Annotated in this window: 109 protein-coding genes, 2 riboswitches and 1 other annotated feature (2 of these 112 cut by a window edge); of the genes, 78 read left to right on the top strand and 31 right to left on the bottom strand. The window is 45.6% G+C overall.

Going from position 1 to position 115,343, the window contains the following annotated elements; all coding sequences use genetic code 11:
• The 17 genes from BM358_RS18370 to yunB form a co-directional block, all read left to right on the top strand.
• Positions 1-665 carry the 3' portion of a TrmH family RNA methyltransferase gene (locus BM358_RS18370; protein ID WP_028541401.1) on the top strand. Its footprint begins 124 nt before the window's first position, so 665 of the gene's 789 nt are visible here — the last part of the coding sequence; its start codon lies off the left edge, out of view; its stop codon occupies positions 663-665.
• Positions 666-1,710: 1,045 nt separating this feature from the next.
• On the top strand, positions 1,711-3,150 hold the full coding sequence (locus BM358_RS18360; protein ID WP_028541403.1) for a 6-phospho-beta-glucosidase: 1,440 nt from the start codon (positions 1,711-1,713) through the stop codon (positions 3,148-3,150).
• A 277-nt stretch (positions 3,151-3,427) separates the two neighbouring features.
• Complete coding sequence (licT, locus tag BM358_RS18355) at positions 3,428-4,258, top strand: BglG family transcription antiterminator LicT (protein WP_023990227.1); 831 nt, start codon at positions 3,428-3,430, stop codon at positions 4,256-4,258.
• 250 nt (positions 4,259-4,508) lie between these two features.
• Complete coding sequence (locus BM358_RS18350) at positions 4,509-6,398, top strand: beta-glucoside-specific PTS transporter subunit IIABC (RefSeq protein WP_028541404.1); 1,890 nt, start codon at positions 4,509-4,511, stop codon at positions 6,396-6,398.
• Positions 6,399-6,617: 219 nt separating this feature from the next.
• Positions 6,618-8,108, top strand: a complete 1,491-nt coding sequence (locus BM358_RS18345; RefSeq protein ID WP_028541405.1) for an alanine/glycine:cation symporter family protein — start codon at positions 6,618-6,620, stop codon at positions 8,106-8,108.
• A 185-nt stretch (positions 8,109-8,293) separates the two neighbouring features.
• Complete coding sequence (locus BM358_RS18340; RefSeq protein ID WP_028541406.1) at positions 8,294-8,899, top strand: bifunctional transcriptional activator/DNA repair enzyme AdaA; 606 nt, start codon at positions 8,294-8,296, stop codon at positions 8,897-8,899.
• On the top strand, positions 8,880-9,422 hold the full coding sequence (locus tag BM358_RS18335; RefSeq protein ID WP_028541407.1) for a methylated-DNA--[protein]-cysteine S-methyltransferase: 543 nt from the start codon (positions 8,880-8,882) through the stop codon (positions 9,420-9,422). Before BM358_RS18340 ends, BM358_RS18335 begins: the two co-directional genes overlap by 20 nt.
• Positions 9,412-10,227 (top strand): SPL family radical SAM protein, encoded by an 816-nt coding sequence (locus tag BM358_RS18330; protein WP_028541408.1) that lies wholly within the window; start codon positions 9,412-9,414, stop codon positions 10,225-10,227. Before BM358_RS18335 ends, BM358_RS18330 begins: the two co-directional genes overlap by 11 nt.
• A gap of 62 nt (positions 10,228-10,289) precedes the next feature.
• Positions 10,290-10,907, top strand: a complete 618-nt coding sequence (locus BM358_RS18325; RefSeq protein WP_028541409.1) for a DNA-3-methyladenine glycosylase family protein — start codon at positions 10,290-10,292, stop codon at positions 10,905-10,907.
• 19 nt (positions 10,908-10,926) lie between these two features.
• On the top strand, positions 10,927-11,616 hold the full coding sequence (locus BM358_RS18320) for a DNA alkylation repair protein (RefSeq protein ID WP_023990220.1): 690 nt from the start codon (positions 10,927-10,929) through the stop codon (positions 11,614-11,616).
• A gap of 70 nt (positions 11,617-11,686) precedes the next feature.
• Positions 11,687-13,282 carry a response regulator transcription factor gene (locus tag BM358_RS18315; protein WP_028541410.1) on the top strand — a complete coding sequence of 532 codons (1,596 nt, stop codon included), beginning with the start codon at positions 11,687-11,689 and terminating at the stop codon, positions 13,280-13,282.
• A gap of 23 nt (positions 13,283-13,305) precedes the next feature.
• Positions 13,306-15,162, top strand: a complete 1,857-nt coding sequence (locus BM358_RS18310) for a histidine kinase (protein ID WP_028541411.1) — start codon at positions 13,306-13,308, stop codon at positions 15,160-15,162.
• Positions 15,163-15,261: 99 nt separating this feature from the next.
• Positions 15,262-16,626: an ABC transporter substrate-binding protein gene (locus BM358_RS18305; RefSeq protein ID WP_028541412.1), complete on the top strand. Its 1,365-nt coding sequence runs from the start codon at positions 15,262-15,264 to the stop codon at positions 16,624-16,626.
• A 32-nt stretch (positions 16,627-16,658) separates the two neighbouring features.
• Positions 16,659-17,561, top strand: coding sequence for a carbohydrate ABC transporter permease (locus tag BM358_RS18300; protein WP_028541413.1), 903 nt, complete (start codon positions 16,659-16,661; stop codon positions 17,559-17,561).
• 2 nt (positions 17,562-17,563) lie between these two features.
• Positions 17,564-18,400 carry a carbohydrate ABC transporter permease gene (locus BM358_RS18295; protein WP_028541414.1) on the top strand — a complete coding sequence of 279 codons (837 nt, stop codon included), beginning with the start codon at positions 17,564-17,566 and terminating at the stop codon, positions 18,398-18,400.
• 83 nt (positions 18,401-18,483) lie between these two features.
• Complete coding sequence (locus BM358_RS18290) at positions 18,484-19,416, top strand: aldo/keto reductase (protein WP_028541415.1); 933 nt, start codon at positions 18,484-18,486, stop codon at positions 19,414-19,416.
• Between the two features lie 126 nt (positions 19,417-19,542).
• Positions 19,543-20,352 (top strand): sporulation protein YunB, encoded by an 810-nt coding sequence (yunB, locus tag BM358_RS18285; RefSeq protein ID WP_023990213.1) that lies wholly within the window; start codon positions 19,543-19,545, stop codon positions 20,350-20,352.
• Positions 20,353-20,398: 46 nt separating this feature from the next.
• Here yunB and BM358_RS18280 read toward each other — a convergent pair whose 3' ends face one another.
• Complete coding sequence (locus BM358_RS18280) at positions 20,399-21,505, bottom strand: M23 family metallopeptidase (RefSeq protein ID WP_023990212.1); 1,107 nt, start codon at positions 21,503-21,505, stop codon at positions 20,399-20,401.
• 248 nt (positions 21,506-21,753) lie between these two features.
• Here BM358_RS18280 and lipA point away from each other — a divergent pair, with 248 nt between their 5' ends.
• Positions 21,754-22,656 (top strand): lipoyl synthase, encoded by a 903-nt coding sequence (gene lipA, locus BM358_RS18275; RefSeq protein WP_028541417.1) that lies wholly within the window; start codon positions 21,754-21,756, stop codon positions 22,654-22,656.
• 24 nt (positions 22,657-22,680) lie between these two features.
• Complete coding sequence (locus BM358_RS18270) at positions 22,681-23,595, top strand: YutD family protein (protein WP_028541418.1); 915 nt, start codon at positions 22,681-22,683, stop codon at positions 23,593-23,595.
• 58 nt (positions 23,596-23,653) lie between these two features.
• On the opposite strand, the gene BM358_RS18265 is transcribed toward BM358_RS18270, so the two are convergent.
• Both BM358_RS18265 and ylbJ read right to left on the bottom strand, forming a co-directional pair.
• On the bottom strand, positions 23,654-24,457 hold the full coding sequence (locus BM358_RS18265) for an NAD kinase (protein ID WP_013372943.1): 804 nt from the start codon (positions 24,455-24,457) through the stop codon (positions 23,654-23,656).
• A 66-nt stretch (positions 24,458-24,523) separates the two neighbouring features.
• Positions 24,524-25,819 (bottom strand): sporulation integral membrane protein YlbJ, encoded by a 1,296-nt coding sequence (gene ylbJ, locus BM358_RS18260; RefSeq protein ID WP_023990209.1) that lies wholly within the window; start codon positions 25,817-25,819, stop codon positions 24,524-24,526.
• A 412-nt stretch (positions 25,820-26,231) separates the two neighbouring features.
• Here ylbJ and BM358_RS18255 point away from each other — a divergent pair, with 412 nt between their 5' ends.
• Both BM358_RS18255 and BM358_RS18250 read left to right on the top strand, forming a co-directional pair.
• Entirely contained in the window at positions 26,232-26,609 is a 378-nt protein-coding gene (locus BM358_RS18255; RefSeq protein ID WP_023990208.1) for a globin domain-containing protein, read from the top strand.
• A gap of 42 nt (positions 26,610-26,651) precedes the next feature.
• Positions 26,652-27,362: a DUF2225 domain-containing protein gene (locus BM358_RS18250; RefSeq protein WP_023990207.1), complete on the top strand. Its 711-nt coding sequence runs from the start codon at positions 26,652-26,654 to the stop codon at positions 27,360-27,362.
• 92 nt (positions 27,363-27,454) lie between these two features.
• On the opposite strand, the gene BM358_RS26940 is transcribed toward BM358_RS18250, so the two are convergent.
• Positions 27,455-27,691 (bottom strand): hypothetical protein, encoded by a 237-nt coding sequence (locus BM358_RS26940; protein ID WP_023990206.1) that lies wholly within the window; start codon positions 27,689-27,691, stop codon positions 27,455-27,457.
• Positions 27,688-27,858: a YycC family protein gene (locus BM358_RS18240; protein ID WP_014277894.1), complete on the bottom strand. Its 171-nt coding sequence runs from the start codon at positions 27,856-27,858 to the stop codon at positions 27,688-27,690. Before BM358_RS18240 ends, BM358_RS26940 begins: the two co-directional genes overlap by 4 nt.
• A gap of 97 nt (positions 27,859-27,955) precedes the next feature.
• Here BM358_RS18240 and BM358_RS18235 point away from each other — a divergent pair, with 97 nt between their 5' ends.
• Entirely contained in the window at positions 27,956-29,743 is a 1,788-nt protein-coding gene (locus BM358_RS18235) for a M3 family oligoendopeptidase (RefSeq protein WP_028541419.1), read from the top strand.
• A gap of 259 nt (positions 29,744-30,002) precedes the next feature.
• The gene (locus BM358_RS18230) at positions 30,003-30,404 is read left to right on the top strand and encodes a hypothetical protein (protein ID WP_023990204.1); all 402 of its coding nucleotides are present in this window, start codon (positions 30,003-30,005) and stop codon (positions 30,402-30,404) included.
• Between the two features lie 244 nt (positions 30,405-30,648).
• On the opposite strand, the gene BM358_RS18225 is transcribed toward BM358_RS18230, so the two are convergent.
• Complete coding sequence (locus tag BM358_RS18225; RefSeq protein ID WP_013311861.1) at positions 30,649-30,885, bottom strand: alpha/beta-type small acid-soluble spore protein; 237 nt, start codon at positions 30,883-30,885, stop codon at positions 30,649-30,651.
• A 90-nt stretch (positions 30,886-30,975) separates the two neighbouring features.
• Positions 30,976-31,941: an aldose 1-epimerase gene (locus tag BM358_RS18220; protein WP_028541420.1), complete on the bottom strand. Its 966-nt coding sequence runs from the start codon at positions 31,939-31,941 to the stop codon at positions 30,976-30,978.
• Between the two features lie 141 nt (positions 31,942-32,082).
• Positions 32,083-32,341, top strand: a binding site (T-box leader).
• A 53-nt stretch (positions 32,342-32,394) separates the two neighbouring features.
• Here BM358_RS18220 and trpS point away from each other — a divergent pair.
• Complete coding sequence (gene trpS / locus BM358_RS18215) at positions 32,395-33,384, top strand: tryptophan--tRNA ligase (RefSeq protein WP_023990202.1); 990 nt, start codon at positions 32,395-32,397, stop codon at positions 33,382-33,384.
• Positions 33,385-33,426: 42 nt separating this feature from the next.
• Here trpS and BM358_RS26570 read toward each other — a convergent pair whose 3' ends face one another.
• Entirely contained in the window at positions 33,427-33,594 is a 168-nt protein-coding gene (locus BM358_RS26570) for a hypothetical protein (protein WP_007431986.1), read from the bottom strand.
• 121 nt (positions 33,595-33,715) lie between these two features.
• Between BM358_RS26570 and BM358_RS18210 the strand changes: the two genes are divergently transcribed.
• Positions 33,716-33,937 (top strand): alpha/beta-type small acid-soluble spore protein, encoded by a 222-nt coding sequence (locus BM358_RS18210; protein ID WP_013311857.1) that lies wholly within the window; start codon positions 33,716-33,718, stop codon positions 33,935-33,937.
• Between the two features lie 251 nt (positions 33,938-34,188).
• On the opposite strand, the gene BM358_RS18205 is transcribed toward BM358_RS18210, so the two are convergent.
• Positions 34,189-35,172, bottom strand: coding sequence for a metal-dependent hydrolase (locus BM358_RS18205; RefSeq protein ID WP_023990200.1), 984 nt, complete (start codon positions 35,170-35,172; stop codon positions 34,189-34,191).
• Positions 35,173-35,375: 203 nt separating this feature from the next.
• On the opposite strand from BM358_RS18205, the gene cyoE reads away from it, so the two are divergent.
• Complete coding sequence (cyoE, locus tag BM358_RS18200) at positions 35,376-36,320, top strand: heme o synthase (RefSeq protein WP_023990199.1); 945 nt, start codon at positions 35,376-35,378, stop codon at positions 36,318-36,320.
• A gap of 90 nt (positions 36,321-36,410) precedes the next feature.
• On the opposite strand, the gene BM358_RS18195 is transcribed toward cyoE, so the two are convergent.
• Both BM358_RS18195 and BM358_RS18190 read right to left on the bottom strand, forming a co-directional pair.
• Positions 36,411-36,755, bottom strand: coding sequence for a toprim domain-containing protein (locus BM358_RS18195; protein ID WP_023990198.1), 345 nt, complete (start codon positions 36,753-36,755; stop codon positions 36,411-36,413).
• A 406-nt stretch (positions 36,756-37,161) separates the two neighbouring features.
• Positions 37,162-38,334 (bottom strand): MFS transporter, encoded by a 1,173-nt coding sequence (locus BM358_RS18190; RefSeq protein ID WP_028541421.1) that lies wholly within the window; start codon positions 38,332-38,334, stop codon positions 37,162-37,164.
• A 223-nt stretch (positions 38,335-38,557) separates the two neighbouring features.
• Here BM358_RS18190 and BM358_RS18185 point away from each other — a divergent pair, with 223 nt between their 5' ends.
• The 7 genes from BM358_RS18185 to BM358_RS18155 all read left to right on the top strand — a co-directional run bounded on the left by BM358_RS18185 (position 38,558) and on the right by BM358_RS18155 (position 47,719).
• The gene (locus BM358_RS18185; RefSeq protein WP_023990195.1) at positions 38,558-39,040 is read left to right on the top strand and encodes a hypothetical protein; all 483 of its coding nucleotides are present in this window, start codon (positions 38,558-38,560) and stop codon (positions 39,038-39,040) included.
• Positions 39,041-39,056: 16 nt separating this feature from the next.
• Positions 39,057-40,208, top strand: a complete 1,152-nt coding sequence (locus BM358_RS18180; RefSeq protein WP_028541422.1) for a transglutaminase domain-containing protein — start codon at positions 39,057-39,059, stop codon at positions 40,206-40,208.
• A gap of 20 nt (positions 40,209-40,228) precedes the next feature.
• On the top strand, positions 40,229-42,313 hold the full coding sequence (locus BM358_RS18175; protein ID WP_028541423.1) for a peptidoglycan D,D-transpeptidase FtsI family protein: 2,085 nt from the start codon (positions 40,229-40,231) through the stop codon (positions 42,311-42,313).
• Positions 42,314-42,504: 191 nt separating this feature from the next.
• Positions 42,505-44,583: a peptidoglycan D,D-transpeptidase FtsI family protein gene (locus BM358_RS18170; RefSeq protein WP_028541424.1), complete on the top strand. Its 2,079-nt coding sequence runs from the start codon at positions 42,505-42,507 to the stop codon at positions 44,581-44,583.
• 82 nt (positions 44,584-44,665) lie between these two features.
• A complete protein-coding gene (locus tag BM358_RS18165) occupies positions 44,666-45,415 on the top strand; it encodes a Cof-type HAD-IIB family hydrolase (protein WP_023990191.1) in 750 nt (249 codons plus the stop codon).
• Positions 45,416-45,466: 51 nt separating this feature from the next.
• Positions 45,467-45,946, top strand: coding sequence for a DUF456 domain-containing protein (locus BM358_RS18160; protein WP_028541425.1), 480 nt, complete (start codon positions 45,467-45,469; stop codon positions 45,944-45,946).
• A gap of 138 nt (positions 45,947-46,084) precedes the next feature.
• Positions 46,085-47,719 (top strand): putative polysaccharide biosynthesis protein, encoded by a 1,635-nt coding sequence (locus tag BM358_RS18155; RefSeq protein ID WP_023990189.1) that lies wholly within the window; start codon positions 46,085-46,087, stop codon positions 47,717-47,719.
• Positions 47,720-47,736: 17 nt separating this feature from the next.
• On the opposite strand, the gene BM358_RS18150 is transcribed toward BM358_RS18155, so the two are convergent.
• Positions 47,737-49,026 carry a DUF2515 family protein gene (locus tag BM358_RS18150; RefSeq protein WP_028541426.1) on the bottom strand — a complete coding sequence of 430 codons (1,290 nt, stop codon included), beginning with the start codon at positions 49,024-49,026 and terminating at the stop codon, positions 47,737-47,739.
• Between the two features lie 237 nt (positions 49,027-49,263).
• Here BM358_RS18150 and BM358_RS18145 point away from each other — a divergent pair, with 237 nt between their 5' ends.
• The 8 genes from BM358_RS18145 (at position 49,264) to BM358_RS18110 (ending at position 57,302) form a co-directional block, all read left to right on the top strand.
• Entirely contained in the window at positions 49,264-49,608 is a 345-nt protein-coding gene (locus BM358_RS18145) for a thioredoxin family protein (protein WP_028541427.1), read from the top strand.
• A gap of 173 nt (positions 49,609-49,781) precedes the next feature.
• Positions 49,782-50,714, top strand: a complete 933-nt coding sequence (locus BM358_RS18140) for a COX15/CtaA family protein (RefSeq protein ID WP_028541428.1) — start codon at positions 49,782-49,784, stop codon at positions 50,712-50,714.
• A gap of 129 nt (positions 50,715-50,843) precedes the next feature.
• Positions 50,844-52,610 carry a UbiD family decarboxylase gene (locus tag BM358_RS18135; RefSeq protein WP_025723591.1) on the top strand — a complete coding sequence of 589 codons (1,767 nt, stop codon included), beginning with the start codon at positions 50,844-50,846 and terminating at the stop codon, positions 52,608-52,610.
• Positions 52,611-52,661: 51 nt separating this feature from the next.
• Positions 52,662-53,387: a Cthe_2314 family HEPN domain-containing protein gene (locus BM358_RS18130; RefSeq protein WP_028541429.1), complete on the top strand. Its 726-nt coding sequence runs from the start codon at positions 52,662-52,664 to the stop codon at positions 53,385-53,387.
• 126 nt (positions 53,388-53,513) lie between these two features.
• Positions 53,514-53,653: riboswitch (SAM riboswitch) on the top strand.
• Between the two features lie 136 nt (positions 53,654-53,789).
• Positions 53,790-54,812 carry a methionine ABC transporter ATP-binding protein gene (locus BM358_RS18125; RefSeq protein WP_028541430.1) on the top strand — a complete coding sequence of 341 codons (1,023 nt, stop codon included), beginning with the start codon at positions 53,790-53,792 and terminating at the stop codon, positions 54,810-54,812.
• Positions 54,809-55,477 carry a methionine ABC transporter permease gene (locus BM358_RS18120; RefSeq protein WP_025723588.1) on the top strand — a complete coding sequence of 223 codons (669 nt, stop codon included), beginning with the start codon at positions 54,809-54,811 and terminating at the stop codon, positions 55,475-55,477. Before BM358_RS18125 ends, BM358_RS18120 begins: the two co-directional genes overlap by 4 nt.
• A 74-nt stretch (positions 55,478-55,551) precedes the next feature.
• Positions 55,552-56,394 (top strand): MetQ/NlpA family ABC transporter substrate-binding protein, encoded by an 843-nt coding sequence (locus BM358_RS18115; protein WP_028541431.1) that lies wholly within the window; start codon positions 55,552-55,554, stop codon positions 56,392-56,394.
• A gap of 143 nt (positions 56,395-56,537) precedes the next feature.
• Complete coding sequence (locus BM358_RS18110) at positions 56,538-57,302, top strand: SDR family oxidoreductase (protein WP_023990180.1); 765 nt, start codon at positions 56,538-56,540, stop codon at positions 57,300-57,302.
• 92 nt (positions 57,303-57,394) lie between these two features.
• Here the strand turns inward: BM358_RS18110 and BM358_RS18105 are convergent, their stop codons facing one another.
• Positions 57,395-57,640 (bottom strand): NifU family protein, encoded by a 246-nt coding sequence (locus BM358_RS18105; RefSeq protein ID WP_013311836.1) that lies wholly within the window; start codon positions 57,638-57,640, stop codon positions 57,395-57,397.
• A gap of 87 nt (positions 57,641-57,727) precedes the next feature.
• Between BM358_RS18105 and BM358_RS18100 the strand changes: the two genes are divergently transcribed.
• Positions 57,728-57,985: a YuzB family protein gene (locus tag BM358_RS18100; RefSeq protein WP_023990179.1), complete on the top strand. Its 258-nt coding sequence runs from the start codon at positions 57,728-57,730 to the stop codon at positions 57,983-57,985.
• A gap of 118 nt (positions 57,986-58,103) precedes the next feature.
• Here the strand turns inward: BM358_RS18100 and BM358_RS18095 are convergent, their stop codons facing one another.
• Positions 58,104-59,171: an NAD(P)/FAD-dependent oxidoreductase gene (locus BM358_RS18095; RefSeq protein WP_023990178.1), complete on the bottom strand. Its 1,068-nt coding sequence runs from the start codon at positions 59,169-59,171 to the stop codon at positions 58,104-58,106.
• Between the two features lie 203 nt (positions 59,172-59,374).
• A complete protein-coding gene (gene mqnE, locus BM358_RS18090) occupies positions 59,375-60,481 on the bottom strand; it encodes an aminofutalosine synthase MqnE (protein ID WP_023990177.1) in 1,107 nt (368 codons plus the stop codon).
• 372 nt (positions 60,482-60,853) lie between these two features.
• Between mqnE and BM358_RS18080 the strand changes: the two genes are divergently transcribed.
• Positions 60,854-61,213 carry a HesB/IscA family protein gene (locus tag BM358_RS18080; protein ID WP_013311832.1) on the top strand — a complete coding sequence of 120 codons (360 nt, stop codon included), beginning with the start codon at positions 60,854-60,856 and terminating at the stop codon, positions 61,211-61,213.
• Between the two features lie 551 nt (positions 61,214-61,764).
• Here BM358_RS18080 and BM358_RS18075 read toward each other — a convergent pair.
• Entirely contained in the window at positions 61,765-62,496 is a 732-nt protein-coding gene (locus BM358_RS18075; RefSeq protein ID WP_028541433.1) for an HNH endonuclease, read from the bottom strand.
• A 502-nt stretch (positions 62,497-62,998) separates the two neighbouring features.
• Positions 62,999-63,235, bottom strand: a complete 237-nt coding sequence (locus tag BM358_RS18070) for a helix-turn-helix domain-containing protein (protein WP_028541434.1) — start codon at positions 63,233-63,235, stop codon at positions 62,999-63,001.
• Between the two features lie 212 nt (positions 63,236-63,447).
• On the opposite strand from BM358_RS18070, the gene BM358_RS18065 reads away from it, so the two are divergent.
• From BM358_RS18065 to BM358_RS18055, 3 genes are all read left to right on the top strand, one after another.
• Positions 63,448-63,813 carry a hypothetical protein gene (locus tag BM358_RS18065; protein ID WP_028541435.1) on the top strand — a complete coding sequence of 122 codons (366 nt, stop codon included), beginning with the start codon at positions 63,448-63,450 and terminating at the stop codon, positions 63,811-63,813.
• A gap of 202 nt (positions 63,814-64,015) precedes the next feature.
• Positions 64,016-65,590 carry a sigma-70 family RNA polymerase sigma factor gene (locus BM358_RS18060; RefSeq protein ID WP_028541436.1) on the top strand — a complete coding sequence of 525 codons (1,575 nt, stop codon included), beginning with the start codon at positions 64,016-64,018 and terminating at the stop codon, positions 65,588-65,590.
• Positions 65,591-66,023: 433 nt separating this feature from the next.
• Positions 66,024-66,467, top strand: coding sequence for a ferritin-like domain-containing protein (locus BM358_RS18055; protein ID WP_049828413.1), 444 nt, complete (start codon positions 66,024-66,026; stop codon positions 66,465-66,467).
• 20 nt (positions 66,468-66,487) lie between these two features.
• Here BM358_RS18055 and BM358_RS18050 read toward each other — a convergent pair whose 3' ends face one another.
• Together BM358_RS18050 and BM358_RS18045 are read right to left on the bottom strand one after the other, a co-directional pair.
• Entirely contained in the window at positions 66,488-67,198 is a 711-nt protein-coding gene (locus tag BM358_RS18050) for a DUF421 domain-containing protein (protein ID WP_028541438.1), read from the bottom strand.
• A 356-nt stretch (positions 67,199-67,554) separates the two neighbouring features.
• A complete protein-coding gene (locus tag BM358_RS18045) occupies positions 67,555-68,433 on the bottom strand; it encodes a LysR family transcriptional regulator (RefSeq protein ID WP_028541439.1) in 879 nt (292 codons plus the stop codon).
• Between the two features lie 148 nt (positions 68,434-68,581).
• Here BM358_RS18045 and BM358_RS18040 point away from each other — a divergent pair, with 148 nt between their 5' ends.
• The 6 genes from BM358_RS18040 to BM358_RS18015 all read left to right on the top strand — a co-directional run bounded on the left by BM358_RS18040 (position 68,582) and on the right by BM358_RS18015 (position 73,815).
• Entirely contained in the window at positions 68,582-69,499 is a 918-nt protein-coding gene (locus BM358_RS18040) for a DMT family transporter (protein WP_028541440.1), read from the top strand.
• Positions 69,500-70,144: 645 nt separating this feature from the next.
• On the top strand, positions 70,145-71,911 hold the full coding sequence (locus BM358_RS18035; protein ID WP_081819213.1) for a cellulase family glycosylhydrolase: 1,767 nt from the start codon (positions 70,145-70,147) through the stop codon (positions 71,909-71,911).
• A gap of 261 nt (positions 71,912-72,172) precedes the next feature.
• Positions 72,173-72,517, top strand: coding sequence for a YkvA family protein (locus tag BM358_RS18030; protein ID WP_049828405.1), 345 nt, complete (start codon positions 72,173-72,175; stop codon positions 72,515-72,517).
• A gap of 28 nt (positions 72,518-72,545) precedes the next feature.
• Positions 72,546-72,872, top strand: coding sequence for a hypothetical protein (locus tag BM358_RS18025; protein WP_023990166.1), 327 nt, complete (start codon positions 72,546-72,548; stop codon positions 72,870-72,872).
• A gap of 18 nt (positions 72,873-72,890) precedes the next feature.
• Entirely contained in the window at positions 72,891-73,181 is a 291-nt protein-coding gene (locus BM358_RS18020; protein ID WP_013311821.1) for a hypothetical protein, read from the top strand.
• A 313-nt stretch (positions 73,182-73,494) separates the two neighbouring features.
• Complete coding sequence (locus tag BM358_RS18015) at positions 73,495-73,815, top strand: hypothetical protein (RefSeq protein ID WP_023990165.1); 321 nt, start codon at positions 73,495-73,497, stop codon at positions 73,813-73,815.
• Between the two features lie 157 nt (positions 73,816-73,972).
• On the opposite strand, the gene BM358_RS18010 is transcribed toward BM358_RS18015, so the two are convergent.
• From BM358_RS18010 to BM358_RS18000, 3 genes are all read right to left on the bottom strand, one after another.
• Positions 73,973-74,830, bottom strand: a complete 858-nt coding sequence (locus tag BM358_RS18010; RefSeq protein WP_028541442.1) for a 1,4-dihydroxy-6-naphtoate synthase — start codon at positions 74,828-74,830, stop codon at positions 73,973-73,975.
• Positions 74,831-75,493 (bottom strand): futalosine hydrolase, encoded by a 663-nt coding sequence (locus tag BM358_RS18005; protein ID WP_028541443.1) that lies wholly within the window; start codon positions 75,491-75,493, stop codon positions 74,831-74,833.
• Between the two features lie 200 nt (positions 75,494-75,693).
• Positions 75,694-75,939 carry a hypothetical protein gene (locus BM358_RS18000; protein ID WP_007431922.1) on the bottom strand — a complete coding sequence of 82 codons (246 nt, stop codon included), beginning with the start codon at positions 75,937-75,939 and terminating at the stop codon, positions 75,694-75,696.
• 307 nt (positions 75,940-76,246) lie between these two features.
• Between BM358_RS18000 and ppk1 the strand changes: the two genes are divergently transcribed.
• On the top strand, positions 76,247-78,355 hold the full coding sequence (ppk1, locus tag BM358_RS17995; protein ID WP_028541444.1) for a polyphosphate kinase 1: 2,109 nt from the start codon (positions 76,247-76,249) through the stop codon (positions 78,353-78,355).
• Here the strand turns inward: ppk1 and BM358_RS17990 are convergent.
• Entirely contained in the window at positions 78,315-79,850 is a 1,536-nt protein-coding gene (locus tag BM358_RS17990; RefSeq protein ID WP_028541445.1) for a Ppx/GppA phosphatase family protein, read from the bottom strand. The two genes, ppk1 and BM358_RS17990, sit on opposite strands and share 41 nt — an antisense overlap.
• A 217-nt stretch (positions 79,851-80,067) precedes the next feature.
• On the opposite strand from BM358_RS17990, the gene BM358_RS17985 reads away from it, so the two are divergent.
• Complete coding sequence (locus BM358_RS17985; protein WP_028541446.1) at positions 80,068-80,724, top strand: YheC/YheD family protein; 657 nt, start codon at positions 80,068-80,070, stop codon at positions 80,722-80,724.
• 282 nt (positions 80,725-81,006) lie between these two features.
• Entirely contained in the window at positions 81,007-81,150 is a 144-nt protein-coding gene (locus tag BM358_RS17980; protein ID WP_023990158.1) for a sporulation histidine kinase inhibitor Sda, read from the top strand.
• Positions 81,151-81,310: 160 nt separating this feature from the next.
• Here BM358_RS17980 and BM358_RS17975 read toward each other — a convergent pair whose 3' ends face one another.
• Positions 81,311-82,315 (bottom strand): NAD(P)/FAD-dependent oxidoreductase, encoded by a 1,005-nt coding sequence (locus tag BM358_RS17975; RefSeq protein WP_023990157.1) that lies wholly within the window; start codon positions 82,313-82,315, stop codon positions 81,311-81,313.
• A gap of 237 nt (positions 82,316-82,552) precedes the next feature.
• On the opposite strand from BM358_RS17975, the gene BM358_RS17970 reads away from it, so the two are divergent.
• From BM358_RS17970 to BM358_RS17955, 4 genes are all read left to right on the top strand, one after another.
• Positions 82,553-83,743, top strand: a complete 1,191-nt coding sequence (locus BM358_RS17970) for an NAD(P)/FAD-dependent oxidoreductase (RefSeq protein ID WP_028541447.1) — start codon at positions 82,553-82,555, stop codon at positions 83,741-83,743.
• 133 nt (positions 83,744-83,876) lie between these two features.
• Positions 83,877-84,383, top strand: coding sequence for a MarR family winged helix-turn-helix transcriptional regulator (locus BM358_RS17965; RefSeq protein ID WP_028541448.1), 507 nt, complete (start codon positions 83,877-83,879; stop codon positions 84,381-84,383).
• Positions 84,384-84,496: 113 nt separating this feature from the next.
• On the top strand, positions 84,497-85,834 hold the full coding sequence (locus BM358_RS17960) for an HlyD family secretion protein (protein ID WP_028541449.1): 1,338 nt from the start codon (positions 84,497-84,499) through the stop codon (positions 85,832-85,834).
• Entirely contained in the window at positions 85,831-86,967 is a 1,137-nt protein-coding gene (locus BM358_RS17955; RefSeq protein ID WP_028541450.1) for an ABC transporter permease, read from the top strand. The genes BM358_RS17960 and BM358_RS17955 overlap by 4 nt, the downstream gene beginning before the upstream one ends.
• A gap of 80 nt (positions 86,968-87,047) precedes the next feature.
• On the opposite strand, the gene hemQ is transcribed toward BM358_RS17955, so the two are convergent.
• Positions 87,048-87,827, bottom strand: coding sequence for a hydrogen peroxide-dependent heme synthase (gene hemQ / locus BM358_RS17950; RefSeq protein WP_023990152.1), 780 nt, complete (start codon positions 87,825-87,827; stop codon positions 87,048-87,050).
• A gap of 344 nt (positions 87,828-88,171) precedes the next feature.
• On the opposite strand from hemQ, the gene BM358_RS17945 reads away from it, so the two are divergent.
• From BM358_RS17945 to uvrC, 4 genes are all read left to right on the top strand, one after another.
• Positions 88,172-89,689, top strand: a complete 1,518-nt coding sequence (locus BM358_RS17945) for a replication initiation and membrane attachment family protein (protein ID WP_028541451.1) — start codon at positions 88,172-88,174, stop codon at positions 89,687-89,689.
• A gap of 248 nt (positions 89,690-89,937) precedes the next feature.
• Positions 89,938-90,885 carry a primosomal protein DnaI gene (gene dnaI, locus BM358_RS17940; protein WP_023990150.1) on the top strand — a complete coding sequence of 316 codons (948 nt, stop codon included), beginning with the start codon at positions 89,938-89,940 and terminating at the stop codon, positions 90,883-90,885.
• Between the two features lie 125 nt (positions 90,886-91,010).
• Positions 91,011-91,328: a thioredoxin gene (gene trxA / locus BM358_RS17935; RefSeq protein ID WP_010347861.1), complete on the top strand. Its 318-nt coding sequence runs from the start codon at positions 91,011-91,013 to the stop codon at positions 91,326-91,328.
• A gap of 159 nt (positions 91,329-91,487) precedes the next feature.
• A complete protein-coding gene (gene uvrC, locus BM358_RS17930; RefSeq protein WP_028541452.1) occupies positions 91,488-93,572 on the top strand; it encodes an excinuclease ABC subunit UvrC in 2,085 nt (694 codons plus the stop codon).
• Here uvrC and BM358_RS17925 read toward each other — a convergent pair.
• A complete protein-coding gene (locus tag BM358_RS17925) occupies positions 93,541-95,271 on the bottom strand; it encodes a CPBP family intramembrane glutamic endopeptidase (RefSeq protein ID WP_028541453.1) in 1,731 nt (576 codons plus the stop codon). The two genes, uvrC and BM358_RS17925, sit on opposite strands and share 32 nt — an antisense overlap.
• A gap of 261 nt (positions 95,272-95,532) precedes the next feature.
• Positions 95,533-95,685, top strand: a riboswitch (cyclic di-AMP (ydaO/yuaA leader).
• A 409-nt stretch (positions 95,686-96,094) separates the two neighbouring features.
• Between BM358_RS17925 and BM358_RS17915 the strand changes: the two genes are divergently transcribed.
• Together BM358_RS17915 and BM358_RS17910 are read left to right on the top strand one after the other, a co-directional pair.
• Entirely contained in the window at positions 96,095-97,435 is a 1,341-nt protein-coding gene (locus BM358_RS17915) for a TrkH family potassium uptake protein (protein WP_028541454.1), read from the top strand.
• A gap of 203 nt (positions 97,436-97,638) precedes the next feature.
• Entirely contained in the window at positions 97,639-98,316 is a 678-nt protein-coding gene (locus tag BM358_RS17910; RefSeq protein ID WP_028541455.1) for a potassium channel family protein, read from the top strand.
• 5 nt (positions 98,317-98,321) lie between these two features.
• On the opposite strand, the gene BM358_RS17905 is transcribed toward BM358_RS17910, so the two are convergent.
• The gene (locus BM358_RS17905; protein WP_028541456.1) at positions 98,322-99,227 is read right to left on the bottom strand and encodes a LysR family transcriptional regulator; all 906 of its coding nucleotides are present in this window, start codon (positions 99,225-99,227) and stop codon (positions 98,322-98,324) included.
• A 226-nt stretch (positions 99,228-99,453) separates the two neighbouring features.
• Here BM358_RS17905 and BM358_RS17900 point away from each other — a divergent pair, with 226 nt between their 5' ends.
• From BM358_RS17900 to BM358_RS17860, 9 genes are all read left to right on the top strand, one after another.
• Positions 99,454-100,128, top strand: a complete 675-nt coding sequence (locus BM358_RS17900) for a succinate dehydrogenase cytochrome b558 subunit (RefSeq protein ID WP_023990144.1) — start codon at positions 99,454-99,456, stop codon at positions 100,126-100,128.
• 93 nt (positions 100,129-100,221) lie between these two features.
• Positions 100,222-101,967 (top strand): succinate dehydrogenase flavoprotein subunit, encoded by a 1,746-nt coding sequence (sdhA, locus tag BM358_RS17895; protein ID WP_013311796.1) that lies wholly within the window; start codon positions 100,222-100,224, stop codon positions 101,965-101,967.
• Between the two features lie 19 nt (positions 101,968-101,986).
• Complete coding sequence (sdhB, locus tag BM358_RS17890; protein ID WP_023990143.1) at positions 101,987-102,754, top strand: succinate dehydrogenase iron-sulfur subunit; 768 nt, start codon at positions 101,987-101,989, stop codon at positions 102,752-102,754.
• Positions 102,755-102,927: 173 nt separating this feature from the next.
• A complete protein-coding gene (locus BM358_RS17885) occupies positions 102,928-103,737 on the top strand; it encodes an AAC(3) family N-acetyltransferase (RefSeq protein WP_023990142.1) in 810 nt (269 codons plus the stop codon).
• Positions 103,738-103,802: 65 nt separating this feature from the next.
• Entirely contained in the window at positions 103,803-104,747 is a 945-nt protein-coding gene (locus BM358_RS17880; protein ID WP_023990141.1) for a metallophosphoesterase, read from the top strand.
• A 105-nt stretch (positions 104,748-104,852) separates the two neighbouring features.
• Complete coding sequence (locus tag BM358_RS17875; RefSeq protein ID WP_023990140.1) at positions 104,853-105,593, top strand: metallophosphoesterase family protein; 741 nt, start codon at positions 104,853-104,855, stop codon at positions 105,591-105,593.
• Between the two features lie 51 nt (positions 105,594-105,644).
• A complete protein-coding gene (locus BM358_RS17870; protein ID WP_023990139.1) occupies positions 105,645-106,253 on the top strand; it encodes a GNAT family N-acetyltransferase in 609 nt (202 codons plus the stop codon).
• Positions 106,254-106,435: 182 nt separating this feature from the next.
• Complete coding sequence (locus tag BM358_RS17865; RefSeq protein ID WP_023990138.1) at positions 106,436-107,440, top strand: AraC family transcriptional regulator; 1,005 nt, start codon at positions 106,436-106,438, stop codon at positions 107,438-107,440.
• Positions 107,441-107,620: 180 nt separating this feature from the next.
• Positions 107,621-109,072, top strand: coding sequence for an MFS transporter (locus BM358_RS17860; protein ID WP_049828406.1), 1,452 nt, complete (start codon positions 107,621-107,623; stop codon positions 109,070-109,072).
• Positions 109,073-109,177: 105 nt separating this feature from the next.
• Here the strand turns inward: BM358_RS17860 and BM358_RS17855 are convergent, their stop codons facing one another.
• Positions 109,178-110,056, bottom strand: a complete 879-nt coding sequence (locus tag BM358_RS17855) for an NAD-dependent epimerase/dehydratase family protein (protein WP_023990136.1) — start codon at positions 110,054-110,056, stop codon at positions 109,178-109,180.
• Between the two features lie 264 nt (positions 110,057-110,320).
• On the opposite strand from BM358_RS17855, the gene BM358_RS17850 reads away from it, so the two are divergent.
• Positions 110,321-110,719 carry an alpha/beta fold hydrolase gene (locus tag BM358_RS17850; protein WP_231517179.1) on the top strand — a complete coding sequence of 133 codons (399 nt, stop codon included), beginning with the start codon at positions 110,321-110,323 and terminating at the stop codon, positions 110,717-110,719.
• Between the two features lie 45 nt (positions 110,720-110,764).
• Here the strand turns inward: BM358_RS17850 and BM358_RS17845 are convergent, their stop codons facing one another.
• From BM358_RS17845 to BM358_RS17835, 3 genes are all read right to left on the bottom strand, one after another.
• On the bottom strand, positions 110,765-111,505 hold the full coding sequence (locus tag BM358_RS17845; RefSeq protein WP_028541458.1) for a GTP pyrophosphokinase: 741 nt from the start codon (positions 111,503-111,505) through the stop codon (positions 110,765-110,767).
• Positions 111,506-111,660: 155 nt separating this feature from the next.
• A complete protein-coding gene (locus BM358_RS17840; protein ID WP_028541459.1) occupies positions 111,661-112,470 on the bottom strand; it encodes a histidinol-phosphatase in 810 nt (269 codons plus the stop codon).
• Positions 112,471-112,529: 59 nt separating this feature from the next.
• Positions 112,530-113,432 carry a LysR family transcriptional regulator gene (locus tag BM358_RS17835; RefSeq protein WP_023990132.1) on the bottom strand — a complete coding sequence of 301 codons (903 nt, stop codon included), beginning with the start codon at positions 113,430-113,432 and terminating at the stop codon, positions 112,530-112,532.
• 429 nt (positions 113,433-113,861) lie between these two features.
• Here BM358_RS17835 and BM358_RS17830 point away from each other — a divergent pair, with 429 nt between their 5' ends.
• From BM358_RS17830 to BM358_RS17820, 3 genes are all read left to right on the top strand, one after another.
• The gene (locus BM358_RS17830; RefSeq protein WP_023990131.1) at positions 113,862-114,320 is read left to right on the top strand and encodes a chemotaxis protein CheX; all 459 of its coding nucleotides are present in this window, start codon (positions 113,862-113,864) and stop codon (positions 114,318-114,320) included.
• 39 nt (positions 114,321-114,359) lie between these two features.
• On the top strand, positions 114,360-115,139 hold the full coding sequence (locus BM358_RS17825; protein WP_028541460.1) for an SDR family NAD(P)-dependent oxidoreductase: 780 nt from the start codon (positions 114,360-114,362) through the stop codon (positions 115,137-115,139).
• A gap of 122 nt (positions 115,140-115,261) precedes the next feature.
• Positions 115,262-115,343, top strand: partial view of a DEAD/DEAH box helicase gene (locus tag BM358_RS17820; RefSeq protein ID WP_028541461.1) — the beginning only. Its footprint extends 1,310 nt past the window's final position; the window shows 82 of its 1,392 coding nt (coding positions 1-82); it begins with the start codon at positions 115,262-115,264; its stop codon lies off the right edge, out of view.

Raw genomic sequence — 115,343 nt, 5'->3', positions numbered from 1 at the left:
GTTCAGACGCGGCTGTCGAAACCGTCGCCTATGATTTGGACAAGAGCATTCCCGCCGAGCTGAATGGCCTGGATCCAGCCGACCAGCCGGTGGAATGGGTTCCCGTGTCAGCGGCGGTCATTGCAAAATGCACCGATACGAAGACGCCGCAGTCGGTCTTTGCCATCGTGCGTAAGGAGGAGCGCAGCGCATTCCCGGCATTGCTGGAGCAGCCGGATGCACTGGTGATGGTGCTGGACGGGGTGCAGGACCCCGGCAATGTAGGCACCATCATCCGCAGCGCGGACGCTGCTGGAGCCGCAGGCGTAATATTGGGTCATGGCTGCGCCGACCTGTACAATCCCAAAACGATCCGCTCCACGATGGGATCGTTGTTTCACCTGCCAGTGATTGAAGGCAGTCTGGAGGAGCTTTTACCGCAGGCCAAAAGTAAAGGTGCCCGCTTGCTCAGCACCTCACTGGATGCGAGCTTGTCATGCTATACCATAGATTTGCGTGTTTCCACTTGGCTTGTGATCGGAAACGAAGGCCAAGGTATTTCTGCTGCTACCGCGCGCATGGTGGATGAGTCGGTATTCATTCCGATGCAGGGGCAAGCGGAATCACTGAACGCAGCAATGGCTTCTACGGTGCTATTATTTGAGGCGATGAGACAACGAAACTAAGAGAATGAACACGGGGCTGCTGGTGTGGTTTATAACATCAAATGGGACTATTTATATTGTCAATTGAGACTAGGAACATCCACGCCTGCACCTGGCCTTTCTTCCGCCCTATAGTCCCAACCTGATCCAGTCGAGGGGGCTATGGCTTAAATCCAATGTGGCGAATAACGTGTTTTTTTAGAGGTTTTATAAGATTAAGTTCATGCCGGCCGGTTTATGAAACGAATCAATGAACAACCGCTAGAAACAATTGGTCGGCTACTGGTTAGGTTATGATCTTAATTGCGGTTTATATAGTAACAAATAGAAAGGTATTTGATTATGATATTCATTAACAAAAAAACTATTAATAAGCTAACTGAATCGCATAGAGAACCTAACATGCTTATCTGCTATTCAACTCCTCAGAGTCTTTCAGCTTGTACAAGTCGAGCTATATTACTCCTAAATAATGATAGGATTATCATCCTTTTCCTCAATCTATTTTCATCTAAAGTAGTAGAAAAAGTTGAATTTGAAGTAGCTGATTTACAAGAACAAAAATATCATTCTATATATCTGTCTTCTGCAATCTGGTCATTTAACATTAAAGGACAGCATTGGAGGTTCAAGATAATCAAAAAAATTATTCCTCTTGGCTCTATGCAAAGGGATTTTCTAAATTTCTTGCAACAAAATATCTTAAATTAGCGACTTTCCGAAAACATGTGCCCTTCCAGACAAAGACGAACAGCCAGGTATCTTTCGTAAAGTCGTTTATCTGGGGTTTCTTTCATGGTTCTATTCATTACCCAATAGGCGATTGACGTAATGCTGTTGGTTTGTTAATTGCGTGTTATTATATCAAATGAATTTGACAGGTTCCCAAATCTTTGTTAGAGTTTCAATCAAATACGTATAACCTTTTCATGGGATGTTACCGATAGGGCATAACCTGAATTGGCTTGTTTACACTGCAAGTGTATACAGGCTGGTTTGGGTTTTTTTATATCCATCACCCACCCTCTAGGAACCCCTTTATCACACATTTGGAAGGAGAACGTTTATGACCAGCTTTATTTTTCCTAAAGACTTTTTATGGGGCGGTGCTCTTGCTGCCAATCAGGCCGAGGGCGCTTATTTGGAAGACGGTAAAGGATTGAGTCTGGTGGATCTGCTGCCTACCGGAGAGAAGAGAAGAAGCATAATGAAAGGGAATGTTCCCTCGCTGACTCCACTTGAAAGCGAATTCTATCCTTCCCACGAAGCCATTGATTTCTATCACCACTATCGCGAGGATATCGCGCTATTTGCAGAAATGGGATTTAAGGCGCTGCGTGTTTCCATTGCCTGGGCTCGTATTTTTCCAACAGGAGAAGACGCTACTCCAAATGAAGCAGGTTTGCAATTCTACGATGACTTGTTCGACGAGTTGCATAAACATGGCATTCAGCCAGTCGTTACCCTCGCTCATTTTGACGTGCCAGTGGATCTGGTCGAGAAATATGGAAGCTGGCGGAGCCGGAAGCTGGTAGGCCTGTTTGAAACCTATGCTAAAACAGTATTCACCCGCTACAAGGATAAAGTGAAATACTGGATGACATTCAACGAGATTAACATGCTTCTCCATTTGCCGTTTCTCGGCGCCGGTCTTGTTTTTCAAGAAGGTGAAAACGTTAAACAGATTCAGTATCAGGCTGCACATCATCAGCTTGTGGCAAGCGCGCTGGCTGTAAAAGCGTGTCACGAGATTATCCCGGATGCCAAGATTGGTTGTATGCTTGCTGCCGGCAGCTTCTATCCGTATACGTGTAATCCCGAAGATGTGTATCAGGGCATGGAAAAAGACCGCGAGTCCTACTTCTTCATTGATGTACAGTCACGCGGCGAATATCCTGGTTATGCGAAGCGCTTCTTCAAGGATCATGGATTAAACATTGAGATGGAATCAGGCGACGCAGCCATTCTGAAAGATCATACCGTTGACTATATCGGATTCAGCTATTATTCAAGCCGGACGACCAGCACAGACCCGGAAATCGTCAAGAACATGACCAGCGGCAATGTGTTTGGCTCTGTGGCCAATCCATATCTGGACAAGTCCGAATGGGGTTGGACGATCGATCCAAAAGGATTCCGCATCACAGCCAACCAATTGCATGACCGTTACCAAAAGCCTCTGTTCGTAGTGGAAAACGGTTTTGGTGCCAATGATGTGGTTTCGCCTGAAGGAGAAGTTAACGACGATTACCGGATCGACTATCTCAAGCGGCATATTGCCGAAATGGGTGAGGCTCTTCAAGACGGAGTCGAAATTATCGGTTACACAAGTTGGGGACCTATTGACATTGTCAGCGCTTCCTCAGGAGAGATGAAAAAACGCTACGGTTATATTTATGTGGACCGCGACAACGAAGGCAACGGTTCATTGAAACGTATTAAAAAGAAAAGCTTCCACTGGTACAAAAACGTAATTCATTCCGACGGAGAAAATTTGGGCGAATAATCGTACCACAAGAAAATAGGATCGGATGTCCCGGGCCCACGGGAATTTCCGATCTTCGTTTCTTCATTGAAAGCGTTGACAATCGTTCCTCTTCGGGCTATACTTGACGCAATTCCATCATTTTTAGGATTGTTACTGCGTAGCAGGCAAAACCTAAGCCACAAATAAGAAGATGTTACAGTCTTGTTTATTTGGCGTGCTTCGGTTTTTTTTCTGTTTACAATAAAGAGGATGGAGCAAGTGTGGCTCTTGCTGGCATATGGAACGGGGGATCAAGATGAACATAGCAAAGGTCATCAACAACAATGTAATCAGCGTCTACCAGACGGACGGTACCGAACTCGTGGTAATGGGTCGGGGGATTGCTTTTAAGAAAAAGCCTGGAGACAAAGTAGACGAAACCAGAATTCAGAAGGTATTTGCCCTGAAAAACAAGCAGACGTCCGATAACTTTAAAATGTTGTTGCGTGAGGTACCGCTTGATTTGATCGTGATTGTGGAGGAAGTCATTAATGATGCCAAGCATAATCTGAACAGAAAGCTGAACGAAAATATTTATGTTTCGCTGACCGATCATATCAATTTCGCTGTTGAAAGATACCGGGAAGGATTGGAAATCAAAAACGCGTTATTGTGGGAAGTCAAGCAGCTGTATAAAGAAGAATTCGCAATTGGTCTGAAAACGTTGGAGCAAATCAAACAAAGGCTCGGTATTGAACTGCCTGTGGACGAAGCAGCTTATATTGCGATTCACATCGTGAATGCTGAAATGAACGAGGAAGTCATTACGACCATGAGTATCACGAAGTTTATCCAGCAAATTATCAATATTGCAAAATATCACTTTAAGGTCGATTTTGACGAGGACTCTCTGAGCTATTTCCGCTTTATTACGCATCTGAAATTTTTCGCTCAGCGCGTATTTAAGGGAAATCACTACGAAAATAACTATGATCATTTGTATGACATGATTAAGGAAAAGCACAAGGAAGCAGCTGCTTGCACAGAGAAAATTGGTGCTTTTGTGCAAAAAGAATACAACCACGAATTGACTAATGAAGAAAAGCTATATCTGACCGTGCATATTGAACGGGTGGTGAATAGATAAGTCGAACTTTTTCGACTAAAAAGGATCAAAAATATATGATTAAAAGTTTTTGTTGACAAATATGGTAGATTAATTATATTATGATAGTAACAGGAATTTAATAAGTTTTAACTGGGATTGTTACTGGTTATGCAGGCAAAACCTAAGTCATGAAAAATTGCGGGAATAAAGTGCCCACCATTTTTCAAGGCTTAGGTTTTTTGTGTGCCTAAATATGTAAAAAGCCCCTTAGAACATGGAGGTGTCCATCATGAGTAATGAAAAACTGGCTAAGGAAATTGTACACCTGGTAGGTGGCGAAAAAAATGTAATATCGCTCGTTCACTGCGCCACTCGCCTGCGTTTTGTGCTAAAAGATGAGGCAAAAGCAGACAAGGGAAAGCTGGAAAAAACCGATGGAATTATCACGGTAAAGCAAAGCGGTGGTCAGTTCCAGGTTGTAGTCGGCAACAAAGTACCAGAGGTATATAATGCAATCGGCAAAGTATCCAATATTTTGAATGAAACTGGAAAAGAAGATCATTCAGCTAAAGGCAACAAAGGATTTGGCGCCGTAATCGACGTAATTTCCAGCATTTTTGCACCGTTGCTCGGAGTTATGGCGGGGTCCGGTATTCTGAAAGGTCTGCTGCTGATTGCGAGCAACCTCGGCTGGTTGCTACCGAAAGACACTACCTATATGATTTTGTATGCTGCGGCCGACAGTTTGTTTTATTTTCTTCCTCTCTTGTTAGCGGTTACAACGGCACGGAAATTCGGAGGTAATATCTTCGTTGCCCTGACCATTGCCGGAGGGTTGCTTTACCCGACCATTGTCACGCTAAAAACGGAAGGTACACCTACGGACTTTTTCGGTATTCCTATTGTTATGATGAGTTATTCATCTACCGTTATTCCGATCATTTTAGCCGTCATCGTCATGAGTAAGCTGGAAAAATGGTGCAATCGAGTGATCCACGAGAGCGTTAAAAACTTTATTACACCTTTGATTCTACTTGTAATTATGCTTCCTCTGACCCTGATGGTCTTTGGTCCAGTCGGGGTGTATGTGGGCAACGCAATCGCTACCGCACTCGTTGCTGCGTTCAGCTTTAGTCCGTTGCTGGCTGGAGCAATCCTTGGTGCTTGCTGGCAGCTGCTCGTTATTTTTGGTGTTCACTGGGGGCTTATACCTGTATTTATTAATAACATTGCTGTCAACGGCCGGGATGGCATTAAGCCCGCTGCTTCGGCTTCCGTCTTTGCTCAAACCGGCGCAGCGTTCGGTGTTATGCTGAAAACGAAAAATAAAAAGCTGAAAACGCTGGCGGGTTCCGCTACACTTACCGCTTTATTCGGCATCACGGAGCCAGCAGTTTATGGGGTTACGTTGCCACTGAAACGTCCGTTTATTGCAGGTATTATCGGCGGCGCCGCCGGTGGTGCCATTATCGGTCAAGCGGGAACGCAAGCATTTGCCTCTGGCGCACCTGGGTTGCTGACCTTACCAATCTTTTACGGACCTGGAGGACAAGGATTCCCGGGATTGATTTTAGGGATTACGGTTTCATTTCTGGTGTCGGCAATTTTGACCTATATTTTAGGATTTGAGGACCCGGTCGAAGCGGAAGAAACCACCGACAATTCGGCTAATGAATCAACCTCACCAACCGATGTTTCCAATGAAGAGGTACTTAGCCCGATTGAAGGAACTGTGGTAGCTCTAACAGAAGTTCCAGATCCTGCATTTGCTTCAGAGGCTATGGGCAAAGGTATCGCCATCCAACCGACAACGGGCAGAGTCGTGGCCCCTTTCGATGGAACCATCACTGTGGCGTTCAAGAAAAAACATGCGCTTGCGATTGTTTCACCCCATGGCGCAGAGGTTTTGATTCATGTTGGAGTAGATACAGTCAAGCTGGACGGTAAATATTTTACTTCCCATATCAAAGAAGGCGACGAGGTAAAAGCTGGGGATCTACTGCTTGAGTTTGATGTTGAGCAAATCAGGGCAGAGGGTTATCCTACGATTACGCCAGTTATCATTACAAACTCTTCCCAATATGTTGAGATCCTCCCAATCGCTCAAGGAGAGGTAACGGAGCAGTCCCCACTGTTGAAATTGTCTAGTGCTTCAAATGAGAAAGAGGGCATCGCCTGATGTCTTAAGAATAAAGCTCTGATGGTCCACATTCCCGGATCATCAGAGCTTTTTTGTCGTCATTTTATGTAGCCGGTAAGCTCACTTGTAATTGACAATATGTCAATTAAATTAACTTGTATGGGGGTAAAAACTAATCTATAATTTTTTGTAATTATGCAAATTTTCTGAAAACATAGACTAGAAAATCAATTGATTGATCAGGGGGAAATACAAGGAATGTTAGAGCAGTGGGCAGAGGCAGTAAACGGCGTCATTTGGAGCAATCCTGTGGTATATGTCTGTTTGGGCGTGGGACTATTATTTTCGATCATGACTCGATTCCTACAAATCAGGCATTTCAGAGAGATGATCCGTCTAGTATTTAAAGGGAAAAGTTCAGAGGCAGGTGTATCCTCTTTTCAGGCCTTTACGATGGCGCTATCGGGGCGTGTAGGGACGGGAAATATTGCTGGGATTGCATTGGCAGTCGGTATGGGTGGACCCGGGGCGATATTTTGGATGTGGGTCATGGCTTTTATCGGATCGGCTACTGCGTTTGTTGAATCCACACTGGCTCAGGTATATAAGGTAAAGCGCGATGGTCAGTACCGAGGCGGCCCGGCCTTTTATATTGAAAAAGGGACAGGCTTTAAATGGTTTGCCGTCATTTTTGCGGTTGCTGCGTTGGTCGCGATGTGTTTACTGATGCCGGGAACTCAATCGAACTCTATTGCCGTAGCTTTTCATAGCTCGTTTGGCATGGATATGAAGGTTTCCGGGATAGTAGTAGTCGTGTTGCTGGCGCTTATCATTTTTGGAGGTGTAAAAAGGATTGCCAATGTGGCTCAGGTTGTCATACCGTTTATGGCACTTGGCTACATCCTTGTCTCTTTTTATATTATGATGACGAATATTACTGCGCTTCCCGATGTATTTTCGCTGATTTTTCGCAGTGCCTTTGGCGTGGATTCTGTGTTCGGCGGTATGGCAGGGACGGCGATTGCCTGGGGCGTAAAACGGGGCATTTACTCCAACGAAGCCGGACAAGGCTCAGGTGCGCATCCGGCAGCAGCCGCGGAAGTGTCTCATCCCGCAAAACAGGGGCTAGTTCAGGCATTTTCCGTGTATGTGGATACCTTTTTAGTCTGTACGTCTACGGCTTTTATGGTCTTATTCACAGGTATGTACAACGTGAAGGGACCTGGTGGCGATTTTATTGTACAGCATCTCCCGGGTGTTGAAGAGGGAACCCAATATACACAGGCTGCTATTGAATCGGTATTTCCCGGTTTTGGATCGAGTCTGCTGTCCATTACCTTGTTCTTTTTCGCATTTACGACCATTATCGCGTATTATTACATCGCAGAAACAAATATGGCCTACCTGGTTGCCGACCGTAAAGCCAAATGGCCTATGTTCGTCCTAAAGCTTGTTATTCTGGGTTCGACGTTCTATGGAACGGTCGTCAAGGAATCGGCTCTGGCGTGGACACTGGGGGATATGGGTGTCGGCATTATGCTTTGGGTGAACCTGATTGCTATGATTCTGTTGGCCAAGCCTGCTCTTCTTGTGCTTAAGGATTACGAACAGCAGCGGAGGCAAGGGCTGGACCCGGTGTTTGACCCGGAGAAGGCAGGTATTTCAAATGCCGAGTATTGGTCAAAGGAATATCAGCCTCCTTCAGATGAGTTGACGATTACCGCCAAACCGAGCAAGCTGCAAGCCTAAATAAGATAGATAAGTAAGATCAAAGGTGGCTCCGCGGGGAGTCATCTTTTTTTCGTTATCTTGCCTTTACATTCCAAGAGGGGTACATATGTTCACTATTTAGTCTATAATTTAGACAGACGGATTTAGAAAAATTCTGCCATAGATATGTGGGGAGGCCACATTGCACAAGAGAGGTGATTTGAATGAGCACATCCGATTTATCCATAACTGACGACAAGTGGAGAGCTATTGTAGAAAACGACAAGTCATATGATGGGGTATTTTTGTACGCTGTGAAGACAACGGGAATATTTTGTCGCCCCTCCTGCAAATCCAGACCTCCCAAAAGAGAGAACATCCGTATTTTTAAAACAGCAGAGCAGGCATTGGCCCAGCATTTTCGTCCATGCAAAAGATGTAAACCGACAGGACAACGATTGCCTGATCATGAATGGATCGCACTGGTTACAGAATACGTGAATTCTAACTATATGAAGGACTTAACATTGCACATCCTGGCTGAGATAAGTCATGGAAGTCCGTATCATTTACATCGTACCTTCAAGCGGATCATGCATCTAACGCCAATGGAATATATACAGCAGACCAGGTTGGAACAAGCGAAAAAGCTACTCATTTGCTCAGATATATCTGTTGCGGAAGTGGGGGAGAACGTAGGTCTGTGCAATGCACCTTACTTTATTACGTTATTTAAAAAGAATACAGGCTACACCCCATTGCAATATCGCCAACTCAAATTGAATGCAACACAAAATGGAGGTACACAGCATGGCACAGCAAATAAATAAAACGATCTATTGGTCATTGTTGACACATGAGGATTGGAATTTATATATTGCAGCTACATCGGAAGGACTATGTTATGTAGGTTCGCCCAATCAACCTGTAGAGGAATTGTTTTCATGGGCGGGAAGGCGATTTCCCGGCAGTCCTTTAGTTGAAGAGGATGCTGCTTTACAGCCCTATGCCAAGGAGCTGATTGAATATCTCCAAGGGGAGCGGACCCAATTTACATTGCCCTTTGACTTTCATGGGACTGCGTTCCAGATGGCGGTTTGGAATGCGTTGTGTGATATTCCGTATGGGGAAACAGTATCCTATTCAGACATTGCCAACGCTATTCAAAAGCCAGCCTCTGTTCGTGCGGTGGGGGCTGCCATCGGTGCTAATCCGATTTTGGTCACCGTCCCTTGTCATCGGGTTATTGGTAAAAATGGAGCTATGACCGGATATCGGGGTGGGTTGGACATGAAGGTGAAGCTTTTGCAGCTCGAAAAGGAAAGTGTGGCATCGGTTCAGTATGAAAAATGAGTATTACAAATCCCCCAAGACTCTTTTGAATAAAGGGACTGGCTTCTTGTCAGGGTATACACATTCGTTGAACCCGTATACAGGTTGTACCTTTGGTTGCTCGTATTGCTATGTACGCCAATTGCCAGTCTCTACATTTCGGAAGGAAGCGTGGGGAACATGGGTTGATATAAAAAATCAGGCGGCAGATATTCTTCGCAAGGAGCTTCGCAGAGCCAAATCGAAAGGTAAAGTCACGATTTTTATGTCATCAAGCACAGATCCTTATCAGCCTGCCGAGTACAAGGAAGAGGTGACCCGGTCTCTGCTGGAGGTGATGGTGGAGGATCCACCTGATTTTCTCTTTTTACAGACGCGCAGTCCACTGGTACGGCGGGATACCGATTTACTGCTCCGATTGGGGGATCGTGTTCGTGTGAGTATGACTGTAGAAACAGATCGAGAAGATATACACAAACATTTTACCCCGGAGGCTCCTCCCATCCAGGCTCGTCTCCAAACGCTGCATCTTTTAAGGGAGGCAGGTGTACCGACGCAAGCTACGATTGCTCCGATGCTTCCAAGCAGTGAACATTTTGCAGATAAGCTGTTGCCTCTGGTCAACCGTGTCTGTATTGATGATTATTTTATGGGAGACGGCAGTGGGGGAAGACGAACGCGTAGCTTAAAAATTGGTGCGTTGTACGAGTCATTGGGGCTGGAAGAATGGTATCATCCTGCTGCCTATAAGGCGGTTTATGAACGTTTTCTCCATGTTTTCCCGAAAGAGCAGCTCTATGTGAGCAAAGAAGGATTCGAACCTTGATGTAAAAGCAGTCCATGCCATTGAATCATGAGTGAACATATAAGGGGGCAGCGGGAGAACGAATGCAAACCGTAATGACCAAAAACTTTGATTATGGAGAAAAGGAAATCAATTATCTAAAAAACGTAGACACCGTACTTGGTGCAGCGATGACGCAAATGGGCAAGGTAGAACGGATCATCATTCCCGACCTGTTCGCGGCGCTCGTTCATGCGATTGTGGGACAGCTTATATCGGCCAAGGCGGTTCAAACCATATGGGCAAGGATGCAGGAGAAGTTAGGGGTGATTACTCCACAAAATATAGCCGTTCAGACGGCTTTAGAAATTCAAAGCTGTGGCATCACCATGAAAAAGGCCACATGTATTCTAAATATAGCCCAAACGATCGAGCAGGGCCTGTTGGATTTACAGGAATTATATGAGCTTTCCGATGCACAGGTGATCCAGAAATTGTCCTCGCTGCAAGGGATAGGACCTTGGACGGCTGAAATGATGCTGATTAATTGTATGGAGCGTCCAGATGTCGTCAGTTGGGGCGATATGGCTATTCGACGGGGAATGATGAAGTTGTACCATCTAGATACATTGACCAAGCAGCAATTTGAGGAGTACCGCCGAGTTTATTCGCCTTATGGTTCGGTGGCCTCTATTTATTTGTGGAGTATTTCATTTCGTTAAGAATCAGGGAGTGGAAACGATGGAGAAAACAATCAGAGAACAGATACTGTCATACGTGGATGCGGATTTTCAGAAATTTACGGCTGCATTGCTTCCGACGATTAATAATGTGCTGGGTGTACGTCTGCCAGTGCTGCGTAAGCTAGCTCAAAATATTGCCAAAGGAGATTGGCGTCTCTACCTGGAGACCGCTGAAAGTGAACACTTCGAAGAAGTAATGCTGCAAGGTATGGTGATTGGTTCTGTAAAAACAGATATAGAGGAAGTTTTGAGTTATACCGCCAAGTTTGTTCCTAAAATTGATAATTGGTCCGTATGTGACAGCTTCTGTGCCGGATTGAAAATCACGAAACATCATAAAGAACGGGTATGGGAGTTTATTCAGCCCTATCTATTCTCCAAGAAAGAATATGAAATTCGGTTTGGTGTGGTTATGCTTCTAAATTTTTATATTGAGGAACAGTATATGAACCGGGTATTTACTTTACTGGATCAGACCCATCGTGAGGATTATTATGTACAAATGGCAGTAGCATGGGCGATATCGATCTGTTATATCAAGCTGCCCGAGGTAACAATGGCGTATTTAAGTCATAATACATTGGATGATTTTACCTTCAACAAAGCACTGCAAAAAATCACGGAATCATATCGGGTGGATCAGGCAACGAAAACGACTATCCGCGGTATGAAGCGAAAAAGAAAATAGGATCGGCTCCCACCTGTAAGTGTTATACTGAAAAAAAATGCGTGTATGAAAACGAACAGGAGGGGAGTCAGTGAATTCGATCCCGCTGGGAGTACTTGTTGTGGATGATGAAACTAGACAGCGTCGAGGTTTGGCTGCCATGGTCAGGGATCTACGTCCCGAATACGAGGTATGGGAAGCCAAGAACGGGAAAGATGCTCTGACCATTTCGTTATCCAAACCGATCCAAATCGTTTTTACAGATATTCAAATGCCGATCATGAATGGACTTGAATATCTTCAACAATTGAGAACATCTGGTCAGCATGAGACCAAAGTTATTTTAGTGACAGTCTACCAGGAATTTAGCTATGCACAGCAGGCGGTGAGGTACGGGGCGAATGATTATTTGGTGAAACCGGTGCAATCGCAGCAGCTCATTGAAGTGATTCAACATATGGAGAAGATCATTGTAGAGGAGCAGGAAGCACTGATTGGGAATCAAACAGCGTTGAATCAGATCGAGCAGAGTATGCCTGCATTTGTGGAGCATTTGTTTAGCAAATGCGTGACAGACAAATTACAGCCTAATGAGAAAATCCTATTAAAGAGTCACTTTGGATGGCGTGGGGTAGGAGAAGTTCTCGCGTTGGGAGCATCGGCGGCCCACCCGGAGGATATACATATGTGGGATTCTCAGCTCCGTAATACGGTTGTTGAAATATTGCGACCTTGGGCGTCTTCTGTCGTGTTTCCACTCGAATCCCGTAAAGACCATGTGGTTGCAGTAGTGAATTGGAAGGATAGGGCTGAAAGCAAGGAGGCCAAAAGCGCCCTTCAAGCTGGACTGAAAAAGTTGGAGCAACAGCAAGCGATTTCAATCTGGTTTGCTTGGGGTCAGCCTTTTGATTTTGATGAAATGCAAATAAACCAATCTCACGAAAAGGCCGTTGGCCTGATCTCCATGCGTTTTTATACACCTCACATCAGATGTTTGAACCTTGTCGTTTCAGATGATGAGCAGCCAGTACAGGAAATGAGCGCACACGAACAAAGGGCCTTTTTTAAATTCATTGAAAGCGCTATCTCTAATGGAGAGCCCGATCAGCTATTGGGTCAGGTGAAAAATTTCATTGGACAAGTGACACAAGGGTATCCTGCACCTGAAGCGCTTAAAGCTAAATTGGTACACCTTCTGTTGGTTAGTTTACAACGGTTAAATATAGGGTGGAGTGAGGAAGTCTACTCACGTTTCTCGGAACGTTTGAACAAAGCTGTCGAAGGGGCAACCTATCTTCGGAATCTTGAGGATGGTGTTGCAACATGGTTAAAAGAGCTGATTCTTGAGCTTCATAGCGGCTCCAAAGGCGAACCCATTATGAACAAGTGCAAGGAATTTCTAGATGCACATCTACATGAAGACCTAAGTCTGGAGATCGTGGCCCGGCGCTTCCACTATAATGCGTCCTATTTTAGCATTCTGTTCAAAAATTATTTTGGGCTCTCGTTCACGGAATATATGGTGAAGCTCAGAATGCAAAAGGCTCAGCACTTACTGCTGCATACAGACGCCAAGGTCGCAGAAATTAGTAGACAGGTTGGTTATAAAGATATCAAATACTTTTTTAAAGTGTTCAAAAAAAACGTAATGCACACGCCGGAAGAATTTCGTAGGAAATTCAACTGATTGTTAGGTGAAAGGAAGATACGATGCGCCAAGTTAAATATATGTATCAAAAATTTTTGGACAGTAGCTTTCGTACGAAATTGATGCTGTCCTATTTTTTGTTGTCTGGTTTTATCGTTTTGATCCTAGGTTTCGTTTACTTTGAAACGAGCGCACGGAATATTACTACAAATGTAACAGATAGCGTTACAAGCGTTCTGCGTAGTAATAACCAGCTGCTGGATAACAAGCTGACAGCTATTCAAAAAACCGTAGATATGATTCCGATCGACCATGATCTTCTTCAGACCATTATGAACGTGGATACTACGGATTCTTCATCGCTGTTACGAGCTGATCGCAGCATTACAAAAATTTTGTACAGATACTTTGGCAATATGGAGGAAGTGTATGCTTCCCAAATTATGACTCAAAATTATGCATATGGAAGCACTGATCGGATGTATATTCCCGTTAAGCCGTTCTATTCTTCTCCGTTGGCAACAACGGCGGTGGAAGCAGAAGGGGCTACCCAATGGATTCCCGCTTATTCGTATGCCGATACATTCCATCAGCAGGATTTAAAACGAGGCTCCTATGAGTTTAGTTCTTTATTTGCTGTGGTAAAGCAGCTCCATTTGACTGCATTAGATGATGCAGGAACCTTTCATACGCTTCCGGAGGGAAAGGAAAAACCTATACTTATATTGAATTTTCGTCCTGACTTGTTAAAAGGGGGCTTTGAAGATTATGCAGCCCGCAGCGGATTTGCACATCTATCCTATGGCATGATTCATGATAAAAACGGGATGGTCATGAGTTCGGATAGACAGCAACAAGTGGGGGAGCCCGTGGCGGATTGGCTTAAGGATGCCATTACTTCGGAACAAGGGATGAAAATGGTAAATGTTAAAGGTCAAAGCATATTACTGGTTTACGAAGCGATGAAGACGACGGGCTGGGTATCTTATATAGCCATTCCCATGGAAGATGTATTGGGACATCTATCAACGATTCGCACCTACACGGTGTTTTTTTTAGGCTTTATGATGCTCGTCGCTGTTATTCTTGCTTATTTACTGTCTGTTTACATCAGTAAGCCCATCACAGATATGAAACAGGCGATGAAAGTAATGGAGAAAGGGCATTTTGATATTCGAATTCCTGTGCGTGGCTATGATGAATTGGGAGACCTGGTGATTCGGTTTAATCAAATGAATGAAAAAATTAAAGATTTAATCGAGGAAAATTACAAGTCACGTCTACGAGCCAAAGAGTCGGAGTTAATGGCACTTAATTTACAGCTGAATCCCCATTTTTTGTATAACACTTTAACGACCATGTATTGGATCGCCTTAGAACATAAACAGCAGGAACTAGGCCAATTGATCATTAGTCTGGCGGAAATGCTGCAAATTACTACTCGAAATAAAAACGATACATGGAGTTTGGAAACCGATCTGAATTGGCTGGAAAAATACATCTATATTATGCAGAATCGCTTTGAGGACAAGTTCACGGTGGAATATGATATTGATCCCATTTTGCTTCAGGTGGAGGTTCCCAAACTTTTCTTGCAGCCTTTTGTGGAGAATTCAATTATTCACGGCTTCGCCGAAATGGAATCAGGGGGTCTGATTAGGATCACAGCCTGGATCGAGAAGCAATTGGTGTGTTTTAAAGTGGAGGATAATGGATTAGGAATTCAAGAAGAACATATACGCCGAATTCAAGCTGGAGAAATCAGATCAACGGGCATTAAAAATGTAGACAGAAGAGTACGGCTATTATATGGAATGGATTATGGCGTTACGCTCCACTCGCCAGCAGGTAAAGGGACATTCGTCCTGATTCGCATCGGAGAAATTCATAGATCTAATCAAATGACACCAATCCAATGAGAGTACGACTTTTAAAAATGTAAGCGTTTGCTAAAATGAGTTTAGTGACGAAGCAACAAACGAAAAGATAAAAAAATAAACGGTTTGGGGGCGTTACTCTTGTTAAAACGAAAATTATGGATCGTCTGCATGTGCTTGATCGTTGGGCTTATGTCAGCCTGTAGTTCAAATGAGAGCAGCAGCAAACCAGTTGATTTGCAGGGTCACGAGCAAGTGACACTGACCTATGCCAGTTGGGGTAGCACCAATGAAAAGAAGGTTCAGCAGGAAATCGCTAAAAAATTTACAGAGAAATATCCGTGGATCAAAATTAACTATATGCATATCCCCGGGGATTACGTAACCAAATTAACGACGATGTTTGCCGCCAATCAGGCACCCGATGTATTTCCCATTTATAAAGCACAGGCTCTGCAATGGGCTGAACAAGGCAAACTATATAATTTAAATGAATTTTTGAAGGAGGATAAGGAGCTAACGAAGGAAAGTCTTATTCCTAATTCAGTCATCTATTGGGATAAGGACAAAGTGGCTGGGATCAAGGTAACTGAGGAAGCTTTCGCGCTTTATTACAATAAAGATTTGTTTGATGAGGCTGGTGTTGCTTTGCCGCCAGTAAAGGCTGAGGAGGCTTGGACATGGGAGCAGTTTTTAGAGACAGCACAAAAGCTGACCATTGATAAAGCGGGAAATAATGCGCTCAGTCCCAATTTCGATGCAAGTAACATTAAACAGTATGGAGTTCGGTTTGATACATGGATGTGGCATTTGCTTGTGCCTTCCAATAACGCAAGTGTCATTTCAGACAAAGGGGACTCGCTTAATCTTGAGAGCCCTGATGTGATTGAAGCTGTTCAGAAAATGGCTGATCTGATCAACGTTTATCATGTGGCACCGTCGCCAACGCAGTCCAAAAATATACCTTCCCCGGCCGTAGCACTACAAAGTAAGCGTGTAGCGATGGATCTGGATGGACAGTGGGTTCAATTGGATCTTGGAGAATCGAAGGTGAATTTTGGTGTAGGCGTGTTACCCAAGCTGAAGAGCAGCAAAACGATCCTGTTTGGCGAACCGGAAGTGATTTCTGCCAAAACCAAACATCCTAAAGAAGCATGGATGTTTTATAAATTCTTGCTGGATGCTGAAAGCGGACTTGACATGCATTCCAGCGGATTGTGGATGCCTGTCATGAAAAAGTGGTACACCGAACCAGACTTGATTAGCAAATGGGCCGATGTCAAACCAGGTCATGCCGATGGTTACCGTGATGCTGTCATGAACCAAACGCTGCATAACGGTGTCAATTCTTACGACTATTATCTGAAAAACTCGGAAAAAATCAATGCTATCATTAACCCGGCGCTGGATCAGGTATGGCTGGGCAAGAAAACGGTGGAGCAAGCATTCAAGGAGGTTTCCGTAAAGGCTAACGCGGAATTTAAAGGGACGTATCCAAAAGAATAGGGTGAGTGTTTTGACAGAAAGAGAGGGATAGAATGCAATCATTATCTTCTATTCGTAAGAAGGAAAATTGGTTGGGGTGGCTTTTTGCCGCCCCTGCTATTCTCGGCTTTGTCATTTTTGTTCTGGGACCGATGATCGCTAGTCTCTGGTTCAGTCTTACCGATTACAAGGTTGCTTCACAGGCCCATTTTATCGGTCTGGATAATTACGTCCACTTATTTGACGGTACGGATCAATTTTTTTATAAATCACTCGGGGTTACGTTTTATTATGTGTTTCTGAGTGTGCCCTTGCAAATTATTGTAGCTTTCTTTTTGGCAATATTACTTAATCAAAAGGTAAAAGGTCTGGCTTTTTTCAGGACTGTTTTCTATCTCCCTACCATTGTGCCACTCATAGCATCGTCTATGATCTGGATGTGGCTGTTTGATCCGGATCTTGGCTTGCTAAATGTGGTGCTGCGTGCGCTGCATTTGCCTGAAAGTCAGTGGATCTATAGCGAAGGGTCGGTAGTTCCTACTCTGGTTTTAATGAGTTTGTGGACCGTTGGAGGAACCATGATTATTTTTCTGGCAGGCTTGCAAGATATCCCTAGACATTATTATGAAGCCATTGAAATTGACGGTGGAAACGCTCTTCATAAGCTTTTGTATATTACAATTCCATTGACATCGCCCACTATTTTTTTTAATACGATTATGGGCTTCATCGGTGGGTTTCAAGTGTTTGTTCAACCTTACGTCATGACTCAGGGTGGACCCAATAACTCCAGCTTGTTTTATACCTTTTATTTGTTCCGCGAGGCATTTACTTTTTCGAATATGGGTTATGCCTGTGCTATTGCTTGGGTGCTCTTTATTGTCGTTTTGGTATTCACTGCCTTTCTGTTCAAGACGGCCCGAAAATGGGTGTATTACGAAGGCGGGGGGGCATGAACATGAAAAAACGCGGTTGGAGTTGGAGCAGGGTTTTGCTCTACGCAGTTCTCATAGTGGGCTCACTGTTTTGTATGTTTCCTTTTTACTGGCTGGTGCGAAGCTCCATGATGGATTTAAGTCAGATTTTTTTGATCCCGCCGAAATGGATTCCAGAGCCTTTTGTATTCGAGAATTTTTTACAGCCGTTTGAAGAGTTATCCTTTGGGCGCTATTTTGTGAATACATTTATCGTCGTTGCGGGTACTTTGGCGGGTGTACTTCTGTCGAGTACCATTTCTGCCTATAGCTTTGCGCGAATGAGATGGAAGGGAAGAGATAAGGTATTTGCCTTGTTATTAAGCAGCATGATGCTGCCGTTTGCAGTCACGCTGATTCCGTCATTTATTGGTTGGCAGGCATTAGGCATGGTTAATTCGTACGTTCCATTGGTATTACCTTCGTTTTTTGGTGGAGGCGTTTTTAATATTTTTTTGCTAAGACAATTCTACATGACGCTACCGCGAGAACTGGATGAAGCTGTATTTGTGGATGGAGGCAATCATTTTACGATTTTCACCCGTATTATTTTGCCTTTGTCGAGGTCGGCGATTTTGGTCATTGGATTGTTTACGTTTTTGAATACATGGAATGATTTTATGGGGCCGCTGGTTTACCTTAATGATGAGAGCAAATTTACGTTGGCGATTGGGCTGCAGCAATTTCAGGGAATATATTCGGCTCAATGGGGCGTTTTGATGGCCGCATCTTTAATTGTAGTCTTGCCTGCTATTATTCTGTTTGCCATAGGGCAGAAGTATTTTATGGAAGGGATTGCTTTGACGGGGATTAAAGGATGAGAACAACTGCCAGGTACGCACTTTGATTTTTTTGGAATTTAATATTAAAATGGAAGTAACTTTCGAAAAGGAGATGACGTGAATTGGCAGAGCAAGTGCGTATTGGCAAAACAGATCTATATGTAAAACCAATCGGTTTGGGTGCAAATAAGGTGGGAGGACATAATCTCTTTTCCGGTTTGAATGATGAAACGGGTAAAGAAGTTGTTCGCACAGCTTTGGACAACGGCATCAATTTTCTGGATACGGCTTTTATTTATGGACCTGAGCACTCAGAGCGGTTGATCGGTGAGGTGCTGAAGGAGCGGGGAAAACGTGAGGAAGCGGTCATTGCGACCAAGGGGGCACACAAATTTGTGAACGGAGAGGTTGTTTTTGACAACTCGCCTGCTTTTTTACGTGAATCCGTCGAATCCAGTCTGAAAAGATTGCAGACCGATTATATCGATCTGTTTTATATCCATTTCCCGGATGAAGCTACGCCGAAGGCAGAAGCGGTCGGAGAACTGAAGAAGCTCAAGGACGAAGGCAAAATCAAGGCCATTGGCGTATCTAACTTTTCCATTGAACAACTTAAGGATGCGAATAGTGACGGTTATGTAGATGTGCTCCAATCCCAATATAATTTGTTTCAACGGGAAGCTGAGAAGGATCTGCTGCCTTATACCAAGGAAAATGGGATTTCGTTTGTGCCTTATTTCCCGCTAGCCTCAGGATTGCTGGGTGGTAAGTATACGAAAGACATGACCTTCACGGACATCAGAGCAAAAAATCCACTGTTTCAGGGAGATGCATTTGCTCGTAATTTGGACAAAGTGGAGCAGGTACGGGAAATTGCCAATGCGTTGAATGCAGAGGTTGCTCATGTTGTGCTCGCATGGTATTTGACCCGCGATTCGATTGATGCCCTCATTCCAGGGGCGAAGGGGCCGGAGCAGGTGCTGGCGAATCTGAAGACGCTAAATGTCCAATTGAGTCAGGCTGATATCGAAAAGATTGACCGCATTTTCAAATAATAAGTGCACCTGAAATTTGCAATTGTATATGTATTCCATTTTGAGAAGCTGCCGGACGGGCGGCTTCTTTTTCGTCCCTCCCTTGCATATCCTTGTAGGGTAAGTTCAACGCTGCGGGGGGATCGGATGATGAGAAGACCGCAATGGCACAGCGCACCCAATAGAAGGCGACGCGGCAGACGTAGAGTATTTTTGATTGTGGTACTTGCGCTGCTGGTAGGAATCATACAGGTGGCTGCTTATGTGGAGCAGCATTTGAAGCCGCCCATGATGCACCTGGCAAAAGTGCGGGTCAAACAAATGGCGACGGAGGCTATTAATTCAGCAATTACAGCACAGGTAGAGCAGGGGAAGACGGCTGATAATTTGATCGAATGGAGAACGGATGCACAAGGAAGAACCTCCGGATTTGTTCTGAATTATGCGGAGCACATGAGAATTACGTCAGACACGCTCAAAGCAGTCAAGGCAACGATGGACAGCATGAGCCATTTTGATGAGAGTGTTCCGATTGGTCAGGCATTGGGCAGTCCACTGTTGGCAGCATATGGACCAACGGTCCCCCTAAAGGTGGAGCCGCATGGAGCGATCAAGGTGGATTTAAATACGCGTCAACAGGATGCGGGCATAAACATGATCTTGGTGGAAGTGTACATTCGGATTACGACGGAAGTGTCCGTGGTTATACCGTTTGAGATGCAACCTCAGATTGTGGAGACGGAAATCCCAGTTTCTTATTTGCTGGTGGTGGGCAACGTTCCGATGTACTACTATGACAATCAGGGGAAACCAGTGGGTAAAAATGGTGCAGCCGCTCCGCAGTTGGCGTTGCCTCCCCATTCCATAGAGAGTAGCGGCGCTGTAGATCCCAGCACAGTAAGTGTTCCAGAGGTACAGGAAGACCAAAACACCTCTAGCCAGTCCCCAACGCCATAGAGCGGAGGGGAGTGACGTGAGTTGCTCAGGAAAAACAAAAGGGACCCTATGAGGAGGTCCCTTTTGTTTTTCCTGTTTTGAGCGCTTTGCGTTCGGTCTGCTCCCACTGTCTTAATAACGGATACGGGTCAAAGGACCAATCTGCCCAGCCATTGTCCCGATATATACCATAGTGCAGATGCGGTGGAAACTTGCCTTGGGTACCGGGTTTTCCATAGCCCGAGCTTCCGACCCAGCCAACCGTCTGGCCGGGTGTAACGATGTCTCCGTTGTGGACGGTTTTGTCAAAGCCGGAAAGATGCGCATAGTAGTGATAGCGGTTGTTGAGATCTCGGATTCCGATTCGCCATCCGCCGAAGGGATTCCAGCCCTTCATTTCAACTACACCGTAGCAGGTACTGCGAACTGGAACTCCATAGCCAGCAAACAGATCAGTTCCTTCATGTATACGGTAACCGCCCCAGCTGCGACGGCTTCCCCATGTGCTGCGGTAGCTATAAATGCTGCCTAAAGGAAGAGGGAAGGCTTGACTGACCAGATCCAGCTTGCCATACGTCCGATACAGCTTGGCAAACTGCTGAACTCTTTGAACTGCGCGGCTGTTATGGTAATATTCCCAAACGGCAATACCAAATTCATCCTCGTTGTTTCCATACTTTCCGAGATAAGATGCGATGCTGAATAGCAGATCCTTGTCATTATTACGGTCAGCGATTCCATCACCCGAACCGTCTTGTCCCAGCCCGGAAAATAGTTCAATGGAACGCGGATTTTGATCCTCCGAATCAGGGTTCATCAGACCGGACCAGACTGGTCCCGTGATGAAAATACCTATGATCCGTTCCGCATGCTTGCGATCCCTGGGATGGGCCACTGTAAGTGTGCGTTCATACTGGTCGATGGCGGCCAGCCTGTACCAAGGAACTCCAGTCAGGGCTTCGATGGAATGATATAGAGCCAGCCTAGACGTATACGACGAAGACTGAGCATGTGAAGCATCTACATTTGCGGTCAGGCTGCTTCTGGCGGACGAGGACTGTAAGTGATTGGCAAAGGCATGGGCAGGAAGCGGACAGGCCGTTGTCAGTGTAGTAGCGCATAACAGCAGCGATAACAAACGAACAGCTCGGGCTGTCCGCGTAGGGTAAGGCACGTGAACCGACCTCCTATAGAAGGGCTTAATCGCCCGGTAAATTCTAGGCCCCGTATTCAATAGCGTGAATAGGGTACTTTTGTTTAGATTGAGCCATATCCGCCGCTTTTATCCATGTAAAGAGTTTACTTTTTCCGGCATCAATGTCATATCAAAAAGGGAACAATGAATGGAGGTTTTTCCATGGCTTTCATGTTATAATGTATGGCAATGACAGCTTAAGCTTATCAGAAAGAAGGTCTATGCCATTGTCTAGAAAAGTGAAGGAAGCTAAGCCCGACTGGATTCGTATTAAACTTACGACAGGCGATAACTATCAGGAAATCAAGAGCATGATGCGTTCCAAGACATTACATACCGTATGTGAGGAGGCACGATGCCCTAATATATATGAATGCTGGGCCAATAGGACAGCTACATTTATGATTTTGGGTGATACTTGTACGCGTGCGTGTCGTTTTTGCGCAGTAAATACGGGAATGCCTACGGAACTGGACTTGCAGGAGCCTGAACGCGTCGCTGAAGCGGCTGAAAACATGAATTTGAAGCACTGTGTCGTAACCAGTGTGGCTCGCGACGATTTGAAAGATGGAGGTGCTACTATATTTGCAGAAACGGTTCGTGCGATTCGCCGCCGGTTACCTTTTTGCAGTGTAGAAGTATTGATTCCCGATTTTATGGGCGATATTGAATCGCTACGAATCGTCATGAATGCCAAGCCAGATATTCTGAATCATAATATTGAAACGGTGGAGCGAATGTCCGACAAAGTTCGGGCTAAAGCGAAATACCGTCGCTCTCTGGAGCTGCTTCAACGTGCGAAGCAATTAAATCCGGCTATTCCAACGAAATCAAGCATCATGCTAGGTGTCGGGGAAGAGTGGGACGAGATCTTACAAACCATGGATGATCTGCGTAAAGTCGATTGTGACATTATGACAATTGGTCAATATTTGCAGCCGTCCGAGAAACATTTATATGTGCAAAAATATTATCCACCGGAAGATTTTGCGAAGTTAAAGGAAGAGGGATTACAGCGGGGATTCAGCCACGTCGAATCCGGACCGTTGGTCCGCAGCTCCTACCAAGCGCATGAGCAGGTGAAGTCAGCCGCTCAGCATAAGGAAGAAGGCGCCCTTTCGCAGGCTTGATCCGGGAAAGGCGGTCAGAATAGCTTGTTTCAAATCGGTGGTAAAAACTATGAATTGTTGCAGGATCACAAGAACGGGTGGAATCCCGAAGCGTTTCGTGATCGGTATAGTGAAGTGCTGGATCGCTATGATTACATTATTGGTGATTGGGGTTACAATCAGCTACGTCTGAAGGGCTTTTATCGAGACGGTCATCCCAAAGCAAATAAGGATACATCTATAGTGATACTGGACGATTACATTAATGAATACTGCAATTTTGGCTGTGCCTATTTTGTGTTGCAAAAAAGTCGTGAAGTGGTTAATAAAAACGGGGTCAATGATGAAATCATTGCTCCAGATATTCAGCAGTTGGTAGATGCTCAAAGGGAACAAGCAGGAACGCTAGAACCCGAAGAGCAGCAAGAAGTATTGCAACATACAGCTGGAGAACAGGAGTGGCCGCAATCACAGCAGGATTCCACAGCTACGGAGGAATCGCGAGTGGAGCAGCCTCGAGAATCCCGGGAACCACGCGAGTTGCAACGTCGGGAATCGAAGGATGCCCAGGAAGTACGTGAGCGACAGCCGCGTGAAGCTCGCGAAAGTCGTCCATCCAGAGAAGGACGTGAAGGAAATCGGCAGCGTGAGCCACGTGAAGCACGCGATTCGCGCCAGCCAAGAGAACCACGTGAAGCAAAGGATGGACGCAATCCGGGTGAAGGGCAGCAAGCCCGGGAACCACGTAGACAGCGCAATCAGCAAGGGAGTTTCGATAAAAAGGAATCGCGTGGACCACGCTATGAGCGTCAATCAAAGGAAAATCGGGAGGGACGGCAAGTTCGTGTCTCTCGTGAACCTGAGGGCCAGCGTCAGACCCAGCCAGCTGCTAAAGCCGAAAGAGCTGAGGGTAGTAAAAAGAATAAAACATTTACAGCTCCACAACAAAACGGTTCCTGAATTTTCAGGAACCGTTTTGTTTGTAAAAAAAGAGCCAAAGTCGGCTCTTTTATAGATTCTAATTAAGAAAAGCGTTGCGTACTCGATCCCAAAATGGGAAAGGACGGTAACGAGCGAAGCTGATCTTCTGACTTGCGACCTGACATCGAACAGAAATTAAGTCATCTACAGGAAAGTTGAGGTGATCTACTGTCAATAAGAGACGCTGATCTTTCCGTGAAAAAATATCACAATGATGGTGTTTGGGCAGTAGCAATGGCGATCCCAGTGTCCGATACACACGGTTATTAATGGAAGCGATCTCAGTCAATTGCAATGCTTCAATGGTGGGATGAACCATAGCTCCGCCAAGTGCTTTATTATAGGCGGTCGTTCCTGAGGGGGTAGAAACACATATACCATCACCGCGAAACATTTCAAAGGTGATATCGTTAATATCTACTTGGGCAACGACAGTGCCATCCACCCCTTTTAATGTAAATTCATTCAAGGCAATAAAAGAAGCATTGCCTGACTTCTTGTGAATTTCCAACTCAATCAGTGGATACTTAACGATTCTCGGGTTAAGCGGTCCTTCAGATCCGCTTTGGCTCATCAGGTGGATTAGCTCCTCCAGCTCGTCCGCACGCCAATCAGCGTAAAAGCCTAGATGACCGGTATGTACACCAACAAAGGCAATATCCGGAATGCGGTCGATGAAGGTATGAAACGCATGAAGCATCGTACCATCGCCTCCAATAGACACGACGATTTCCGGCGATTCGGCATCCAGCTTGAAATTCTTTTCTTGGGCAAGACGGTGAAATTGCTGACTCAAGTCCATGGAGTGCTGATCCCCGCGATCCAGAACATAATATCTCAAGATGAAAAGCTCCTTTGTCATGGGTATATATCGATCATAATCAATTATGAGCAAGAACACAATCGTTCATTGCCTGTGTGTTCTTCTCAAACGTACATATAAGCGACTTGTACCCACACTCAACCATGAGAGACTAAGCATTCCAGCCAGTATAAAGGCAAGAAACAGCAGACTTTGCAACAACATGACGGACGAGAAGCCAGGAGACCACGCGATGTCGTATATCGGAGAAAAGACTGGAGAACTTCCCTGTCCCATAAGAGGCCGCCATAACACGAGAGCTAGCAGTGCTGAGATGATGCCGTGCGCAGCCCGGGCCAACAAAAATGGCAAATAACGAAGATCCGTCATATTTAAAATACTTGCAACCTGCGCATGAACCGACAGCCCGCCCCAGGAGAGAACAAAAGCGGCTGCGGCTACCTTGAATGGTAACGCCGCTGCCGTGGCTTTACCTGCGGCTTGCGCTCCTAAAGTGACTTCGAAAATACCACCCACAATGGACTCCGTTAACGTAGGAGGAAGACCACATGCAGTCAATAGGCTTGCTGTAAGCAGATGAAGCCCGCTCATTAAACCGGAGTTCGTCAAAGCTTCTAAAATGACGCAGAAGAATACAACTAGCCCTCCTACGACAATAATAAGGCGTAGGGAGGAAGTAATCGCCTGACGAAGTAACTCACCCAATGGGCGACCATCTTCCAAACGAGCTGTATGCATGGCATATAATGCTTGGCGTAGGGGTCCAGGCTGCCTATTGCGATCTGCTGCTTTTGTATTCTTGGACTTCGACCAGGCTTTTTGAGTAGGTTGGCGGTCGCTGCGAGTACCTGTTTCCCCTGAACGGGAACCGTGGAAGCGCATAAGCAGCCCGATGATGAGCACGCCACCATAATGGGCCGCGCCTAGTACGAGTGCAATTTCTGGTTGATGGAAGAAGCCAACGGAAACCGCACCGATCAAAAATATCGGATCAGAGGAAGTGGTAAACGCGACCAAACGCTCTCCTTCAATGCGTGTGATCCATTTTTGTTCCCACAGCTTGGCTGTTAGTTTAGCTCCAATCGGGTAACCGGATGCACAGCTGACCGCAGCGACAAAACCCCCACAGCCAGGTACACGGAATAGAGGCTGCATCAGCGGATCCAACAGCGCACCTATGAAATGAACAATTCCGAAACCGAGGAGAAGCTCGGAAATAACGAAAAACGGGAATAAAGACGGAAACAGCACGTCCCACCAGATGGCAAGCCCCCGAAGCCCGGCATTCAGAGAAGATTGCGGGTATACAGCCATAAGCATAAACAGGAATAGCAGTGTAAGGATGAGCAGAGGAAGCGAGTAACGACGGTATAGCGACATAGAGGCCCCTCCTTTGGAGTTGTACTAATATACCTATGTCGGGGATGGACAAAGAGTACAAAAAAATCAAAGAAAACGGTTACTTTTATTGCTGTATTTTTGTAAATAGTATGTTAAAATAGGAAAACAACGATCCATAACCTTAAGGATGGAGTGATCAGGATGAGTATCGTTGCTGGTCTGTTCGTATGTGCTTTTGTGTATGTTATTCGTGCCTCTCTCGTCCATCCCGGTGAAGAGGATTGGCGGAGTTATTAGTGGTATTTATAGAATGACGAAGCTGTGTGCAACGAAGCACACCCTCTTCATATGTTAAATTGATAAAATGACGCTTATTTTTAGCGTCATTTTTTGTTTTTTGTTATAATACGGGTGTATATTTATTACCATAGCACAGAAAGTTGGAGGAAAAGTGAACCCTAGCCTGAGCATTTATGACAACCTTGGGGGTGCGGAAGGTGTTCGTGCTATTATTGAGGCCTTCTACCCGAGAGTTTATAAAGATCCGTTGTTAAGTCCCCTGTTTCCTAAAGACATGGAACCGGTTAAGGAAAAGCAGTATATGTTCCTGAGCCAGTTTTTTGGAGGACCGTCCCTTTTTTCTGATGCATATGGTCATCCGATGTTACGTGCCAGACATATGAAGTTTCCCGTAACGGAGGAGCGAGCAGAGGCATGGTTGTCTTGTATGGCAGGTGCGTTAACGGATACGGGCATTGAGGAGCCGCTTCGTTCAATCATACTTAACCGTTTGTCTGGTCCTGCGCATCATTTTGTAAATACCCCGTAAGCTTTCGGGGATTGCCGAATTTTGGAGAGGGTTGTAAAAACATTGGAACTTGAACCGTTATATCAGATCAAAATCATTTGCCCACATTGCGAAGAAGAATTTCAGACATCCCGTGTAAGACCAAGCCTAAAGAAGGCCATTCGTACGGATTCAGATTTTTGTGCTTATTATAAGAATGAAAATCCGGATTTTTATGTCGTAAGGGTCTGTCCTCATTGTGGATTTACCTCGACAGAGCACTCTACCGTTCAGTTAAGCGAACAGCAAACCAAGATATTCAAGGATAAAATCGGTAATCGCTGGCAGTCTCGCGAATATGGCGGGCATCGTAGCTGGGAAGAGGCATTAGAAACGTATAAACTGGGTTTACTATGTGCCCAGGTCATCGGAGAAAAGGAACGCGTAGTAGCTAGTCTATTACAGCATATCGCTTGGATGTACAGATACCAGGGAAATGAGGAGCAGGAGCTTCGCTTTCTCAAATTTAGCCTGGATTCTTATGTTCGGGTCTATGAGCTGGAGGGTGTCGGGGCGAATAATGCCAAACTGCTTTATCTGATTGGTGAATTGCATCGACGTACAGGCAACTTTAACGAAGCGGTACGCTGGTTTTCGCGTGTCATTAATGACAAAAAGATTATGGATGCAGCCATGATCCGGGCTTCCCGTGAACAGTGGTCTGTACTGCGAGAACAAATGCTGGCTAAAAATTACCAACTGCCGGAGGAAATGCAAGACGCAAGCTCCTCCTGAAGAAATAAAGGTGTGCACTATGGCCGATTTAGGCTCATGGTTCACACCTTGTTTGTAAAACGGGTTATCTTATCTTACAACTGCCTCATGAATTAATGATGACGCAATGTGGTATCTGACAGCAAATAATCGTCATCACAATCCACTAAAGTAACCTTGTTATGGCAGCATGGAAACACAAGCAGCTTTTTCATACCTTCGTGTATGAGCTTAAGTTCTTTTGGCTTCAGGGGCAGCAAAACATTATCATGGTCGCAAAACGGACAAGACTGTACATAAACGTCTCCCATGACGATGTCATAAGGCCAGGTTTTATGAAAAGGGATCATGATTTGTCCGATTCTCCGCCGTTCGGGTCAGCGGTTTCTTCTTTAGCCAGTTCGGCTAGCTTTTGCATCAAAATGTGCTGGGGTGTATGCATAAGGTGTTCCAGCGGAATGCCGAGCTTTTCGGATAATTTCACAGCCGTTTCCGGCGAAATTTGTAAGGGTCTCATCCTGTTTTCCTCCCAATTGTAGTGATTTACTATCACGATGTAGCTTTATTGTATATGAAACCACAAGAATTCGCCAAAAAAGAAAGGTGGAACTATTATGAAAACACCGTTAAAGCAAACATGGGATCTGGAATCTATTTTTAGCGGAGGATCTTCCTCTGCCTCATTTCTTGCATTTTTGGAAGAAATGGAAAGCAAGGTCCAACAACTGCAAGCTCAGCTTAAAGCAGCCAAAGTACCACAAACGGTATTGGATACCGAGCGTCTGGATAGTGTACTGAATAGCATACAGGAGCTGTTTAATGGTGCGTCGCAGGCGGGTTCCTTTGTCTCTTGTCTAACTGCTCAAAACCAGCACGACAAGCTGGCTGTTCAACTGGGGGCGCGTGTCAATACGCTATATGCCCAAGGAAAAAGTGCTTTAGTATCTTTCCAGAACTTGCTGGCACAAACCAGTGAAGACATTTGGCAGAAATGGATGGAGCGCGAAGCTATCCAGCCGATTTCTTTTGTCCTGACCGAATATCGGAACGAAGCACGTGAAAAAATGGCTCCTGAGCTGGAAAGCCTTGCATTGGATCTGGCAGTGGATGGCTACCATGGCTGGGGCGACTTTTATGATACCATTGTCAAAAATATGACGATCCCTGTGCCAGAAAATGGCGAGATCGTAAACCTGTCTGTAGGTCAGGCAGCTAATAAGCTGGATGAAGCAGATCGCAGCGTACGTAAAGACGTGTTTGCACGTTGGGAAGAGGCATGGACTCAGGTAGAGGACTATTGCGCGGATACATTGAATCATTTGGCAGGCTTCCGTCTGAAGCTATATGAAAAACGAGGCTGGACAGATGTGCTTAAGGAACCGCTGGAAATCAGCCGTATGTCTGCACAAACGCTGGATACGATGTGGCAGGTTATTAATGAAACAAAGCCTATTGTAGTCAAATACTTGGAGCGGAAAGCAAAACTGCTGGGCTTAGAGAAGCTGTCCTGGCATGACGTTGAAGCTCCGCTGGGGACGTCAACCACTAAAATCCCTTACGACGATGCTGCTGTAACGATTGTTGAGCAATTTGGTAAATTTAGCTCGAGAATGGCTGACTTTGCTCAAATGGCTTTTGAGAAAAGCTGGATCGAAGCAGAAGATCGTCCAGGCAAACGTCCGGGTGGTTTCTGTACATCTCTGCGTCTGAGCAAAGAGACCCGTATTTTTATGACCTATGCCGGATCACCATCCAATGTTTCGACACTGGCCCATGAGCTCGGACACGGTTATCATCAGCATGTGATGAATGAATTGCACCCATTGAATCAAAATTATGCCATGAACGTAGCTGAGACGGCATCGACGCTGGCAGAACTAATTGTATCAGATGCGTTGCTGGAAGCTGCCGAGGGTCAGGAAAAGGTAGCTTTGCTGGAGGATAAAATTCAGCGTGGTGTAGCCTTCTTTATGAACATTCATGCCCGTTTCCTGTTTGAAACCCGTTTTTACGAGCTGCGGAAAAAAGGAGTCGTAGGAGCACAACAATTAAGCGAGTTGATGGAACAAGCGCAGCGTGAAGCGTTTAGTGGTGTCCTGGATGAGGCTCATCCTCATTTTTGGGCATCCAAGCTGCATTTCTATATTACGAATACTCCTTTCTACAACTTCCCGTACACATTCGGGTATATGTTCAGTGCAGGAATTTACGCTTTTGCGAAGGAAAATCCTGACGGCTTCGCCGACCAATATGATGCCTTGCTGCGTGATACAGGTCGCATGACAGTCGAAGAATTGGCTTCCAAGCACTTAGGTACCGATTTAACACAGGCTGACTTCTGGCGTAATGCTGCGCAAGTTACTGTTCAGGATATTGAGCAATTTTTACAAATGACAAAATAACGGATTTACACTTTAGAGGTCTCCCACGAGGGAGGCCTTTTTTGTAATTTTTGCAGAAGATGATGAATAAAGTCGCAAAATGTCGAAGTGTAATTAACATTACCTGTTGGCGAAATTTAAAATGATGGATATACTTAGAAAATAGTTATAAATACCCAATTATGTTGGTTTTGATTGTAAGGTTAAAAATCTTCGCATATAATTGAGCCGTAAGACCTATTAAATATTTTTGGATAAGGTATATAGGAGGGTTTTTGTAATGGATGAAGTAGGTCAATTGTCGTTGGCAAGGCAGATGGATATCGTTTTAAAAGAACTGGATAATGAACTGGCGGGTTTGTCGTCAGGTATCGTATTTGTACAAATACGTAACAATGTAGTTGGGAAATTTGGGATTCGTCATAATCCGCTTGCAGGTAAAGGTGGCACATTTGCAGCAGTAGAACCGGGGTTATCAGTAAAGCATCGGGAGGATTTTCGGCGTATGGCCCTAGAAACGCTAAATCATAAGCGTAGCTGGACTCATGGTGAGATTGCTTTCGATTTTGCCATCAGACAAGGAACGATTTTGGTAGATGCAACACTGGAGTCCAACTACAACATGGCGAATCTCATGATCCGCTACAACAAGCCTACATACCGAGCGGCTAATTCGGAATAAACATTTATATGAGAATTTTGCAAATATCCCATAAGCGACTTCCAATGAACAAGATATAGATCGAAATGGTTAGTTCGTCTATATCTTGCACTTCGGAGCGACTGGAATCGAATTTTGCAAAATCCTGATAAAAAAGAGTAAAGAAAAGGCGGCCTTCCTAGGGAAGACCGCCTTTGTTATATGCCCGTTATAACGCATTTTGGTAAATTACGATGAACGGAATGCTCACGCGGAATAATGACGCTTATTGACCTGAACGACCTGATAATTGCTGTTCGGCCAGCTGTACCAAGCGTTTAGTGATATAGCCTCCCAGAGAACCAGCTTCACGGGATGGCATGTCACCGTAGTAACCATCTGCCGGAATGGTGATGCCCAGCTCTTGTGCAGCTTCATATTTCAATTGTTGCAATGCGTTGTTGGCTTGAGGAACAACTAGGTTGTTACTGCGACGGCTTCTGCCTTGATTAGCTTCATTCATGTGTAGTCACCTCCTTCGGCTGTGATGAGGTTAGTATGCGACAGAGTTATGAAAATATGCGCCGAAGGAAGAAAAGTGACTAGAGGAAAATTACGGATATATGATATGAATCTGAGTTTTGAGGTCGATGGATTGCTGAGGCTCCAGACGGATCAACCCGGCTTCCCCGACAGGATCAGGTGAATTGGGTGCATCAGGCAGCCATGTATAAGGCTCAATGCAAAGATACTGGTCGCATTCACCTTTGGTATATAAAACCCAATACTTATAGTATTGCTCATCTGCTGTGTAGCGGATTTGATAACCGTCGTCACGGGTCAAAAGAGCTTCAGCAGGGCCTTCCGTTGCCCGCAGCAAAGTATCTAGATTTGTTCCTATCAAAGAAAGACCCGAAGAGAGCTGCTCCAAGTCATCTAACGAAGTAATGATACCTGTAGGTAGCTGTTCAGCATCCTGCTCATATACGCCGTTCACAGGCAGCTTTAGGCGCCAGCGCTCAGGTTCTCCGTCCACCATAAACCAAGTGTGATATCCCAAGCCAAATGGGGCTGCTTTTTCACCTAAATTCGTTACGCGCAGCGTTTGACTTAATACAGCACCCTGCAAGCGATACGTCATCTCCAAACGTAAAGGAATGGGGAATTGTTCCATCCAGTGCGGATCACTTTCTGTCAAAAGCTCAGTAGTAACACTGCAACCTTCTTCATCCTCTTCAATATCACTGCAGCGCCAGGACTGATTACGATGCAGACCGTGTATATGATTGTCATTGGCTGTATTTCGGTCGAACTGATAAGGAACACCGTCAAACTCAAATTGTCCCTTGCGAATTCGGCCTGGAGGAATCAAAATGGGCAAGCCAAAATGATAAGGCTTTTGTAAATAGAAAGCCAATTCTTCCTCACCAGGCCGACGTACGATATCCCGGTCGAGCTTCAGATCACGCACTGAGATAATATTATTCCCGAGGCGAGGGATCATCGTAACTTCCAGTTCACCACTATGTAAAACATACGTGTCGTAACCGTTCCAGTGTTCTTTGGTCACTTGTTTCATATCCATGCTCCTTTGTCCACTATAATCGGTTGAAGCTTCGTGTCATTATGATAACAGATTTTTGATCGTAGGGCACAATCGTCATTTGACAATAACATTATGCGGAATTATCATTAATGTAGTTTAGAAAGTAATGACATGGATAACACGATGATGAGGACAAGTAAGCTTTCGCATAAGCTCTTCAGAAAGCCGGTGGTGGATGGGAACCGGTGAGCCTGCACTGCTGAATGGACCTTGGAGTGCCGCACAGAACAGGATTCTACTGTCCTCAGTATGGCGGCCGATTGCTCCCCGTTAACGGAGCTTTAAGATTGCAGGCAGCCACGGAGCATAGCTCCGACAAGTAATAGGCTGACGGCAATGAATAAGGGTGGTACCACGGTCTCGCGTCCCTTGAGGATGCGGGGCCTTTTTGCGTTCTAATTTTGAAATAAACTGAGGAGGAAGAATATGAAAACTGTACTTTCAGGTATTCAGCCTAGCGGACAACTTACTTTGGGCAATTACATTGGTGCAATGAAAAACTTTGTCAAATTGCAAGAGGATCATCAATGCTACTTTATGGTCGTAGACCTTCATGCAATTACCGTACCGCAGGAACCGGCCCAATTACGTGAGCAGTCGGAGGCGGTAGCGGCATTATTTATCGCAGCAGGTATTAACCCGGAGAAATCCAATGTCTTTTTACAATCCCATGTTCCTCAGCACGCTGAGCTGGGATGGTTGATGACAACACTGACGAATATGGGCGAGCTGGAACGTATGACTCAGTTTAAGGACAAAGCGGCAGGCAAGGACTCCGTAGGAGCAGGGCTGTTCGTATATCCATCGTTGATGGCAGCTGACATTTTGCTCTACAACGCGGATCTCGTTCCGGTAGGCGACGATCAGAAACAGCATCTGGAGCTGACACGCGATTTGGCGGGTCGCTTTAATCACCGTTACGGAGATTATTTTACTGTTCCCGAACCGTATATCCCTGAAGTAGGGGCGAGAATTATGTCCCTGGATGATGTATCTAAAAAAATGAGTAAGAGCAATCCGAATGCAGGCAGCTTTATTGCCCTGCTGGACGAACCGAAAGTCATACGCAAGAAAATTAGCCGCGCTACGACCGATTCTGGTAGTGAGGTTAGATATGATCCGGCCAATAAACCAGAAATTAGTAATCTGATGGGCATCTACAGTCAGTGTTCCGGTTTGTCGCTCCAAGAAGTGCAGGATCGCTATGAAGGTCAAATGTACGGAACATTTAAAAAAGAACTGGCAGAGACCGTTGTAGCTATGCTTGAACCGATTCAGCAGCGCTATCGCGACATCCGGGAATCCGGTGAGATTGGACGTATTTTGGCCCAATCCGCAGAGCGCGCACAAGAAGCGGCTGAAGTCACGTTGTCTGCGGTCAAAGAGCGCATGGGCTTTCTGCCACGTCTACGCTAAAGCATATTGAGGCGAACGGATTAGGCCTTTTATAAGATTGGATTAGGAGCGGCGTTGTCGAGCTTTGACCACGAAACCCCAGCCGATATTGCCGACAGATAATAGCCCCAGTAGAATGGCAAGCCATGCGGAATAACTGATGGATATAGCGGCTGCGGTCAGCAGGACAATGGATGAAACGGCGAACCATAGGGATAAACCTTTGCTCATTGGTAAAAACCTCCAGTGTTCGAATGTTGAATTTCAGGAATAAGTAGTTGTAAGCGAGCCATAATAATCTTGCAAGCTTGCAATGAACCTCACTCACAAAGAACTGAAAGGAGATTCAAATATGAGCAGACGTCGTTCAAACAACCTGCAAGTACCGCAGGCCAACGCCGCTTTACAACAATTAAAATATGAGGCAGCTCAAGAACTTGGCATCACCATCCCTCAGGACGGTTACTTCGGTAATGTTGTTTCCCGCGAAACAGGTTCGCTTGGGGGATATATCACGAAAAAGCTGGTCCAACAAGCAGAACAATCCTTGTCGGGCAGCAGCCGTTTGCAGTAATACACATAAACACTCCATCTTGGAAGCTGTATTATGAGCAACTGTGATGAAGAAAATCCGGAGCGATCATGCTCCGGATTTTTTTACGCATGGCTTATGACCATTGTGAATCACGCAAGTCCGCTTCGTCAAGAGGGCGCTTTCATGAGATCTGATTTTTTGCGGGAGTGACAAAAAAAAGCAAGCTCCCAGATTAAGGGGAACTTGCTGTCTGTTGTTCATACGGCTTGTTGTTAGCTTGTAAGCAGGTTTTAATTCGTATGCAGGGAAAGGCGTTTTTGCATCTTTTCGTCACTGAGCCATCCAATATAGCTGTTGATCAGTCCGAACTGCTTATCCATCGCGACCACAGCCACGAATGGATATTGTCTCCGGTGTCGATACCTGACGTCTCCCCATCGCACAATGTAGCCCCATTCCAGTTCCTCCACCTCGGCAACGGCAAAGGAGGAAAAATAGCGAAATGCCTGCACATCGCGATAGGATTTGGATGCTTCTACGGCAGGATGTGTGGATGGAATTGCATGTTTCGTCCAAAATAAGTGTTTGCCATTTAATCCGCCAATGTCATAACTTCCATTCTGATGAGCTTTTACCACATGCCACCGGTTCCATGATACGGTGGGAATGATATAATAGATGTCGCCCTCCTGACGCTCATTGTCCATATTACGTACCGCTTTTCTGGTTATAAAATGACTCCAGGTTCGCCAAATGTAATATAGGCCAATAATAACGTACAGCGTAATAAATAAGGGAGCGGGTGGAGTCAATCCGGTGATCCACAGCATAATCGCAGCAACATGGGTGCCAAAAATAAAGGGATCGAAAATATGGATGATATTCCAAGATATCCACTTGTTTGTAAACGGCCGGAATGCCTGTGTTCCGTACGTATTAAATAAATCTGTGAATACATGCAGGCAGACGGCAATCGTTACCCATAATGCTACATGACCTGGGGGCACATCTCTGAAGATCAGGCAAATCAGTCCTGTTATGGACAAGATCCATATCAACCAGAAGGGAATTGAATGCGACAGTCCACGGTGATTGCGAATGTAGGCTGCATTGTTTTTCAACCGAAGCAAAGTGTCAAAATCCGGAGCTTGTGACCCTACGACTGTAGCGAGCAGTATGACTGCGGCCAACTTTGGATCTCCGGCGACGACAGGATCAGTGTAGGCCAGCCCGGCCAATCCGATTCCCATGACAAAGTGTGTGGCTGTATCCATATCTGTCGCTCCTTTTGTATTGTTTCCTGTACTTATTACTACCCAAATTTACTGTAAACGATCAGCAGGGGCGATTTGCCATCGGAATTGTGAACGTTTTGTGCGTTTTCTGTCAAACTTTTTGGGGTAGGTATATGATAAAATTTATATCGGAGTTCAACTTACTCCCGAATTCATACATCTCTAAGGGGGAGTTACTCACAATGGATAATATAAGTTATAAGACTTCTTCGGATGCGGCTACCTATTCTGTAAAATCTAAACCACCCGGTAAAGCGGGCACTTGGAAAGATTTTATTACAGTTACCAAGCCAGGCATCCTTCGTACCAATCTGGTTGCAGCCTTTGGTGGTTTTTGGTTAGCGTCGCAATGGGATGTTGACTATATAAAGCTAATTCTTACACTATTAGGTACAATGCTGGTTATGGCGTCTTCTTGTGTTTTTAACAACTATTTTGACCGTGAGCTGGATTTGAAAATGGAGCGTACACGTAATCGCTCACTGCCAACAGGGCGTCTGACCCCTACAACGGTGTTGTCATACGCTATTATTTTGGGCGTTGTTGGGTTAGCTGTTCTATTCTCCTTCTCTGGTGTAACGGCAGGATTACTGGGATTACTTGGTATGTTCGTCTACGTCGGTATTTATACACTTTGGTTAAAACGTTCATCTACATGGAGTACATCCATCGGCGGTATTTCTGGTGCAATGCCTCCGGTGATTGGTTATGTGGCCGCTTCGGGTCGTATTGATATGGGCGCGTGGCTCTTATTCGCTCTCCTGTTCTTATGGCAGCCTCCTCACTTTTGGGCACTTGCTATTCGCAGAGTTGAGGAATATCGCGCAGCAGGATTTCCGTTGTTGCCAGTCGTAAAAGGTATCCATCGGACGAAGATTCAGATGATTCCTTATATTGTATTGCTGATTCCGGTACCCATCCTTATGTATGCTTATGGATATGCCGGTATGATTTTTATGATCGTGTCCGTGTTACTGTCCGTGCTGTGGGCATTCTACGCCTTTAAAGGTTTTACGATTAAGGAAGAAGAAACGGATTCCTGGGCAAAAAAAGTATTTTTCTTTTCCATTAACCATCTGACACTCAGCTTCTTGCTGATGATCGTCGATACGGTTCATAAGTTCTAATGTCATTTTAGAGGCATTTTATAGTGCACCATATAGCTGTCCAACAGGCATGAAAGCGGCCTGAGGACAGCTTTTTTGTTATTTTCAAGACTAAAGAACAGGTGGCGGGTATATAATGTATTCTTCCAACCCTGCTTTTTCCAATTGAGCGATCACATATTCGTCTGGAGTGCCTTCTACGCCAGCATAGCCTTTGCGTGTATACATATGAAATGCATCCGGAAAAGAGTCTGCAAGCACTCCCCTTATTTTTTTCCCTGAGCTGTCATTGTCCATAAATAAGTATATTTCGTCGTGCTTGGCCCGCTTGTGGAGGGATTCCAGTTTTATAGAGTTTAGTGTGCCGAAGGTGCATAAAATGTGGACCTCCGGGTCAAGTAATCGGCGAAGTTTGCTTCGGTCATTTTTCCCTTCGACGATCACGGTTATCGCCATGTAAGCTCACCCCTTGTCTGATACATATGCTCGAAATTCCCCGGGAAATGAAGAATATGTGTATAGTGTAGCTCCAAATAGGGTTCTCATGCAAAAAATAACAAAACAGCCTGCCAGAAGTGGCAGGCATGGGCACAAGGGGCAACAAGTTAGGGCAATTCAGACATTAAATCCAGCAAGTACGGAGAATGATGACGAGCAAAATATAAAGAACAAGAATGGTGCCAGTTGAAGTTCCAATAGGGCAAGGATGACAGTGGCTCACAGGCTGCACCTCCCTTTGTTAGTGAATGTTCAGTCAAAATAGTCTATGTGGATAGGGGGATGGTGTACTGTGCATTTGCCCTCTTGAACGGCATTTTGGGCTTTAAAGGTAGCATATTAGCAAACCACTGCCTCAGACTAGCTAGGAATGATAAGGTCCTGAGGCAGACAGTGGCGGCGTCGGAGATAAGCGCTTAACGGGAACGAATAGCAGGCCAGCCATCAGAATCAGAAATGCGATAAAAAAAGGAGAAATGTGATCGGGTAGCTGACCTGCCAGTACAGGTCCGGCAAAGGAGCCGATAGATGTTGCAATAGACTGTAGTGCAAAGGTTTTGCCCAGTCGCGCACCTCCAATTCGTATGAAAAGAGAGGCCAGCGCTGGAAAAATGATGCCTTTGGCTGTTCCCAAAATAAAAAGTATGATGCCAATCGCCGCTTCGGGCGTGGTGGCGAGTGCGTAAAAACTTAGAGACATCAAAATAATGCCACAAAGTAGTCGCGCCATGGGTGAATATTTGTTCAGAAACAGCAGGCTGAGCGTACAAAGTGCTCCCAAACTGATGATGGAAAAGAGCAATCCGGTGGACATCATGGACGCAGAACCGTTATTCCGTAATGGAATTTCGTAAAATAAAATGCCTTGTGCACACGCCAAAACAAAAGGCAGGAGCAGGTAACGCCAATTGAATGGTAAACGCGTCTTCTGTGCCCCGGATAGTGGAGCGGGTGTCGCATGACCATCTGATAATTGGGCCTGTGGAGCGGGTGCTCTTTTGGGCAAGGTGAAATAAGCCATAAGTCCCGTGACTACGAGAATGATGCCAAGGGAACTAAACGTCTCACTAAAGCCAAAACTGGCTACGATAAATGCGCCGGCGGCTGGAGACAGGACAGAGGCCAATGTGTGAACTACACCATGTCCCGACATATATTTGCCCTGCGTAACTGGATGATCGGATAGCTGTGCCAACAGGGCCAGACAGGCTGGAGATAAAAAGGCCAACACAAAACCGCTAATCGCCCGAAGAAAAAGTAATTCCCACGGTGTGTGGATGTACGATTGAATGATAAGAATAATGCCTGCAGCTGTTAGGCTGAACATAATATATCGGCGGCTGCCGTGTTTGTCGACCTTGGGGCCGGCCATCAAATTACCAGGCAGGTGAGTTAGAGAGTAAATCCCCATCATCCAGCCAATAAAAGTAGGTGCTGCACCCAGGGAGATAGCGAATGGTGTCAAAATAGGATATTGTGCATGCAGATCGAAAAAGGCAATGAATAAAAAAAGATACAGCCAGAGGGCTGTTTTCATGGGATGACCCCCTTCCCTAATGTAAACTTTCATGTTGCACTACGTATCGGCCCTTCCTAAGTTGTACGCTGGAGTGGACGAACATAGACCACTTTGTATGGACAAGAATTGAATAACAAGGTGTGTAAAAGAGCTAAGCTGACAGGGCATCACGTAATCATGTATAATTACAGAGACAATTTTGTGATTTGAATGATGTAGTTGAAAACGGGAGTGTAGCGAAATGGATAAGGGCGTCTGGACAGAGTTTTTGGAACATAATTGGCATATTGTTCAGGATAACTGGCTGTATATATTAATTGGGCTTGTCCTATTGTTAGTCATATTGAAGGTTGTAAGAACTCTCATAAAATGGCTGATTGTCATTGTCGTAATTGCAGGCTTGCTTATCTACAGTGGCATTTCCTTTGAACAGGTCGGCAAGGTCGTTACTCAGGCAAAGGATGATGCGATCAACAAGGTTCAGAGCGAGGCTTTGAACATGATGATCAAGGAGGGACGGGATGCCAAATACACATCCAATGCGGATGGTACGTTTTCGGTAACCAGCTCCAACCTGGAAGTGAAAGGTCCATTTGATGGTGACAAGGTCAAGGTATGGTTTCAGGGGATGTCGCTGGGCGAGTGGAGTATGGGCGATACCGTCAAGAAATATATCGAAGGTGCGAAAGGCTCGGCTGTAACACAGTCGCCACAGTCGCCGTAGAGACAGGAGGAACACAATGAAACCATCCTGGCTGGAGCCTATTCTTCATTGGAATGGCGTGACGGTGTTTTTGATTGTCATTGTACTGCTGTCGTTGATTCAGGGCTGGAGACGAGGAGCTTCCAGATCTGTAGGGGCGCTGTTCAGTCTTATTGTGGATGGCATACTGACTGTGGCGGGTATTTTGTGCTCGCTCGGATTAGCCATGTGGCTTTCACCGAAGGTACAACAATGGCTGGCGGCTTACATGGAACATTTGCCTCAGCGAGAACTAAGCGGGATTGAGCAATTTTATTATACGTTGGTGGCGGGGTTAGAGGGGTTTCCGCTGCTGCGGTTCGCCGTATTGTTTATGCTCAGTTATGCGATCGCCCAATTTGTACTACGTGCAATTTATGTGTTGATGGTAGGGGGCAAGTCAGATTCTTCTTTCCATGAGCATGAAAAAAAATCAGGCTTTTTCAGCAGGGTGGCAGGGGCTGGAATAGGTACTCTTATTGGTGGAGCACGCGCTATCATGGTTATAGCCCTGCTATTCATCGGCGTAAGTCTGTATCCAGACAGCGGGTTTAGCAGCTACGTCCAAGCTTCACCGATTTATAAGCAGGGAGCGCAATCGGTCATTGAGCCGTTATCCGGTACACTGATTAAGGATAAATTGCCCGTATTTACGCAGGCCGTTACCAAGGAATTAAATGGTATCCTGCAGCGAAAATACGAAATGATTGACCGGGAAATTCCGAACGATATCGGTCAGGCTGCGGCCAAGATTACACAGGGGATGAGCGGTGATGAGCAAAAGGCCAGAGCGTTGTATGAATGGGTAGGTACCCGTATTAGCTATGATTTCGGTAAGGTAGAAGCCTATGAGCAGCGTGGTGACTGGCATGAACAGACCCCCAGAGATACGTTTGATACACGTAAAGGAGTCTGCATTGATTATGCCCGCCTGTATGCGATGATGGCTCGGTCGCAGGGACTACAGGTCAAGGTGGTGACAGGGCTTGGATATAACGGACAGGGAGGATATGGTTCCCATGCATGGAATGAAGTGTATTTGAGCGCGCAGGATCAGTGGGTACCGTTAGACCCGACCTGGGCGCAAAGTGGGGACTGGTTTAATCCGCCTGGTTTTGCCCAAACACATATCAAGGATAAAGTGATTTAATAAGGAGTGGAAAAGGGCACATGAGAAAGATAGACAACGAGCAGGGAAAAGACAACGAGACGTCTGATCGAAAAAGATTCAGCTTTCGGATCAATCTGTTCTTTTTCAGCTCGTTCATTATATTTACGGTCATTATTGTCAGACTGGCGATACTTCAATTTGTAGATGGACCTCAGCTCAAACAGCAGGAGGCCAGTAATGTTACCAAAAACGTACCGCTTACACCGATTCGCGGAACAATTTATGATTCAACCGGGCAGAACAGACTGGCGTATTCTACACCTGTACAATCGCTGTATATCACGCTCTCCAAGAACTATAGTGACAGCGTGGAGAATTCGCGTAAACCTGATAAAAAGCTGTTGCCTGAGCTGGAAAACATGACACAAAAGCTGGCAAATCGGTTTGCTCAATATGGTAATAAAGATGAGCCGAAAATGACGGCAGAACAAATTATGGACGCTATGGACCGAAACTATCAACGGTTTAGCGGTTTTACGCCGCGTCTGATTAAAACCAATCTTAATAAAGATGAAGTCGCCTATTTTATGCAGCATAAGAGTGAGTTCCCCGGGTTAGATGTCGTAGAGGAAACGGTACGTCATTATGATCCCGATACGGTAGCTGTCCAAACGGTTGGCTACATTAAAAGCTATAAAAGTGCGCGTGAAACGTTAGATAAATATAAAAACATCCAAAAATCCATGTCAGCTGAAAATGATCCGGGCCTCATTTATATGGATAACGAATCTGTTGGCTTTGATGGACTGGAATTTCAATATCAGGAACAGTTACGAGGGAAAAACGGATATAAAACAGTTCCAATTGATCCACGGAATATGCCGGAAGGTGTAGATTCTGTTACTCCTCCGCAAAAAGGGAATAACATTTATTCCACCATTAATAAAGAGATTCAGGTCAAAACAGAAGAAGCCATTGCGGATCAATTGAGATGGCTCCATTCACACGCTGTATCTGGCAAGACTCATCCTTATGCCAAAACAGGCTTCGCAGTGGCTATGGAAGTGGACACAGGAAATGTGGTAGCGATGGCTAGCATGCCGGATTATGATGCGAATTACTGGCAGACTGGAAATATATCCAGTGATAATTATAAGAAAATACAAAATGTATACTTAAATGGTACTATTCGTTCGTTCGGATCGGGCCAATCGGGTCAACATCCAGAGTCAGTTGTTCTTCTGGGCTCCACCATTAAACCCCTTTCTGTGTTGATAGGTCTGGAGGAAAATCTATTCAGTACCTCATCCTACTATCAGGATACAGGAGCGGCTTATTTTGGGCGTAACAATTCGTCACGAGTTCGAAACTCTTCCGGTCATGTGTACGGGGGGTTAGACCCAGCTTCTGCCATACGGCATTCCTCCAATGCATTCATGGTTGATATGGTGGGCAAAAGATTGTACAACAAGTACATTAATAATGCCAAGGAAGATCAAGGTGTGAATGTATGGGACCGCTACATGAAGGAATTTGGACTAGGTGTGTCTACGGGTGTAGATTTACCTACGGAATATCCTGGTTTGAGAGAGTATGGACCTAAAAGTAAGGAATCGGCCTTGTCCAAATTAGCGTATGCTTCTTTTGGACAGCAGGGTAAGTATACAACGCTCCAGCTTGCACAATATACCACTGTACTGGCTACCAAGGGCAAACGGATGGAGCCGCATTTGGTCAGTCAGATTAAAGACACCAACGGCAATGTAGTACAAACGATTAAGCCGAAGGTGCTGAACGAAGTGAAATTCCCAGATGCATACTGGAATGAGGTCATACGCGGGATGGCAACAGATGTCAGCGCATTTAATGGTTTTCCTTATGACTTTGCTCGTAAAACGGGGACATCGCAGCAAAGCGTAGGCGGTAAACTGAAGGATAACGGGGTATTTATTGCCTTTGCGCCACGTCAGAATCCCAAACTTGCAGTAGCGGTTGTCATTCCTGAAGGAGGTTTCGGGGCTTTTAGTGCCGGACCTGTAGCACGCAAAATATTTGATGCCTACGATGAAGTATATGGTTTGGACGGGGTACCTAAGAAAAAGGTTGAAACAGCAACCGATTCTAACGCAATCAAACAGCCATAATCATTTTATACGATTTTATACGATGTCATTTCATGAAAGCTTTCCTTAGCCTTTGGGCTGAGGGAAGCTTTTTTATGTTTTTTCTACGTTTTCTTACAAAATTGTCATCTTAGAATTCATCGTTTATTGTTTTAGATATGGTAGGATCAGGAATATGAAACCCTAATCGGAAGGAGTAATGACCAGCTAATATGGACAGAGGAAGTTTGGATAAAAAGTTTTCATTTAAAAAGAAAAATGTTGAAGAGAATGAAGAGTCACGAAAAAAACGGACGGTTTTACGAACCAACCTACTGTTTTTTAGTGCTTTTGTGCTGTTTGCCCTGATCATTACCAGACTAGCTGTATTGCAGTTTGTACAATCGGAGGAGCTGAAGGGCCAGCAGCAATCCGTAAATACGAAAAATGTCCCGTTAGCCCCGAGTCGCGGCACGATTTATGATTCTACAGGTACGGTTAAGCTGGCATATTCGACTCCAGTACAGTCCCTGTATGTAACTTTATCTAAGGATTATAGCAAGCGTACGGAGAAAGATCGCAAGCCGGGGGAAAAGCTGCTCCCTGAGCTCAATGCTTTTGCTGCCAAGCTTGCTGCCAAATTAAACGAACTGGGTCGTAACGAAGGAGAGCAGCTTAATGCAGAGGAAATAAAAAAGCGACTGGACCCGGACTATAATCAATATAGGGGATTTACCCCACGTTTGGTCAAATCCGACCTGAGTCGGCAGGAAATCGCTTATTTTCTGGAACATCGGACAGAGTTCCCTGGTGTAGAGGTTGTAGAAGAAAGTATACGCCATTATGACCCGGATCGGGTGGCGGTACAAACGATTGGATATATGTACAAGTTCAAAGGAGCTCGAACGAACCGGCCCAAATATAAAGAGCTCTATGAAGCTAATTCGGAGGTTCTAAGACCGACACAGGTGTATTCGGAAAGTGAAACGGTCGGATATGATGGCTTGGAGCTTCAGTACCAGGATGAACTGAGAGGAAAAAACGGATATAAAACGGTAGAAGTCAATCCGCGCAGCATGCCGGAGGGCATTGAATCCATTACTCCTCCTGAAAAAGGACATCATTTATATTCCACCATTAACAAGGAAATTCAGCAGAAAACCGAACAGGCCATTATGGATCAGCTTCGCTGGCTTCATACTCATGCCGTATCGGGGAAGCTTCATCAAGACGCTACCACTGGCTTCGCTGTAGCGATGGAGGTAGAGACCGGAAATATCGTGGCAATGGCCAGTATGCCGGATTATGACTCTAATGTATGGAAAAGTGGAAGTACCTCGCCTTCGGTATATGACGAAATTCAGCATAAAATGGGAAATGGAACCATTAAATCCGTCCCTAGCGGAAAAGCGGGTCCACATCCAGAATCCTCGGTGCTTCTGGGTTCAACCATTAAACCGCTATCCGTGCTGATCGGGTTGAAGGAAAACCTGTTTTCTCCCGGACAAACTTATCTGGATACGGGAAGTGCGTACTACGGCAAAAATCGCTCCAGCCGGGTTGGGAATTCTAGCGGACATGTGTATGGTTCTTTGACACCTAGCAGGGCAATTGAGGTCTCGTCGAATACGTTTATGGTGGATATGATCGGCAAGCCGCTGTATGGCAAATACGGAAGTAATGCAGGGGTACATCAGGGAATTGACGTATGGGACAAGTATATGAAGGAATTTGGATTAGGCGTTCCGACAGAAGTAGATCTGCCGGGCGAGTGGGCAGGTAGACTTGAGTATACGAGCAAGCATGAAAGTGCGCTGACACGTTTGGTACAGGCATCCTTTGGTCAGCAGGGAAAATATACAGCGATGCAGTTAGCCCAGTATACAACTGTGCTGGCAACAAAGGGCAAGCGTATGCAGCCTCATTTGGTCAGCAAAATTGTAGATGATCAGGGGAATCTCGTACGTGAGTTTAAGCCGCAGGTGCTGAATGAGGTCGCTTTTTCAGATACGTACTGGAATACAGTGATTCGAGGTATGGCTACAGATGTTAAAGCCTTTAATGGATTCCCTTATGATTATGCCCGTAAAACGGGGACTTCCGAGCAGGTGGTGGGACGTACGGTTAAAGATAACGGGGTGTTCATCGCTTTTGCTCCCCGTCAAAATCCGAAGCTGGCAGTAGCGGTCATCATTCCTGAAGGGGGCTTTGGTGCGACGAGCGCTGGACCGGTTGCGCGTAAAATATTTGATGCGTATGACGAAGTATATGGGCTAGATGGTACTCCTAAAAAGCCTCTGGCAGCAAAGTGAGGACTTGAATACTTTTGTGGGCTTCTCTTTTTCATGGTAAAATGTCGTTGGACATAAGGGACATACAGGAGGAAGAGAGACTATGGGAGAAAACCAATATAAATACAAACTGCTTGCGCTCGACATGGATGGAACTTTACTGAATGATAATCATGAAATTTCCTTGGAAACGATTAACTGGATTAACAAGGCGATTCAGGAAGGGATTCATGTATGCTTGTCCACCGGACGTGCAGCGATGCATGCTCTGCCTTACGGTCAGCAACTCGGCCTGGAGACGCCAATGGTAACCGTAAACGGCAGTGAGGTGTGGAAATCACCCCACGAGTTGTGGCGCCGTTATTTACTTGATAAGGAGCTCGTTCGTAAGATGCACCAAATTGCTGTAGAAACAGGCTCTTGGTTCTGGGCTTACTCAACGGAGGAATTATATAATAGGGATCGTTGGCCGGATACATTGGACACACAGGAGTGGCTCAAATTCGGTTATAATACGGAAAATGACGAAATTCGCCACCAAATTTTACTTAAGCTTCAGGATATGGGTGGACTTGAAATTTCCAATTCTTCGATGACAAATCTGGAAATTAACCCAGCTGGCATATCCAAAGCCAGTGGAATCGCTGAAGTGTGCGATCTGCTTGGCATTACTCTGGAGCAGGTGGTTGCCGTTGGCGACAGTCTGAATGACCTGGCTGTGATTCAAGCGGTTGGACTGGGCGTAGCAATGGGGAATGCTCAGGATACGGTTAAAGAAGCCGCTGATTTGGTCGTGGCTTCGAATAATGACGACGGCATTGTAGAAGTGATCCGTGATTATGTGCTTGTGTAATAAAATGAATAATGCAGCAGGCCGGATGAATGGACGAGAAGGAGGAGGCCCATGGACGTTGTAGGCTGGATTGTTGTTATTGTGCTGTTCATTGTGGGCATGGCCGGGGCGGTATATCCCGTATTGCCGGGGGCGCTCGCCATCTATTTTGCATTTTTTGTATACGGCTGGTTTTTCTCGTTTGCTCCATACAATGCATTGTTTTGGATTATACAAACACTAATCGTCGTTGCCCTTTTTGTTGCGGATTATGCTGTGAATGCGTGGGGTGTCAAGCGATTTGGCGGCTCGCGTCTGTCGGCGATACTGAGTACCATCGGGATTATTATCGGCCCCTTCGTTATTCCGGCATTTGGCCTGATTTTGGGACCATTTATCGGCGCTGTGCTGGGTGAACTAATTGGCAAAGCCCCGCTGGACCGAGCTATTAAAGTGGGCTTTGGCTCTGTATTAGGCCTTTTTACCAGCACCGTGATGAAAGTGATTTTGCAGCTTGCCATGATTATTGTATTCTTGATTTGGGTGTTATGACCCGAGATTCGTTTTGGTTTATTATGATTTGCAGAGACAGAATCGACATGCGGCTCCGCACCGGTGATGGCTCAGGCCATGACTGTTTGTGCGGGGCTTTTGCATGCGTGTGAACAGCAAGAAAGAAGGGAACGCATTTTGTCCAATAAAGAAACATTCCTTAAAGGTACGCTTATTTTAGCCGCTGCCGCCTTGGTGGCCAGAGTACTTGGTCTGGTACAGCGTGTTCCATTGGAGCATCTGCTCGGTTCCGTCGGGAACGCCTCGTTTACTATTGCGAACAACGCTTATTTGATGCTGCTCACGGTCGCTACGGCCGGCATTCCAAGCACGTTGAGCAAAATGGTTTCAGAACGTTATGCACTGGATCGGCCTTCGGAAGCGCGACGTGTGTATCGTGCGGCTTTGATATTCGCGGCCGCGGCAGGCATTATCATTACAGCGCTGCTGTATTTTGGAGCGCCTTACTTTGCCGAGCATGTAGCAGGGGTTCCGCAATCCGCTTTGGCCATTCAGGCTTTGGCACCAGCATTACTGCTGTTCCCTGCCATTGCCATGATGCGTGGATACTTCCAAGGGCGCGGTAATATGACCGCAGGCGGTATTTCACAAATTGTGGAGCAGGTTGCACGGGTAGCGACCGCTATTGTACTCGCTTTTATTATTTTGAAGCTAGGTTATGGAGATCGCGAGGTTGCGGCTGGGGCTTCCTTTGGAGGTGTCATGGGAAGTCTTGGCGCTCTAGCGGTTATGTTGTACTACACGGTGAAATTGCGTCGCCAGGATCGACAGGATCGTCAAGATCAATTCCAAGAGGAAAGCTCCGCGCTACCGATGATGCGCATTTACAAAGATATTTTCAAGCTTTCCATTCCCATTGTATTGTCGTCTCTGACGGTTCCGGCGGTCAACTTTATTGATACGTCGATTGTGGTGAGACTATTGTCTGGTCAAGTGGGATTGGATCAGGCGACTACTCAGTTGGGTTATCTAGGCTCTCGGGCACAGAGTGTGGCGGGAATTCCGCCGATTTTGGCCATTGCGCTCAGCCAATCGCTCATTCCGATCATTTCAGCGGCATTTGCCCGTAAGGATGAGCAGCATTTACAAAATCAGATGACGTTGGCTTTGCGTATCTCTATTTTGACTGGAATGCCGATTGTGCTGGCTTTATGTGTAACCGCCTATTCTATTAATGGTTTACTGTTTAGCTCGCTTGGAGGCAGTGGTATCATTGCTGTTCTGACACTCGGAACGATATTCCAGATTACGATGATGACTTCTAATTCGATACTGATCGGTATGGGCAAGCCGCGTATTTCAATGGTTAATGTCATGGTCGGTATCGTCGTCAAGTTTGCAGCGAGCTGGCTGCTGGCTGGTTGGCTTGGAATTTATGGGATCATTGCTGCAACCGGATTATGTTTCCTCGTGATCACATTGCTAAATTTGCGTGTGCTTAAAGGGATTGTCTCCTTTTCCATCATGGGCCGTCGCTGGGCAGGGTTCTTAACCGCAGTCGTCGTCTCGGGAGCTATCGGATACGGTGTAAATGAAGCCTGTATTCTGCTGGTGCATCTGATGCCTGCGCGTGTGGCCTTCTTGATCGCGTGCTGCATTGCCGGGGCAGCTGTACTGGTATGCTACTTGTTGTTGCTGGTTGTACTGCGCGTATTGCGCAGGGACGAGCTGGGCAACTATCCGCGTATGTTGCAAAAGGTACTGCGTCCGTTAATGCGTCTACAGCGTGAGTCCACAGGACAACGAGGCTAAAAGAGCCCCCCAGTCTTTCAGTGGAAAGGTTGCAAGCTGTTATGGGCAACGTGGGCCATTGCTGTTTTTTGAATGCCATGACGATGCTCATGGCGCATGGCAAATAACAGCGGTCGCCTTGGTTCGCTGAGATGTCCAAGTGTGGAGCCGTCCTGAAACCAGTCATACCGGGGGATTGGATCATAAGCTGTATCGGACCAGACGGCGTTCAGCTCCGGACTGTACAGACGTTGTCCTGGCGGTAGCCATTCATGTGCTAAAAGCGTTGCACTTTCATCTGGAGAGTGCAGCGCTTTTTGTTCATTCGGGGTGAACAATCCGGGCCAATAGTCGCTGCGTGAACCTGTATGCGGCACACTGTTAGCGAATGCGGATACCTGGTCCAGCACCTGCTGATGGCCGAAGAGCATAGCATAGAGACTTTTGCCAAAGCCGATCCGCTCGTCCAAATGGCCGAAACGCTCCATTACTAGTCCAGCAAGTCCACCGTTTAGTCCAAGTGGAAATATAACCTGATTAAGCTGGAGCCAGTCATGCAAATAAAACCCCGGCTTGTGTGTCACAAATTTTTGAAAATACGGATCTTTTACCACACGTCCTTCAATATAGTTTTGTTCATTAATGATGAGCGCCACAGTCAACAGAGAGCTATCCCGCCAAGCCCAGAAACGTTCCCAAAAGGGCTTCATGAATGGCGAAACGTGAAAATAAGGCAACAAATGAAAGCAACTTCGACCTAAATGACGGCTGTGCATGTAAAGTTGCAACTGCGGATAAGCGTCTTGAAAAATAAGGGCGTTACAGCGCTCCAGTAGCCGATACAGCCATTCCTTTTCCTGTTCACCGAACAGGTTGCCAATCAGTTCCCCTTTCAGATCGGTCATATTATAGCCGCCATTACGAGAAACCAGGTGGGCCAGTAATGCCCAGTGTAACTCCGGGTAGCCACGATAGCATTCAAGGTAAGCGGCAGTGCGGGTGACGTTGCTGCGATTCTCCTGTGCTGTATCGTTCTTGATCCTCTCCAGTAGCTCACAGTCTGTTTCGCATAAGGGCATATTCAGAGAAGAGGGACGCGTAGCGGGTCCGTTCACCAGCATTATCGCTTCAGCTTCATTCATAGCGGCCTGTGCCGTATGATAATCCCACGCTAGTTCACGCAAGGGGGAGCGTAATTTGCGGGATTCGGTCCAAGCCGCCCGTTTGCCCTCCCAAGCTTCCTCTGCAACACGGGGAACGGAACCCAGTAACTTTAGCCCTCCTTGAAGCTGTCGAGATGCTGTATGGAGCCATTCGGTAAGAGACATGACTAAATTAACCTCCTTTCCAACTGCAAGCATCCCCGTATCCTGCCAAGTATGTTGGGTATGCTGTTAGGATGTCGACGCTTATGTGGATTCTTAAGTATATCTTTAGTATGCCTCAATGAGAGGGCTTCCAATCGGCATGTGAGTAGAATGGGGTAGTGTGCAAAAGCTTCACTTGGCGTTACAATAGAAAGTGCAATCTTTTCAGCACTAAAAGAATTTAAGGAGGAATCATCCATGCAAAAAATCGTCTCTCATGAAGACTTTAATAAGGCAATATCCACTCCGGGCGTTACGGTGGCTGTGTTTAAGGCGGACTGGTGTAAGGATTGTCATTTCATCGATCCGTTCATGCCTGATGTGGAACAACAATATGCAGATAAGCTTACATTAATTGAGATTGATGTAGAACAGGCCGAAAGCGTCAGTCAAGAGCAAAATGTATTGGGGATTCCTAGCTTTATCGCTTACAGTGAAGGGCGAGAACTGGTACGTCTGGTGAACAGACTGCGCAAATCCCGCGAAGAGATTGAGCAATTTTTGGATCGGGCTGTTGAAGTCCACGCGAGCTTGGCAAAATAACATCAAGACATTCAGAAAGCCGCTTCCTTCTCAGGGGGCGGCTTTCTCACGGACACGTTCACATTTTGTCAACAAAGCTCGTATGTCAAGGAACGATATATCAGTTATAATTACTTTAAGTGATCATTTCACAACATATAAAGTGAATAAATATTATATTTGGAAGGATACGGGTGAATTCTTTGAATAACAAAATCAGAATATTAAAATGGCTGGCACTCGTAACATGTATTGTCATGTTTTTGGCTACCTTCGGTGGAGGTGTCGTGACGCGAACGGATTCTGGTCTCGGCTGTGGCCGGGAATTCCCGCTGTGCAATGGTAAGCTGGTTCCGGCACATACGATCGCATCCCTTATTGAGTTCTCTCATCGCTCCGTCAGTGCCATGGCCGGGATTCTTTCTATCGCCTCATTTGTTGGCTTTTTGCTGTTTATGAAGCATCGGAAGGATTTGCAGCTATTCTCGCTGCTCACGCTCATGTTTGTCATCATACAAGGTGCAATGGGGGCGTTGGCTGTCGTCTTCTCCCAATCGGCTGCAGTCATGGGAATGCATTTTGGCTTTGCGCTTATCGCCTTTGCCAGTGCAACTATGATGACGTTGGGGGCCTGGCAGGAGCATGCAGATTCACGCCACACCCCGCGTCTGATTCCTGGGCCTGTCAGTCGGGGCTTTCGTAACTTTATATGGTTATCGACGATCTATACCTATATTGCTGTCTATTCAGGGGCGTTGCTTAGTCACTCGGTCATCCAGAAGGTTGTAAATATTGGGGGCTTCATATCTCCACTGCTGCTTCATCAGATTTCAGCTGGTCTGCTGTTCGTCATTATCTTGGCTGTGGGTCACTACTCATACCGTTATCACCCGAATCACCGGGATATCCGTATATTGGGTGTCGTATCGGTCTTGTTAATCTTGCTTCAAGTGGTGATTGGAATTATCTTGTTGTACGTCAACAAACCTGAAATCTACATGTTTATCGTGCTGGGACATATGCTGGTGATTGCATCGTTGTTCTCGATTTTGGCTTATCTGAGCTACCGTGTATGGCAATTGTCACCGGACCGCAAGTTTGTTTCGACCCAAGCACAACGTACCTAAGCATTTCATGAATCGTAGTGAAGCGGATTTTTGCCCAAGAGGCGTTTTAACACGTATAATAGCATATAAGAAACAAACCAGGCCCGCGAGTTTCTCGAGGGCTTGATTTGCTTAGGAGGAGTCGTCCAGTTGATCTACCAGAATTTGCGCCAATTTATTGAAGCGCTGCGTAAAGAAAATCATCTTAAAATTATAGAGGCACCTGTCGATCCTTACCTGGAGCTGGCTGAGATTCATCGAAGAGTCATTGAGGAAGAAGGGCCGGCACTTCTGTTCACGAATGTAAAAGGAACCCCGTTTCCTGTAGCCAGTAATCTGTTTGGCACAAATCGCCGTGTGGACATGGCTTTTGGCCCGCGCCCAGAGCAACTGATGGATGCGATTGTAGGAGCGACCAAAACATTGTTTCCACCTACACCCAAAGCATTGTGGAATGAACGTGGCCTGATTAAGGACATGCTAAAAGTAGGGCTAAAAACAGTATCTCATAGCGAGGCCCCTGTATTGGGAGTTCGCCGTACAGAGGCTCCGCTGGCACCACTGCCTAAAGTGACCAGTTGGCATGAGGATGGAGGGCCGTTTATTACGCTTCCACTCGTGTATACTGAGAAGCCAGGTCAGCCCAAGGATCATAATTTGGGGATGTACCGCATTCAGATTTATGATGATCAGACGACGGGCATTCACTGGCAAATTCATAAAGGCGGCGGTTTTCATTATCATGAAGCGGAACTGCGTAATGAGCCATTGCCTACGACGATTATCATCGGTGGCCCGCCTGCCCTGATTGCGTCTGCCATTGCGCCAGCACCGGAAAACTTGCCTGAGCTGTTGCTGGCTTCGCTTATTATGGGAGGCAAGCTGCCCATGACAGAAGACCCGCTCGGGGGTCACCGGATTCCAGCAGAAGCAGAATTTGCAATCAGCGGTTATGTACCGCCTCATGAACGCCGTCCGGAAGGCCCGTTTGGTGATCATTTTGGCTATTACTCATTACAGCATGATTTCCCTGTATTTCATGTCAAACATATGCATCACCGCAAGGATGCCATTTATCCGGCAACCATTGTAGGTAAGCCTCGGCAAGAAGACTACTATCTCGGTGAGTTTTTGCAACGTCTGCTGTCGCCTGCCTATCCGCTTGTGATGCCTTCCGTCAAGTCCCTGTGGGCGTATGCGGAAACGGGCGTACATGCGCTGGCAGCGGCAGTCGTACGTGAAAGCTACTCCCGTGAAGCGCTTGTATCCGGTTTTACCATTTTGGGTCAAGGTCAATTATCGTTGACAAAGTTCCTGATGCTGACGGATCGAGTAATTGATTTATCTGACTTTAACCTGCTGCTGGAAACCATTCTGGAGCGATTTAATCCAGCAAGGGATTTATTTATTTTCAATCACACGTCACACGATACACTCGATTACACAGGCCGCAAGCTGAATCATGGCAGTAAGGCCATCCTGATGGGGATAGGTGAGCCTGTACGTGAATTGCCTCGTGCTTATGAGGGAGGCGATCTGCCGGGAATTCGTGAAATTGAGCCCTATTGCGGAGGTTGCCTCGTCGTATCGGGTGCGTCCTTTGAGCAGGAGCCTGAGCTGGCGGCACGTGTTTTGGAGCGATTAGCAGCGGGTGAGCAAGAGTGGCCGCTCGTCTTCATTGTAGACGATGCCAAAGAAGTCGTTCGCTCTCAAGCCTCGTTCCTGTGGACGGTATTCACACGCTTTAACCCGGCTACAGATATGTACGCAGACAGCGAAGTGCGTTTGCATCATCTGAACTATAAGCTGCCGATTGTAGTGGATGCGCGTATGAAGCCGGGGTATCCAGATGAGGTGTTACCGCGTGAGGATATTGTTAAGCTTGTAGATCAACGATGGACGAGTTATTTCGCTTGACGCCCTAATTAAACCTACAGCCGGATTTTACATTTATAAGGAGGCGTAAGCATGATACGCAAGCTACTGGGTGAGCCACCACGTGTGAACAAAGGCATCCTGCTAGATGCCATGAATAGCATGTCAGCTATGTTGAACCTGCTGGAGCGGCAAATTCAGGCTGGTGGAGATCCGACCCACGATTTTCGGAAGGCGGATATTTTAACACGCGGTCTAATGTCATCTCTGGATGAACTGGAGCAGAGCCATCATGCTTCCGCCTTTTTCCGTATGAAAGTGAAAGCCGGATATGCTGAAGATATGAGTGAGGATGAAAAATCCGATTATGCGTTATATGTTTTCTTTTATAAAGATGGGTTTGTTCGGGTTTTCTCTATTTTGGATAAGCTGGGTAACTGGCTAAATGATCTGTATGATTTAAAAACAGGGCAGTATAAGGCGCACTATTCGTATTTTACCGTGTTGCGGCAGCTCAAGTATCTCAAAATGCATCCTGTATTGACCGATAATTTAATTGATATCAAGGATACTTACAACGATGCCATCAATCGGCTGCGTAAGCGTCGGAATACGGAGATACACTATATGAATACGGAAATGCAGGATGATCTCTGGCAACGACACCGAGCTTTGTATGGAAAAATCCAACTGGAGGACCTTGATCACCATTTGGAAGATTTGCAGCAGGGCTTGGAAATGGTATGTCGGTCGCTGTCAAACGCCTTTACTCATACTGCGAAACAATGGGAGAACCGGGCAGTACGCCCAAAAATATGATAGAAAATATCCTTTGACAAAGCAATGTAAACTATCTATACTGAAACCTAGTTTCAGAAAAATGCTTGAATTATGTTTTTTTTATATAAACTTAACGGACAGCTAAAGCTGGAGTTTAACATATTTTTCTTATCCAGAGAGGTGGAGGGACTGGCCCGATGAAGCCCGGCAACCCGTTCTTTCCCGGTGTAATACACTGGGAGGGAACATGATGGTGCTAATTCCTACAAAACCGCTAGAGTTATAGCGATTTTGGCAGATGAGAAAAGGTTCGCAAGGTGGGGCCCTTTTCATTCTGTGAAAGGGGCTCTTTTTTGTATAAATAAATAGCGATTTTATACAATTCTGAGAGATGACAACTGGTTAAAAGGGTAAGGAAGAAGTGAAGGGGGTCGCAGCACGTTGATAGAGCTTAAGCAGTTAACCAAGCATTATGGCAAAGGCAACCGACGCGTTAATGCGCTATCTGGGTTGAATCTTTCTATAAAGCGTGGAGAAATATTCGGAGTGATTGGTCACTCCGGGGCGGGGAAAAGTACATTGATCCGCTGTATTAATTTATTGGAACGCCCTACTTCAGGTGAAGTATGGGTAGACGGGGTAAACCTCGCTACTGTGAGTCAATCCCAGTTACAGAAGCAACGTCGAAAAATCGGAATGATTTTTCAGCATTTTAATTTGTTATCTTCGGCAACGGTGTATGACAATATTGCATTTCCTTTGCGGTTGGTAAACACTCCCAGGGAAAAGCTGGACATGAAGGTTCGTGAGCTGCTGGAACTGGTGGGTCTGGAAGAACACAGTGGAAAGTATCCGTCACAGCTCTCAGGTGGACAGAAGCAGCGGGTAGGAATTGCGCGGGCGCTGGCTAGTGATCCTCATGTATTGCTGTGTGACGAAGCGACTTCTGCGCTTGATCCGCAAACGACGGGGTCTATCCTGAAATTGCTGTTGGATATTAATCAGCGCTTTAATTTAACCATCGTGCTGATTACACATGAAATGCATGTCATTCAAAGCATTTGTGATCGAGTTGGCGTCATTCATCAGGGCGACATCGTGGAGCAAGGCCCAGTGGCGGAAGTATTTTTGAAGCCACAGCACCAGGTAACCAAGGACTTTATCCAACGGGAGTCAGAACATCCCGAGGAGTTGCAAGCAGCGATTGCGGCAGCAGGTGGCGGTGAGTCGGCGCAGGTGGTGCGTATCTCCTTCTTGGGCAGTAAAACATATGATGCGATTCTGTCGCGTACGGCTCGAAGCACTGGTGTTGATTTTGCGATCTTGCAGGGAACCATATCTACGATTAAAAATGTACCCTATGGACAGCTGATCGTTCGTTTTGAAGGAAACCATGAGGATATAGAGCAAACGCTGCGCGAAGTGTCTGGGCAAGGACTTGATGTGGAGGTGATCGGACAATGAGCGAACTTGATTTTTCACAAGTGAGTTGGGAAGAGCTGGGAAATTCTACTCTGGAAACCCTTCAGATGCTCGGAGCATCCGCATTGTTCACCCTCATTATTGGTTTGCCGCTTGGCATATTATTGTTTCTGGCGAGTCGCTCCTCGTTAACTCTGATGAAGGTGATATACATTGTATTATCATTCATCGTTAACATTTTACGTTCCGTACCATTTATCATTTTGATCGTTGCACTTATTCCTTTTACACGATCGCTGGTAGGTACCTCGACCGGGGTGTTGGGAACCATTCCACCATTGGTTATTGGGGCTGCCCCATTCTTCGCACGTCTTGTCGAAACGTCTCTGCGTGAAGTGGACAAGGGCGTCATTGAAGCCGCACAAGCGATGGGTGCCTCGACAGGACAAATTATCCGGCGTGTGCTGTTACGTGAGGCACTTCCGGGTCTGCTCGCTGCATTAACCATTACCGTCGTTACACTCGTATCCTACACGGCAATGTCCGGGATGATCGGGGGCGGTGGACTGGGTACACTGGCTATCAACTACGGCTATTATCGTTATGAAACGGCTGTCATGATCGTTGCGGTCGTGCTGATGGTCGTATTGGTACAATTGCTGCAAATGGCGGGGGATCGTCTCGTGCGGCATTATACTCGAAAATAGGGAAAACATATAGATATCCTTATTGATCAGGACGTCTGATCCTGAATATTACAAATTATTGGAGGGGTAATAACATGAAGAAATGGGTATTGGCTGTACTAAGCTTGACATTAATTGCGGTGCTGGCGGCTTGCGGTACAAAGAGCACAACATCGGATACAAACAATGCGACCGAAAATACAGGCGGATCACCACGTGAAGTGGAGCTGAAAATTGGAGCTTCTCCTGTGCCGCATGCGGAAATTTTGGAAGCGATCAAGCCTCAGTTGGAAAAAGAAGGGGTTCGTCTCCAAGTCGTTCAGTTTAACGACTATGTACAGCCGAACGTACAATTGTTTGACAAGCAACTGGATGCTAACTTCTTTCAACATGTACCTTACTTGGATGTGATGAACAAAGAGCGCAAAATGGATCTGGTTTCTGTGGGCGCAGTTCATTTGGAGCCATTCGGTATCTACTCCCAAAAATATAAAAAGCTTGATGAAATCCCAGATGGCGCAACTGTAGCCATTCCGAACGATGCGACAAACGGAGGCCGTGCTTTGCTGCTGTTATCCAAGCAAGGTCTGATTAAGTTGAAAGACGAAGGAAACATTGAATCCACGGTGAAAGATATTACAGAGAATCCGAAAAATTTGGAATTCAAGACTTTGGAAGCGGCTATGCTGCCACGTCAGTTGCCTGAAGTGGATATTGCGTTGATCAACACGAACTACGCTCTGGAAGCGAAGCTGAACCCGACAAAGGATGCATTGGCACTGGAAGATAAAGATTCTCCTTATGCTAACGTTCTGGTAGCACGTCCTGATAATAAAGATTCCGAAGCGATTCAGAAGCTGATCAAAGCTTTGCAATCTCCAGAAACTAAAAAATTCATCGAAGATAAATACCAAGGCGCGATTATTCCAGCATTTTAAGCAGGGAACGAGAACGCATTGCACGCAAACCCCAGATTCTCTTGAACAAGAGGACTGGGGTTTCTTTTTGGATGGAGTTGTAGGGGAAGCTTAAATATTTTATACTTGGGGGTGACCGTTCTCTGTGAACAGGAGGAAAATTGTTGAGAGATAAAGTCGCATTCATAACCGGCAGTGCCAAAGGTTTAGGTAAAACGACCGCTTTGCGTCTGGCGGATGAAGGCTGTAATATTGCGCTAAATTATGTGCATAGCCAAGCAGAAGCCGAAGCGCTTAAGCGGGTGATTGAGTCTAAGGGAGTACGCTGCCTGTCTTTACAAGGGGATATCTCTGTTCAGGAAGATATCACGAGGCTGATTGGTGAAGTACAGGATCGGCTGGGCGGAGTCGATATTATGGTGAACAATGCCGGACCGTTCATCCGGGAACGCCGTCTGTTTGCGGATTACAGTGTGGCTGAGATTCATGCCATGATACAAGGGAATCTGGTCGGTACCATGTTGCTGGATCATTTGGTATTGCCCCACATGCGTAGCCAGCATTGGGGACGTATTATTCATTTTGGCTTTGGTCATGCTGGAGAAGCAAGGGCTTGGCCGCATCGCGCCGTCTACGCAGCCGCCAAGGTGGGGCTGGTGTCTTTTACGAAGTCACTGGCTGTGGAGGAAGCTCCTTATGGCATTACGGTCAATATGATCTGTCCAGGGGATATCCGAGGAGCAAATAAGGAAATGTCAATCGCCGATGTCATCGGCATGCAGGATAAAGAGACACCGCGTGGACGTCCGGGAAGTGGAGAGGACATTGCGCGAGTGATCGCCTATTTATGTGAGGAGCATTCGGATTTTATAACAGGCAATATTATGGATGTATCGGGAGGTTTAGACCCCATTCGGCCAACCATATAAGCTTAAGTGATCCTTCAGACGCTGTAACACAAAAAAGAGTCTTGAGCTTCGTTACCGAAGTCAAGACTCTCATGATCATTATGCATCAAGCATTAGAATACTTGTACCACTTCTTGGACGCCGTCGACTTCTTCGAGAAGAGCGCGTTCAATCCCTGCTTTCAGCGTGATTGTGGAACTTGGGCAACTGCCGCAAGCGCCTACCAGCTTCAGCTTAACGATGCCGTCTTCAACGTCAACCAGCTCAACGTCGCCACCATCGCGTTGCAGGAACGGACGGAGCTTATCCAGTACATCTGCTACTTCGTCATACATTTGAACGCTTTGTGTTTCGCTCATTAGAATTCAACTCCTTTCCTATACCTTTATTATTATATTACAAAGCGGGCCAAATTAAAATGCCCGTCATCCAAAGCAGGTGAAAAAATGTTAAGGCCTATTATTGAGTTTTGCACCAGTAATATGCATTGGGGTACCGATGAAATCATGTCCAAGCTGGAGCAGAATCCAGATTATGATGTGATTGAATACGGCTGCCTAAGCAATTGTGGTCAGTGCAACGCCGAACCCTATGCGATGGTCAACGGTGAGATTGTATCCGCAGATTCAGCAGAGCTTCTGTACGAAGTGATTATGAACAAAATTAAGGAAGCTGAAGCATGGGATAACCTAGATTTGGATTGAAATATAATGATCCGTTTAGCCAGTTTCCTTTTGTATAGGAAATATACATCATCATTCACTCAACAAACAAAGAAGACCTGCTCTGGGAGCGGGTCTTCTTTGTTTGTTGAGCATGCGGTTAGCCAAAATGGCGTTTCGACTTCCAGAGCACGCCGCTTTTAAGCAGGCGTGGTACTCGTCCACGCAATGAGGTACTGCCCATAAAGCCATAGCCGAACCCGGCCTTCTTGCCAAGTGCGCCTAATGTACCGCGCAGCTTTAAAGGATGCGGGTGAGGCGTTTGGCCTTTCCACAGGTCGCGTACAATGTGTGCGATTTGCTCCCCTTGCACTTCTGCCGCCTGAGCGCTTGGAGAGTAGGGAAGGCTCGCACAGTCTCCGACCACATACACCTCAGGATGATCCGGTATTTGATAATACTCGTTGAGCACGATACGACCCTGAGGGTCTTTAGGGACGGCTAAATCCTGCACGATTTTTACCGGCTGAATCCCAGCCGTCCATACCACTGCATCCGTTACAATTTGCTCGTCACGGTTATAAATAGCCCCCGGCTCAATACGGGAAACCGCAACATGATTCAGCGCATTTACCTGATGCTCCTTGAACCAAGCATGTACATAGGCAGACAAACGTTGCGGGAATGCCGACAGCACCCGCTCGCCCCGATCCATAATGGTAATATTCAAATCCGTGCGGCTTTCACGTAACTCCGCAGCAATCTCAACACCGCTAAGACCGCCGCCTACAATATGGACATGTCCATATGGCTTGATTTCGTTCAAGCGCAGATAGGTTTGGCGAGTATGGTTAAACGACTGGATCGTACAGCTGTGTTCTTCAGCCCCTGGTGTATTGTGAAAGCGGTCGGTACAACCCAACGCAATGACAAGCTGGTCATAGGGCAAGGGTTCACCGTCTTGAAAATGGACAATCTTATTCTCCAGATCCATCGAGGTGACCTCTCCATATTTGCGAATAAGACGTTGTTCATCTGGAAAATGCACCCGCAAATCAAAATCAGAAACCGTACCTGCCGCTAGGGCATAGTACTCTGTTTTCAACCCCTGAAAGGGCATTCGATCCACTAAAATAACTTGAACATCGTCGGGAATGTGTTTATCCAGCAATTCTTTGGCAATGGTAAGGCCGCCATAGCCGCCCCCCAGAATAACGAAATTTTTCATCAAAATCCGCCTTCCTTTCGCTACCGTGTCCCCGGCAAATGGTCTGGTGTCTTATCGATCAAACACAAGTTTTTGTTGTTATAAAACCCGAGAATCAGGCCTGCCTTTGTCAGGCAGACCAGCGTATTCCGAGGCAGCAGATGCTGCATGGTGTGAGTAATGGGGATGAAATGCTCGCGGGAAATTTGAATCCGATATTACATTTATTCGAAAACTTCGATTTCGTTATAGAAGGTGTCCCGTTCTACAGGTATGCGTCCGGCACCTTTGACCAGCCAGATTAGCTCTTTACGGGTCAATCCGGCAGGGGTTAACGCACCTGCGGCATGGCTGATCTGCTCACGCACAATCGTGCCATGGACGTCTGATGCGCCAAAGGTGAGAGCGACCTGTGTCAATTGCGGGCCAATATTAATGAAGTAAGCTTTGACATGGTCGATATTGTCCAGCATCAGGCGGCTGATCGCAATGGTTTTGAGATCCTCGTAAGCGGAGTTACGGCGCATGATGTTGGCGTTTTTGCTTTTCGGCTGCATGGACAATGGAATAAATACCATAAATCCGTTCGTTTCGTCCTGCAATTCGCGAATTTGCAGCATATGTTCAATACGATCCTGATACGATTCGACCGAACCGTACAGCATAGTCGTATGAGTTTTCATGCCGAGATTGTGGGCCGTGCGATGTACTTCGAGATAGCGGTCCACGTTGGCTTTGGTAACACGCATCTTCTTCCGATATTCGTCGGACAAGATTTCCGCGCCACCACCAGTCAGGGATTGAAGTCCAGCCTTTTGCAGCTCCTGAAGCACTTCTTTAATACTCAAGCCGCTTATGCGTGTGAAAAAGTCAATTTCCGCTGCAGTGTAAGCTTTCAGTGTAACGTGGGGATACTTTTCATTCAGCGCCTTCAATGAGTCTACATAGTATTGGAAAGGCACATGATTATTATGACCACCGACGATATGAAATTCTCTTACCCCCGGATGGATGTGTTGCTCTACATAATCAATCATTTCCTGCCCGGACAACGTATAAGAGCCGTCCTCCCCCTGATCCTTGCGGAAATTGCAGAACGCGCAGCGCGCTTCGCATACATTGGTGAAGTACAGGCTCATGTTTTCGATAAAATAAACCTTTTTTCCGTTCTTGCGTAAATTAGCTTCGTTAGCCAACTGACCCAGTGTGAGGATATCGTCAGTTTCATACAAATATATACCGTCTTCAAGGTTCAAACGAATACCGTTCTGTACCTTTTCTACAATTTCCGCCATTCTGCGGTCTGTAAAAGGTGTAACTAATGTGGACATGCCTATTCCTCCTTCAAGTTGCTCTGTGCGAGGCTGTCCGCCAAATCAGCGGCACAAGCGCTAAGTGCGCACAGGATGTCCCGTTCCGTCGGTAAGAATCCGGCAGCGCGGATATACGATATGTGAAAAATGTTACAATGCCAGGCTACAATGATGAATATCTCAAAATATCGCCTTTGAAATGACAAATTTCCGACAGTTTCTTTTACACACTCTTCACCTATTATAAACCTCACACCACCGGTGTTCAATACAAACGAATAGAAAAACAGGTCTTTAAGCCTGTAAGGGAAGGACATTCCATGACTTGAGCACCTGCAAATAGTGGAGTATACTGAAGGAGAACATGAAGTAAAAGAGGAGGATGGAGCTATGATTAACATCACCGATTCCGCTGCTGAGCGTTTGAAGGATATGCTGGAGCAGCAGGAAACGCCGAATATGTTTTTACGTCTGGGTGTTACGCCGGGCGGTTGCACCGGATTTTCGTATGCAATGGGCTTTGACGACAACGAGACGGATCAGGATATATATATGAACGTACAGGATATGAAGATTGTAGTAGAAAAGGAAAGCATCCGCTACCTGGACGGTCTGGAAATCGACTTTGAAGAGTCTGGAATGTCAGGCGGCTTCACGATTCATAACCCGAATGCCGTAGCTACATGCGGCTGTGGTTCAAGCTTCCGTACGGCTACGGATGCTGGGAAACCGAACGAAGAGCCTTGTTAATTCAGGTTTTTCGTTTGAGTAATTGATTGGAAATGTATTCTACTGAATATGTGTATTGGAATGTTAATTGCAGTGGTGAGAAAAGTAATTCATAATCATTCTTCTGGGTAAACACAACCCTAAATTTAATGATTTTGGATTGTTAATTACAACCTCCTGAACTTGAGTATAACGAAAAATTATACTTAGTGCAGGAGGTTTTTTATGCTTGAAAAAGTGTGCGAAAAACAGCACTAAACAATAAGATGTATCCAGGATACACTCTGGAAGTTAGTATGACGAAAAATCTGAAGGATTAAGGGAACGAACCTTAATGATTTAAGCTAGACACTGGGGGAAGCTATTTTATTAATTGGTTCAATAGAATTATTGAGTTCAAGAAATAAATCAATGCGCCCCATCGCTTCTTCAAATGCTGCAATGTATCTTGAACATTGGAAAAAAGAATGGTTGGACATCCCATTTGCTCAATTAGATGAGGGATGGATAAAGAAATATAACTAAATTATCCATGAAAGATGGATCCCTTTTGTTTGGCTCCTCTTTTCACATTAAAGATTTAGTATCAGTTTCTTTCTCTTTCTTTTACTTAGGGATAGTTCTAATCTTTGTTGAAGTCTCTCAAGTGAAGGGTGATTTTCTGGCTTCTCTGGCAGACAAATTTTCGTATAGTTAACAGTGACCCCTTCATCGCTTATAAAATTGATTATGGTTCCATCTGAATTTATGCATATATTTCCAATTTCATACTCTTTATCATGAATAGCACATAAGCATATTCCATTCTGTATAGAATCATCATTGCATTTATGTACTGGATAGATGTGGGCGGCTACTAAGGAAGATTTTGCTTTTACATCACACATTGCGCATTTATAATTGTAAGCTTCAAGAACATTTTTTCTGAAATCTTTGTTCCTTAGTAATTTTTTTTGAGTAGTTTCTTGGTATGGTCTATTATCAGGATGAGCTTTTCCCTTAGGATAAGTGAGAATTACATTTCCGGTTTCATCTTTTGAAGCAATGGGCAATAAGTCATACCTTTTCTTTGACATATCCAAGAAACCAGTTGTACCCTTACTATCAAAAATTATTTGTACTCGTATTTCACCTTTATTATGATGGTCTAGTGCTAAGCAGATAGGAAAGTTTATATTATTAGGAAGATTATCCGAAAAATCTTCATTCAATTGACGATTTCTTTCTTCTTTAATTGCCGCATTATTTGCCTGAATTAATTCTTCCTTGATGAAAACTTTTCCAGTACAATCTATTGGATGCATATTATTTCCTCCCTTAACATGTTATGAAAAAATTTTAACATATATTTATTGATATATTAAGAGTTTTTTAATCTGAGTTGAAAGTGATATGATAAATTTATCAGGATTACGATATTGCTATAAGTAAAGCCGCACAATATTCGGATTAAAGTAAGTAGCAAGTTTTCCTTTACCTGCTGTTTTCATCTTCTTTGTAAAGTATTGTATTTTCATTATTTATGCTTATTAGTAATTGAATTAATGTTGTACTCAAGGTCAGAAATAGTGCATTTAATAATCAAGACTACAATTTTCAGTACCTAAAAATGAATTCATTGAGAGAGCGGAACTCCCTAATATACCTTTATTTTGAGATTAATTATGAAGAGTCCGGGATGTCAGGCGGCTGTGGTTCAAGCTTCCGTACAAGTGATAATACAGGGAGAAAACCAAGCGAAGAGCCTTTTTAAACAGTTCTGTATCAAATACGTATATTAAAGAAAGAGCGCTATCCCCAAACGGATTAGCACTCTTTCTCTTTATCTAATGGTTGTTCCTTTTTAAACTCAACAACCTCTTCAATTCTACAGTCCAATTCCTCACAAATACGTGCAATGACACTCATGGCTACAAATTCCCCATTAGACATTTTCGCCAAAGTGGATGGTGATATTCCTAATTGAGTACGAAGGTAAGTTCGTGTTTTATCTCGTTTAATTAGAGTGATTTCCATTGGTTTATAACTTGGTCTCAATCCCATGAGCAAACCCCCTCAACTTATTATATGTACTTAAATATTAGAGAAGTCAAACTTAAATTACAATAATGCGTACATATTATTCGATAAGTGTTGAATAATTTTGTGCGAAAGTGTATTATATGTATAAGAAGTCGTACATTAAATACATAAAAATTAATTTGTGTTCTTTTAGTTAACAAAAGATTAATGAAATAGGAGGAGAATTATTTTTTATGAACGAACCAATTGAATTGAAAAGAGTTGCCATGGTATACGGACCTGATGATGATCCTCATATGTATGAATTATTTGAGGGAGTTCTGTATGATCGTAGCTATTTCTTTTATCTTGAACATGGGATACTGTGTCTGCGACATGTACGAAAGGTAGAACAACCGCATCATCCACATCTTTATGTGGATGGGGAAAGTGGGGGCCTCCAACTAGCGAAGAATGTACAGCGTGAGATTATGGAGGTCGTTACAGAACTGATCGAGCGTTTGCGTAGTAAGGATGGATTGGCGTTTTTACTGGATGAACTGCTATGGCTACATGGTCGAAGTCATATTGAGCTTAACCTCGTGAAAAATAAAGGATGATATATTTCTGTTGAAAACCAACAGCCTGTAACTACATTATGCTTCTTTTGAGAAAGAATCTGTTAATATGGTTGCTGTGTACAGCTGTGTTCAGTGACGCTATTTATCAATCATTTCATTTTTTCATCATATGATTTGTAACCTTCCCCCACGGAGTTGGCACTTAAGATTAAGAACACGAAAGAAAAGAGGCTAGGAACGTATGAGGGAGTGGGTTGAAAAGGCGCGGCAAGGGAACGCGGAAGCGTTCGGGCAGCTGATGCTGCATTTTCGCGGAATGGCATATGCCGTGTCCTATGACATGCTGAAGGATGTCCATCTCGCGGAAGATGCCGTGCAGGATGCGTTCATAGAGGCTTATCAGAATCTGGAGAAGCTGCAGACCCCGTCCGCTTTTCCAGGCTGGTTCAAGACCATTGTCGTAAGACAGTGTCAGCGGATGCTGCGGCGCAAGCATCATTCGGTGCTTCCTCTGGATGAAGCTGTGCAGGTATCGGGAGGAGTACCGGGTTTGGCAGAAATTGCGGAGCGTAGAGAGGAGAGCCAAGTTCTGCAACAATCGGTGAAGGCACTGTCTGCCAAGCTGCGCGTGCCTCTGCGATTGTTTTATTTTTACGGTTACTCTCTTCAGGAAATTTCCGATTATCTGGGCACTCCGGTCCCGACGCTTAAGAAGCGGCTGCACGATGCCCGCCGAAAATTGAAAGGTACACTCCCGGTGGCCGACCTCGTTTCCGTGTTCAATCATTTGTATGAGGGAGGGCAAAACATGCTACATATTGTTAACGGTGATGTTGTAGGTGACATGTTGAAGCAGGGTGTTGTACAAGGTGACGTGCTTGTATGGAGAGAGGTATATCCGGCAGGACCGATATTTACAAATCCAGCGGGGGCTGAAGAACGGGTACTGCGGGCCCGGGTCCTGGAGGAAACGATGGGTATTCCGGCCAGCGAATATATTACGGGGTGTGAGGAACAAGAGCAGAAACTTCGTGAGTTTATTAAGTATGATGAAGTCGTGTTGTGGTTTGAACATGACCTGTTTGATCAGAGTATGCTCGCCTATCTGCTCCACTGGTTCAAGAGACAGAAACTGGGCCGCACGAAGCTGAGCCTGCTCTGTATTGGGGAGTTTCCGGGAATCGAACGGTTTCATGGTCTGGGACAGCTCACTCCGGCACAGCTTCAGACATTATCCGGGACCTGGCGGACCATTGGACGGCAAGAAATGGAGCTCGGAAGCGAGCTTTGGCAGGCGTATGCTTCTCCCGATCCTGCCCAAATGGCTAATCTGCTGGAAGACAAGAAGGCAGAATTGGCAGCCTCCGGTCTGCCTTTTGCCTATGAAGCTTTCACAGCGCATCTCAAGCGGTTGCCCTCGGAGCGGAATGGTCTTGGCATTGTGGAACAGACCACGCTTCAGACCGTTCATAATGGAGTGGATACGCCATTGGAATTATTTCGTCAGGTAACAGACGTTCTGCATGTGCTCGGCATGGGTGATCTCGAATACTGGAAATTTATTCGTGCTTTGGTGCAAGGTGAACATCCTTTACTGATGATTGACGGGGATGGGGCTGGCTTGGATTTCAGACAAATTCCGGATTTTCTGAACCGAAAGGTAATTCTGACAGAGTTGGGTAAAGAGGTACTGAATGGATCAGCGGACCGCATTGCAGTTCAAGGGATCGATGAGTGGTTTGGGGGGCTGCATCTCCATGGACATGAAGTTTCTTGGCGCTGGGATGATTTGGCTGGTGGATTGGTCCGACATTGAAGAAAGTATAGAAGCAGATTGTTTAAAGTGCGAAAGAGTTTTCCGTTTATGGAAAACTCCTATTTGTTTTTTTAGTAGACTATATTAAGACAAGAAAACCAGCTAATGTTTGTCAAGGAGTCTCTCGTCTATTTCTCTGTAGCTTATAGCAATAGATGCAGCACTTTCAACTATGACACAAATCGTAATTAATTTTTTAGTGAGTTCTTCCCCTGTGTTAGCTATCATCAGTATAATCAACCCAGTATGTTGGTAAGTCAAATAGCCACTAGCATTACTTCACTAGAAAAGGGCGACTAGGAGTGTGCGAAACAGTCATTTTTCCTAATGTTAGGAACCGACATGGGCAGATGCGCATATACTTTCTAAAAACTAACATCGGGAGGAGATAAACTTGTATCAAGTACCTTCTTACTGGGGAAATTCATACTATATGCGGGCCAATTTTGTACCTATCTGGAACACAGGATTTCCGAAAGCAGTACAAATGATAAAGGAAGCGGTACAAGGGGAGCGTAACGATGAGTTGTTCTACGATGAATTGATCAATTTGGCTCCCTCACAAGAGCAGGTGGCTATTATTGAAAGCATCCGTAACGATGAGCGCGGCCACAATAAAATGTTCAGAGAGATGTATCGGGCTTTGACAGGACAAGAAATTGCAGGCATCAGTAGTGAGCAATATGAGAGGGTGCAATCTTATACAGAAGGTTTACAGCGCGCCTTGATGGGGGAGTTGGGTGCGGTGGAACGATACCGCAACATCTGGTTTGGATTGCCTGCTGGCATCTATAAGGACACGGTGTACGGTATCATATTGGATGAGCTTAAGCACGCTGCCAAATACAATTATCTGATTACGTTGAATCTCAGGTAACTATTGACCGCAAGTCAATACTACTCCACATCAATTGGATGCTGGATTTTATCCTTATATTCATCCACATAGAGTTGGCCGTTGCTGCCTTTAACGGCATAGAATACGTCCTCTAACTTTTTGTCGCGTGCCTTCAGTTGAGACAGCAGCCATGATTCGGGAATATGATTGGAGTTTAAATTGCCATGTAAAAGCTGTCCGTCGATTACAAGCTCAATTGGGAACTGTGTGGCATTACCTGCATTCAACTGCAGGTCTTTTAATGTCACGGCTTGCAGTTCCTTTTTCTTTTGAACAGATAGTTTTCCGTTAATCTCAAGGAGGGCGTACTCCACTTCTTCTATATTAAAAATTTCTTTCTGGCGAAGCTGTTGATTTAAAGAATCTAATGTCATATTATTTTTTTTTAAGTTATCTTCGAGAATGAACCCTCCTTCTATGAGAACGGTGGGTGCTCCCTCTGTCCACATCTTAAAGTTTCTGAATTTCAAAAAAAACTTGGATAAAACATAAGAAGTAATTGTAAAAACAGACAGGGCTATTAATAGGTGGACAACTTCTATTTTTTCGTTAAAGGCAAAGTTGGCTGCTATAGCCCCTAATATGACCGCCGTCACGAATTCGTGAAAGTTCATATTGGAGAGGGTTTGCTTCCCCAGTATTCTCCCAATTAGCATGAGGATAACGAATGCAGAGAAACTTCTGATCAAAATAACGAGATGGCCATTCATGCAAAAGCCTCCTAGTTTAAAAATTGCAGGTATTCAACATATAGGTTACCCGCCGCACTAGAATAATATACCAGTGGAATTAATGTATTATATGTGATGTAAAAGCTTGTTGGCGCAGGCGATCCCAGCTACCTTGTAAGGCTTGCCTTCTTTCTTTTTCTTTTCTTAATAGACCTTTAATTTTTGATTTGCTCTTTGTCGTAGTCCAGCATAGGCAACCAATTGTTTCGGCCCCACGAATTGTTTCCGTCTTTCCCTAAAACCACCTGAAATGGGTTAGAAATTTAGCTATTTGGTCGAATGATTTGATTTCTCTGCATATGAATAGACCTCCTTATGATCATGATCCAATGCTTCTACTGCTTCGAATCCGTAAATAGCTCCTGCGCGGTTCGCACAAATAACTGTACAGCAAGTGAAGCATTATGCAGGGATGGTACAGCGATACCGATTTGGCGTGTGATCAGAGGTGAAGTCTCCTTGACGGTCAGATCATGGGGGAACGTGGACAAGGCGAGTGAAGAAACAATGCCCATACCCAGTCCTTGTCGAACCATGCTGACCAAGGTGCTGATATTATGAGTAATGAATTGTGCCTGCAACTGACTTTGTTCGCGTTCAAAACCTTCCATAATGGCGACCTCATGTCCACCTTTACAAAAGATCATATCCTGCTCATTCAAGTCTCGAATGGCGATTTTGTTGTGCGATTGTAGAGGGTGACCGTCTGGCAGGAGAATAACCATGTCATCCTGACATAAAGGGATGACATCTACCTGAGGGTCTGGTAGCAGGATGATACCCGCTTCGATTTCTCTGGTATGAACCCACTCCTTGACTTCATTCGTGGAGCCTTCATGTAGGTCGAAAACAAGGTTCGGATAATGCTGACGAATATGATGAATAATCGGGGGCAGAAAATAGGCTGAGGCAGAAGGAAAGGCACCGATCGTGATCGTGCCCACGTCTAGACCTTTTTCAGCAGCCACCTGCTGCTGTACCTTTTCCATGCTTTGCAGCATCATACGGAATTGCAGCAGTACCTTGTGCCCGATGTCTGTCAGCAGCACTCCTTTTTTTCGGTCGCGCAGCAATAGCTGGACATCCAGCTCGTTTTCGATGCTGGCGATGGCATGGCTGACCGCGGGCTGCGTCATATGCAGCTCATGAGCAGTTTGGGTGAAGCTTAGCGTTTCAGCTACGCGAACGAAGATCATAATTTGAGTAATGGTCATAAGTGAAAAGTTATCTCCCTTATTGAAAACATTCATTTTATTTATTAGTGATCACAGTATACGCTAGTAAAGCAAAACTTTGCAAACGGCTATTCAGATTTTAGTCGGTAGCAATGAGCGATGAAAATCTAAGGGAGAGAAGACATCTATGAAAAAATTAACACCTAAAGCTACACTGTGGCTTGTCTTGATATTAGTGATGGTATGGGGGATCAACTGGCCGTTGACCAAGCTGGCTTTGCCAGATACACCGCCGATATTTTTTTCAGGAATCCGTACCCTACTGGGTGGTGTGATTCTGCTATTGTTCGCTATGCGTCACCGGGAAACCTTGCGCTTTAGACAGAATGCGTGGACTTATCTTGTGCTGGCCATATTTAATATTGCAGGCTACTATGGCTTGCAGACGGTAGGGCTACGTTATTTGCCTGCTGGGTTATTTTCCACTTTAGTGTTCCTTCAGCCGATCTTGTTGGGATTATTCTCTTGGATGTGGTTGGGGGAGCGTATGTTTCCCCTGAAGGTCATTGGACTGGTACTGGGTTTTGGCGGGGTGATCGTGATTAGCTCTGGTGGGATGGCAGGGCATTTGTCGGTACTGGGCATTGTGTTGGGGCTAGCTTCAGGACTGTGCTGGGCGCTTGGAACGATTTATATGAAGAAAAAAAGCAATCAATTGGACTCCATTTGGGCGGTGACGATGCAGCTCATTTTTGGGGGGATCATACTCAATGGGATTGGATTTACGACCGAGAAATGGAGCGATATTCACTGGACTACCTCCTTTATCGCGATTTTATTGTTTATTTCGATATTCGTGATTGCGATGGGCTGGATGATTTATTTTAAACTGATCGATAACGGAGATGCAGGAACCGTCGGCTCCTATACGTTTATGATACCGGTGTTGTCCACGGTCTTTAGTATGGTAATGCTCAAGGAATCACTTACTTTGACGTTTGTTGTGGGACTGGTGCTGATTGCAGGCAGTGTGTATCTGGTAAATATTAAAGAAAGAATAGAGTTATCCACCAAGTATCAGAACGGTGAGACATTTGAGGATTAACGGGGGGGCGATGGATCAAGAAGAACTTCAATAACTTCTTTCATGCACGCATATTGGAAGCACCAATATAGCGTGCTTTTTTTGACTATGATTTTCAAAGAGGTTTGTCGTACCAAATTAGCTAACAAGATGTACTGTTATAAAAAAACATTAAACTAACAAAATTACGTTAAAGGTTTTTTGTTTTTTTTCTAGTTTTCGTTCTTATGTAAAGAATTCAATGAATATAATATTTTAGAGCAAAAAAAGAGGTGATAAAAGAAACGTGGTACTCAATATCACTAATTTGTTATGTTTATAGGATGTTTGTTTTTTTATAATGATTGTATTTTACGTATTTTTGTTATGCTAACAATTGACATTTAGTATAACGTAAACTAGAATGAGTAAGAATTCATTTCCCAATCACATAATTAGTTTGGAATAATTGAAAGCGTTTACCTAATATTGGGATAGAGCTCTTTTTGGTTCTTTTTTCTTTTCCGAATTATGGCCGGAAGGGAGAGATCGTAGTACGTGCCTAAGGGATGGAAATTTGAATATATAAGCTAAGGGAGAGGGGTAAGTCGAGATGCAGTTAAATAGAAATGTTGGAAACTTCGAGCAAACGGTGAATTGTAACGCTGGTTACCTGGAGGTTACAAAATGAAGAAGTTATTGTCGTGTTTGATCTCGTTGAGTATGCTTGTTTATATATTGCCGACCATGATTGTAAGCGCTAACAATGATGGAGTTACTAATCTAGCGCTTGATTCAACACCGTCTGCCCAATCGGATATTATTTCAGATGCTGTTTACAAAATTACTGCACAGCATAGCGGAAAAAGCCTGGAAGTTGAAGGGGGATCAAAGGATGACGGAGCGAATGTTCAACAATGGACCGATAACGGAAAGGAGCAACAGAAGTGGAGAGTGGTTGACGTCGGTGGTGGATATTATAAGCTGATCTCGCAATCTAGTGGCAAAGCATTGGATGTAGCCGGTGGTAATACCCATGACGGAGCGAACGTTCAACAATGGACAGACAACGGGAACGCTCAGCAAAAATGGAAAATCATTGACGTTGGTGGTGGATATTATAAGCTGATCTCGCAATCTAGTGGTAAAGCATTGGATGTTGTCGGTGGTTATACCCATGACGGTGCAAACGTTCAACAATGGGCCGACAACGGTAGCGCTCAGCAAAGGTGGAGATTCACACAGATTGATACGACAACAGATACGACACCTCCAACCGCCCCAACAAACCTCCAAAGCTCATCCAAGACGAGCACATCTGTCACTCTTACATGGACGACCTCAATAGACAATGTAGGTGTTACTGGCTACGTTATTTATAACGGAACAGATCTGGTAGGCACGAGCACCACAACAAGTTATACAGTGACGGGTCTCACTGCGAACACATCCTACAACTTCACTGTAAAAGCGAAAGATGCAGCAGGCAATATTTCGGAACCAAGTAATGTCTTAAAAGTAACAACAAGTTCCGACTCCTCTCAAAATACAGGATTTTATGTTAAAGGTACGACGCTTTATGATGGCAACGGAAATCCCTTTGTCATGAGAGGAGTTAATCACGCTTACACTTGGTACAAAGGTCAAGAGTCGGTTGCGATACCTGCAATTGCCAAAACCGGAGCGAACACGATTAGAATCGTGCTGTCTGACGGTCAACAATGGACGAAAGATGATTTGTCAGCGTTGCAAAACCTGATCACTTTATCAGAACAAAACAAATTGGTTGTTATCCTTGAAGTACATGATGGTACGGGAAATGATAATGCTGCTGTGTTGAATAAAATCGCAGATTACTGGATTGAAATGAAAAGTGCACTGATTGGAAAAGAAAATACAGTCATTCTCAACATCGCGAATGAATGGTTTGGTACTTGGGATGGGAACGGCTGGGCACAGGGGTATAAATCAGTTATTCCAAAGCTAAGAAATGCTGGCATCAAAAATACCATTATGGTTGACGCCGCTGGGTGGGGGCAATATCCGAAGTCGATTTTTGACTACGGAACGCAAGTGTTTGATGCCGATCCGCTTAAAAATACGATGTTCTCCATTCATATGTACGAATACGCTGGGGGAAATGCCGAAACAGTAAAAAGCAATATTGACAATGTATTAAACAAAAATCTAGCTCTCATCATTGGAGAATTCGGAATCAAGCATACAAATGGTGATGTTGACGAGGCCACTATTATGAGTTATGCCCAACAAAAAGGTGTAGGTTATCTCGGATGGTCTTGGAAAGGAAATGGATCAGGTCTAGAATATTTGGATATGTCAAACGACTGGGCAGGATCGAGCTATACTGAACAAGGACATGCCATTATTGAAGGTCCGAATGGCATCAGAGCAACATCCAAGTTAAGCACGATTTATAGCAACGGTAAACAGTAAAAGATTCATATTGTTTTAGTAACGGCCTTTTCTCGAAATTCTAATGGGAAAGGTCGTTTAGTTTGTTCTGGAATCGTAAGCAAAAGCCTGTACAAATACATAGGAGCAAGGAATAGGAAAAATATACTAGAATATCAAAGGAGGCCATAGTAAAATATGACTATAAGTCTGTTGAGTTAGTGAAAATGACGGTTCAGAGTTACCCGCTTGTAAGCGGAAGATGGCACTTTCAAACTCACCGGTCAGCAAGAGGAGGAACCTATGAAGGATTTTGACGTAACCAAAGCCAAGTATGATCCAAAACAGGAAGAACAGGTGAAAAAGGGATTTTTCAACAAGGTAAAGTCCACGGCTGGAAAAGTTCCCTTTGTGAAGGATGCGGTGGCTATGTACTATTGTGCGATAGATCCTGAAACGCCTCTGTATGCCAAAGGGGTAGCATTCGGAGCCTTGGCGTATTTTATTTCTCCATTAGATGCTATATCAGATGTTATTCCAATGTTGGGTTTTACAGATGATGCGGGGGTTGTGCTGGCAGCTTTGAAAGTGTTGGACATGCATATCAAGCCTGTCCATCGGGAGAAGGCGAGCGAATTTTTTTCTTAAGAGATGCAATGAGCGGGGGAGCTAAGGAATGGACAGATATACACCTACAGCGAGGGAACGCTGGCAGATGAAACAGAGTGAGCCACAGCCGCAGGGCTGGGTGCTCGCTCTATTTGGCTGGATTTTTGCAGGTTTGGGGTTCGTATTTAGTTTTTTTGTCGTTGGAGGCTTGTTGGGGATCATAGGTCTTGTTTTCGGAATTTTGACTAAAAAGATGGAACAAAGAGACACGCAGGGTATCTTCATTATCGTAATCAGCTCCGTAGCTATTGGCATCGGCCTATTGATTTTTATGATTTTTTTTGCACAAGGTTTTGTAGAAGGTCTGAGAGAAGGGTATAATGAGCATTATTAGGTCAGGGAGGTAACAGCATTGAGCGTCATTATTTCACAGCAGATCTCGGCAACGGGCGTGAAGGAATATACGAAGGTGATGAAAACATTTGATTCCCAGTTTACACCTTTGGTTGGACAGAAAATTAGGGATACGGCATTTGGCGATATGCAATATTACGATGTCGAGGACGTATTTATTGATCTAGCGGAGAATGAATATTGGGTAATTCTACCTGCCGTTTTGCTGCATTCTGATGATATTGAGGATATACGAGACGCTGTGCGTGAGTATCGTTCACACGGTTGGGAATGTACGAAACCTCTGTAAATGCATACCACTTAGGCATCTATACGGAAACGTCTTTCTTTTGCGAGATAGGCGTTTTTTTGTGTATTTGTGTATAAACTATTTCTAATGATTGGCATGAAAAGAAAGAATTTATGCTGAAAATGCGCAAATTGTATCATTTTTTATCATAAAACGACAAGTTGGGAAATGAAAACGGCCTTAATGTGTTATACTTAGTATATCAAAGGACAAGAGTCTAAAACGACCGGTAAGGCCCTTTCTTTGAAGAGCCTCTGAAAGGTTCAACGTTTATCCAAAATAAATGGTCAAAAGGAAAAGGGGAAATGCTAACGTGAGAGTGAATTTGAAATTTACTAACAAAGGGCAAGTTGCAGTTGAGAAGTTCAACAATGAGGAGCTTATCGAAATCTTTACCCGCTACATTAAAACGTTAAGCAAGAAGTATGATATCTCGGTTACCGTACCGGAGGATCTGAATGAGCAGATCTTGGAAGAGGGTACCGTGAAGGTCGTGTTGGATAAGATTAATTGTGACATGGACGCTTTTTTCAAGGAGCTGAGCCGGGATATCAAGGTGCCGCTGGTCAAAAGATTGGGTACCAAACTGGATAACGTATTTAAGACCGAGGTTGTGGAGCAGGAACAGAACTAAGAATAAGGATCAAGCGAGTCCGAATGAGGATTCGCCATATGAAATGATAAAACCTCCCGAATGGGGCGCCTGGCTAGGCCATGTGCTCGTTCGGGAGGTTTTATATGTTTAAACTACTCTATTCAGCATGAAAACATGCATGGCATGTCTGTCCCTTTTAACGTGTTGTTGTGGAAGTAGGGCGCAGTTGGGCTAAATCAAACGAAGGTACCAGCCCTTCCTGCGCAGCGCGACCAAGCAAAGCTTCGATGGCGGCATATCCGCTGTCGCCCAGATTGGCGGTAAAATCGTTTACGTAAAGGTCGATATGCGATTGGGCGACATCGGGTGAAAGTTCCTGCGCATGAGACAATACATATTCACGCGAAGCTTCAGGATGCTTCCAAGCATATTCGACAGAGGCGCGTATCCAGTTTGTGATCGCATCCAGATCCAGCGTACGGCGGGCAATGATAGCTCCGAGCGGGATCGGCAGCCCTGTATCTTCTTCCCACCAGTTCCCCAGATCGACTTGCTTACTAAGTCCGTAGGACGGATACGTGAACCGTGCTTCATGAATAACCAGTCCGGCATCTATCTCCCCGTCACGGGCAGCAGGCATGATTTGGTCGAACGGCATCACGACGATCTCGCCGACACCCCCAGGCACATGCTTGGCTGCCCACAGGCGGAACAGCAGATAGGCAGTGGAACGTTCACTCGGAACGGCTACACGCTTGCCAGACAGGGCTTTCGGGCCTTCGATCGTGGAACCTTCCCTGGTCAGCACGAGCGGCCCACAACCCCGGCCCAGTGCGCCCCCGCAAGGCAACAGGGCATATTCATCTAGCACCCAAGGGAGTGCAGCATACGAAATTTTCATGATATCGAGTCCGTCTGGTGTGATCGCCAGATTGTTGGTGATGTCGATATCGGCAAATGTAATGTCCAGCGCGGGTGCGCCCGGAATCAATCCATGCGCCAGGGCATGGAAGACAAAAGTGTCGTTAGGACAAGGTGAAAAAGCAATTTGCATCTATATAACCTCCGTTAATGTAGAAAATGCGGCTTCCAACGCTTGCAAAGCCTCTTTGATCCGCCAGGCTGCACGGTCACGTGGACCGACAGCATTGGAAATCGTGCGGATTTCCATCGTCGGCAGTTCCAGCCTATTTGCCGCCACGGCTACGCCGTAGCCTTCCATCGCTTCGGCAGCAGCTCCGGGAACGCGCTTGGCCAGCTGTTCCGCTGTTGCCGCCGTACCGGTGGCCGTGGAGACGGTCAGGATCGGCCCCGCGACAGCTGTCTGTCCAGCGGCATGCAACGCCTGAACGAATCGCTGTGCGGTGGCAACATTCACGGCAATTTGGCTTGAGCCGAAACCCAGCTCGTCCACGCTGCTGAAGCCCTCTGCCGTCTCGGCACCCAGGTCGGCGGCAATGATCGCGTCAGCAACAACGACGCTTTCCAGTGCAGCGACCTCCACGAAGCCGCCACCAATTCCGGCGCTGATAACCAGCCGATAGTCACCAGCCGCCGCCAGTGCTAGCGCGGTTGAAGCCGCTGCGGACGGTGCGCCCACGCCAGCCAGCTCGACCACAAAACGGGTATCGCCTTTCAGGCCCCGCAGTACAGCTTCCCGTTCGCCTTCAACCGCGGTCATAACCAGGATGCGTCCATCTGATGTTGTATGCTCCATCGGTTGATTCCCCTTTAAATTTAGGTAATATGCTCCCTTATCATACTGCTTTTCGAAACGATGTTCAAAAAAAGTCGACAAAAAAAGCGCTCTGAGGCGCTTTTTGGAAAAACTGCAGGATTCAGCAGATATGAAAATCGGTAATTGTAACATAAAACAATTCTAATCTGGAAGAACAGCGCAGGCATAGCATATAATAATTATATCGGCTGATCCTTCGTGATTAACTGAAACATGGTAATATTGCGGTCATAATGGCTTGGGGTTCCATCTTGATTGCGCACCCGAATCATCTCGCTACTGAATAACTCGATATATCCACAGCCAATCTCACAGTATACACCTGTAGGGTCCTCTTGCCAGACCGAAACGAGGTGTTGAGATAGCGCCGCGGTGAAAAATTCGATGTTTTTTTGCAGTACGCGTGGCGTTTTCTTGGGTTCCATAACGTAAATCCTCCCTATATCATGCCATTTAAAAATCAGCAATTGAACGTGGCTTCTAAGTGGTTACTACACATCATAATGAACATAAACAACTGAAAAAGGAACGGTTCGTCAATCTACTCTATGAAACAGACGTAAACACTGTACCGCTTAATGCTATTTTTGTAAAGCATCCGATTGACCTTTTCAAACATCCAGTTTGTGTTTACACACATTTTACATTGCGTTTACACTGCTGTGATGCTAGTGCGTTTCATCTAATAGTACAATAAAGGGTAACTATACTGCATGAATTGATGGAGGCCATATGTTGATAGAGAGTCAGAATAAAGATAAAGCCGGGTCAGAACGTTACTTTAACCGAGATTTAAGCTGGATTGAATTTAATCGCCGTGTGCTTCAGGAAGCTCAGGATGCAGATACACCGTTGCTGGAGAGAGCCAAATTTTTGGCGATTGTATCTAGCAATTTGGATGAGTTTATGGCTGTTCGTGTTGCAGAGACGCGCGAGAAGATCAAGGCGGGTTTTATGCAAAAGGATTTTACGGGATATACCCCCTCCGGTTTGTACAAACGCCTGATCAAGCGTACCGTCTCAATGGTATCGGAACAATACCGGACCTATCGTGATATTTCTCGCCTCTTGACGAAAAAGGGTCTTTTACTGTTCGAATATGAAGACTTAAATACGACACAGCGCAAGTCGCTGGATGCATATTTTCATGAAATTATATTTCCGGTGCTCACGCCGATGGCGGTCGATCAGAGCCGTCCTTTTCCACTCGTTCACAATAAATACGTATATTTAGCGGTCGTCTTGAGACGTCCTGGGGATACGGAGGAGGATAAACCACTTTTTGCCATTGTGCAGGTGCCTTCGAATATTCCACGTGTTGTTACGGTGCCTTTGCGGTCGAACAGCAAGAAGAAATCATTTATTTTAATTGAGGAACTAATCAAGCATCACATTCAAACGCTGTTCACCGGATATGTTCCGGAGGCGGTTCATGCCTTTCGTGTTACGCGTAACTCCGATTTGTCCATTAATGAAGAAGAGATCGAAGATTTGCTCGAAGAGATTGAAAAAGAGCTGCGTCGAAGACGACGGGGGGCACCGGTAAGACTGGAAGTAGAAAAAGGGATTCATCCCTATGCCCTGATGGAGCTTCAACGCGAATTCAAGCTGTTCGATCATGTGTTTGAGATGGACGGGCCGTTGGATCTGACGTTTTTGTCGTCTTTTGCCGATCATTTGGAGGGGTATTCGCATTTGAAATTTCCGGCAATCAAACCACTGTATCCGGAAGAACTGCCCCCGCAAGAGGATATTTTCAACGTGCTTCGCAAACGGGACGTGCTCGTGTACCATCCGTATGAATCATTCGATGCGGTAACTGATTTTATCATTGAGGCATCAGAGGACCCGGATGTGATGGCAATCAAAATGACCCTGTACCGTGTCAACGGGGAATCGAAGCTGATTCCGGCATTGGCACGTGCGGCCGAATCGGGCAAGCAGGTAACGGTGGTGGTGGAGCTGAAAGCCCGTTTTGACGAGGAACGTAATATTGCTTGGGCGCGTACGCTTGAAAAAGCAGGCTGTCACGTAGTGTATGGGCTGGTTGGCTTGAAGACGCACGCCAAAATCATTCTTGTCATACGCCATGAGCGCAACGCACTCAAACGATATGTGCACGTAGGCACAGGCAATTATAATGAAAGCACGGCGCGCGTGTATACGGATATCGGATTGTTTACGTCGGATCCGGTACTTGGCGAGGATGCCTCCGAACTGTTTAATGAAATTACGGGATTCTCTGCGCTCAAGACTTTGCAAGCTTTTACGGTGGCTCCAACGGGAATGAAGAACAAGCTGTTTGAACTCATCCGTAGGGAAGCTGAGCAAGCATTGGCAGGTAAGCCCGCCCGGATTATTGCCAAGATCAACTCCTTATCCAATCAGGAGATGATCGATGAACTATATGCGGCTTCCCAAGCAGGTGTGAAGATTGATCTTATCATTAGAGGGGTCTGCTGTTTGCGTCCGGGTGTGGAAGGATTCAGCGAGAACATACGTGTCATCAGTATTGTAGACCGCTTCCTGGAACATTCCAGATTGTTTTATTTTGAAAATGGAGGCAATTCTGAGTTGTTTCTGTCCAGCGCGGATTGGATGACGCGAAATTTGACCCGCCGAATTGAACTGATGTGCCCGATTTATGATGACGGGATCAAAGAAATGCTGGCAGATATTCTGCATTTATCGTTAAGAGATAATGTGAAGGCACGCCAGCTTATGCCTAACGGCAGCTATCAATTTGTGTCCAGAAACGACAAAGAGGCTCCCATCAGGAGCCAATCTGAAGCGATGAAGGTTAGAAATTGGAAGAAGGTAGAATGGACCACGACAATGTAAGATTCCACGCCTTTTGGAAATCCTTGGCAACTGATTCCAGCTCCCGTTGTTCTAATATGGGTTCACTCTTGCTTTCCAGACGAAGATGCAGTGCATCATCCCCTGTAGTGGGATTGATGCTGCTAATCATTCCGGACTCACTCCGATCCATGCCAATCGCGAGCTGGAGCAGCGAGCCGAGTCGATGTACACGTTCCTCGTCGGAAGGCTCCAAAATATCTGCATGTGTGCGTAGCAAACGGGGTGTCCGGTTCTTGGGATGGTAATCCGCGATCAACGCGGCTAGTACCGTTTCCCTATGGGATAAACCGCCAATGCCTGCATGTAAGATCCAGAACACGGAATTCTGGCGGAAATGATAGTAATTCAAGGCAGCTCCCGTTTTGTAAAGAGTTGCTGCGGTCAGTAACAAGCGTTTGTCCATAGCCGCTGAGGTTCCGCTAGCTAATGTGTCATAGAGCCGGACGGCGTACTCGTTAACCCGCTTGACATGCGCTTCGCTAACCGGGACAGCAAACGAAAGGATATTGCGAATGGATGTGATAAGCGGATTAGCTACCACGGGCTGTTCAGCGTTGACCAGCTCATGAAATAGGCCGTCTCGCAGACCCGCTCCACTGACTAAATACGCGGAGCCTTGAGCAGCTTCAAATATCGTTTTCAATATAATAAGACCCGGTACAATGATGTCGGCTCTGTCCTTGGACAGGCCGGCTGTTTTTTTGCGTTTTTCATAGGGCAGATGGGGCAGACTGTCATAGAAGTAATCGACATCTTCTATCGTCATTTCGTAATGGTGCGTCACAGGAAGTGAGTAATCCAGTCGTTTCTGATTGATTTTAGCCAAAGTACGCAGGGTTCCACCTAGCCCGATGAATGGCAGACCCGGATTGGAGAAGATCCAATCATGATTTTGCAGGGAAGAACGGACAAAGCTCTCCATTTCCTCTATCTGCTGAGGAGACCATTCGCCATTCTTGACCTCACGTCCAAAGCGCCAATTCATATTGACGGCGCCAAAGGGAAATGACACAGTATGCAGTCGTTCTCGATCGCGGAACAACGTAATTTCGGTACTGCCACCCCCGATGTCAATAATGATTCCGTCACTCACATTCATAGTGTTCACTACTCCCAGAAAACCGGCATAGCCTTCTTGCTCTCCGCTCAGTATTTCCAGTGTTAAATTTGTCTCCTCCGCGATCCATTGGACGATTTCGTCCGAATTCGTGGCATTGCGGATGGCTGCTGTTGCTGCTGCACGCATACGGACAACCCCGTGCATATGGCATACCGCCATAAATTGGCGCAGCAATGGAGCGATGCTTCGAATCGCCTCCCGTTCCATACGGCCGTTGGCCCCAACCTTTTCGCTCAGTCGGGCAGCTTCTTTGCATTCCTGCACAATTCGATAGGCTCCTGTCTCTGTCATTTCATAGATCACCAGACGTATGGAGTTTGAGCCAATGTCCATGATGCCAATTTTGCTATTCATGAGTTGACCTCCTTGTTGAAAAAACGATTTGCCGGTAATTTCCGCTGCTCCGTGCAAATGGTAGTAGATTATTGTCATTGTATCAGTGATGTTCGGTGCATGCTACCGTTCGCCATGATCTTGTCGAAATAGACACATGCCGCGGACAATCATCCAAGAATAGAACATTCCTGTTGAGTATGTATAAGTATACCTGACGGCGAAAGGAGAGGGTTAGATGAGACAACTTGCAAGCAAATGGCTAAAGACGAAGGCGCTGCTGCACCATCCACATACCGCCGTTTATATACCGGAAACCTGTCTATATAGTGAAGATCAATTGCGCATGATGCTGCGGCGGCATGCTTTTGTATTTATAAAACCTGTAAAAGGAGGCGGAGGAATCGGAGTCATGCGTGTGGCAAAGGAGCGTAGAGGATACGCCTGTACGCGTATGGAGCATACACATCGGTTCAGTCATTTTAGAGCACTTGTATTCGGAATCCATAAGCTCCGAATCCAACGTCCATATCTCATTCAACAAGGCATCCAACTGGCAAGTATTCAAGGTAGACCTGTCGACTATCGAGTCAAAGTCGTGAAGGAAGGGCAGACATGGGATTTTCGTGCGGTGGTTGCACGTCATGCTCGTCCCGGACTGGTCATTACAAATCTGTGCAAAGGGGGAACTTTGCTGAAGGGAACAGAGGCGCTTCGGATGATATATCCCCGGCGGCTTGCTATTCAAAAGCGGCGCGAAATCATTCAACTTACACAGCGCTGTATTCCTGTACTGGAAAGAAGATTTCCTGGGATCGGACAACTGGGATTTGATTACGGGCTTGATCAGAGTGGACGGGTATGGATTTTAGAGGTTAATACAAGACCTCAATAAATTTCTGATTTCTTTAAAAAAATTCCAATATAATCTATTAACAAGACGCTAAATATAATATATTTATATAAATAATAAAAATATTTTTTTTGTGTTCGAGCGTCAAAATTCTGTGTATAAATATTGTCCACATTATCCCCTGTCACATATATGGGTTAACGACACTTACCAACAATTTATACACAGGATTTCCACAATTGACTGTGGATAACAGAACGCTTGTTCCGATTTTGGTATTTTGATAGAATAGATTTTGAAATAAAAGGAAAGGTTGTGTCGAGGATGGCTATGCTGACGGATGAAATGCTTTTGGATTCCTATCAGATGGCAATCGAGCTTAAACTTGAATGTGACTTCATTGCACTGTTGCTGGCTGAGATTCACAAAAGAAAGTTAGAGATGAATACAGCCGTAGTCCTTCATTAGACCGGACAAGCTCTCGTACTGCGACTGTGAAGTCATTCAGGGTTCGGATGACTTTACGGACAATCACTGCAACGAATAGGCACACCGTAAAAAAGGGTATTTCACTCCAAAGATTCAAATTTGGAGTAAAATACCCTTTTTTGTCATAGTCTAAACTAGACTACAATTTCATGTTACTGCTGTGACCAGGAGATAACTTGGCATCTGGATCTACATAGACCTTGGCGTTGTTGACTGCCGTAGGAGCTTCACCAAAGCCGACCGCAATCAGCTTGAGCTTGCCTGGATAGGTCGTAATGTCCCCAGCGGCGAAAATGCCGGGAATATTAGTTTCCTGGCGAGAATCGACCACGATAGAGTTACTTTCGATTTCAATTCCCCATTCAGCAATCGGGCCAAGTGTGGATACAAATCCAAAGTTAACGATCACATCGTCCACTTCGATTTCCTGTGTTTCTTTGGTTTTTACATGAGCAAGAGTGACTTTCGTAATTGTGTCTTCTCCATGCAATTCTGTAATTTCCGTTGGTGTAATAACGTTTACTTTGGAAGCGAGGAGGTTTTCGACACTGTGTTCATGCGCACGGAATTTGTCACGGCGGTGAATCAATGTAACCTGTTCTGCAATCGGTTCCAGCATAAGTGCCCAGTCTACAGCAGAGTCACCACCACCGCTAATTAGCACTTTTCGGCCTGCAAATTTGCTCAGGTCGCTGACAAAGTAATGCAGGTTCGTTTTTTCAAAACGTTCGGCACCTGGAAGCTCCAGTCTGCGCGGCTCGAAAGCACCCACACCAGCGGTAATAATAACCGCTTTACCATGATACTCGCCACCTTTGTCTGTTTTTACGATGAAGTGGCGTTCTTCCTTTTTCTCTAATGATACGACTTTCTCTTCTAGCTGCACCTCTGGATTAAAGTGGTTCATTTGTTGAACCAAATTGTTAACCAGTTCCTGTGCAGTCACTTTAGGAAAGCCAGCGACGTCATAGATATATTTTTCAGGATAAAGGGCTGCAAGCTGGCCGCCCAGTTGGGGCATACTTTCAATTAAGGTGACGGACGCCTGACGCATTCCCCCGTAAAAAGCGGCGAAAATACCGGCTGGACCGCCTCCGATAATAATCAGATCGCGGATTTCCGCACCTGTGGATTGAGCTGTCACTCTAAAACACCTCCGAAAGGGATAGTATGGGATTTGTAGACATTGAATCAGCCGCATAGAGGTTCAGATAGCCGCCGAACGCATGATTCACTGTTTATCATTATAAACTGCTGGGTTCCGCTTGCAAAGTTAAAGCGGTTAATATTTGATGAAGACTTTTCTGTGAGTATAAATTAACCGTTTTGAGAGAACAGCTGTGAATAATTAATGATTATGTATATCGGAAGGGGTAGAAGCATGAGCAGTATTCCCAAAATTGTCATTGTGGGCGCCGGATATGGCGGTATATTGACGGCTCAGCAATTGCAAAAGGAGCTCAAGCACAATGAGGCGGATGTCACACTGATCAATCGACATGATTACCACTATATTACGACACATCTTCATATGCCTGCGGCAGGTACGGATACGATTGAGCATTCAAGGATTCCGATTGCCCAGCTAATCGATGAGTTCAAGGTGGATTTAGTCAAAGGAACGGTTAAGGAAATCATACCGAAGGAGAAAAAAATCGTGCTGGAGGATGGATCACTCTCCTATGACTATTTGGTCATTGGATTAGGCGGCGAGCCAGAAACATTCGGTATTCCGGGAATGGATAAGTTCGCGCTGACGATTCGCAGTATTAACTCGGTTCGCCTGATTCGTGAGCATATTGAATACCAGCTGGCCCTGTATAAAAATGACGGTAAACCAGGTCGCCTCAATTTCGTCGTAGGAGGCGCTGGTTTTAGCGGCATTGAGTTTGTAGCAGAATTGGCGGATCGATTGCCACAGCTGGCCAGAGCCTATGACATCGATTTTAACCGGATTCAAATCATTAACGTCGAGGCAGCTCCTACGGCGCTGCCAGGGTTCGATCCTGAGCTGGTGGAGTATGCGATGAACGTCCTTAAGCGTAAAGGGGTCACCTTCCGCATTGGAATTCCGATTAAGGAATGCTTGCAGGATGGTGTAATCGTTGGTGAGGGGGAGAAAATCGAAGCGTGCACGGTGGTCTGGACGGGAGGGATCCGTGGGAACGGATTAATCGAGAAAGCCGGATTCGAAGTGATGCGCGGAAGGGTGAAAATCGACGATTTTCTGCGTGCACCGGGCCACGATGATATTTTTATTATCGGGGACAGCTCCCTGATGTTTAATCCTGAAGGACGCCCTTATCCACCGACTGCCCAAATTGCGATGCAGCAAGGGGTTCTTTGTGCCAAGAATCTGGCCGCTACTCTTCGCAAAAAGGAGCTGCACAAGTTCATATTTTCCAACAAAGGGACGGTTGCTTCTCTTGGAAAAGGGGAAGCCGTCGCCGTGGTGGGCAAACGCAAAATAAAAGGTTGGGTGGCCGCACAATTGAAAAAAATTGTGGATCTCCGCTATCTGTTCATCATTGGCGGAATTCCACTGGTACTGAAAAAGGGACGGTTTTTCTAAGGCAGAAAGGTTTCCATGACTCCTAAAAAGGAGCTTGGAGACCTTTTTTATTTCAATGAACAAAAAAGATATTGACTCATAACTATTTGACGACGTATAGTATGGTTACTAATTACAGAGGGGGAGCTTCAGATTGAATTCTGATTTTAATATCAATGCTGATCCCAAGAGAATAAATTTATTGGCAGAAAAGTTTCCAAATGCGGACTCCCAATCGTTGAATACGTTGGTACTTTTCGTGCAGGCAGCGCATGAAGTGTACAATGGAGTGTCTTCCAGACTGTCGGAATATGGGCTGTCTGTAGGCAACCTGAAAATTTTAATGCCATTGTTTCTTCATGAACGTGCATTGACTCCATCCGAGCTGGCTGAATATTCAGGAGTTACTCGTTCAACAGTAACCAGTGTAATTGATAAGCTGGAACGAGACGGCATCATCCGGAGAAGTACGCTGACGGATCGACGTATGACTGCAATCTCCTTGACTAATGAAGGTAAACAGTTAATGACGGAAAGAATTCCGTTGTTGATGCAGCTTTTTGCTGATTTGATGAATGAATTTACGAAGGAAGATCATATTCTATTTGCTACGTTATTAAATAAGCTTTCCTCAGGACTTGAACAGATAAAACGGGAATAAAAAAATTTCCCAACTCAAATAGTTAGACGTCGTACTATCAGGTTACTTATTAGTTTTCGACTATTAATTTTTAACTATCATTGCTAAATCATCATGAAGGAGAGTTTATTGTAATGAACAAAAAGATCATTGTGTACGTATTACTTATTGTCGCGTTAGGTACCGGGGGTACGCTAATGGCAATGAGCGGCAAGGATGCTGTGAGTATGGCAGCCCAACAAAAAAATACACTGCTTACGGCGGATACCGTGAATGTTGCTTTTCAGGGTGTAGGGGGAAGAGTAAACACGATTGAGGTGAAGGAAGAACAACAGGTGAAAAAAGGGGATGTGCTCATGACCCTCGATCCTGTAGACCTTGATTTGCAAATTGAGAAATTAAAAACGGATATCGCACAGGCTGATGTGAAAATAAAACAGGCTAAAGACGCGCTGCAAAATCAGTCGGAGAAAATTTCGAATTCAGAAAAACAGGGGCAATTGGACATTCAAGCTGCGCAAGCGGGAGAGTCCTTATTAAACCAAGGCACACGTGCGGAGGATATTGTAAGACAAAAGCTGGCTATTGAAGCAGCACAGCAATCGTTGGACGCAGCTCTGACAGGAGTAGAGACAGCCAAAAGAAATGCGGAAATCGCGCAAAAAACAGTAGCATCCAGACAACAGGCTCTGGACTTGGCTAAAGTGAATTACAACCGTATTCAAGCGTTATATGATGCTGGAGCTGGAACCAAAGCAGAACTGGATAACGCCAAAAACCAACTGGATAATGCCCAAATCGCGTTAGATACAGCTAAGGATCAGGTTGAAATTGCCAATAACCAGATTACAGCGGCTAGCAAACAATCGGACATTGCTAAAAATGGGATCGCTCAGCAGCAAACCGCTTTGGATAAAATGGAGGCTGGCGCAACTGCTGAGGAACGCCAGCAGGCTCGTATCAAAACAGAAAAAGCCAAGGAAGCCTTGACTCAAACCTCGCAAACACGAAAAGATGTTAAGAATAGCGAATACAATGTGGATCTTCTGGCTCAACAAAAGCAGGCATTGATTGTTCAACTCAAAACTTTGGAATTGCAGCGCGGACGTATGGTGCTGAAGGCATCTACAGATGGTAAAGTGGCACGTATTGTACCTAAAATGGGAGAGATCGTTTCTACGGGGGCAACGGGCGCCGTTATTGAAACCAATCAGCTATACTACGATATTTACGTGGGCGAGGATTCCATATCACAGTTTAAAGCTGGGGGAAATGTGACTTCGCACGTTGTAGCTTTAGATAAAGATGTCCAAGGCAAGGTGAGGTACATTACTTCTGCCCCTCAGTATACCAACATGAGAATGAGTCGGGACAAAGGTCTGTCGGATATCAGCTCCTTCCAAATACGGGTGGATGTCCAGCGAACATCTGAATTATTACCTGGAATGACGGTAGAGGTTGTGACGAAATGAAGGCGTTTATAGAAGAATGGAAGCTGATGATCAGCGGCAAAATGGTTTTTATTATGCTGCTCGTTCCTATCGTTGTAGCTGTTGCCTTTGGATTTGTTTTTAAAAATAATCAGCTTAACGATGCCTCTGTAGCTGTAGTCGATTTAGATCATAGCAGTTATAGCCGACAGCTTATTAATAAATTAGATGCATCGCAGTATATTGATGTACGCCATGTGCAAGAGAACGAAACCGATCCGAATTTACTTTTATATAATGAAAAGTTTTTTGCGGTGATTTACCTTCCAGCTGGGTTGGAGGAAAATAGGATTAAAGGAGTTCAGAGCAACATCGGTTTTTATGTAGATAATACGGTAGGTCAGGCTACTGGAAATCTACGCTCGGCAGTCACAGAGATCATGGCGACGGAAAATGCGATGCTGGCTGGTGGTGGATTAAAGGGTATGGGAATGAGTGACAGTCAGGTTACAGGGCTTACTTCCAATATGCTGCTTCAGCAGCGCCTGTTATATAATCCTACCAATGCTACTTTGATGACCTCGGTTATGGGGTTCATTAATACGGTCATGATTTCACTGATTGGTGCTACTGTACTGACAATTGTCCCGCGATTGCGGGAGCAAGGAAGATTAAAAGAGGAGCTTCAGCATTCGTATGGCTTGATTCTTAGGGTGTTGCCGTATGCGTTAGTAGGATGTGTGTCCTTTTACCTGTCCATTGGTTTACTTAAGCAAATTGGCGGACTACGCTTTGAAGCGAATGTATGGCAGCTCAGTATTCCATTTCTCCTGTACACGATTACGTTGGGTTTGTTTGCGATGGCTTTAGGGTGGAATGCGGCCAATCCTGGAAAAGCTTCCCCACGCCTCATGCTAATTATACTGCCTTCGTTTTTACTGAGCGGCGCTCAATTGCCAGTGGCTATGCTGCCTCCATCGCTGCAATATGTAAGTAACATTCTCCCATTGACCTGGCATTTCAAGTTTTTGAGAGGTATGGGCTTTAAAGGTGGAAGCTTAAAATATTTTATTCCCGAATTGGGAGGCTTTTTGATCTTACTAAGTGGTTTGCTGCTTATTATCTCTATTCTGATCACTTTGGAGAAAAGAAAGCTGGCGCATCAAGGTATATAAAAAAGGATTCCGTCGTCCCGAAAGTGGGAGTTCACGAAATCCTTGATTGTATGTTGCGACATAGTTCCGACGCTTATGGTTTACAGCTTCAACATGTCTTCAAATGTCTCTTCATTTAACACACTGCCGACATAGAAGGAGCCAAATTCACCGTAACGAGCACTGACTTCATCAAAACGCATTTCGTAGATTAGCTTCTTGAACTGAAGTGCGTCATCGGAGAACAGTGTTACGCCCCATTCCCAATCGTCAAAGCCGACGGAACCGGAAATAATTTGCTTTACTTTGCCAGCATAGCTGCGTCCAATTAAGCCGTGGCTGCGCATCAAGGTGCGACGCTCGTCCATCGAAAGCATGTACCAGTTGTCGTCCAGGTCACGTTTTTTGTTCATTGGATAGAAGCAAATATAACGGGCCTTGTTTAATACGGGCTTCAAGCGTGCGACAATTTGTGGATTTTGCATGGGATCTTCATCCTTGCTCAAATAATTACTCAGTTCCACCACACTCACATAAGAATAGGTTTTGGTTGTATATTTGGCGAAGGTTGTTTTGTTAAAATCATTTTCCAGTTTATTGAGGTCTTCCAGCGTTTCGCGCAGGTGCATCATGACAAAATCAGCCTTTTGTCCGACAACAGTATAGACAGCTGAACTGCCCAGACCCGCTTCCTCGGTAACGTTCCATTCCTTCATAAACTCTTGAAGCTCGTCCAGTGCTCCGGCGCGCTCTTCATCGTCTGCGGTCTTCCATGCTGTCCAGTTGATGGACCGGAAATCGTGAAGCGCATACCAGCCTTCCAGTGTGGAGGCTACTTCGTTGGGTGTTGCTGGGGTTTGTTGAGGTTGATGTTGACTCACGATCTACACTCCTTTACGTCTGTAAATGATAATCGGCTCAGCCGAAATATGTGTACTTCCTTATATCATTCCTGTATCCAATACGTGATGCTTAACCATTATATTGTAGCTCAAAGTAAAGCTTTTCACCAATGAAAGAAGTGTGAAGAATTTTATTTTTACCATGATGCAGGTCACAAAGTCTTAAAATAGTTAGTATTCTCGAAAAAAGTAGAACTCAGACGAATACGGCTGCCAAAAAGGAGAACAATTGCCCTTATTTTGTTGGTCCCACGAGAAGGCAAGTATGATAGAATAGAAAAACATCTTGGAGACCGTTATGTCAGGAAAGGAAGAATGTTGGAATGCGGATGAAAAACCTGCTGCACTATACTGAGAACCACCGCTACTGCGTTTATCGGGAATTTGGCTTGAGCGCACTGGATGAATTGATGCTGGGAAGCGTCTATCAGCCGATGGTAGGCGCATTTGCGGTCAGTCTGTATCGACTGTTGTTCCAGCATGTGCCAGTAGGACAAGTCGGTTATTCGCCGTTGGAACAGCAGCGTCGCCTTTTTCTGACACTGGGACTGGAGCCGAGTGAGAAGGGACGCAAGTATTTGATTGAACAGACCTCCAAGCTGGAGGCCGTCGGTCTATTACAGACGTCCAGGCTGTATGCACCCGAAACGGACGACTATATGTATGAATATGAGATGCAGCCGCCGCTCGCACCTGCTGAATTTTTCAGAACGCAGCATCTCACCCTTTTGTTGAGAGACAAAATCGGTAAGTTTGCAGTGCTTTCTCTGAGAGAATCGTTGTGGAGTAGGGAATCTAGCGAATGGTCGCAATCTTCCTATAATAAAGAAAATATTTCGATTCCTTTCTACGAGTTATTTGAATTGAATACCCATGTTATAGATTACGAACTGGAACAGGCGCTGTCCGAGGTGTCCACTAGCCGTCAGACTGGACCACTAGCGTCAGAATCGGAGGAAGCATTGAATTATGCAGATATTATTCTCCGTTTTCCGCGTGAATCTGCCAATCGCAAGCACGTGGAGCGTCTTCGGTTTGAGCACGAGCAGTTAGGCATGGTCAATTACGTTGTTCGCAAATTTGACCTTTCTGTACAGGATATTAGTCGCTTGCTGGATGAGGATGGTATTTTTACCGAAGCAGGCGATTTGTTGCTTGACGAGCTTCAGCTTCGGGCTAGTCAGCACTCCAGACAGGATCGGAAGCGTCAGGAGGAACAGCAGGTACAGGCCGCCAAAGTGGTCGCCTTGCGCCAGAGGGAAGCTTCCACACCTGAAGAGCCGCCTGCAGAACAGGCTGTGGAAATGGAATTTTATGTGGAGGTTCCACCACAATTCACAGCCAAGTGTGACATTCACCAATATAATATGATGTTGCGCAACGAGCCTTATCGCCGTTTGCTGCAAACCTTTTTCCCCGGCACGGTTCCCGGTAACCTGCTGGATATATTTGAGAAAATTGATATCAGCTATAAGCTGCCCGGTGAAGTCATCAATGTGCTGATCCATTATTTGATGTCACTGCTCGTATCGGGGAGCGATCAGCGAATTAACCGAAACTTTGTCGAGGCCGTTGCTTCCAACATGCTGCTTAAGCAGGTAAACACTTACGAAAAAGCCGTTCAATATATAAGGGATCAAGCCAAGGTAAAAGGAAAACAGTCCTCTGCTTCTCCTTCCGGCGGCCGATCCCGCGCATATGCCAAAAATAACGGGCCAGCCAAGCCATCCATTCCAATCGTTCAGGATCACCCTTCCGAGGAGTCTGTATCTGAGGAAGAATTGGATGAACTGCTGCGTCTGGCCGAACGAATGCAATCCGGAAAACAGAAAAAAGTCTAGTGAATTTTAGGTTTTATGAAACTATTAAGCGAAGCCAATTCAAATAGATGTCGACTTTATGGCGGTCAGTAGCGGAGCGGATGAAATCGTTCTGGAGAAGCGATAGCGTTCGCCTTTGCCACCGGATTTTCACCTTTAAATTTCTATTACGATAGAAAAAATCTGGTGGCAACAGCGATCGTAAGAATGATCCATCCGCGAAGCGTCTCCCCCCATAACTCTGCACATTTTAGAAAGGAGGAGCGTTCTTGGAATCACTGGGCGATTTGCTACAGCAGATGCAGAACCCTTCGTTTCGCCAGCGCACTCGCAATGTAGCCGATCAAGTTCTAAATGATCCGCTCGTGCAGGAGTTTTGTGCTGCGCATCCTGATGTGGACGAAACACAATTGCGACTCAACATGAGCATGCTCTTTCAGTATGCCCGGGATCGTCGAAATTGCGACAATTGTCCGGGGCTGGAACAGTGTCCTAACGATTTTCAGGGCCACTTTTGTAAGCTGGGCGTGGAATATCCGAATGGAACAGCCGAAATCGTGGACATTCGGACCCCATGTGCGAAGTTGGTTGCTTCCCAACATGAACAACGGGTGCGTCAGAGAATTAAAAGCTTTTATGTGGATGAACGGGCACTTCTGGAGGGATATAACGCTCTTGAGATTGCGCGCAAAGATTCACAACGTATGCCTGCCGTCACACAGCTATTCCGTTACATTGAAGAAACGAAAAGTCAGGGTCTATCCAAAAAAGGACTGTATCTGGAAGGTACGTTTGGTACGGGTAAAACTTTTTTGATGGGCTATCTATTGCACGAGCTGGCTCTGTCGGGTCTGAACGGTGTGATCGTGTATATGCCTGATTTTGTGGAGGACTTAAAGTCCATGATTCAGGATGGACAGAAGCTGAAGGAAACGACCGAAATGCTCAAAAATTGTGATCTGCTCGTATTTGACGATATTGGTGCCGAAAATTTAAGCCCGTGGGTACGGGACCATGTGATGGGTTCCATTTTGAATTACCGAATGAACCGCAAACCTACTTTTTATACTTCCAATTATTCGTTGCAGGGGCTGGAGAAGCATCTCAGCTTTACGAGCAAGGACGGAGAGGAAATGTACAAAGGACAACGCTTGATGGACCGGATTCGTCCTTTTGTAGATGTCATTACCGTAAAGGGAAAAAATCAGCGGGGGTAAGCGTTTATCCGTCTGCTATTTTGATATCTTACAATTAAAAGACTATTGTGATATAATTAAAAGGTGTCGAAACAGACATTACAGGTTATAATAATCTTGACTTTTCTATAAAGGAGGAACATACAATGGCAATTGTTAACGTGTCCGATCAATCCTTCAACGCAGAAGTCGAAGGCACAGGAACCGTTTTGGTTGATTTTTGGGCGCCATGGTGCGGTCCTTGCAAAATGATCGCTCCCATTCTGGAGGATCTGTCCACAGAAGTTGGCGACAGCGTCAAAATCGCGAAGGTGAACGTGGATGAAAATCCAGAGTCTGCTTCCCGTTTCGGCGTGATGAGTATTCCTACCCTGATCGTTTTCAAAGACGGACAGCCTGTTGATAAAGTGGTAGGTCTGAACTCCAAAGAAGCGCTGAAAAGCATGCTTACTAAACACCAATAATCATCGCATGTGACCCATGCTCCCGCGGGGGCTTGGTGGAGCGGCCATGAAAGGTCAATGCCTCCGGTTGTAAATACCGGGGGCGTTTTTGTGTATTATTCCTATATATTATAAGTAGTTAGTTGAGCAGTCATTAAGAATGGAAGGAGGAACCGGCGAATGAAACCTTATGCGGAGGACTTGCAGAATCAGGAGAAGGCGCTGGAAAACATACGGCACAAATTAGCGTTACTGCCGGATGCATCAGGCTGTTACCTGATGAAGAACAGCGAAGGCACCATCATTTATGTCGGCAAGGCCAAAGTGTTGAAAAACCGGGTCCGTTCCTATTTTACAGGTAGCCATAACGGCAAGACGCAGCGATTGGTTTCCGATATCCGTGATTTTGAATATATCGTTACAGGTAGTAATATGGAGGCGCTCATTCTGGAGTGCAACCTCATTAAAAAGCACCAGCCGCGCTATAACGTGCTGTTGAAGGATGATAAAACCTTTCCGTATTTGAAAATTACGAACGAGGCACACCCCAAGCTGGAGGTGACCCGTCGCGTTCTGAAAGATAAAGCAAAATATTTTGGACCGTACCCCAATGCCTACGCGGCACATCAGACGAAAAAGCTGCTGGATCGCATGTATCCCTTACGCAAGTGTGGTGTGATGCCCAAGGAAGTGTGTCTGTATTATCACATGCATCAATGTTTGGGGCCTTGTGTGAAAGAGGTCGAGAAGGAAACGTATGAGCAGATTGGTCAGGAGATTGGTTCCTTTTTGAGCGGGGGACATGAGGAAATTAAAAAGGATCTTCAGCGTAAAATGCAGGAGGCCGCAGAGGAATTGTACTTTGAGCGGGCCAAGGAGCTGCGAGATCAGATTATCAGCATCGACGCGATGATGGAAAAGCAGAAAATCACCACATCGGATGCGAAGGATCGAGATGTATTCGGTTTTTCAGTAGATAAGGGCTGGATGTGTGTACAAATCCTATATGTCCGCAAAGGTAAAATGATCGAGCGCCATATGTCGACTTTTCCTTTCTACGGTGAGGCTTACAGTGATTTTATGTCTTATGTGACGCAATATTATAGTGACAACCCAGCAGTGCCGCAGGAAATATTGCTGCCGGATTCTCCTAAGCTGATGCAGGCAGAACAGGTCAATGTCTATCAACCGGTTGCGGCAGAAACTGCACTCCACAGTGCACCTACAGCCGATGTTACCGGACAGACAGATGAGAAAGCGATACAAACGGAGACAGAGCATTCTGCTGACTCACTGCTGGTGGCTGAAGAACGAGTAGCTTATGCAGTAGCAACGAATCAAGGTCAAGTTGGTGACCAAGATGCAGAGATAAAGGAAACAGAAACCCAACTATCCGGTGGACTGGAGGACCCAGCTACGGCGGCTCTCGCTCTGGCTGAATGGTTGGATGTTAAGGTACTTGTACCGCAGCGTGGACTGAAAAAGCAAATGACAGGCATGGCGACGGAAAATGCACGTGTTGCTTTGGATGAGAAGTTTAAGCTGATCGAGCGGGATGAGGAACGGACATCCAAAGCTGCAAGCAATCTCGGACGTGCCATTGGGCTGGATAGCTTGCACCGGGTGGAGGCGTTTGATAACTCCAACATCCAGGGTTCCGATCCAGTCTCCGCCATGATCGTGTTTATTGATGGCAAGCCTGCCAAGAAGGAGTATCGAAAATATAAGATCCGTTCTGTGCAGGGACCCGATGATTATGAAACGATGCGTGAGGTTATTCGGCGTAGATATGAACGTGTGCTTAAGGAAAATCTGGAACGTCCCGACTTGATCGTTGTGGATGGTGGACGTGGACAAATTAAGGCGGCGACCGATGTACTGCAAAATGAGCTGGGTTTGTTCATTCCTGTGTGTGGTCTGGTGAAGGATGCCAAACATAGAACTTCCCAACTATTAGTGGGAGAGTCCTCTGAGGCCGTGACACTTGCACGCAATAGCGAAGAATTTTATCTGCTGCAACGGATTCAGGACGAGGTTCACCGTTTTGCCATCACGTTCCACCGCGAGCAACGCGGCAAATCTATGGTGACTTCTCGGTTGGACTCTATTCCAGGCATCGGCGAGAAACGGCGTAAGTTACTGCTCAAGCATTTTGGATCACTCAAAAAAATAAGAGAGGCCAGCATCGAAGAATTCCGGCCTCTCTCTATTGGGGATAAGCTTGCGCGTCAGATTATAGCTGCCCTTCGGGAGGAGGAGTCGTAGAATACGGCTCCTCTTTTTTAATAGGTTCAAACATAATTCGATTTGGCTTTTTAGGACTAAACCAATAAATGATGTAACCCACAATGGCTGGAAGTAAGATCCAGAATAGACCAGCGATCACATTCACAGTGTCTCCCAGACTCATTACACTAAGCCCCATTAGAATGCTGTCAAAAATAACGTGGCTGAACATGGCGGCAATAAAACCGTAACGCAGGAACACAAAACTGAACAGCAAACCAAGAAAAGTCAGCTCAATAGGTCTGGAAATCACCGGATAGATCGGATAAAGTGTATGTCCCAGTGCCCAAATCAGCGTGGTGATCAGACAAGCAACAAAAGTGTTTTTCACTATTTTTTTGACCATCGGAATACCAAACAGACGGTAGACAGTCTCTTCTCCAATACCTGCCATCCAGGCCATAATCGGCAGTAACCATGGATAAGCCATATTGTAAGGGGATTGCGTGGCATCTGTTGTGGAGAATGTATTAAATGTGCGCTCCAGTATAAAGAATAAGATGGATTGTACCCCGAGTAAAATAAAGGCCCACAAGTAGCCAACATACATACTGCGAAGCACATACAGCCCGTAGCCCGGCTCTTTCGCACGCGGCCATGCATTCAGTCCAACCTGACGCATAAGTCCGTCACCGCCGACCAAGGAGAAGTAGAGCGCTACTGCCATGAAGAAGGTAACACCAATCTGGAACACCATAAGAAATATAAGCATGCCCTTACCGCCTGCTTCTGCTTGCAATAAAGGCAGCATGTTCATTGTCCCAGCTATACTTGCAATAAAGTATATAACGGACAGAACAATGCCGCGTACAAATGAAGTATGTCGTCGGGTGAGTGACGCATACACAATGGCAAGAACACCCAGCACAAAGCTAAATAGGGCATAACCCGCATAGGTCATCCAATTCGCCCAAAATGTTTGCTTTTCGATATAATCGGTATAGGACGACGGGGCCGAAAAGCTTTGAGAGAAGGAGCGAACATCACCGTCTTCGAAAGTAAAAGCCAATGTAAGTACCGAGGCGCCGATTTTTTTATCGTCTACGGTATACTTTAATCCACCTTCTTTTTCAGTGGTGGCGAGCTTCAAGTCCGACGGCTTAAAACCAAAGCGCTTAACCCATACTGCGGCCGCCTGCTCCTTGGCTTCAAGCGTCATGCCGTCCTCAGCTACACGTATAAGCCTGTTACGTGCTTCTTCATCCGTAGAAATATCAGCCTGTGTGTAATTGGTACTGGAGGTGATCCGTTTAAAGCTAACGACCTTCCCAGTGGATAAATCCACATGAATTTGCAGTTTGCTTTTCGCTGAGGATTCAGGCAGATCAACCCGAAAGGTTTCGTAAGGGTAATTTTTCTTCCATGTACGGTCGTACTGTTGAAGCAGTTTTTCTCTAGATAAATAACCGTACAAATCTGTTTCGGCCTGATAGGTCACGACAGGCTCCCCTGGCTGTGATTCAGTATAGCCCAACTCGGAGCGGGCAAAGTCCAATGCGTGTATGACCGCTTCTTGTTTGCTGATGACCTTTGCGTTCATTACTGATTCTGGACTCGGATTGCTAAGCGAGGGAATAAGCAATTGAAAGATAAAAAAGCAAATCAGGCCAATCCCGCCCAGCAAGCCTAATTTTTTGAAGTTGGCCGTGAGCACGACCGGTTTCCCGATAGGATTCATGAGTTTCCTCCTTAATCTGTAAATAAGAACATCCATTAAAGATATCATACTGCACAGGTTCCCGCCAACAGACCAGCGATATTCATGAAAATAGAGTGAAAGCACTTTAAAGTTCCAATAAAATAAGATAAGCTGCGATTAAACGATGCCCATTCGCAAAATAAAGCCAATTTCACGTTTTTTCGGCGAAATCGGTTTTGTGATCTGGATATAGAAGGATTATAATCTTGAGGCAATGCCTATAAAATACATAGGTAATGATATACAGTTGAGCCGAATTTCTATGAGAAAACGGGGGAACCATGTTACTGGGGTGAATTTTACAGCCGATCCTGCTGGATTGGATGTGTAAATAGGGCATACTGTGCTGCCCGAATCCGTCAGCTAACCTCGTAGGCTATGAGCAGGAACCAAGTCAGGCACTCGGTTTTCCGGTGTCTATTTTTGTGTGTATAAAAGTGTTTGGATTGGTTAGACCGCTGCGGGTGCAGATTATTCTTCCGATTGCTGTTATCCCCGGATTTTTTGATTGTATAACCCCTTTAATGGTTAAAATCCGGAGATAAAGGCAAACGCTTCGCTTCTTCAGAACAATTCTGCTTCCTTCGCTGCTGCCCGCCAATAGCACAGGGGGCAGAGTAGTGCTTGACATGCATTCTTCCTGTATTCAGGGAATGCTAATTATAGTTACTAAAGGTTTGGAAAAATCAAAAAAATTAGGGGCAACGACGATCGGAAGATCAAATGGAACGCGTAGCGGGCTTACACCGTATTAAATCACTGTTTTTATAGTTTTAAGGATTAGGAGAGAAGTGATGAATAGATGAATCCCAATGCAAGCTGGCTCCGGCTTTCTCCACCGCAGATATTCGTTGCGGGCTTTGCCATTATCATTCTAATAGGTAGTTTATTGTTAATGCTGCCGATCTCCAATACAACAGGAAAGCCACTTGCGTTTATAGACGCTTTGTTTACTGCCGCTTCCGCGACCTGTGTTACAGGGCTTGTCGTAAAGGATACGGGGACCTTTTTTACAACCTTTGGTCAAGTTGTTATCGCTGCGCTCATTCAGATCGGCGGCCTGGGCTTTATGACTATGGCTACCTTGATCGCGCTGGTGTTCAAACGTCGGATTTCCTTACGGGAGCGCCTCATTTTACAGGAAGCGATGAATCAGACCTCTGTCGAAGGAATTGTCGGATTGATTCGTAAGGTGCTGCTGTACTCGCTGGTCATTGAGGGCGTATGTGCTGCAATATTTGCGATTCGCTGGTCGTTTGATATGCCTGTAGGCAGGGCGATTTATTTTGGGATTTGGCATGCCATCTCCATGTTTAACAATGCTGGTTTTGACTTATTCGGGCACTTTCGCAGCCTGACAGGTTATGTATATGATCCGATTGTTAATTTTACAGCTATGTTCCTGATTATTTCAGGCGGCATTGGTTTTGTAGTGATGTCGGATCTGGCAGAATATCGCAAGCGCAAGAGACTGTCCTTGCATACTAAGGTGGTACTCAGCATGACGGGCGCTATGATTGTAGTCGGCACGCTCGTGATTTTTGTATTTGAGTTTACGAATCCAAAGACTCTTGGCTCGCTTGATTGGGGGGGGAAACTGCTGGGATCTTTATTCCAGTCCGTAACCCCTCGTACCGCAGGTGCCAATACACTGGACATTGCAGGCTTGCGGCAGGCTACGCAGTTTTTTATCATCATACTCATGTTTATCGGGGCTTCTCCTGGCTCTACTGGAGGCGGGATTAAGACCACAACATTCGCGCTGCTCATTGGAGCCGTGATTTCGATGCTACGGGGGCGTGAAGATATTGTACTGTTCAAGTACCGACTTGCGCAGGGACGAATTTACAAGGCTTTGACCATTACACTGCTGGGGTTGCTGTTCGTGATCGGGGTGACCATGATTTTGTCGGCAACCGAAGATCATCATTTTCTGATGATCTTGTTTGAGACGGTGTCTGCGTTTGGTACGGTGGGGCTGTCGATGGGGCTTACACCTGATTTGACAGTCATAGGTAAGCTGGTGATTACCCTGACGATGTTTGCAGGTAGACTGGGGCCACTCACGCTAGCTTATGCACTGGGGCCGAAAAAGGGTAAAGAATTATATCGTCATCCGGAAGGCAAAATGATTATAGGATGAATCATTTCATGATATGTAGTATACATTTCGTGGGTTTAATCATTTCAGGATTTTGCAAAATTCGATACCAGTCGCTCCGAAGTCAAGATATAGACGAACTAAACCATTTCGATCTATATCTTCTTCATTGGAAGTCGCTTATGGGATTTTTGCAAAATCCTCATTTATGAAATTGATTCAGATAAGGGAGTTTTCGAGTAGATATGAAAACGCAGCAGTTTGTAGTTATTGGCTTGGGGCGGTTTGGCTCAAGCCTGGCTTTGCAATTGGTGGATATGGGGTGCGAGGTGCTAGGCATTGACCGGAATGAGGATGTGGTGGACAGTATGAGTGAGATGTTGACACATACTGTCGTTGCGGACGCTACCGATGAAGACTCGTTGCGATCACTGGGCATCCGTAATTTCGATTGCGGCATTGTTGCTATTGGTGATGACATTCAGGTAAGCATCCTGACCGCCATTTTGCTGAAGGAGCTGGGTGTGAAAAAAGTCGTAGCCAAAGCCATATCTGTGCTGCACGGGCGTGCGTTAGAGAAGCTCGGTGTGGACCGGATCATTTATCCAGAACGGGATATGGGTATCCGGGTGGCTCATCAGCTAGTCACGCCTAATTTGCTCGATTATTTGGAGTTGTCCAAAGAATACAGTATTGTGGAACTCAATGTACCTGCATGTCTGAATGGAAAAACGCTAGCAGAGCTAAATGCCCGTACTCGCTTTGGTTGTAGTGTCGTGGCGCTTCATACGGCGAACGGTATCCTGATCGCACCGACGGCTATGGATCGGTTAAAAGCAGACGATATTATGGTCATCATCGGCTCGAATGACAATATCGGTCGCTTTGAGGATGAGGTTGTTAATGTTAATGAAGAGGATTAAACCCTCTACACCATACGGTAGCCTGCAAACGACGCACGTGTCTCGCTAATCCAGCGTCGTGCTGTCGGACCGAGATCGGTCGTCTCCGAGTAAATGAGGGAGGTCGTTCGGCGTGTCTCCTTCAAATCGGGCAAGTATAATGCAGTGAGTCCATTATCCCGTAATAGTTCGCTGCGCAAATAGGATTTGGGTAGCAAGGCGGAAGCCTTACAGGTTGGAAGCAGGCGTACAATTGCCTCGAAGGAGTCGATTTCCATGCGGATATCCGGCATGATGCCGCTGCGCTGGAATAAGTCATCCGTCAGACTGCGGTACCAGGTTCCTTTGGAGAATATAATCATCGGCAATCCTTGTAGATCTTTCATCGAGGCCGTTCCTGTCTTGACGGTTAATTCATGTCCAATGGGAACAACAAGCTCCAAATGATCATCAAATAGCGGAATGCAACGCAGTCCGGCTTCATGAATGGCAGACCCGACAATACCGGCGTCTGCTTTTTTATCACGTACAAAGGCGACGATTTCATGGGTTTTACCGGTGAGCAGCTTCAGCTCGGTTTGAGGATGCTTGCTCATGAAAGCTTCGACGAGGGTAGGCAGCGTCGTTTGGAGTGTCGTGAGGCTTGCGCCGAGTGTAAGCATACTCTGGGCTTCATTTTTGTGCTGGGACAGCTTTTGTAAAAAGCGAAGCTGTCGTTGCCGTTGCTCTAGTGCGAATGTATAAACAAATCGGCCAGTGGACGTAATTTCGAGCCGTTTGCCCCGACGATCAAAGAGATTCACACCCAGCTCTTCCTCCAGCTTGGCAATTTTGCGAGACAGGGCAGGTTGGGACAGATTCAGCAGTTTGGAGGCTTTATTCAGGCTGGACTGCTCGACAATGACGGCAAAAGCGTTCAAATCCTCAAACAAATCATCCACTTCCTCTCTATATGCAAAAAAGACATAATAATTAATACGTATATTGCAATTCCATTATAAGCCGAAAAGGAGTAACATGAAAGCGACACAAGATGTTCACACTTTTGTTTTTCCTTATAAGGGACACCTTGTTGGACATTTCCTGTCGGGAACTGTCATTTTATATGTTATATTACTATTGAAAACGCTATTATTGGGAGAAGGGAGCATGACCTAGATGAGAGGATTTTATTCCAGAAAGCTGCATTCGCTTCTTGGCGTCATTCCGTTGGCTCTATTTTTTGTTGAGCATTTGGTGACGAACTTCACAGCGGTGGAGGGCGGCAAGGAAGGATTTAATCGCAGCGTGGCCTTCCTGAATGGTTTGCCGCTGGTTATTGTGCTAGAAACGTTATTCATCTACTTGCCATTACTGTTCCACGGGATTTATGGCTTGTATATCGCTTATCAGGCTGACCCGAATGTCAAAAGGTTCGGCTATTCACGTAACTGGCGCTTTCTGTTCCAGCGTATTTCTGGCGTCATTACATTTGTATTTATTATCTGGCACGTATACGACACACGCTTTCAGGTAGCTCTGGGTAAAGTAACTCATGAGGAGCTAGGCGGCGTTATGCATGGCATCGTGACGAACCCGGTTTATTTCATTTTGTATTTAATCAGTGTCGTTTCGGCATCCTTTCACTTTGCTAACGGACTGTGGGCATTTATGGTCAGTTGGGGGATTACTGTGGGACCACGTGCGCAAAAAGTATCTTCTTATATCTGTATGACCCTGTTCGTGGTGGTGTCTATCGGCTTCATCGCTTCCCTGCTTGCATTCCGCAGCGCGGAATTTCAGGAAACGGCAACTGCCTTGGTGCAATGCAGCGCTTTTAAACAGCTACTGTAAATGAGTCATATCCATTATACATCGTGTTGAGATTCTATTTTTAAACGTAAAAGGGGATTTGGTTAAAATCCTGAAAAAAAGGAGTGAGCAGAAATGGCAGCATCCAACATTATTGTCGTGGGCGGCGGTCTGGCAGGTCTAATGGCTACGATCAAGGCGGCAGAGGCGGGAGTTCACGTTCATTTATTTTCTTTGGTTCCGGTCAAAAGGTCCCACTCCGTTTGTGCTCAAGGCGGCATCAATGGTGCGGTAAATACCAAGGGTGAGGGAGACTCCCCCTGGATTCACTTTGATGATTCGGTCTATGGCGGGGACTTTCTGGCCAACCAGCCTCCGGTAAAAGCGATGTGCGAAGCGGCTCCAGGGATCATTCATCTCATGGACCGCATGGGCGTCATGTTTAACCGGACACCGGAAGGACTGCTGGACTTCCGTCGCTTCGGCGGTACCCAGCATCATCGGACCGCCTTTGCTGGCGCGACGACAGGACAGCAGCTTCTGTACGCTCTCGATGAGCAGGTACGGCGCTGGGAATCTGCTGGTTTGGTGACCAAGTATGAAAACTGGGAGTTTTTACAGGCTGTACTGGATGATGAAGGCATCTGCCGAGGGATTTGCGGGCAGGATTTGCGTACGATGGAAGTGAAGACTTTTGCAGCGGATGCAGTTATTTTGGCGTCTGGTGGCCCCGGGATTATTTTCGGTAAAACCACGAATTCCGTCATTAATACGGGCACAGCTGCTGGTGCGGTGTATCAGCAAGGCGTACGCTATGCGAACGGTGAGTTTATCCAGATTCATCCGACGGCTATACCAGGGGATGACAAGCTGCGTCTCATGTCCGAGTCGGCACGGGGAGAGGGCGGTCGTATTTGGACGTATAAGGACGGTAAGCCATGGTATTTCCTCGAAGAAAAGTATCCGGCTTACGGAAATCTGGTCCCTCGCGATATTGCAACACGTGAAATATTCAGTGTATGCGTTGATGATGGACTGGGTATTAATGGCGAGAACATGGTCTACCTCGATCTGTCCCACAAGGACCCGAAAGAGCTGGATGTAAAGCTGGGCGGCATTATTGAAATCTATGAAAAATTCGTCGGTGACGATCCGCGCAAAATCCCGATGAAAATATTCCCGGCTGTTCATTATTCAATGGGCGGCATGTGGGTCGATTACAATCAGATGACGAATATACCGGGCTTGTTCGCGGCTGGTGAGTGTGAATTCCAATATCACGGTGCGAACCGTTTGGGTGCGAACTCGTTGCTGTCAGCCATTTACGGCGGGATGGTAGCTGGACCTAAGGCTGTGGAATATATCAAAGGCTTGAAAAAATCTGCACAGGATATAGCTACTTCCGTATTTGATGCGGCAGTGAATCAGCAGACGGAGAAGTATGAGCGTATTTTGCATATGGACGGAAAAGAAAATGCTTATGTTCTTCATAAAGAGCTGGGCGAGTGGATGACGAACAACATGACTGTGGTTCGTTATAATGACAAGCTGGAAGCTACGATCCACAAGATCAAGGAGCTGAAGGAGCGTTACTCTAACATTAACATCAATGACGCTTCGCGCTGGAACAATGCGGGTGCGGCGTTTACACGGCAACTGTGGAATATGATGGAGCTGGCCGAAGCGATGACCAAAGGTGCGCTATTGCGCAACGAAAGCCGCGGGGCCCATTACAAACCAGACTTCCCGGATCGCAACGATGAGGATTTCCTGAAAACGACGATTGCGGACTGGACACCGGAAGGACCACAAATCTCGTATGAAGCGGTGGATGTTTCGCTGATCAAGCCGCGTATTCGGGATTATTCCAAGAACAAATAACGGAAGGGAGTGTATTTAGATGTCGGAGCAAGCAGTGAAGTCGAATAAAACAGTGAAGTTCGTTGTGACCCGTCAAGCTGATCCTAAAGCCAGTTCCTATACGGAAGAATTCGAATTGGCTTATCGTCCGGGGATGAATGTGATTAGCGCGCTGATGGAAATTCAGCGTAACCCGGTGGACAGCCACGGTAAAGAGACGGCTCCGGTGTGCTGGGAGTCGAATTGCCTGGAGGAAGTATGCGGAGCATGCTCCATGGTGATTAACGGCAAGCCGCGTCAGGCCTGTGCAGCGCTCGTCGATAAGCTGGAGCAGCCAATTACGATCGCGCCGATGAGCACGTTCCCGGTAGTTCGGGATTTGGTCATCGACCGCAGCCGGATGTTTAATGCGCTCAAGAAGGTCAAAGCGTGGATTCCGATTGACGGTACCTACGATCTGGGTCCTGGTCCTAGAATGGCAGAGAAAAAGCGTCAGTGGGCGTATGAGCTGTCCAAGTGCATGACCTGCGGTGTCTGCCTGGAAGCTTGCCCGAACGTCAACGAGAAGACGACGTTCATCGGACCTGCGGCGATTTCTCAGGTTCGCCTGTTCAACAGCCATCCGACAGGGGAAATGAATCAGGAAGAGCGGCTGGAGGCGTTGATGACGGACGACGGGCTGGAAGGGTGCGGGAACTCGCAAAACTGCGTACGCTCTTGCCCGAAAGGCATTCCGTTGACAACTTCTATTGCCGAAATGAACAAGGAAACGACCAAGCATATGTTCAAGCGCTGGCTGACTGTATAGCACTAGACAGCGAATAGGTTATGCACAAACAGGCTTTTTCTCAAACTGGAGAAAGCCTGTTTTTTTTGCGCTCAGGAATGATGGAGGGTAACATGGAGAAAGGAGCGCGGGATAGCAGTTATGGTATAATTATGGTATTGTGTATCGTTTTTGGTGAAAAGGAGGCTGGACAGGTGACTGTGCAACCGATAACGAATCGACCTGTCACTAGGTCGGATGTAATGAAGGGATTAAAGGATCTGGGAGTTCGGAGCGGCATGACATTGCTTGTTCACTCGTCGATGCGCAGCTTTGGACGCTTTGTTCCAGGCGGGGCCTCGGCCATTCTTGCCGCGCTAACCGAAGCGGTTGGTCCGGAAGGGACGCTGGTAATGCCGACACAGTCTCATGACTTGACTGATCCCTCGACTTGGATGAACCCGCCTCTGGATGAGTCATGGTGGGAACTGGTACGCGAGGAAATGCCCGCTTATGATCCGGCTTGGACGCTGACCGGAGGGATGGGCGTCATTGTAGAAACGTTCCGTGGTCTGCCGGGAACCAAGCGCAGCGGGCATCCGCATGTTTCTCTGGCGGCACGTGGACCTGCTGCTTCAGACTTGCTGGAGGCGCATGAGCTTGATTTTGGGCTGGGTGAGCATTCGCCCTTGGCAAAGCTGTATGAGGCAGATGCCTATGTACTGCTGTTGGGCTGCGAACATGACAGCAACACGTCCTTGCATTTGGCGGAATATCGAACAGCCTATAATGGACGAGAAGTGATCACGCATCAAGCTCCTATGATGGTGGATGGAGCAAAAGCGTGGGTATCTTTTCAGGATTTTAATATTACCTCAGATGACTTTGAGAAGCTGGGACTTGATTTTGAACGGGACTGTCCCTCAGCCTTTACGCGGGTGAACATTGGGGAGGCTTCATGTTTTTTCGCGAGGCAACGTGATTTGGTAGACTATGCGGAGCAGTGGTTGTCCAACTACCGCTAAAGCTTCTGGACAGTAAGAATTTCTAAAAAGTGAGATCAAGGAATAGATTGCAGGGGGGAATGCATATGGAGAAGACGCCGCACACCCGCCGCGAGAGTCAGGATGGCCCGCATCAGGGGTCCGCTATCCCTCCCGGTTCTTCGCGGCGTTCCATTTCAAATGAACCAGCCAATCCTTCGCGCCGCCATTTTTTGAAAAAAGCGGCTTTAGCCACAGCCGGAACCGCGCTTCTGGCTGGAGGATATGCTTCCTTATGGGAGCCTAATCATTTGGAAATTACACGCTTCAACTTGTCTCTCCCTCGTCTTCCGTCTGCTTTTGACGGAATCAGGGTCGTACATTTTAGTGATGTGCACTTGGGTTTTCACATGGATGAGCAGGATCTACGCGAGCTTGCGGACCGTATAGCAGGTCTGAAGCCAGATTTGCTCTGTTTTACAGGCGATATTGTGGATGACTATGCAGTATCCATGAAGGCTGCTGTTCCAGTTATGGCTTCTATGCACGCCACACTTGGCAAATTTGCTATTCTGGGCAATCATGATTATAGAGGCTTACCAGCCGGAGTACAGGAATTGTATCCGAAAACCGGGTTTACGTTGCTGAGAAACGAGCATGCGATTGTAGAGCTTGCGGGACAGCGTGTAGCCTTGGTCGGTTTAGAGGATAACATCATGGGCAAGCCCAATCCGCAGCGTGCCATTCACGGACTACCTGATGAGATGTGCAAGCTCCTGCTGATGCATGAGCCGGACTATGCAGATGTGGCGGCGCAAATGTCCTTTGATCTTCAACTGTCAGGGCATACGCATGGAGGACAGGTACGCTTGCCGGTCATTGGAGCGCCGATGCCGCCTCCGGGTGGACGCAAGTACATCCAGGGATTATTTCATGTGGGAACGGAGAGAATGCCGCTGTATGTCAGCCGAGGCATTGGCATGACACATCTGCCGATTCGCGTGCTGTGCAGACCGGAGCTTAGTGTCATTACGTTAAAATCCGGCCAATAGGCCATGATCTTTTTTTCATCTTTATCATATATGTTGGAACTACATAAAGATGGCTCGAATGTAGTGTAGAGATGTAGTCGTTTCGGACAAAGGAGTGAGGTTCAGATGGATCGTATTGCTGTCATTTCAGATATTCATGGCAATTGGCCTGCCTGTGAGGCGGTGCTGGAGGATATTGCTTCCCGAGGCATTAGCCGTGTGTTTTGTTTGGGGGATCTGATCGGCAAAGGGCCTAGCCCGTGCGAGGTTCTGGATGCTGTCCGTCAACGTTGTGAAGTGGTCGTGCGGGGGAATTGGGATGAGCTGGTTAGTATTACGGATGATCTCAATTTTAGCTGGCAAGCCGAACGCTTGGGGGCAGAACGAGTGCAGTATTTGGCACAGTTACCGTTTCATTATGATTTCAGAATGAGCGGACGCCGTATCCGTCTGGTGCATGCCTCGCCGCAAAGTGTATATCACCGTGTGCAGCCATGGGATGAGCCGGAAAAACGGCTTGCCATGTTCGATCCGTTAGCAGAAGAAAATGGAAAAGTTGTTTTTGCTCCGGATGTCGTGGGATATGGTGATGTGCACAATGCTTTTATCCAGCATTTTCAGGGAAAAACACTTTTTAACGTCGGTAGTGTCGGGAATCCGTTGGATGTTACGCAGGCTTCCTACTGCATTTTAGAGGGGGAGATGGGAGAGGAGCAGCCTACGTCCTTCTCCATTCATTTTGTACGTGTACCTTATGATATAGAACTGGCGGTAAAACAAGCGGAGGAAGCTGCTGTACCTTCTTTGCCGTATTATATTCGAGAGCTGCGCACAGGAATTTATCGGGGGATTCAGGACCTGGATTAAGTATGGAAACATTCATTTCTAAAAGCCAATCCATCCGCAGGAGGGAACATTGTGCTGACCAGAGAAATGCTTCGTCTTGGGCTACCGGAGCTTTACGCCCGTCGAGTCCGATTGCGCCAGTTAAGAGCGGAGGATTATCCCGCGCTGGAACGGATCCTATCCGATCCATTGGTGATCCAATATGTGAATCGAATTCGCAAGCCAGTCTATACACGAATGCGGCGTCTGGTTGCGCAAATTAAAATATCTGCTGATTCACTAGATTCCCTGCATTTTGCGGTGGAATGGCATCAGAGAAATACAGGAGAAAGCAATTTACTTAGTGAATCCAATGAGCTTACCTCCTCACCGTTGCTCGGTATCGTCTCTTTTCAGCAATGGAATGAAAGAACGGGTGAGGCACAACTGGGCTATATTCTGGATCGTCCTTTTTGGGGACAGGGGCTGGCTACAGAAATGGTAGGAGAAATGCTGAATTTTGGTTTCGGATCTTTGAAGCTCAAGCGGATCGAAAGTCGTTGCCAAGAGGATAATCAGGCTTCCATGCGCGTGCTTATTAAAAATAAGATGCGCCTGCTGCGTACAATTGGTGCTTATGATCCCTCAGGCGAGGTACCGAGTGTATTGGTATTTTCGATGACCCAAGGGGATTATGCGTAGAAATGGCAGTGGAATATTTTGTTACAAAGATGAAATATAACTGCAAAACAACTCTAACACAGGACGGGTACAATACAGACATGACCCCCTTTTGAATAATATATGTTGCTGGGACCCGATGATTCGGGTCCTCTTTTTTTGTTATCCTATAGTTAGAACTGAACAGGAAAGAAGGACTGGCATTGGCTTTGAATATATGGAGTGCAGACATTCATCATTTATTTGACCAATTCACTGAGCTTGTGGATGGTCATATTCATCATAAAAAATCGGAGCAACAACTCACGATTCCCCCGCATATAGGTAAGGGAAGTATGACTCGCACACGGATTCGTCCAGGTATGGAAATCGTGGTCACGGATCTCACCTTTGAACAGAATATGAAGCTTCATATTCAGGAGGCTTGTCCGCTCTTTGAACTCAGCTATTGCTTAAACGGTGAAATATACTGTGAATGGAACGGCAAAGAAAGTCATACCAATCGGTTGACCGGGAATGTTTTATATTTAGAGGATGAACTGGTTTATGAGGAAAAGAAGGCAGGCGTTCACCAACAAATAGTGGAAATAAGGTGTTCTCCACAAGAGCTATTTTCTTACGCCGGAGATATTGCAGAAAAGCATAGCATAGAAACATGGTTACAACGTTACAAAGGGAATATTGACGCCTACGCGGATACGCCCGCCATGCACAAGTGTGTTTATGACATGATACATTGTAACTACAATGGGACGATGAAACGGTTATACATGGAAAGTAAGGCAATGGAGTTTATTGCATTGTTTGGGGTGATGGATGGACATGTAACAAGGGGGACAAGCCATTTTATAAGTCGTGAAGATATATCAAAGCTCCATAAGGCTCGTGAATTCGTCATTCTTCATTTTGAGCACCCCCTGTCCATTCAAGCGTTGGCCCGAAAGGTTGGGCTTAATGAATTCAAGCTAAAGAAAGGATTCCCCCATTTATTCGGAATGACTATTTTTGAAATGGTGCGTAAGCAAAGAATGGAAAAAGCTCTCTGGTACTTGGAAGTTGAACAATTAAACATTGGAGAGACGGCATTTTCAATCGGGTACAGCAACGCCAGTAATTTTACGACAACCTTTCGAAAGTATTATGGTTGTAATCCTAGCGAATATATCAAAAAAATACGTAATCCAGATACATTTACGAATAAATCTTAATGAAACAATCCTTCAAGCATGTCCATCATGTTTGGAGGGTTTTTTATTGGTGCTCCTTCTATAGGGATAGAAAATACCTTTGCAGGTAGAGACCTCCTTGCTTTATAGATGATAATGGTTATCAGTTGAGATAAGAAATGAAAAGATTAAAGATGCCCATTATAGGTTGGAGGAACTACAATGAAAGATCAATTTGCCATAGCCATGACTAATCCTCAAGCAGTACAGCAGGTAGATTCGCGTCGCTGGTACGCATTAGCTCTTATTTTACTTCCTACTTTATTAATTTCACTGAACAACTATATGATGCAGGTTGCCCTTCCGATGATGCAGGCGGACCTGCATGCCAGTTTTTCCGAGGCACAGCTCATATTTACGGGATATTCTCTGGGATTGGCTGTGGCCTTGATATTGGGCGGCAAACTTGGAGATATGTATGGTAGAAGACGCATGTTATGTATCGGGGTGTTGGGGTTTACATTGATGGCTCTGTTAGGGGGGATCGTATCGCAGCCTACGTTAATCATTATGATTCGTGTGCTTCAAGGGATATCAGCTGCCATGATTCAACCCCAGGTTCTATCTATCATGCAAAGCAGCTTTCTTCCCAAAGAGAAGGGACTGGTATTTGCAATTTACGGAGCTATCATTGGGGTTGGGTTTACACTTGGTTTAATTCTGGGTGGATTTTTGGTAGACTGGAACCTTTTCGGCCTGGGCTGGCGCATCATTTTCTTTTTTAATGTCCCCTTTGGGCTGTTAGTGTTACTCTTTTGTCCTATTATTACGGAATCCTATGGCAGATCCGTGCCGAATATGGATTGGGGTGGGGTTTTTCTGTTGCTTCTTGGTTTAATGCTGTTTGTCTATCCGTTGACAACCGGGCAAAAGCAGGGCTGGGCTTTATGGACATGGGGGTGTCTGCTGTTGTCCATTCTGGTTTTGGTTGCTTTTATAGTTACGCAAATGGGAAAAGAAAAGAGGGAAGGCTCGCCTTTTATTTGTCTATCTATATTTAGAAAGAGTTCATTCGGCGCAGGGATATTGACGGTAATTGTCATCTATCTTAGTATGTTTTCGTTCTTCTTTATTTTAAATTATTATGTACAATCCGGTTTGAAATACAATGTTCGATCCACAAGTATGGTCTTTTTGCCGCTTGGTGTTGGCTTTTTTCTCACCTCATTATGGTCGTCCAGGCTAGTAAAGAAGTGGGGGAGCAAGGTGTTGAAATCAGGTATGCTAATCATGGGGATTTGTAGCTTTCTGCTCATTGGATCGTTACATCTAGATGCAATCCATTTATGTCATATTCAAAATATCATGATACTAGGTGTATATGGTCTGGGTCTCGGGATGGCCACAACGCCACTGGCCCATGTCGTCCTTGGTGCTGTATCGGCTGAAGAGGCAGGAACGGGTTCAGGCTTGTTTACGACCTTTATGTACTTGGCTAATTCGTTGGGAGTCGCTCTGATCGGTATCTTGTTCTCTTCCTTGCTCCATCACACGCTTTCAGAAGCTAATCTGTCAGATTATATCAGAGCATTCTCTATTTCTGTGGCAGTGAGTGGAGTTCTTGCCTTGGCTGGACTCAATTGCATTTCATTTTGTTACAAAGATGAAACATAACTGCAAAGTTACTTTAACATAGAGTGGGTACAACATAGATATGACCCCCTTTGAATTATATATATTGCTGGGACCCGAAGCTTCGGGTCCTCTTTTTTTATGATTTTAGGAACGGTTCAGGCTGGTTATCAGCTCTGGAAGCCATTCATTTAGGGAGAGAAATGAGTACCCCTCTGACTGGGCTTTGGACGTATCCATGTACCACGATTGTGTAATACCAAATGGAGACATGTGCTCGTCTGCTGTTTTTTCTTTCACCACAGCTTGTTTTCCCGTTGCCTGCTCAATGATCGAAATGATCTCTCCAATTCTCACTGTACCGTCGGAACAAGCATTTACAGGACCTGTTAAATAAGTGTGACCGAGCCAAAGCAGAAAATCTGCGGCTTCATCGGAACGAATAAATGAGATTTGTGCTGCGGAATTAGGTACTCCGATTTCTCTTCCTTCACGAACATGTTCGATATGAAAATGAAGCCTTTTCGTATAATCATCTGTTCCCAATACAATCGGAAAACGAACAGCGACTACAGGGAATGTAGCTTGTTGCATAAAAACTGCTTCTGCCTGCCGTTTAGCCTCCTGATATGTAAAATCGTCTTTCCCGCCCTTGCGAACCGGGTAAGTTTGAGGATCAAAGATGCTCTCTGTCAGCACTTCCGGGCTCGAATCATAGACGGATAGGCTGGAGGTCACAATATACCTCTTGGCTTTAGCATCAAAAATGCGGCAGGCTTCGCTGGCTTCATCTGGAGAAAAGCAAATATTATCATAAACAACATCCCACACTTGCTCACCTACCGCTTCAGCGAGCGCTTGCCGGTCGGTACGGTCTGCACAGATCCGCTGAACGCGGTCACCAAACGAATCACTTGTTTGGCCTCGTGTGAGGATGGTAACCGAGTTCTCGGAACTCTCCAGCAGACGTTCCACCAGTCTCTTGCCAAAAAAGCGCGTTCCTCCCAATACAAGTACCTTTCTCATACTTTATCACTCCTTCGGAATGGTTTTCATAGATCAGGATTTTGCAAAATTCGATTCCAGTCGCTTATTGTTTTTTTTGCAAAATCCTCAGATATTAAGGTAGACGAAATAATGACTGTAAAGGGTACAGAGCGAATGAAAAGAGCTTAACATACTTTGATGAAGTGCTCTTAGTGCGGAGCCATTTTGCAATCTATCATATACTTAGTTTATTTACATAGTTCATCTAACAATTAAGTAAAAAGAGGAGGATCATAGGCTGTAGTGGAGTCGCATGTCCTGTGGGGGCAGATGAATTTGAACCGGAGTGGCTCATCAAAAAACGAACGTTATGAAATGATCCATCAAATGATGGAACGGCATGAGGAGGCACATCAGGGGAATTGGCAAGAGTTTATGCGACAGAGCGCACAGGATTGGCGCCAATATCCGCAATTGGCACGTAACGAGCTAAGCAGCATTACGTGCCCTGCATTATTTATCGCGGGTGAACATGATGATTTTGCCACTGAAGAGCAGCTTCTGGAATTATGCTTATGGGTCCAAGACTCACGTTATCTAATTGCTCCGGGTTGTAGTCATCGACCGCACATGCTTAGAGAGAAGCCGATCTTAATCAATGATTCTATTCTTTCATTTTTGAACAAGCATGCAATCCGTTGATCATAAGATCAAATTATTCGCATAGCGGTGGAGCAACGCCTAATCTTACTCTCCTAGAAGCTTCAAGAAATTGGCCGGCACCGTAATTTGCTGATTATTTATCATAATCTTCCGAAGCACCTCTATGGAGTCCTCTTCACCTCTAGCGTCTTTAATTTCCTTGATCTCACGATGTAGACGCTCCATTTGGAGATCTAGCGCATTAGCGGAATCCGCTGCGCTCTTTAATTCACGTGTCAGACTTTCGGGAACGGACTGGTTGTACTTATAAAAGATTTTATGCTCCAGGCTGGCCCAGAAATCCATGGCAATGGTTCGAATTTGCACCTCTACGCAGACTAGCTCCTCACAATCCGACATGAATACAGGAACTTGAACCAGCAAATGCAGGCTCTGGTAACCGTTCGGCTTGGGATTCTTGATGTAATCCTTAATTTCCAGCACCTTCAAGTCACTCTGTCTCTGAAGCATGTTACTGACATCGTAAATGTCAGAAATAAAAGAGCAAGTAATACGTAAGCCAGCGATATCCTTAATATGATTTTTGACAGCATCCAGGGATAACTCGCTATTTTTACGAAGCATTTTGTTCATGATGCTCTCAGGAGATTTAAGGCGTGATTTGGTATGCTCAATAGGGCTGTAATCGTGTAATGCTTGAAATTCCTGTTTTAATATTTCAATCTTGGTTTCCATTTCGTCGAGCGCAAATTTATAGATTAGCATAAACCGCGTGATGTCATGCTTTAGCTTTTTGATCTTGTCCATAGGATCTTCCAAGTGCATATGTAATTCTCCTCACACATAGATGTCATAATCTTGCTAAGCATTCGCCTTTGCAATGGGATTATCACCTTATAAATTACAATCCCCAATAATCCCATTGCAGCAGCGTTCGTAAAATCAAATGATTTGCGGAGCGGCAATTCCCACCTTAAATTTTAAAGCGCCACAGGAATTTTACGTTTTTCTTTAAAATAGACCCATTCCCGGAAGCCGATATCCTTCAGCATTGCCTTTACTTCTTCCCAATCATCGCCTACCCGCGAAGGCTTATGGGCATCCGAACCAAAAGTGACCTCCACACCAAAATGGTGCGCTCTTTCTAAAATAGAAGCAGACGGGTACCATCCGCCACTCAGCTTGGTTTTACCCGAAGTGTTAATTTCAATCGCCACATTGGATTCCGCAATTACCCGCAAGGTTTCATCAATGGCTGTATCGGCAGGAATGTCTGAAAAGGCAGGGAAGTTCCCCTTCATTGCGTCAATATGACCTAAAATCTGAAACATGCCGCTTCGCGCAGATTCCTGAATGAGCGCATAGTAGGCTTGTTTGACCTCGATTTTACGAGCGTCGCTTAATTTGTTCCAACGGTTACGGTTAAAAATGCTGTCCCCTTCGACATTGTGAATCGACCCAATGAGGTAATCAAATGGATAAGGAGCCAGAGTGGAACGATATAATTCTGCGAAATCAGGAAAATAATCCGTTTCCAATCCGAGGAGCACGTCAATACGGCCTTCGTATTCCTTTTTGAGCTGTTGTACCTCTTCTACGTATTCAGCAAGCTGTGACTTAGCCATATAAATTTTAGGAAAAGCCTGATCCTGTTCGCTACATAGAAAGGGGGAATGATCCGAAATGCCAATAGCTTGTAAGCCAGATTGAATACCTGCTTCAATATAATCCCGAATGTTGCCGTCTGCATGACCGCAGCGGAAATGATGGGTGTGCAGATCAAATTTCATAGCCTGTCTTCCTTTCGTAACCAAGTTTATATTGCGTATGTTGTTCATAGCGAATTACGTTATTCAGAACTGGTAAAATTCGTCTCCGGCATCCCCTTCAGATCACTTAAAAATTGCTGCATGGCTGAGTTTAGATATCGGCCGGATTTATAAATCACTCCTACCGGATGACTAACTTCCAGCTCGGGAATATGGATCATTTTTAATGTGCCTGCACGCAGTTCCGAAGTGACCGACAGTCTGGAAATAATGGCAGCACCGAGATTAATTTCGACCATCCGTTTGACTTCCTCACTGCTGGACAACTCGATCACGACATGAGGTACGATTTGGTGCTTTTTAAATACATCGTCCACGAATTTTCGTCCCACCGTATCGGGAGAGAGCAGAATAAGCGGAATTTCCCGAAGGGCTTCAATGGTAGCATGTGGTTGTGAGGCCAGCGGATGAGTAGGAGACACGACTAGCTCGAAGGAATCGTAATACAGAACCGAAGTGCTTAAATTGGGATTACGTTCGATCAGATAGCCGATGCCAACATCAATAAGTCCGTTCTCCACCTGCTGATAAATCATTGAGGAAGCCATGGATTGAATGGAGGTTTTGATGAGAGGGAACTGATCCTGAAAGTAGGAAAGCACGCGCGGTAAAATTTGAATAGCGATGGATGTTGTGGTACCCAGCGCAATGTGACCCTGCGGTGTTTCGTTTAGATCGTACAATTTTTGTCTTAATTCCTCAACAACCTCCAATATGCGCTCGGCGTGTTCCAAAAAAACAGCTCCCCGGTCGGTCAGGGTGACGGGCTGGTTGCGGTCAATCAGAATGGTTTTGAACTCATCCTCTAGACTTTTAATTTGGGCGGACACCGCCGGCTGCGTCAAATTGAGAAGTTCTCCGGCTTTGCGGAAGCTCATTGTTTTGGAAATCATGATAAGTGTTTCAAGTTGACTGATGTTCATGAAGTTCCTCCTCTCTTTTCTTAATCTTGTCGCAGCTGTATAGAATGAATATTTTTAGCCAATCCATAGGTTCATATGTAAAACCGTCGTTATGCTTTATTTCATTAAATTATAGGTTATTCGAGCAGGAAGGGCAATGAATCGAAGCAGAGCACCTTAAAGTGTGGTATATTGGGAAATAAAGACTAAAGTCCTGATATCCTTCAAAAATAATCAGTCTAAAATCGGTAAGAAGCAAAGATATAGGACATTATTCACATTTTTTGTGGTTTAGCTATAAAAAATTACCGGGCAGCTGTCGATAAGTGATAGAGAGAGCATTTTGTTGAGGATCGATGCGTTTTACAGTAATATTTAATTAAAAAATTCTAATTTAAATGGGACTTTTGTTGTATGTCTAAAAGCCCATCGTAAAGGGGCGCTTTGATCGTGAAGGCAGAAGTGATAAATCCTTTTTTGGAGTCGGCGCGACGGGTCATTGAACAATTGATCCAAGTATCTCCTTCACCCGGAAATCTTGGTGTGAAAAATGTCGAGCTGGTGGACGACCACATCTGGATTATGATCGGGATGACCGGACAGCTTAGCGGAAATATTGTGTTCGGCCTGAATGAACAGGTGGCGCTACGTATGGTATCAGCGATGATGGGCGGATTTGTGTTGACTGAAATTGATGAGATGGGAAAAAGCGCAATTTCAGAATTGGGCAATATGATTAGTGGTAATGCCAGTACGATTTTGTCCAATCAGGGAATTGTCGTGGATATTACGCCTCCGCAGGTCATGAAATCAGAAAACTTGACCACTTTTGTGCCTCAGCGTGCCCTTTATATTCCGCTCACGGTGGAAGGAATCGGCGAGCTGGATATTCAGGTGATGATCTCTTAATATTAAAGGAGCAAGTTTCCTTAATGTGGAGGGATGACCGTGAGTATACTACAGGACAAGATAGTTGTGATTACAGGTGCATCTAGTGGAATTGGAGCCCTTTGCGCTCAGTTGTTAAGCGAAAAGGGCGCGATTCCTATTTTAACAGCACGCTCGCAGGAGCGACTGAAGCAAGTATCTGCGGGAATCAGCGGTAGGCATGAGCTTATCCAACTGGACGTCACCCGCCAGGAGCAGGTAGAGGCTGTTGCTGCACGAGTATTGGAACAGTACGGACGGGTCGATATATTGCTTAACAATGCGGGCTACGGAAAGTTTGAGTATTTTAATGAAACCGACCTGACGGAGTTTGAACAAATGATGGACGTGAACTACATGGGTGTTGTTCGCTGCATCAAGGCGTTTCTGCCGCAAATGACAGAGCGGGGCCATGGACAGATTGTCAATGTAGCATCAATGGCTGGGAAAATCGGGACAGCCAAATCGTCTTCTTACACGGCGACGAAGCATGCATTGCTGGGTTTCAGCAATGCGCTCAGGCAAGAGCTGCGCGGGAGTGGAGTGACTGTAACGACGATTAACCCGGGGCCGATCGACACACCGTTTTTTGAGCTGGCAGATCCTTCAGGAGGATATGTTCGAAATGTAAGCTGGTTTATGCTACAACCTGATAAGGTAGCACGGCATATCGTAAGAGCGATGGAGCTTGGCAAAGAGGAGGTTAATCTGCCACGGTGGGTATCTCCTTTTCTCAAGCTGTATCAGTTAGCTCCCAGACTAACCGATAGGCTGGGTCATGGCGTGATGAATAAGAAATAAAAGATGTCCCGTAAGCCATTAGCTATGGTGAGGGACATCTTTTATTTTTGTGATTTGGTAACAGGGCTATTTTCGCATATAATGGAGAGTAACGAATTTACGTATAGGGGTTGGACCTTTTCATGACATTGAATTTTGAATCGCTCGGCGTTGAACAAGATCTGTTGGACAAACTGACTGAGCATGAAATTACACAGCCTTCGC

The sequence above is a fragment of the Paenibacillus sp. cl130 genome, from assembly GCF_900116035.1.
GTDB lineage: Bacteria > Bacillota > Bacilli > Paenibacillales > Paenibacillaceae > Paenibacillus > Paenibacillus polymyxa_B.
The sequence above is the reverse complement of the archived record's forward strand: the minus strand, read 5'-3'. Positions and strand labels throughout refer to the sequence as shown.

Coding starts and splice junctions, on each gene's coding strand:
- sdhA (WP_013311796.1), top strand. CDS start 100,222: ATGGCAGCATCCAACATTATTGTCGTGGGCGGCGGTCTGGCAGGTCTA.
- BM358_RS17990 (WP_028541445.1), bottom strand. CDS start 79,850: ATGAATAGCAAAATTGGCATCATGGACATTGGCTCAAACTCCATACGT.
- BM358_RS17840 (WP_028541459.1), bottom strand. CDS start 112,470: ATGAAATTTGATCTGCACACCCATCATTTCCGCTGCGGTCATGCAGAC.
- BM358_RS18175 (WP_028541423.1), top strand. CDS start 40,229: ATGAGAAAGATAGACAACGAGCAGGGAAAAGACAACGAGACGTCTGAT.
- BM358_RS18360 (WP_028541403.1), top strand. CDS start 1,711: ATGACCAGCTTTATTTTTCCTAAAGACTTTTTATGGGGCGGTGCTCTT.
- BM358_RS18160 (WP_028541425.1), top strand. CDS start 45,467: ATGGACGTTGTAGGCTGGATTGTTGTTATTGTGCTGTTCATTGTGGGC.
- BM358_RS17845 (WP_028541458.1), bottom strand. CDS start 111,505: ATGCACTTGGAAGATCCTATGGACAAGATCAAAAAGCTAAAGCATGAC.
- uvrC (WP_028541452.1), top strand. CDS start 91,488: ATGAAACCTTATGCGGAGGACTTGCAGAATCAGGAGAAGGCGCTGGAA.
- BM358_RS17860 (WP_049828406.1), top strand. CDS start 107,621: ATGAAAGATCAATTTGCCATAGCCATGACTAATCCTCAAGCAGTACAG.
- BM358_RS18345 (WP_028541405.1), top strand. CDS start 6,618: ATGTTAGAGCAGTGGGCAGAGGCAGTAAACGGCGTCATTTGGAGCAAT.
- BM358_RS18185 (WP_023990195.1), top strand. CDS start 38,558: ATGGATAAGGGCGTCTGGACAGAGTTTTTGGAACATAATTGGCATATT.
- BM358_RS18095 (WP_023990178.1), bottom strand. CDS start 59,171: ATGAAAAATTTCGTTATTCTGGGGGGCGGCTATGGCGGCCTTACCATT.
- BM358_RS18120 (WP_025723588.1), top strand. CDS start 54,809: ATGAGCGAACTTGATTTTTCACAAGTGAGTTGGGAAGAGCTGGGAAAT.
- BM358_RS18210 (WP_013311857.1), top strand. CDS start 33,716: ATGAGCAGACGTCGTTCAAACAACCTGCAAGTACCGCAGGCCAACGCC.
- BM358_RS18295 (WP_028541414.1), top strand. CDS start 17,564: ATGAAAAAACGCGGTTGGAGTTGGAGCAGGGTTTTGCTCTACGCAGTT.
- BM358_RS18195 (WP_023990198.1), bottom strand. CDS start 36,755: ATGGCGATAACCGTGATCGTCGAAGGGAAAAATGACCGAAGCAAACTT.
- BM358_RS17985 (WP_028541446.1), top strand. CDS start 80,068: ATGAGACAACTTGCAAGCAAATGGCTAAAGACGAAGGCGCTGCTGCAC.
- BM358_RS26940 (WP_023990206.1), bottom strand. CDS start 27,691: ATGATCCCTTTTCATAAAACCTGGCCTTATGACATCGTCATGGGAGAC.
- BM358_RS17915 (WP_028541454.1), top strand. CDS start 96,095: ATGAATCCCAATGCAAGCTGGCTCCGGCTTTCTCCACCGCAGATATTC.
- trpS (WP_023990202.1), top strand. CDS start 32,395: ATGAAAACTGTACTTTCAGGTATTCAGCCTAGCGGACAACTTACTTTG.
- BM358_RS18075 (WP_028541433.1), bottom strand. CDS start 62,496: ATGCATCCAATAGATTGTACTGGAAAAGTTTTCATCAAGGAAGAATTA.
- BM358_RS18040 (WP_028541440.1), top strand. CDS start 68,582: ATGAAAAAATTAACACCTAAAGCTACACTGTGGCTTGTCTTGATATTA.
- BM358_RS17925 (WP_028541453.1), bottom strand. CDS start 95,271: ATGAATCCTATCGGGAAACCGGTCGTGCTCACGGCCAACTTCAAAAAA.
- BM358_RS18070 (WP_028541434.1), bottom strand. CDS start 63,235: ATGGGATTGAGACCAAGTTATAAACCAATGGAAATCACTCTAATTAAA.
- BM358_RS17835 (WP_023990132.1), bottom strand. CDS start 113,432: ATGAACATCAGTCAACTTGAAACACTTATCATGATTTCCAAAACAATG.
- ylbJ (WP_023990209.1), bottom strand. CDS start 25,819: ATGTCGCTATACCGTCGTTACTCGCTTCCTCTGCTCATCCTTACACTG.
- BM358_RS17945 (WP_028541451.1), top strand. CDS start 88,172: ATGCGGATGAAAAACCTGCTGCACTATACTGAGAACCACCGCTACTGC.
- BM358_RS17855 (WP_023990136.1), bottom strand. CDS start 110,056: ATGAGAAAGGTACTTGTATTGGGAGGAACGCGCTTTTTTGGCAAGAGA.
- BM358_RS17900 (WP_023990144.1), top strand. CDS start 99,454: ATGAGAGGATTTTATTCCAGAAAGCTGCATTCGCTTCTTGGCGTCATT.
- BM358_RS18060 (WP_028541436.1), top strand. CDS start 64,016: ATGAGGGAGTGGGTTGAAAAGGCGCGGCAAGGGAACGCGGAAGCGTTC.
- BM358_RS18170 (WP_028541424.1), top strand. CDS start 42,505: ATGGACAGAGGAAGTTTGGATAAAAAGTTTTCATTTAAAAAGAAAAAT.
- BM358_RS18235 (WP_028541419.1), top strand. CDS start 27,956: ATGAAAACACCGTTAAAGCAAACATGGGATCTGGAATCTATTTTTAGC.
- BM358_RS18035 (WP_081819213.1), top strand. CDS start 70,145: ATGAAGAAGTTATTGTCGTGTTTGATCTCGTTGAGTATGCTTGTTTAT.
- BM358_RS18065 (WP_028541435.1), top strand. CDS start 63,448: ATGAACGAACCAATTGAATTGAAAAGAGTTGCCATGGTATACGGACCT.
- BM358_RS18010 (WP_028541442.1), bottom strand. CDS start 74,830: ATGCAAATTGCTTTTTCACCTTGTCCTAACGACACTTTTGTCTTCCAT.
- BM358_RS18130 (WP_028541429.1), top strand. CDS start 52,662: ATGATACGCAAGCTACTGGGTGAGCCACCACGTGTGAACAAAGGCATC.
- BM358_RS18000 (WP_007431922.1), bottom strand. CDS start 75,939: ATGGAACCCAAGAAAACGCCACGCGTACTGCAAAAAAACATCGAATTT.
- BM358_RS18115 (WP_028541431.1), top strand. CDS start 55,552: ATGAAGAAATGGGTATTGGCTGTACTAAGCTTGACATTAATTGCGGTG.
- BM358_RS18340 (WP_028541406.1), top strand. CDS start 8,294: ATGAGCACATCCGATTTATCCATAACTGACGACAAGTGGAGAGCTATT.
- BM358_RS26570 (WP_007431986.1), bottom strand. CDS start 33,594: ATGAGCAAAGGTTTATCCCTATGGTTCGCCGTTTCATCCATTGTCCTG.
- licT (WP_023990227.1), top strand. CDS start 3,428: ATGAACATAGCAAAGGTCATCAACAACAATGTAATCAGCGTCTACCAG.
- mqnE (WP_023990177.1), bottom strand. CDS start 60,481: ATGTCCACATTAGTTACACCTTTTACAGACCGCAGAATGGCGGAAATT.
- BM358_RS18300 (WP_028541413.1), top strand. CDS start 16,659: ATGCAATCATTATCTTCTATTCGTAAGAAGGAAAATTGGTTGGGGTGG.
- BM358_RS18190 (WP_028541421.1), bottom strand. CDS start 38,334: ATGAAAACAGCCCTCTGGCTGTATCTTTTTTTATTCATTGCCTTTTTC.
- BM358_RS18330 (WP_028541408.1), top strand. CDS start 9,412: ATGAAAAATGAGTATTACAAATCCCCCAAGACTCTTTTGAATAAAGGG.
- BM358_RS18350 (WP_028541404.1), top strand. CDS start 4,509: ATGAGTAATGAAAAACTGGCTAAGGAAATTGTACACCTGGTAGGTGGC.
- yunB (WP_023990213.1), top strand. CDS start 19,543: ATGATGAGAAGACCGCAATGGCACAGCGCACCCAATAGAAGGCGACGC.
- BM358_RS18220 (WP_028541420.1), bottom strand. CDS start 31,941: ATGAAACAAGTGACCAAAGAACACTGGAACGGTTACGACACGTATGTT.
- BM358_RS18225 (WP_013311861.1), bottom strand. CDS start 30,885: ATGAATGAAGCTAATCAAGGCAGAAGCCGTCGCAGTAACAACCTAGTT.
- BM358_RS18150 (WP_028541426.1), bottom strand. CDS start 49,026: ATGTCTCTTACCGAATGGCTCCATACAGCATCTCGACAGCTTCAAGGA.
- BM358_RS18230 (WP_023990204.1), top strand. CDS start 30,003: ATGGATGAAGTAGGTCAATTGTCGTTGGCAAGGCAGATGGATATCGTT.
- BM358_RS18240 (WP_014277894.1), bottom strand. CDS start 27,858: ATGAGACCCTTACAAATTTCGCCGGAAACGGCTGTGAAATTATCCGAA.
- BM358_RS18205 (WP_023990200.1), bottom strand. CDS start 35,172: ATGGATACAGCCACACACTTTGTCATGGGAATCGGATTGGCCGGGCTG.
- BM358_RS18310 (WP_028541411.1), top strand. CDS start 13,306: ATGCGCCAAGTTAAATATATGTATCAAAAATTTTTGGACAGTAGCTTT.
- BM358_RS18100 (WP_023990179.1), top strand. CDS start 57,728: ATGTTAAGGCCTATTATTGAGTTTTGCACCAGTAATATGCATTGGGGT.
- BM358_RS18050 (WP_028541438.1), bottom strand. CDS start 67,198: ATGAATGGCCATCTCGTTATTTTGATCAGAAGTTTCTCTGCATTCGTT.
- BM358_RS17970 (WP_028541447.1), top strand. CDS start 82,553: ATGAGCAGTATTCCCAAAATTGTCATTGTGGGCGCCGGATATGGCGGT.
- BM358_RS17980 (WP_023990158.1), top strand. CDS start 81,007: ATGGCTATGCTGACGGATGAAATGCTTTTGGATTCCTATCAGATGGCA.
- BM358_RS18320 (WP_023990220.1), top strand. CDS start 10,927: ATGGAGAAAACAATCAGAGAACAGATACTGTCATACGTGGATGCGGAT.
- BM358_RS18165 (WP_023990191.1), top strand. CDS start 44,666: ATGGGAGAAAACCAATATAAATACAAACTGCTTGCGCTCGACATGGAT.
- BM358_RS18145 (WP_028541427.1), top strand. CDS start 49,264: ATGCAAAAAATCGTCTCTCATGAAGACTTTAATAAGGCAATATCCACT.
- BM358_RS18105 (WP_013311836.1), bottom strand. CDS start 57,640: ATGAGCGAAACACAAAGCGTTCAAATGTATGACGAAGTAGCAGATGTA.
- BM358_RS17875 (WP_023990140.1), top strand. CDS start 104,853: ATGGATCGTATTGCTGTCATTTCAGATATTCATGGCAATTGGCCTGCC.
- BM358_RS18055 (WP_049828413.1), top strand. CDS start 66,024: ATGCGGGCCAATTTTGTACCTATCTGGAACACAGGATTTCCGAAAGCA.
- BM358_RS18080 (WP_013311832.1), top strand. CDS start 60,854: ATGATTAACATCACCGATTCCGCTGCTGAGCGTTTGAAGGATATGCTG.
- BM358_RS17880 (WP_023990141.1), top strand. CDS start 103,803: ATGGAGAAGACGCCGCACACCCGCCGCGAGAGTCAGGATGGCCCGCAT.
- BM358_RS18325 (WP_028541409.1), top strand. CDS start 10,290: ATGCAAACCGTAATGACCAAAAACTTTGATTATGGAGAAAAGGAAATC.
- BM358_RS18030 (WP_049828405.1), top strand. CDS start 72,173: ATGAAGGATTTTGACGTAACCAAAGCCAAGTATGATCCAAAACAGGAA.
- cyoE (WP_023990199.1), top strand. CDS start 35,376: ATGGATAATATAAGTTATAAGACTTCTTCGGATGCGGCTACCTATTCT.
- BM358_RS17960 (WP_028541449.1), top strand. CDS start 84,497: ATGAACAAAAAGATCATTGTGTACGTATTACTTATTGTCGCGTTAGGT.
- BM358_RS17955 (WP_028541450.1), top strand. CDS start 85,831: ATGAAGGCGTTTATAGAAGAATGGAAGCTGATGATCAGCGGCAAAATG.
- sdhB (WP_023990143.1), top strand. CDS start 101,987: ATGTCGGAGCAAGCAGTGAAGTCGAATAAAACAGTGAAGTTCGTTGTG.
- BM358_RS18180 (WP_028541422.1), top strand. CDS start 39,057: ATGAAACCATCCTGGCTGGAGCCTATTCTTCATTGGAATGGCGTGACG.
- trxA (WP_010347861.1), top strand. CDS start 91,011: ATGGCAATTGTTAACGTGTCCGATCAATCCTTCAACGCAGAAGTCGAA.
- BM358_RS18045 (WP_028541439.1), bottom strand. CDS start 68,433: ATGACCATTACTCAAATTATGATCTTCGTTCGCGTAGCTGAAACGCTA.
- BM358_RS18025 (WP_023990166.1), top strand. CDS start 72,546: ATGGACAGATATACACCTACAGCGAGGGAACGCTGGCAGATGAAACAG.
- BM358_RS18005 (WP_028541443.1), bottom strand. CDS start 75,493: ATGGAGCATACAACATCAGATGGACGCATCCTGGTTATGACCGCGGTT.
- BM358_RS17910 (WP_028541455.1), top strand. CDS start 97,639: ATGAAAACGCAGCAGTTTGTAGTTATTGGCTTGGGGCGGTTTGGCTCA.
- ppk1 (WP_028541444.1), top strand. CDS start 76,247: ATGTTGATAGAGAGTCAGAATAAAGATAAAGCCGGGTCAGAACGTTAC.
- BM358_RS18335 (WP_028541407.1), top strand. CDS start 8,880: ATGGCACAGCAAATAAATAAAACGATCTATTGGTCATTGTTGACACAT.